This is a genomic window from Psychrobacillus insolitus (genome assembly GCF_003254155.1).
GTDB classification, from domain to species: domain Bacteria; phylum Bacillota; class Bacilli; order Bacillales_A; family Planococcaceae; genus Psychrobacillus; species Psychrobacillus insolitus.
This window is the reverse complement of the sequence record NZ_QKZI01000001.1, coordinates 346,027-461,369: the sequence shown is the minus strand read 5'-3', so window position 1 is coordinate 461,369 and position 115,343 is coordinate 346,027. Positions and strand designations below refer to the sequence as shown.

Here is a 115,343-nt window from a genome sequence, read left to right as displayed (position 1 = left end):
AAGTACGTCCTCATTTACTTTTTCACTAATCACAATTATCGAACCTAGATGAGTATATCCTTCCATATAACCGATTCCGTCCACACCGGCTTCTATGGGTTGGAGTTTTAAATGGTCAAATAAAACCAACTTTCCATCTAAATAAATTTCATTTTTCAGCTGAAGTAAATCATACTTAAACCACTCTCCGTCCGGAGACCAGCCTGGTGTTAAAATGTCACTGTAAAAAAGAGTAGCTCCACTTTCCATCCGAATGATCGTATTTTGCTTATACTTGGCATTACGATAGGCTATAAGCGGATCAGGAATGTATTCAAGTACACTGCCTTTTTTCAAGACAATTTCATTTTCTTGAAGAACGGGTGTATGCGGTGTTCTGTACACTTTCGTCGCAGACTGTGTCGTCAATATCAGCTCAGCTTGTTCCTCAAGTGTAATTTCCATCCGGTAACGGTCTCCATCTACATATCCTCCCCCTGGGTTAATGAGAAAATAACATGCTTGGCCGCTGTTATCAAGATAATGGGGACGCAGCATTTTAAATGCACCTTGGAAATATATTTGTTTCGTTACCGTCTTATCCCGTTTTTTCTCCATGCTCAGACGCAGCACGCCTGTCCATTTGTCCATCTTAATTCAACCCGGTGAGTAAAGCGTTTTGTTTAATCCAGCTGATGACTTTATCAAGACCTGTATTGTCTTGCAAGTTGGTGAAAACAAATGGCCTTTCGCCTCGGAACACTTTTGTATCCGCAGCCATGACATCCAAATTTGCATGTACATACGGAGCGAGATCAATTTTATTAATGATGAAAAGATCTGATTTAATCATTCCTTGTCCGCCTTTACGCGGAATTTTCTCTCCCTGGGCTACGTCGATAATATAGATGGAAAAGTCAACAAGTTCAGGGCTAAATGTAGCTGCTAAATTATCGCCGCCGCTTTCCACGAAGATCAAGTCCAAATCAGTGTGGCGTTTTTTCAACTCTTCAATCGCTGCACTATTCATTGACGTATCCTCACGAATCGCTGTATGAGGACAGCCGCCAGTTTCAACACCAATAATTCGGTCATCAGCCAATACACCATGATTTATTAAGTACTTAGCATCTTCCTTCGTGTAAATATCGTTCGTAATTGCCGCCATGCTAATATCATCCTTCATATGACGTGTTAATTTTTCGACAAGCATTGTTTTACCGGCACCAACTGGGCCGCCTACACCAATTTTAATCGGTTCCATTTAAAAGCACGTCCTTTCATTCTTATGACATAAAAATACGGATTAGTACCCGTTCATGTTTCATCTGAGAAATCTCCAAACCTGGGGCCACCGCGCCAAAATCGGCGATATCCATCGTTCTAATTTGTTCAACTGCTTTTGTAATCCACTGTTGAATATCACGTAAAATAAACTGCCCGGATGTTTGACCGAGTGGTATACCACGCACTGCATTTTGGGTAAGACTCGATATAGACGAATAAAGATACGTGGATAAAATGACATTCAACGGGACATTTAACTGGTGAGCAATAATTGTAAACACAATCGCAGGATGACCAAACGCTTCTCCATTAACTGTTTTTTCTTTATACAACGATAATAAAGGAGATGGATACAAATCATTTCCAATAGTCAACATGCGATAACCGATCTTATGTGTTCCTTCTCGCGTTTCTCTTGGAAGTGCTTGCACCGTTATTTTCCGGTCAAGTGCCCAGATCGTCTGGGCATCACTTTGCTCAAGCGCTTCATAAGCAAGTCGACAGGCTAACCCATCTGTACAGATGAGCTGCCCTAATACATACATTCGTAACCATTCTGAAAAACTGTCTTTATCATGTACTTTATTTTCCTGTATGTACGTTTCCAATCCGAATGAATGACTAAAAGCTCCTGTCGGCAAGTTGGAATCACATAACTGGAATAATGGCAGCAAATAGTTATCCATGACTATGTCCTATATGCCGGAATGCTTTCTTCACTTTCCGTTTTTCACGCACATACGGGAGACCGAGATCCTCAAGTAGTTCCTCAACAAGATAGTCGTATTGAACGAGCATCTTATCATCTTCAAATTGAGCTGGCAGATGCCGGTTGCCAAGCTGATGAGCAATCGTTCCCATCTCATTCATGTTCCTTGGCTCAATAACGATCACATCATCTGGAAATACCTCAATTAATATGATATTTTTTTCATCCATGTACAGTACGTCACCTGCACTCAACTCGCGGGATTCGCTTAAACGAATGCCAATCTCACGACCATGATCTGTTTTGACGCGTTGAATTCGTTTTACTAAGTCACTACTTTCAAGATACACTTTTTCTTTGTGTGTACCAGCAACAAGATCCGAATCAAGCTCATCAATATGTCCCACAATTTTCTCAATAATCATCTTTTCACCTCAAAATAAGAAATAACGTTGTCCCATAGGCACGACGTCTACCGGTTCACATGTAAGATGCTCTCCATCCACACGTACTTCATACGTTTCTGGATCGACCTTGATTTCAGGTGTGGCATCGTTTAGTTTCATGTCTTTTTTCGTCAATGATCGAATGCTGTGTACAGGAAGGACCAGCTTTTGGAGTCCTAATTTTTTATGAACGCCATCTTCATACGCTGCTTTTGAGACGAAAGTAATGGAGCTCTTATATTTTGCTTTTCCCATGGCAGCATACATTGGACGGTATAAAACTGGCTGCGGCGTCGGAATGGAAGCATTTGCATCTCCCATTAAACTTTGAACAACCAAGCCACCTTTTAAAATCATGTTCGGTTTCATGCCAAAAAATTGCGGATCCCATACTACAAGATCGGCAAATTTACCCACTTCAATCGAACCTACGTACTCAGAAATCCCATGTGTGATGGCTGGATTGATTGTATATTTCGCAACGTAACGTTTTATACGATTGTTATCGCCAACACCTACATCACCTTCAAGTTTCCCCCGCTGTTTTTTCATTTTATCCGCTGTTTGCCATGTCCGTAAAATGACTTCCCCAATACGTCCCATCGCCTGCGAGTCGGAACTCGTCATACTAAACACACCCATATCCTGTAAAATATCTTCCGCTGCAATCGTTTCACCACGAATCCGCGAATCAGCAAACGCGACATCTTCTGGAATATCCGGACTTAAATGATGACACACCATTAGCATATCAAGATGCTCATCAATTGTATTCACTGTGTAAGGAAGCGTCGGATTAGTAGAAGAGGGGAGCACATTCGGATAGCTGGCTAATTTAATAATGTCCGGCGCATGACCACCTCCCGCACCTTCCGTGTGGTACGTATGAATTACGCGACCTTTAAACGCGGACGCTGTATCTTCCGCAAAGCCGCCCTCATTCAATGTATCTGAGTGGAGTGCGACTTGAACATCATATTCATCAGCGACTTTTAAAGACAAATCAATCGCTGAACGTGTTGCACCCCAGTCTTCATGGACCTTCAGCCCAATCGCACCAGCCCGAATTTGCTCCGAAAGCGGCTCTTCTGCACCGGCGTGTCCTTTCCCTAGAAATCCAACATTAATCGGCATATCTTCCGCTGCTTCAAGCATTCGGTGAATATTCCATTCACCTGGGGTAACAGTTGTCGCTTTCGACCCTTCAGCAGGACCTGTTCCACCACCGATCAGCGTTGTCAAGCCAGCAGTTAGAGCGGTTTCTATTTGAGCTGGATTAATGAAATGAACATGCGTATCGATTCCGCCTGCCGTCAAAACCTTCCCTTCACCGGCAATAATTTCAGTAGATGCACCGATCGTAATCGTCACACCATCCATTAAAAGCAGGTTACCTGCTTTTCCAATGGCAAAAATCTTCCCGTCTCGGACTGCTACATCCGCTTTGTAAATACCTGTATAATCCAGCACAATGACGTTGGTAATCACAAGGTCCGGAACATTATCGGCACGGACGGCGAGAGGGTGACTGCCCATTCCATCACGGATCACTTTACCTCCACCGAAAACCACTTCATCTCCGTATCTTGTAAAGTCTTTTTCAATTTCAATAAACAACTCTGTATCCGCTAGACGAATGGCATCACCTGTTGTTGGACCATACATATCAGAATATTGTTTTCTCGTCATACGAAAGCTCATATTTATTCCCCCTGATCTAATGATCCCTCTGTTTTATTGTTTAATCCATATACACGTCTTTCCCCTGTGAACACGACCAATTGTACTTCTTTTTTGTCACCTGGCTCAAAACGAACAGCTGAACCCGCTGGAATATCTAAACGAAATCCAAAGGCTGCTTCACGATTAAATTCAAGGCTTGTATTGATTTCATAAAAATGAAAGTGGGATCCTACCTGAACGGGACGGTCTCCTTTATTTAAAACGGAAATCTTTTTCGTTTCCTTCCCTTCATTGCAAACAATATCTTCCGACTTTAAAATGTATTCTCCAGGTATCATTCAAAAATTCCTCCTTATCGTATTGGCACGTGGACAGTCACAAGTTTTACACCATCCGGAAACGTCGCTTCTACTTGCACATCATGAATCATATCGGCCACGCCTTCCATGACATCTTCGACCGTTAAAATCGTTGCACCGTATTCCATTAACTCGGCAACGGTTTTACCGTCACGGGCTCCCTCTAAAATTTCATACGTAATCAAGGAAACTGCTTCCGGGTGATTCAGCTTCAGTCCTCGTTCTTTTCGACGTCTAGCCAAATCAGCTGCCACAACAATTAATAATTTTTCTTGTTCTCTAGGCAACAAATGCATACAAGTTCCTCCATTTCACAATAAATTTCTCGGGTTTTTTTCCAGCTAATTAATATACGATAAGCTCATATATCAATTTCTATATACACCAATTTTTATACATGAATTTTTAACTCTTTATTTAAATTGGATAGTTATATAATCAAATACAACAACTTAAGATGAAAAGTCACAGATAACCCGTGTATGATTAAGTAGACTAACCTATAATATTGAAACAATATAAAACACCTCCGATATGGGAATACTTCAAAAAAGTATTCCCATATCGGAGGTGTTTTTGCGTGTACAAATAAGTATATTCAAGTGAACTTAAATGGATAGTTGTAAAAGAAAAAATAAGCCATTACTAACACTGACAGAACGAAAAACTAGTAAAGAAATTATCGGGAAAATCGATGCGAAAGCAAGTGAGGCAGTGACGACAATAACTCCCACTTTTTTAGCAGCTAAAAAGAAATATTCGACTTTCAGCAACTTGACGTGGAAATTTATTAAAGGAGCTTTTTTATGCAAACACATCTAACTGTAAGAAATGTGCTTACCATGTTTTCCGCTTCACTAAAAGGAATCTCACAAGTTCTATTAATTGAAAATGCCATCACCGGTTTCATTGTGCTCGTAGCCATATCTCTCTATTCTGTCCCATTAAGCATCATGACCTTCATGTCCTCGTTTATCGGAACAGTTACGGCAAAAATAGGCGGTGCCGACGAAAAACTGATTTCTCAAGGTTTATTCAGCTTCAACTCAGCTCTCTCCGGTTTAGCAACGGTGATTTTTTTAGAAGGAAATCATCTTTGGATCATCGCATTGTTCAGTGCTGTGATAGCTACCGTATTCACAGCAGGGATGATGCACTTAACAAAACCATTTGATGTCCCTTCTCTTACCTTTCCTTACATTATTCTTACCTGGTTTTTACTGACAGCTTCACATCGTTTACAGTTTTTCGAAGTGATTAATTCTCTCGTTCCGCAAGGTCTGGCTTATTGGCATTTGGATATCTCTGGTCCCGTCGATTTGATAAGCGGCTTCACGAAAAGTATTGGACAAATTTATTTCCTTGATAATATTTGGAGCGGTCTTCTCATTCTAGCAGGCATTTTTTTTGCGAGCAAAAGACTCGGTATGCTCGCTATATATGCAACCATTATTTCCTTGCTGGCTGCTTATTATCTAGGTAGCGAACACTCTTTATTGAGTTCTGGATTATACGGATATAATGCTATATTAACTATTTTTGCCGTTTCGGACGTTTTTCATAACAAAAAGAAATTGATTCCTTTTTCTGGTCTGCTGGCAGCGGTAATATCTGTACTAATCACCGCGAGTCTGGATAGCTTTTTACTACCCTATGGTTTGCCACCTCTCACTATGCCGTTCGTCTTAAGCACATGGCTTTTTTTATTTGCCCGAAAACTAATGCCTAACCTTTAAACATAAGAAGCTGAATGAATACAAACCTTAATGAATATTTTCTTTCAAGCTAGTTTATTTCTTAGCCTATTTATTTCCTTTGCCAGGGGGTTCTCACACCGAACCTTAAACATAGTATTATTACCATTGATAAAATGAATGGAAAGCAATTGAAATTAATTATGTCCATTTATTGAAAAAGCTGAATATTTATTATTAATTAAGGGAATTACTGAAGGGGAATATTTCTAAAAGGAGGAAAATAATGTCTTTCGAAAACGAACTAGAGAAATTTGAATTAGAACCTGTATTTGAGGAACGACTTTATGAACGATACGAATTCACAGTCAAAGTTCGAGGCGATGAATTTAAAGGTCATTTTCACAATGAGGAAATTCAATGGCTTCAACCACACCCGCGACAAATGATCGGTGACGATAAAACCGATACTTTAGAAAAAAGTATCTATAAGTTGATGAACGAACATCGTACGACTAGCGATGGAAATGACGTCGAACTTACTGTAGCATTTGAGGGAAGATTGCACGAACGTCAACAATTTACAATTCAAATTCAAGGGGAAGAATATAAAGGCTTTGTCCATGAAGGAGAAATACAGTGGTTCCAACCTCGTCCTCACCAAGAGCTTAAAAATGAGCACGTCCAAGCAATCGAAGTAGAAATTCATGAAAAAGTAGCCGATCAAGAAAAAGAATAATAGAGAAAACAAAAAAGTAACAGCATTGCGATCAAGTTTCCATAAGTTGCAAATACATAGCCAAGAATGGTACTTAATACTTTTTTCGAATGTGCTTGTTGTTTCAATAATTCATAAACAAGAGCTAGTTTTCTCGTCATCATCTTTCAATTACTAGCTTCCAACTATATTATTTGTATCAACAATGCTTTTCCTTGATAAGAGCTATTCTCCCTCATAGAAGTCTTTCTTGTGGTTTAGAAGAAAGTCAAGTGGCCGCAAAGTGTGTTCTAGAACGGCAGTACTTTTCTTTCTATTTCCATTTCAACTAGATGTGAACCTACTTCATACAATTCTTCTAATGGGATTCCTCTTCTTTTAGCAGTACGTTCAATTAGTTTAATCTCTGATTGCATGGCATTGGATAGAATACCTTTATCTATATTTTTGTTTATAAAATAATAAAACCCAGCTACCATTTCTGTTTCCATTTTATCATAAAGAGAATCATCCATTTATTGCACCCCTTTTCAATCCCTATTATACATAGTGGAATTAAATAATGATACTACTCTTTTAAAAGAAATGTCCCTAAAAGATAGTGTTTGTATAAATATACCATTAAAGCTATAAAAAAAGTTTTCCTTTTATAGCATACCTATTATCTGTATGAATGAATAACAGTAGATAAAATAATGTTTTCGTCTAAGTATTTGGTAATTTTGAAGGATTCAAATTAACAAAAAAGAGTACAACTGTCTCTATATATTAGACAGTTGTACTCTAAAAGAAATTAGCCTTTCAATTTTACACATTATTATTTAGCAGACAATTCGCTTTCTGTTACCCATTTATGATTTGTTACTACCTCTCCATTAGTAGAAGTGAAACCAATCATATACACTGTTGTTTCTTTTGCAGTATCGATTATAGCGGTTGCACCATCCATACCGTTCATGTGACCCGCATTTATGATTACTTCTGTACCAGGTTCCAGAAGAATTTCCTTCGCAGCTTTTAGCTATATATTATGAAGATGCATCATCTGCAGCTAAATGTTGAACCTCAATTAATTGTCATAAGAGCTTATTTATTTAAAAAAAATAATCATATACTCTGTTTCTCAACCACTTTACTAAAAAAGGAAGCTAACACTTGCTGGAATAGCATGCCGAAAACTACAGGCATAGCAACCTTTGAAGGGAAATAAGTTGTGGCGATGATTACACCTACTGAAATATTACGCATTCCACCAATAAACACAAATGTGGTTCTTATACTTTGATCTTTCCAAATTATGCGTCCTAATAATATAGCGAAAACATAACCAGAAAAAGAAATAAGCAGTACAATTAAAATGACACCGATCAATTCCCATGTAATATTTTTTAAATAAGGGGCAATTGCACTACTATTAATCATAATAACGCCAAAAAGGCTAAGTTTTGAAAAAGGAGCTAATTTCTTTCCATATTTCGCTTGAATAGAACCTTTCGAAATTTCATTTACTAAAATCCCTAAAATAGAAGGCAATACAACCATCCATACTAAATCTAAAACAAGCGAAACACTGTCAATGGCAATTGTTTCACCAACAATTAGATGAAGTAGTGCTGGCATAACAAGAGGAGATATTAACGTATTAATAAGAACAATAGATAAACAAAGTGGTAAATTCCCTTTACAAATTGTTACCCAAATCACGCTAGTAACACCTGTTGGAACTGCCACCGATAAAACAAAACCAATTGTTAATAGATTATCTTGAAAAATGATTGTCGATAAAAAATAAGCCCAAATAGGCATAAGAATATGTAAGAAAGCGATACTAAAAAGGATGGTTTTGGGATACTTGACAAACACTTTTACATCTTTAAATTTCATGCCTAAGGTACTAACAAAAGTCATAAATGCAAATAACCATGAAACCATAAATAATAGATTTTGTCCTACACTTTCAAGTAGTACACCAATAACTAAACTAAGTGGTGTTAAAATAGGCATCCATCTTTGGAGAAATAAATTGAATTTTTCTAACAACATAAATACCTTCTTCCCATGAAAAAACGACTTCTTCTATTATACACAAGATTGTATTATTTTTCTTATTGGTTTTCTATGACATTGCTAAAGTTCTCTTTTTCCAAATGGACATTTCCTATTCGCTTTAGAAATATTTATGGTAATAGAATAAAACGAGAAATAAATCGAGGAGCTACGTGACTCCGTAGCTCCTCGATTTTTTCGGTCATTCAATAACGCTTGTTTATCTGTCGCTACCCTAAGTAACGTAAGACATGTTTCTGACTTTATCTTATTTAATTTTAAGCAAAACATAAAAATCAGCGCTATATTGAGCATCATAGGCATCTACGGAATTGACCAGGATACTCATCTTGACGCGGTCATTTTCTTGAATAATGGTAGCCTTCTCCACTGTCAATGTATTTCCTTTTCCTTCATAACCTTCTGGATTGTTCTCCAAAAGCTTGTTGGAAATTTCCATTGTATCGAATTGGATCAATTCTTCTTCATTTTCATCCATTAAACTGATCGCAAAGTAATCTCCAACCAGTTGTTTCGTTAGCATATAGCTCATACCATCTTTTTCAATCGGGATCGGTTGCTCAGCATCCATTCCTGCTTGAGAACTGTATATATTCATATGAACCATATGATCATAATCCTCAACATTCAATACGGGATTTTGATTCCAGTCTAAGTAGGCGGATTGACCTTGAGCCGTCCCGTTGCTTAGTTGTTCGTATACTTCTTCAAAACCGAAAGTCTTTTTAAAGTTGTCATAATAAAAAACATTATCCGGCAACCAATCGATTTCATTCGCATAGTTCATGCTGTCTATATAGCTGACCGTGTGAGTGATGATTTTCTTGTCTTCCTTAGAAACAGCTGAATTAGGCACGATTGTATCATTTTCAATCATGTTATTTACAAGAAGTGTCTTTTCAAGTAAGTTTATTTGATTTACACGACTCACCGTAAAAGCATCAATAGGTGGAATGATAGAAATAGCAGAAAATACGATTAATACGGCAGCTATTATCCCATGTTTTTTGATTGGTAAAAAGCTGAAAATTAGTCCGGCAATTGTTGCGAAGATACCAAACAGGATGACGTAATAACGACCATATGTGATGCCCATTTCTTGTATTTTTAAAATGGAAGCAATCGTTTGGAATAAAACAATCGGCACTAACACCTTAGGAAATACCTTTCTGAATAGGCTTGCGAATTTATTCTCCAGATCGCTAGCAAGCAGATACACTAAAATCACTGTGATAGCATAGGAGACCAACAGTGGTTCCAATAAGTTTTTCGTCCAAAAATTGTCACGGATATTTAATATGACATAAGCCAAAAGGATCACCGTATACACTGCAGTTAAAGGAATAATGATATAAGACATCAAGATCCTCAAATTCTTTGGACTACTAATCGCTTTTTCTACTTTTTCCTCTTGCAGAGTCAACTCTTCAATTGTAAGATTTGAATCCCTTTTCCCCGGATAAGGAGGCATAAAAGATAAGAAAAATATCGGTGCAAATAAACAAAATACTATACTCAAAGCATGTGGAATCGCATTATTGTTCACCGAAAAAAGAAGACTGTCTGTCGCAAAAATAATGGCACTGACACCTCCTGCAATGACGGCTGTAAAGAGAACCGTAATGAAAAAGGCTTTAAACGTGGACATAAAACTTTCATGAAACGCAATTTTACTTTTAATAGTAGGGATCCATATGAAGGCCATAACCAGTGCAAACATAGTAACGCCTGTTTTGGTACCGATCTCTGTACTGAAGACGGACGCCGACTGGATTGCAAAGTAGTATGCAACTGACAAAAGGACAGCCCCACCTAGTAGCATTATACGTTCACTCATTTTTGTAAAAAAGCGTTCGAAAATATGCTGACTCACTGCACTTAGTAATGCCCCAATCAAAAAGGTAAAAATATATCTAGAATAATCTTCTCTTTCATTGTTGATTGAAATAGCATTTACAACTGCAGTAGCTATAAGAAAGAGCATGGTCAGCGGATACCTATTAGCCGCCTGTATGAGCCCTTCCATTTTGTTTCGCAAGCTATCAATTACTTTCATCACAAACACCTTCTCCTCTATTTAGTATTGGTTAGCTAGCATTATAAAGGAATTTTAACACATATATTAATAGGAGTCATTTTACCCTCAGAAAAACCGACATGTCGATTTACATATTATTCCAATCTTTTGTGGATGGATCTGTCTCATAATTATGTAAAAGTTGCATTGCGTTTGCACTATGTCAACCATGCACAATCGTAAACGAAAGTAGGCAAAATAAAAAATGAGTCCAGTATAGTACCGAACTCATTTTGAACAAGCATCATAGTGAAATAACCATGTCTAACTTTTTAGGGTAACTTCAAAATGTCGTTAATAATAATTAGCTTTGCTTCTTTTCCTTTTCAAGCTCTTTCATAATTGATTCGCCTTCGATATCAATATTTGGCAAGATTTTTTCCAACCATTTCGGCATATACCAAGCTGCTTTGCCCATTAAAAGCATGATAGCTGGAACGATCATCATTCGCACGATAAATGCGTCAAATAGAACGCCAAATGTAAGTGCCATACCAATAATTTTTATCATCGGATCTGGTGTCATCATAAAGCCTGTAAATACAGCAATCATAATTAAACCTGCTGCTGTTACAACACCACCACTATCACGAATACCCGCAAGTACTGCTTTACGTGCATCACCTGAATGCGTAAATTCTTCGCGCATACGACTCACTAAAAATACTTCATAGTCCATTGCTAGACCGAATAATATCCCTACCGTAATAATCGGTAAGAAACTTAATATTGGACTCGTCGTTGCATAACCAAATACTTCATAAAAATTCCCATCTTGTACAACCCATGTGATAAAACCAAGCGTTGCACCAAGTGATAGGACAAATCCTAATACCGCTTTTAATGGTACTAAAATCGAACGGAAAATCACCATAAAGATAATAAACGCTAAGCCAATAATAGTCGATGCAAAAACAGGTAATGCATCCCCTAGCTTTTCAGAAATATCAATATTCATGGCTGTCATACCTGTTACGTTAAGCTTCATACCGTCCATTTCTGCGTTACGAATATCATGTACTAATTCAATTGTTTCATCATCATTTGGTCCACTTGTTGGGTTTAATGTGATAACTGCCATTTCACCAGACTCTTTTGGAATGACATTCGTAATCATATCGACATGATCCATAGCCATTAAATCAGCCTGAAGCTGCTCAAGCTTAGATAATACCTCGCCATCTTTTTCTGTTGCTTCAGCTACAACTACTAACGAAGCATGATAGCCTTCACCGTATGCTTCTTTTAATAAATCATACGAATCACGCTGATCTGTCCCTTCCTCATAGAAACTATCATCTGGCAATCCTAGTTTCATATCGAAGAATGGAATTGAAATTACTGAAAGTAAGAGTACACCAATGATAACAAACAGCGCTGGCATTTTATTTAATGCCTTTGCCCAACCTTGCATGAACTTTCCAGAAAGCTTTATGCGATTTGCTACTTTTTCAGCTGTCGTTTTTTTACGATCCACAGGTGGTGTAATTTTGTGTCCAAGCACATTTAAAAGGGCCGGTACAACAACGATCGCTACGATGATTGAAAAGAGTACGGTTAATGCAGCTGAATAACCCATAATTGACAAGAATGGAATTTGAGGAATAGCTAGGCCTACTAGTGCAATAATAACTGTAATTCCCGCAAACACAACTGCCGTACCAGCTGTTCCATTTGCAATGGCAATGGATTGCTTAATTGAATACCCCTTCTCATATTCTTGACGGAATCTGGAAACAATAAATAGGGCGTAATCTATCCCTACAGCAAGCCCCAACATCCCTGCTAATGATAAACAAACTGCTGCAATTGATGTAAAGTTTGTTGCAATTAAAATACAGAAAATACCAATAAGTAAACCGATAACAGCTGTAAAAATTGGCATACCAGCTAATCGAAGTGATCCAAATGTTAAAAATAAAATAAGGAACGCTGCAATTATACCTAGTATTTCCGTTTTCATATGTACTTCGAATGGATAAACCTCTGTTTCTGAGGAATACAGCTCTGTTTGAATTCCTTCATCAGATGTTGCAGGCAATAATGCACGAAGTTCATCTACTTGATCAAATGTCACTTCTTTTGACGGAACGTCATAAATCGCCATTGCATAAGCGATTGTTTGATCTTCATTATAATTTTGTAACATTTCAGGTAGATAGACTGCTTCTATACCATCTAGTTTTTCTACATCTTTTATTAAAGAAGCTATGTTTCCTTGAACATCTGAATCTAATAATGTTTTGCCTTCTGGTGCTTTAAATACAATTTGTATTTGTGCCCCAGCCTTTCCTACCTCTGGAAACTTTTCTTCTAGTAATTCAATCGTATTTTGTGCTGATGTTCCTGGAATTGACATATCATCATTAAAATTCATGCCCATTCCTAATACGACTGCTCCAAGTGCTATAAAAAGCGCCAATGTTGAAAACAGAACTGTCTTCACATGGTCAGCTGCCCAATAGCCAAGCTTATATAATAGTTTTGCCAATGTTGATGCCCCCTCTTATTCATACCATTTATTATACTATAATAAAGAAAAAAGAAAAAAGAAAAACCGCTAAATCTCCTTTTTTATTAGGACTTTTACGGTTCGCTTTGGCTATTTTATCCCCTTCTAGATGTCGTATAAGGATTTCGAAAAGGAAATATGAGATAGATAAAATGGATGAACTATTAGTACATGAACCCTTTTTTTGACACAAAGACTGCATCATTATGAAAAGAATGTATTACAGAAGTGACACAGTTAAAATGGAGCGAAATTTTACGCGTAGCGAAGTAGCCATGATTGTAATTGGTCATTTACTATATATTTAAAACTTGATTAATTACTATTCTTCTTGTATGAACTTCACCACATCATATCCGCAATTTTTACAAACCATCAAATGAGGACAAATCTGATCTTTAGATGTATTCGGATAGCCATCACCCATTTTTACAGTCTCTTCATCATTATAATGCCCATATGGATCTAAAAAATCGGATACCTTACCTGAATCATCTAATTGAGCATTACATTTTGGACAATACACTTCTAATACTTTTAATGAGTTACATATAGGACACATTGCCATAAGTATCACTCCTTTTAGCTATCCAGTTTAGTATCCATTGATTTATCGATTCTATGTAACAAAAAAACTGGTTCAAGAAAGTTACTGACTCTACATTCGGTTATCTATTCTTTATTACTTCGGCATCTATTTTTCTTATACCTCATTTAGAAATAAGGAAATAATTCGTAAACGAAATATTTCCTGGGAAACCGCAGAATCTAACAATAAACGCTCTTATTTACCCTAGAATGCACCATTATCCGACATTGATATTCATATATGTAAAGTAGATCATTTCAGTCTAGCCCGTGCTCTAACTGGATTTTCAATGATCAATTTGACTGTAAGTCCCTCTGTTAGAAATAAATAGATTACACTTAGTTGGATAACAAAGTGTAACCCATTCATACCCCATCAATTAAAGGATGGCTTTACTTAATTCTAATCTCTTGTTTTAGAGCCATGATTGTCGTCATCATTCGTACCTTTCCCCGCCTTTTTTTCCAGCGTTCTGCCAGCAATAGCACCTGCAGCAGTACCAAATGGATCAAGAGCAGTAGCCATGGTATCCCCAGTAAAAGCACCTACACTAATTCCTGCTTCCTCTTCAGTATTGTTATTGTCCCGTTTGCGTTTGTTGATATCAGCCATCTATTTCACTCCCTCGTTTTTTATAGGGAAATGCTATTTTTTAATTGCACTATCCCGTAACATATTTTGTCCAATAGAGACAAATATATGAGGAGTGATTAATAAGTATTTACTATTGACGTATTAAAAACCTGTTTATTATTCTACGTTCAAATGGTACTATCAAAAGACTTTTCGAAGTGCAAATTACCGTTAGGAGGATCTTCACTACCTTTTTAGAAAAAGAAATTGAAGCACTAAAGCCCTTAACCAAAAGGTTAAGGGCTTTAGTACTTCAAGAAAATGTCCAATAGTTTTTATAGTAGTATTTATTACCGTTTCTTTATTTTTCAGTCAATCCTCTGTAAATCGTATCAATATTCCATTCCATCATCTTGATATACGTATCTCCATCCTCACCTGATTTACCGATAGAATCAGTGAAAACTTTCCCGAAAATTGGCACATCTGTTTCACTAGAAACCATTTCCATGCTCCTTGGATCTATACTTGTTTCAACGAATAAGACAGGGTCTTTTTTCGAGCGAATAAAGTCAACTAAAGTACTTACTTGTTCTGGGGAACCTTGATTCTCAGAGTTAATTTCCCAGATGTAGGCTGCCTCAAAACCATAGGCTTCAGAGAAATATTTAAATGCACCTTCACTTGTAATCAGTAATCGTTGTTCCTGTGGAATTTTGCTATAACGCTCTACTGCTTCTTGATGTAGATTCTCCAACTTCTCTATATATTCTTTTGCGTTTTTTTCATAAACATCTGCATGTTTTGGGTCAACTTTAATTAATCCTATTTTTGCATTTTCAGCATATTTGATACCATTTCGAATATCTAACCATGCATGTGGATCTTCTTCTGATTCTTTTCCTTTAGATGTTAAGTGCATCGGATCCACTCCATCACTCAAACGGTATACGGGTGCTTCTTTTCCTGTTTTCTCTGTGGTAAGTAGTAGTTTTTCAAACCATGAGTTGCCACCTTCTAAATTGAGCCCATTATAGAACACTATATCTGCATCCGTTGTCAATTGAACATCTAATGGCAGAGGATCATATTCATGAGGATTAGAACCAACTGGCGCTAAAGAATGCACTTCTACACGATCACCACCAACATTCTTCACGATGTCGTAAATGATTGAATAAGTGGCAATCACTTGAATCTTATCGGCATTATCTTTTTTTGAATTTCCTTCTTCCTTACTACAACTTGCAAGTACAAGTACTAAAAACAGTAACAGTGTAGAAAGCTTCTTTATAATCATCTTAATCCTCCCTATCTAATTTTATTCGCGAATACATTACTCTTTTTCTCAAGCTTTTAATTGCCCGCCACATCAATCCTTGTTTAGGGGAAAATACAAATGCAAGAACAAAAAGTACAGTTGCTGCCAGTACAATTGTGGCCCCTGAAGCTAAATTATAGGTATAGCTGAAATACAATCCCAAAATGGATGCTAACACTCCAATTCCAGCTGAAAGGTAAAGCATTACCCAGAGCCTATTTGTTAACAAATAGGCAGTTGAAGCTGGAGTGATAAGCATCGCCACTACTAGAATGATACCGACTGTTTGTAACGAAGCCACTGTCACCAATGTCAGAAGTGTCATCAAGAAGTAATGAATAACCCGTGTTGGCAACCCGTATGCTGCTGCCATGGTTGGGTCGAATGAACTAACTAGCAATTCTTTATAAAACACATAGACACATACGAGTACAAGAATTCCTATAAACAGTGTGGACCACATTTCTGACGGTCGAACTGCAAGCACGTTTCCGAATAGAATGTGGTACAAATCTGTGCTACTTTTCATAAATGTAATCAGGATAATCCCCGACGCAAAGGCGGCAGTAAACATAATCCCGATCGATACGTCGTTTTTAATTCGACTGTTCTGACTGATAAAACCAATACCGAGTGCTGTTAAGATTCCTGTAAAGACTGCACCAAAAAAGAAGTTAATACCAAGCAAGTATGATAATGCAACACCTGGTAGTACGGCATGAGAGATCGCGTCACCCATCAATGCCATACCTCTCAATATGATAAAGCAACCAATAACCCCACAAATAATCCCTACCATAATGGAGGTAGTTAATGCTTTTTGTAAAAACCCATATTGAAAGAGTGCGTCTATAAAATTCATCATACGCTCACCTCAGTCGCTGTGATGGAGGGAAACTGATTACCATACGCTTTACCTAGAACTTCTGGTTTGATTACATCTTCTACTGCTCCATAATCGATAAGTTCCTTATTCAATAAGATTAACTGATTAAAATAATGAGTGACTTTACTTAAGTCATGATGAACGACAACTACTGTTTTTCCACTATCGCGTAGTTCTTTCAATATGGAAATAATCGTTTCTTCACTCGTTACGTCAACTCCAACAAAAGGTTCATCAAGAAAGTACATTTCTGGTTTTTGCGCCAAGGCTCTTGCAAGAAATACACGTTGTTGTTGTCCACCAGATAATTCTCCGATTTGACGATTTCGGAGTTCTGCAATTCCTACTTTTTCTAAACATTCATACGCCCACGCCTTATCAACTTTCTTTGGCCGCTTAAATATTCCTAAACTTGGATATGTGCCAAGTATAACTGTATCAATAACCGTTATAGGAAAGTCCCAGTCGATATTGCTTCGCTGGGGTACGTATGCAACTTTTGTTCTCATTTCCTTTATCGACTTACCAAGAATCTGAACCTCCCCTTTATCTTTACTAATGAGGTTCAATAGTGCTTTTAAAAGTGTTGATTTCCCTGCACCATTTGGTCCAATAATTCCTACCAAGTTACCTTCATTTATTGTAAAACTGACATTTTTCAATGCCTCATTTCCGAAATACGATACATATAACTCTTTAACAGAAATAGCAATATTCATAATTACACCTTCCTCTCTCTAAAATATTCAAATATATCGAGCTCTTTTTTCCTTAAAGCCAAAATGTTTCCTTAGACCAAATATATAGAATTACTTTTTAAAAAGCAACTACTTTTTATTCCCTTAAGACAAAATGTTTCCCTCACTCAAATATATGCATGTCAATTTGTTTTGTAGACGACAATCAAATAAAATTCTAAAATCCTCCAACCTGTTAAATTCAAATAATAGATGACTCTAGAAGAATTGACCTTTGCTAAAAATATATAAGCCATATTATCGACTAAAAGATTTCTTTTTCCGTTACCGGTAGGGTCATTAAGGATTAGTGGAAAAAGCACCGTCCTTCGCTTACTTGCTGGCCTTGAAAATTCAAGAGGAAGTAATGTTTGATCAAAAAACATTTCGTCAACCAGAAAAACGTGGCATAGGGATGGTTTTGGAGATTATGCACTCTTTGCTCTCTGCACTAATGGAAAATAATACTCTGGTCGCTTTTTTGTATCGACAACTATGATTAATAATCAATACATTTTACTTGGAATAAAATCATCAATACTGAGCACATTAAACTCTAGGAGGTGACGATACCATGGCAAAAGAAAATAAACCAAATTTCAAGAAGAAAGAACCTAATTCCAAAAACAACACTCGTGAAGAATTTGCAGAAGATCTAGATGTAAATAAACCTAAACGTAAAAATTCACAACAAAATAAAGAACAGAATCGATAATACATCAGTAATTTTTAATTGAATTCTCCTTTTCTTATTGCTTATGAAGTAATAAGGAAATAATTCGCAATCGAAATATTTCCTGGGAAACCGCAGAATCTAACAAAATATGTTCTTTTTTACCCTATCGTGCCCTATTAACCGACACCAAAATCATTATGTATAAGTAGATCATTTAAGCCCAGCCCAGGCTTTACGGGGTTTTGAATGAATGATGAATTTTCGCTTTTATTATTGAAATGAGTAATTATGAAATTAACTAGTAAAAGGTCAATATTATAAATTTTATATTTAAAGACAATATAAAAATAGTAAAGGTCCCTTTATTCCAAAGGGACCTTTACTGTTTTTATCTACTCATTTCCTAAGTCATTTATATCACTATCGGACGGCCCCTCTTCTTCTCCTTCACCGGCAGCAGGTGGTTCTTCTGGTTTCACTTCTTCCACTGGTTTTGGTTTTGGTTCTGGTTCTGGTTTTGGTTCTGGTTTTGGTTCTGGTTTTGGTTTTGGTTTTGGTTCTGGTTCTGGTTTTGGTTCTGGTTTTGGTTTTGGTTCTGGTTTAGGAGCTGGTTCAATTGGTTCCGGTTGGGTTGTTCCTATATCTTCTTCTGGAATTATTGGTTTTGTCACCGGTTCAGTTGGTTTTACTTCTTTAGGTTTTACTTCCTTTACCTTTTCTTCTACCGGCTTCGGCACTTCCACTGGTATTGGATTTTCAATTTTATTTCGTTCCGCTTTCAACCGATTTACTTGCTTATTGTATCGTGTATAAAGATTCTCACGAACAGTAGGAAGTTTTACATTTTCAATTGCTTCTTTTACTTTTACCTTCAGATTTTCCACATAAGCGATATCACTTTGTTCTCTAATGACCGCTCTTTCTAAATCTGCTAACGCACTTGAGGCATTTTTTTCTAAATTTGATTCTTCTTTTGTTGCCCCATCGCTTTCCAACTCTTTACGTTTCTCTTTCACTCGAGGTTCTTCCACTTTTTCTTTTTTTACTTCTGCTTTTGGAATTTCTTTCGTTTGTTTAGCTTCTGCTTTTTTACTTTGCTGTAATTCAAAATAGATTTCAGGCACTAATTCTTTTTTCCACCAGCCATGATTGTCATGTTTATCTACTTCTCCTGTTTTTGGATTTATATACATATAAGAGATTCGATCTGGCTTGATAAAGTCTTGATCTTTTATTCCTTTATGGATTTTCTCCATATAATCATTCCAAATTTCCTTTGCTTTTCTGGTATTACTCATGGATTTAGGAATGTCTTCTCCTACCCACACAACCGTTGTATAAAATGGTGTATATCCAGCCATCCATATATCTTTGTTATTATTTGTCGTACCGGTTTTAACCGCTACTGTCATATCGGAGAGGCCATACCCTTTACCTGTACCATATGATTTTGTAGATACCCCTTTTAATACATCAGTCATTAAATAGGCACTACCACTATCATATACTCTTTCCTTTTCATGTTCATTCTCATATAAAACCGTATTGGTTACATCTACAATTTTTTGAATACCTGTTGGCTGTACATATTCCCCGTTATTCGCTAATGTGGAGTATGCACTTGCCATTTCAAGTGTACTGGTTCCATACGTAAATCCTCCAATAGCTATTACAGCACTATTGTCTTCTGGAACAATATTCGTAAATTTCATGTCCTCTAAATAAGAAAGCATTTCCTTAGGTCCATATTTACTTACTAGTTGGAATGGAATCGTATTAGTAGATCTTTCTACCGCTTCTCTTAACGTCATTAACCCACGATAACTACGATACGCATTTACAGGTCCATTTTTAATCGATTTATCCGTCATTTGAGAAGTGGCTAACATTCCTCTTTCAAAAGCTGGAGTATAAGCTACAAAAGGTTTAATGATTGAACCTGGTTGACGAAATGATAAGAATGCTCGGTTATAAGTGTTGGATATATCTTCTTGTGTTCTTCCACCAACAATTGCCACAACATCTCCTGTTTGGTTATCAATTGTTACCGAGGCTGATTGCAACTTATATAAGCCGGTTTTAGTATCTTTTTCAGTGAAATCAGCTAGTTGTTGATTCACGCTTTCTTGTAGCATTTTTTGCTTTTCCATATCGATGGTTGTATGAATCGTATATCCACCAATACGAATTTTCTTGTTCAACTGCAGGAACAAATCATTGTACTCATCCCAATAGCTTAAACGTTCCTCATTATCCTCGAAAGAATACTTAAATTTAAATCCTTCATTCTCCATTAGGATTTTGGTTGCACTACTGAGGGCAAAAGAAACTTCATAGGTTTCAGGTTCATATTCCTTTTCTGGCATATTCAAAACGATTTCTTGTGCAATCGCTTCTTTATATTGTCGATCTGTAATGTACCCTAGATCATTCATTTTGAATAAGATTAAATCTCTTCTTTCCAGTGTATTATCCTTATTTCGTACTGGATTATAGACCGATGGATTATTTGGAATTGCTGTTAAAAAGGCTACTTCAGAAACAGTTAAATCTTTAGAAGATTTATTGAAATACGTTTTAGATGCTGTTTCAATCCCATATGCACCATTACCGTAGTTAATATTATTTAAATAAAACTCCAAGATTTGTACTTTTGTATACCTTTTTTCTAATTTAGCAGCTATAATCACTTCTTCTATTTTTCTAGTATAGATTTTATCCAAGCTTAAAAACTGAACTTTAACTAATTGTTGGGTAATTGTGCTTCCGCCCTGGGTAATAGCCCCTTTGTTTTTGATTAACTCCACTCCAGCTCTTGTAATTGCTCTTAAATCATATCCTTCATGCTCCATAAATCGCTCATCTTCTATTGCAATGACCGCATTTTTAATATCAGATTTAATGGCCTTATCTTCAATATAAAAGTAATCATGCACGGCTACTTTTTTGATAACATTGCCTTGATCATCATGAATAATCGTTTCCGTCTTATTTTTAAATGTACCTTCATTGATCGCCTCTACTTTTCTATTTGCTTCGTCATATATGGCTGCCACATGCTCTTTATATCCGAAAACCAAACCAATAAGTACCAACAACCCTATGAGGAAAAGCGATAAGATTGTCCAAGAGGTCACCTTAACAATTTTATTAACCTTTCTCTTCCTCTTATTCTGTCTTTTCACTTTCATTCTTTGCTTTCTCAATTATTTTAATCCCCTTTTTTTACCCGTACTTTCTACTTTTCTCGTGTTGACTAACTATATATATGCGGTTCATCAAGATTCTAATACCCATAATCTAACTGGCATATTAAAAAGAGAGTAGAGACTACGAAAAACATAGTCTCTACTCTCTTTTTAATATTAGTTTTTATATCTACTTTCACTTTATAATGACTGAGCTGTTTCGGTGTTTTTAATATCTGATTCCTGGGTAGTTTGATAATCGGCGTGTTTGTCATTAACAAAGAACAATGCGATCATACCGAATACTGCCGCAATTCCAATGGCGATAAAGTTAAATTGTGGCTGCAGGTTCATTGTTAATAACACCGCCACATAAGTCGGAGCCAAAATAGAGCCGATGCGACCAAAGGCCATTGTACTTCCAAGTGCTGCCGAACGGATGTCGACAGGATAGTACGCAGCAACGAATGCATTGGACATATTTTGCAGCCCAACTGTTGCAGCCCCTATGAGAAAAATTAAAAAGTATGCTAAATATAGATTCGTTGAAAAGCCAATTAGTGTTAAACAAATTGCACCAACCAAATAAAGCGGAATTAAAACATTTTTAAACCCTATTCTTTGGATTAGATTACCAAGTATTAATGTACCAACAATCGAACCCATTTGTAACACAGCAACAAACATTAAGCTTGAAGATAAGTTATAGCCTGCCTGCAGCATTAATGTAGGTAACCAAGTATTAAGCGAATACATCAACATGAATGTACAGAAGCAAGCTAACCAAAACATAGTCGTTGAAACGGCGTACTGTTTTTTGAAAAGGGCACTAATAGGTGATTTTTGTGCTTGTGCGATCTTTTGATAAGTAAAATCAAGTGTTGCAGCAACGCTCGGTTGAATTTTATCGACAACCATCGCAATGCGGTCATGTTGTTTGTTATGAAGCAAATAGTCGAGTGATTCTGGAATTGCTTTCAACATGAATGGAATACAAATTAAAGGAATAGCGCCAATCCAGTAAACTGGTTGCCATCCAAAGTCAGTCAGTAATGCTTGACCGATGAAGGAAGCACCCATCGCTCCAACCGAATATCCACAAAAAATAAATGAAATAATAGCAGCACGATATTTTATTGGTGAATATTCAGAAATAAGCGAAGCGATATTCGGCATAACACCTCCAAAGCCAAAGCCGGCAATTACTCGACAAATAGTAAAGATGATTGCATTCGGTGCAAAACCTGAAAGCATTGTAAAAATACTAAACAGCATTGTCGTAAAAATAATAATACGCTTTCGACCGAAATGATTTGAATATAGACCGAACAGTACCGCACCAGCAGCTGTGCCCATCGTTGTATAGCTACCGATGGAACCGGCTACCATATTCGAAATCCCCCAAGATTCTTTTAAGAAGGGAATTGTAGCACCATAGATTACGACATCATATCCTTCAAACATCATAATGATAAATAACCAAAAAATTAATAGAATGTGGAACGGTTTTAATTTACTTTGCTCAAAGAAAGAAATAGGATTCATTACATACCTCCAATAAAATGTCTATATGATGATGCATCGGCATGATCATTTGTTTGTGTTAATAAGCGTAGAACGGAGAAATACATATAGTTTAAGACACAAGATATGTATTTTATCATAGTTTAAAGTTATAACTAAGTAAGTATAGTGCCACATTATATTCTTTTTAATTAACCCACTCTCTTCCTATCTACTATAGGAGGAGAGTGGGTCTACAAATCTATCTTTTAGTTCAAAGTACTTTTAGTTATTTCCCCAAACACTATTAGCTATTTTAATCATGTGACTAATTTTATTCCATTGTTCATCTTCTGTTAGTATGTTTCCTTCTTCTGTGCTAGAGAATCCACATTGAGGGCTTAATGCTAGATTTTCTAAAGGAATATATTGACTTGCTTCCTTTATTCTATCTTTGATGCTTTCTTGATCTTCTAATTCTGGGAATTTAGATGTGATCAATCCCAATACGACTGTTTGGTCATTACGTTTAAAACTTTTTAATGGTTCAAAATCGCCTGAACGTTGATCATCATATTCTAGGAAGAGTCCATCGACATTTAGGTTAGCAAATATTGCATCTGATATAGAGTCATATCCACCACTTGTAATATAGGTAGACCTAAAGTTACCACGACAAATATGCATCGTGATGACCATATCATCAGGTTTCTTAGAAATAGCATCATTTAAACAACTTACTCTAGTATCAATAATATCCTGCAACTCCATGTTTTGTCTTTCAACAACTGCTTTTATACGTTCTTCCGAAACAAAATCAATCCAAGAAGTATCATCTAATTGTAAATAGCGACAACCTGCATCATAGAAAGCTTGAATCGCTTTTTGATACGCTGTTACGGTATCATTATAGAGCTGCTCTTTGTTTCCGTTATAATACTCATCACCTTGAATTCTAGTAAATAACATATTGGGACTTGGAATGGCGAACTTAGCAACTTGACTTCCATCACCATATTTTTCTACTGCCTCTTTTAAGAACTTAAAGTGTTCTACCATATAATGATTATCAAAGTCTACTTTATCTACCACTTTAATGGCATTATTTCTAGTTTTAGCCCCTTTAAAGTTACTTACATATTCCGTTTCAAATAGTTTTACTCCTTTTAGACCTGATAAGAAATCTAAGTGCCACCAAGAACGTCTAAACTCACCATCAGTAATTGACTTAAGCCCCACACTGATTTGCTTTTGTACAAGTTTCTCAATTTCAATATCCTCTATAGCTTTTAAGGCATCCTTGTTAATTTCCTCATTTGCAAAGGCAATTCTTGCTTCTTTAATCGGTTCCGTTCTTAGAAAACTACCGACATGATCTGCTCTAAATGGAGCTTTACTTAGTGTTTTTGTCATATATGATCTCCTGCTTTCTTTAATATCTAAAAACCTTCTTCTCATAAAGAGAAAAGGAGTAATTACTGCAACTAGCGCTTTTCTTAAAAAGTAAGAAATTATATAAAATTTCTGCATAATATGTCTAGCTACAGTGCCTTGCCCCTCGGGGTCAAATGGGGAATCACTGCGGTGGCTGAGGAACTGCCTCCTCGCGATTCCCCATTTGCCTGTCGGGGCAGTAATAGGCACTTCCACTTTTCTTATTGGTTGTAAATGAAGTATAGCATGGGAAAATAGATATAACATAACACTTAAAATCTATCTTCCACTATAGTTTTAAACTATAGATGAGATTGTTCTTCGGCGATCGATTCTTTTAAATACTGAATATAGATATTAGCCAATGTACTGTTCGTTACATTTTTATGGGTAATATATCCAACGGTAATCCGCTCATCCACGTTCAAAGGAACAGCAATAATATCATGGTTTAATTCATGACTAATGACTCCTGTCGAAATTGTGTAGCCATTTAATCCAATAAGTAAATTAAATAAAGTAGCCCGGTCACTAACCCGAATATTTTTTGGTCTAGAAAGAGTGCTCAAAATCTCCTCAGAAAAATAAAAGGAATTATAATCTCCTTGTTCAAAAGAGAGGTATGGGTAAGGAATTAAATCAGAGAATGTGACATAATCTTTTTTCACAAGTGGGTTTTTTGAACTTATAAAAACATGTGGTTTGGCTTCAAACAGCTCATGAAATATTAAATTCCCTTCTCTTAGAAACTTATGAATCACCTTATGGTTGAACTCATTTACATATAAAATACCAATTTCACTTCGTAAGTTTTTCACATCATCGATGATTTCAAATGTCTTCGTTTCTCGTAAAGTGAACTCATATTCCTCCCGATCATAATCTTTTAATAGTTGTACAAAGGCACTCACTGCAAAAGCATAGTGCTGAGCTGATACAGAAAAATGTTGCTGAGGAGCTTGTTGTGTATTGGTATAGCGATTTTCAAGAAGCTCCGCTTGTTCAACAACCTGCCTTGCATAACCTAAAAACTCCGAGCCTTCAACAGTAATCATAATTCCCTTATTAGTTCTTGAAAAAATCGTGATTCCCATTTCTTTCTCTACTTCTTTTAGAGCGTTGGATAGGCTTGGCTGACTAATAAACAAATTCTGAGCTGCTTTACTAATCGAACGACTTCTTGCCACTTCAATCACATATTTTAATTGTTGTAAGGTCATATTAGATTCCTTTCTTTACTTCATTTCCTATTCCATCCATTAGAATAATTCTACGAGTTGAAGGATTAAGTCATTATGTTTACGTTTCTTCATCGAAATAAATTTTATAAAACTTTCGATTCGTCACTTCGTCATAGCCCACTTCAATCAGTTCATTTATTTGCGTGATATCACTTACGTTTACTTGAATTTCAATATTGGCATCGAGTTTAATTTTACGCTTATAACTTTTTTCTGCCTTCACAATCCCACTCTCTGAAATTTTCGTTTCATAAGGCTTTACCGTATTGATCAAGATATCTTTTTGGACCTCATCAGCAGCTTCAAATACCGTTTCAATATAGTCTTCCACTTGAAACTGTTCTTCGTTTCTAAAGTATTCGAGCGTTTTGTTTAAAAAACCTAGTTTATCGGTATTTGTATAACTATCTTCTTTTAAAATATATTTTTTACATTCTGTTAATGCTAAATTCGTTTTATGGAAGCTTTCGTCCGCCACTTTGAGTTTTAAAAAACGCTCTTGCCAGTACACGACATCTTCTTTCTTTTTCGTTTTCAAGAATACTGCAGGCATTTCGTCTTGACCCAAATCGACTATGACGACAACATTATTAATTTTCTTCACATTAATGCCATCGATACCGTTCACAATCATTTCGTTTTGCTCATTTTTCACATCTAAAAACATTTCTTTTTCATCAATTTTCACTATGGCTAACGCTGTTTTGACTTCATTATTCCATACGCAATTTTCAAATAAGCCGACGAACAATTCACCACTTTTTATATTTGGATGTTGCGATACACTATGTAAATGCTGGGCTATATTTTTGGATTGTTCTAGAAAACTAGGATGATTATCAAAAATACTCTTTACGTATGTATACACTTCATTGAATCCAATATCCGTCTCATGAAAAAATTCGTATTGTTGCTCTAGGTCGAGTTTATGGAATGCAAGTTGAGTAAAGGCTGCTTCAAGCATAACCTCTGGCTGTGGGAATGCTTCATGTCCTAGCACGAGCCCATCGCTCACATAATGCATGACATACTGCGCTAATTTACTTTCACTAACTTCTAGCATTGTGTTCACCTTCTATTATTTTATTTGTAGATAGTTTACCATATCATAACCCGCAGAAAATTTTCATGTTTTTTTGAAGTGAGCTTGAAAATATCTTCTTTTCTCCGGGAGTCGTACGAATTTTTTTGTATAAAAGATTCAATCTTCCAATACTTTAGAATTCGAATCTGATCAATAGTCAATGATCACTATCTAAGAATTTAATAAAATCAATATTAACTGGTTCAAAACCAGTTGCTCGAATTCGTGAGTTTATCTGACCTCTATGATACTGACCATGTAATGCTACATGAGTGAAAATATCGCGTGCAGAATGCTTAAACTCTGTTCCTTTACTATTTGTGTAGATTATTAAATTATCCAGATCATCATTTGATAAATGAGTAAGATACTCCGTAAAACTCCCTTCATTTTGCGTTATAAGTTCTGCACAGTCATCCATATCAACATCTAACCAGACCGGCAATTGTGAACTGTCCAATCCCTGTAATCTAGTTATCCAAATTTTTTCTCCAAATAGTATATGCGAAAATAAACGATCTATTTCTTTATTTCTATCCTCCATATTTTGCAACGTTTTAAGTATTCGTTGGTTCGCCCAATTTAAATGATCAAACATCTTTTGTATAGTTTTCAATGAGACCACACCTCTAACTGACTGAATTTTATACATGTTTCCTACAAAGTTTTCTCTAGTTCATAAAATTGGAAATCATTACGCTGTTCTTTCGCTTGATAGAGTGCTATGTCAGAACGTGAAATCAGAATTTTAGAATTTATTCCATCTTGTGGGAATACTGCAATTCCCATACTTGATGTCACGACAATTTTATGATTGTCAATGAGATAAGGTTGTTGAAAGGCTTTATGTAAGCGCGACACAATATCAACGACGACTTTCTTTTCCTTCATGCCATTTAATAGTACAAGAAATTCATCTCCTCCGACACGGCAAAGAATATCTTCTTCTCGAACGTTCTCTTTTAACCGACTTGCAAATTGTTTTAAAAGTTGATCTCCAACTTCATGACCTAGCGAATCATTAATGCTTTTAAATTTATCGATATCGATATCGATATACATCACTGCCAGCATTCGATTCTCTTTCTGTGCAGTTTCAATCGCTTGATTAATTTGTTCTGTAAAATAACGTCGATTTGTTAAACCCGTTAATGGATCATGAAATGCCAAGTATTCAAGTTGTTCTTCATAATTTTTCTTTAAGGTAACATCTCGAAGTAATACTTGAATAACAGATTCACCTTCGAAAACCATGGACATCGCTATAATTTCCGTCCATATCATTTCTCCGTCTAAGCGTAAAAATTGTTCAATAATTGGCTCTTTTGTAGACATAGCTTGATGAACTTTTGTTTTAAACGTAGCTAGATCATCTGTCACAATAAACTGCCAAACAGACTGCCCGAGCACATATTTTTCACTTTTAGCCCCTACTAAATGGATGCCAACCGAATTTACAAAGACAATTTCCCCGTTATTTTCAACAAAAATCGCATCTGGTATAAATTCAACTAAACTGCGATAGCGATCTTCACTGGCTTGAAGTCTACGTTGAATGTTCATTTGTTCGGAAAAGTCCTTATACATACCAACAGCCAGTACTTCTCCATTATTAATCGCACGATAAGAAGCTAATATATCTAAAATCTTGCCATCTTTTCGTTTCCTTTTTGTTACATAGTACGGAATATCATGCCCTTCCTTAAATTGTGCCAATTGTTGCTTATGCTCTTTTGGTGAAAAATCTACAAAAAATGGAAAGTAATTAACTTCGCTTAAATCCATTACCTTCCAACCCAAAATAGTTGTAAAGGATGGATTAGCAGAAAGAATTTGTCCATCATAATCAATAGTAAATATAGCTTCATTTGTATTGTTCCATACAATTTCTAATACATTATTCTCCACATCTGGCTGACTATTAAATTCCAATTTACCAACCCTCTCGACTAAGCATTTGAAAGCATAAAAAACTAATCGGGTTGGTTACCGATTAGTTTTCAGTAAATAATAAGCTCTAAATTTAGGGCTATCTAATAAATGGTACCTTTGTTAATCAATTGGACGCACTTGAATTGGAATAAGCGAGTTGACTAATGACTCACGTTTTTGTTCGTATTGTGCAGGTAACATTAATTTAGTACCCATTGATTCAGGTGATTCATCATGTGCAAATCCCGGTGGATCAGTTGCGATTTCAAATAATATTTCGCCTGATTCACGGAAGTACAACGCATTGAAATAATTACGGTCCTTAACTTCTGTTACACGTTGCCCAAGATTAATGGCATGTTGTTGCCATTCAACATGATCTGCATCATCAATTGCTCGCCATGCAATATGGTGAACGGTACCAACACCCATAGATCCTTTTACACCTGTGACCATTTTTAAATCTATAATATTGCCAATATCAGCCGTAGCTTTAAATCGGGTATAGTCGCCTTCAGTTCCAACCAATTCCAGCCCCATTACATCCGTTAGTGTTTTAGCTGTTTCTTCTGGTCTGCTTGAGTAAAGTGTTGCACCACCAAAACCTTTAATCGCAACTTCTGGTGTTACTCCTCCAAATGTCCAATCGTTTTGTTCTCCAGCTTCGCGTTCAACGATTTCAAGATGCAAGCCATGCGGATCGTCGAATTGAATTACTTGTTCGCCAAAACGCTCTGCTTTTGTAAATGGAACCGCAAATGTTGCAAGACGATTGACCCAAAAACTTATTGCTCCTGTTGGCACTACATACGTTGTAACTCCCACTTGTCCGTCACCAATTTGTCCTGGATAAGCATTTGCCCAAGGGAAAAACGTAATAATTGTGCCCGGTTTCCCTCCACCATTTCCAAAGTATAGATGGTATGTGCCTGGATCATCAAAATTCACTGTTTGTTTGACTAAACGTAAACCTAATACCCCTGCATAAAAATCAATATTTTCCTGTGGATGACCAACGATTGCTGTAATATGGTGAATTCCTGTTGATTGTTTTTTCATTACTATTTCCTCCTTAAAGTCGACTACTTGCTTTTACTCAATTGGTTCTAATTTCGCTTCGATTTCTGCTCGCTTACCTTCTAAAAATGGCGGTAAGTCTAAATCTTTACCCAGGGATTCAATAGACGAATCGACTGTAAAGCCTGGCCCATCAGTCGCTAACTCAAATAAAATGCCATTTTTTTCTCTAAAATATAAACTCTCAAAATAGTAGCGGTCTGTTATTTTCATAACCTCAAAACCAAAATCTTGAATACGCTGTTTCCAGGCTCGCAGTTCATCACCGTCTTTTACTCGAATCGCTAAGTGATGCACACTTCCTTTTCCTGGTTTTTCATTTGGACCATCTTGTTCGACAATTACAATTTCACCAAAAGCTTGTCCTTTTACAGATTGGTAGATGGCTCCGCTTGTTGTTCGCGAAACAAGTTCATAGCCAAACAAGTTTTCTAATGTATTCGCTAAACTATCTAGGGATTGCACGGTCATTTCCACTGCACCCATGCCAAGAATACGATGCTCATGTAAAACAATTGAATCGTCCCAAGACTGCCAATATGCTGGGATTTCTTCCCCATTATTATTTAAAAGGACAAGGCGTAATCCCTCACAATCTTCAAAATGAAGCGCTTCTCGTCCTGCATACATGGTCAACTCCCCGTGTTTTACGTCGAGTAATTCAAATCTTCTCTTCCAGTATAGTAAACTATCATAAGATGGAACCAATAAACCAATTTGTGTAATGGCATTCGTTCCTCGTTTTGTTCTTCCTACCATTGGAATTTCAAAGAAGGATAGCTCTGTTCCAGCACTTCCTGTTAAATCTCCATAAAACAAATGAGACATACTCGTATCTTCTTGATTGACCGTTTTTTTCACTCTACGCAGTCCGAGCACTTTTTGATAAAATTGATTGTTTTGTTGCCCTTTTTTCGTAATCATCGAGATATGATGATGTCCTGCTATTTTGTTCATCATAACTCCTCCGTTTCTTTGAAAAAGATCTAGTTCCATTAATGATACCTTTTATAAATTCTGAGCAAAACCTTCAACCTACTTGATAGCGCTTTGCCCAGAATTTATTCATATAAATCACAAAATGTGCTCATGCACATTTTGTGATATGTAAAGAAATAATCAGTTGAAATTATTTTCTAACTGTATTTAATGCAGTTGTCCAAGGAATAACTTGGTCTAACATTTGGTTTACTGAATCTGCTTGAACTGCAGCTGGTTTGAAATCTGTACCATTTTCAAAGTCAGTAAATAATGATAATGCTGGGTGTACACGAACGTGTGCTACTAGTAATTCACTTAAAATTCCACGTAAATGTTCTGTTGCACGAGCTCCACCTACTGAACCGTAAGATACGATACCTGCAGCTTTATTGTTCCACTCTTCACGTAAGTAATCTAATGCATTTTTAAGTGCTCCAGTGATTGAGTGGTTGTATTCTTGAACGATGAATACGAAACCATCTTGTTTTGCAACGGCTGCTGACCATGCTGCTGCACCTGATGCGTCGCCGCCTGGTTCACCTAATAGTGGTAATTTGAAGTCTGCGATATCGATAATCGTATAGTTTGCATCTCCACGTTTATCAGCTAATTCTTTTACCCATGCCCCTACTTGTGGACTTACGCGACCTTCACGTGTTGATCCTAAAATAATACCTATATTTGATTTTGTCATTGTTTTTTCCTCCTCATGTTTTTGTTCTTGTGTGCCAAATAATTTATTTAAAAAACCCATTTTTTATATTCCACCTCCTTATAAGTATTCTTTTTCTATAGCAAGCGCGCTACGTACTGTATCGATTGGTCGCACCGATGCCTCAATTTGTTCGCGTTTCCCTTCAAGGAATGGCGGTAATGATAAGATTTCTCCTACTGTTTCATAAGGCTCGTCTCCCATAAACCCTGGACCATCTGTAGCCCATTCAAAAAGGATGCCAGGTGCTACACGTGAATATAATGATTCAAAGAAGAAGCGATCCACATACCCTGAAGTACCAAAACCAGCTGCTTGCATATGGTCAATCCACTCATATAACACTTTTGTATCTTCCACGCGGAAAGCTGCATGATGAACTGTACCGTAGCCTTGTCGACCAGCTGGCAAGGTCGTATTATGTTCCACAATTACTTGTGCCCCATTTCCACCTTCACCAAATTCAAATAAATAAAGCGAATCTTCTTTTGCGATTTCACGCATTAACATTACTTTTTCCAAAACTCCCTTAAGGTAATCATATTGTGCGATACGAATATGAATTGGTCCTAAACCTGTAATTGCAAATTCAAGTGGTACTGGGCCATTTTTCCAAGGTGTTCCTGATTCTATACCTACATTCAATTCATCAGAAACCAACATATATTGTTGATCATCAAAGTCCACGAATGAGATAGTTTGCTTCCCAAACACTTCTTCTATACCTGTATTTTTTACTTCGTACTTTTCAAAGCGTTTCAACCAGTAATCAAGTGCCGCATCTGTCGGTACACGGAAAGCTGTTTTATAAATCTCATTCGTTCCGTGTGTTCCTTTTGGAATACCTGGGAAATCGAAGAATGTCATATCTGTACCTGCTGACCCTTTATCGTCTGCGAAGAATAAGTGATATGTTTGAATATCATCTTGGTTAACTGTTTTCTTTACTAAACGCATACCTAATACAAATGTGAAAAACTCGTAGTTTTTTTCTGCACTACTTGTAATCGCTGTTACATGGTGTATTCCTTTTAAATGGTTCATTATATTTCCTCCTCTAATTTATACAGAATCAATAATTCTCGTATTCGAGATAATTATTAAAAAATTTTTTCCATTACAAGATATCCTATTTATTTATGTTTAATGACTTAAACTTTTATATAGAGTAAAAATAATTCAACATGCCTTTAATTAATATATCTTTAATTAAAGATAACTTTATCATAAATAGAAGATTATTGTCAATACATTTATCCTGAAATCAGGATAAAAATATGTCAACATTATTATTATTTTAATTAATTATGCATAAAGTGCTCGAAAGTAAAGAAAGTTATGTAATTTCACCAAGCCAACAAACATAACCCCATTCTATTTTGAATGGGGTTATGTTTGTTGGATACTGCGATTAACCTGTTTGACGAACAATGTGATCTGCTAGCCTAATAGCTAAAGCTACATTGGAAAGTACAGGTCCAGCAGCAGTTAGAGTTGGAAGAACGCTGTTGTCGGCTACGAATAACCCTTGCACACCATGTACTTGGGCATGACGATTTGTAGTTGAAGTCGCCGGATCATCGCCCATTCTACAAGTGGAAGCCTCGTACATGTCACTTCCAGGTGGACGTAGAGTTAGAGTAGAGGTATCTAAAGTAACTCCCATTGCAGCAGCTGACTGAATAATTCCTTGCTTAACTTGTTCAGCTACTTGACGGTCTTTATTACTTAAAGAATATTGCACTTGTTGTAACGGTATACCGAATTCATCTTTTGCAGTTGGATCAATATACACTCTGTTCTCAGCCCGAGCCTCAACTCTTCCAAAGGATGCATATACAATCATAAGCTGATCTTTTAGAACCTTATCTTCAAATTGCTAATAGGAAAAATATTGATCAGACCCAAGAATCTGAATATGATACGGTGATTCATTTGTCTCAAATTTCAAAATAGATACATTGCCAAGTTTATCTGAAAACTGATTTCGACTGATTGTTCCAATGGCGATGATGGACACATGCCCTGTTAAATAACGGCCAATAGCAGGACCTTGAATACCAGAATTAAGCAACAGACGTGGAGTCTCTAAAGTACTCGCAGACAGAACAACATTTTTCGCTCGAATAGTATGAGCTTTCTTATCCAAGGAAAATACTTCCACTCCAACTGTTTTTCCATTTTCAACAATTACCCGAGAAACATTGGCATTTACAGCGAGATCATATGGTCGATCAAAAAGAGCAGCTGCTAGAGCATTGATCGAACTGAACCAAGGATTTGAATGTACTTCTCCTTGCCGGGAGGGTGTCATATCAAAAGCAACTGGCATATCATTTGCTTCGAGTATACCACTTGCATGGAGCCTCTTTAAAAGAGTATTTTGTATCGATGAACCTTTCGCATAATCAGTTGTAACATTCATTAATTTCTCGGCCATCCCATAATATGCGTTCAATTACCGAGGGTGAATCGGCCATTTACCTAGCTCTGATCTAATTGGTCTTGGAGTCGCCGCATTCCAAAATAATGATCTACCCCCAAGTGCATAAACCATTCTGGCTCCAGAAAATTGAGGCAAGCGTTCACCTACTGCTGTTGAATTTCCTGGAAGAAGTTCATCTCTTGCAGTATTTACATTCTGCGTGGGAATGTTAAGTGAATGGGAATGAAATAACTTATCTCCCATTTCCAGAATTCCAATTTTTTTTGCCCCTTGATTTTTCCACAGTTCACAAAGCCTCTGTAAAGTTGCACCACCACCAGGGCCAGTTCCCACAATGAGGACGTCATAATTTGTCCCAGACATTTCTTCCAGTGTTTTTGTTGGAATCCAATTATTCTTATATTTCACCACAGTAGAAGTGCACTCTCCTCTTCATTTAACATCCTTTTAAGATATGCAGTACTGTTTGTACTATATGATAAGTTGTCTCGATTAATTTGACAAACCAATCAAAATAAGAGCGTCAAGCCTATTGATCCTGGCTTGACGCTCTTATAATTGATTTTCTTATTTCTAAAATTAACGTTTCTTTCCTCTTTTTTTCGAACGAATATTTTTCTCCAGCTTATGAAACGCAGCTGATACCTTTTCAAATTCATCTTCACTTTCAATCATGGATAGTTCTTCCTCATTGTTAACTTGTAAAAAGAAAATATCGATATCTTTTTCCGACTCTTCTTGAATGTCTACTATGAAACAAACAGCAGCGTAGACAGTTTCTTCAACAGTTAACAAACCCAACACTTTCATTTCTTGTTCTTGATCATTTTCATCTAGCACCGAAAATATTTTACCAACTTCAATTTTATTCTCTGTCATGACATTATTCCCCTAACATAATTTCTTTTAACTAACCTTATTTTCATTATCCCCATTTTTTAAAGAATGAGCCAGCGCACTTTAAGAGAAAGTATATAAAATTTCGGCATAAAAACTGTATAGCTCCTGCGCCTGTGCTCCTGCGCGAAGCTCGTCGCAGAAGAGCGTTGCACCTCGGGGTCAAATGTGAAATCGCTGTGGTGGCTGAGGAGCTGCCTCCTCGCGATTCCCCATTTGCCTGTCGGGGCAGTGATAGGCGCTTTCGCTTTTCTTAAGTCGGGATAGTAATAGTAAATATGGTTCCCTTGCTTTTTTTACTTTGCACTTCTACTTCACCTTTTAACTTACTTATCGTTCCATATACCATCATCATACCGAGTCCAGTTCCTTCTGTTTTAGTAGAATAAAAAGGCTTTCCTAATTGAAGAATCTCTTGTTTTGTCATCCCAATTCCTTCATCTTCCACACGAATAACCATGTTCTGACCTTGCTCAAATACATGAATAGAAAGAATGCCCCCTTCTTCCTTCATCGATTCTATCGCGTTTTTCAGTAGATTAATCAAACATTGCTTCATCTGGTTTTGATCATATTTTCTTTTTAATGAATTAGAAAATTGATAAGTAATGTCTACATTATTGAATCTTGCAAAAGGCGTTAATATGTTTTTGACATATTCCATGTCTTCCTTTAAATCAGCGTAAACCATATGTATAGATTGCGGTTTAGCAAACGCTAAATAATCATTTAAAATAGTTTCTGCTCGAACTAATTCCTTTAATGAATAGTCTATATACACCTGATCCTTTTGAGTGATGGTTTTGGACACACTTAATAACTGTAAAAATCCCTTTGTTACAGTCAAAGGATTTCTGATTTCATGCGAAACACTCGCTGAAAGTTCGCTCATAACATGCAATTTTTCCGTATGGAAGTAAAGTTCTCTTTTTTTGATATTAGAATTAATTTTTTCAATCATAGTTAAAGTGATTGCCATCGTAAGTCCAGAAGTACTCAGATAATAAAATGCAACTGTCCAATATTCTTTGTTCAGTACTTCAAAATAAGATCTCAATGCAATGAGGTAAACTATAACATTCATAAGGGATATTACGGTACCAAAAATAATTCTATTAAATTTATTGTAACTGAGAAATTTAGTACTTAGCATGGGCAGTACGATTAAAAATGATGTTGACCAAATGAATGATTGGATTAATCCCTCACCGCCGATTATTAATCGGTATATGTTTAATAGAACGTAAAGCGGAAAAACTCCTTTATACCCGCCATATAGAGCTGCAATAATGAATGGCACATATCTTAGATCAACAATAAAGCCAACTTCCAATTTAATTGGATAAATCATACATAAAACCATTGAAATACAGATAGAAATGTAGATCAAAAAAAGATGCGATTTTTTATTGTAGTCACTGAAAAAAATTACAAATAACACAATTGGAAAAATTAAAAATAGGATATTAATCAATAAACTTTCGAGCAACTGAATTACACCCCATCTTTTTTTACATAATATCGGAAATTTTATGTTCTTTTTCTTTAGATCAACTAAAAATTCACAATGGTAAAATTATACCACAGAAGAATCTTTTCCAAAAAAAAATGTAAAAAATATTTTTTGGATATATCTATTTTTTATCTTAATACTAACTATTTCTTCATAAAAAAACCTTTCCCAAGCGTTTCAACCATCTTCGGAAAAACTGCATACAACTTACTTGTGATACTCATATATGACGGAAGATCGACTTCGCGAACTGGATGTTTGATTGCTTTCATAATAGCTGTAACTACATCAATTGGTTGTAATAAATACTTACTCATTTTTTCACGATAAGATCCAGATTGGTCTGCAAGATCTAGAAATGGCGTGTCAATTGGACCTGGATTGATTGTTGTCACTTGAATACCATGCTGTTTTAGTTCCATTCGTACAGCATTGGCGAACCCAATGATTGCATGTTTAGATGCTGCATAAACAGATGCTTTTGGAGTTGCGACCTTTCCTGCTTGAGAAGCAACAAAAATGAGGTGCCCGCTCCCTCTTTGTTTCATTTTCGGCGCGAAATATTTAGTTAACTTCATTGGTGCTAGTACATTTACATCTAGCATTTGCACCATTTCTTGTTCCTCTAGTTCAGTCACATAAGCAAAAGTTCCAACCCCAGCACAAAATACTACTGTGTCTGGTATATCCATTACACCAAATAATTTCTCCAGGGGCTGATCAATTGTCAGATCTGCTTGTATCGTATGTATGCCCATCTCGGATAATTTTTGAAGAACAGTTGCATTCCGCCCTGTTGCCCAAACTTCGTGTCCATCCGCATATAATTTTTCGGCAAGCAAAAGCCCGACGCCACTAGTAGCGCCGGTAATAAGAATCCTTTTATGCTTGCTCATATAACAAAATCCCTTTGTCATCTCGTTGTTCCTTAATCAAACCTTCATCCATCAAATAATCAACCTGGCCAATTGTTTCTGAGAGGGTTAATCCTAGTTCTTTTTCGTATACCTTTGGAAAAAGCTCTGTTGTTAGTTCAAAGATTGTTTTTTCTCCATCTTTCATCATATCCAATACTTTGTAAGCACGTTCTTTTTGTCTTTCCAAACGGCCAGTGATTAGCTCTTTTACTCCGTATACTTCATTACCATGCCCACTGTAAATCTTTGCAACAGGCAATGATGCAATCCGTTTTAAGCTAGCATTATATTGTAACATCGACTTTGCTCGAGGTGCTTCACGGTCTGATGGTGGCTCAATTAAAGGATTAGAAGAGATTTTTTCAAGTACTGTATCTCCACCTATTAATATGCCGTCCCTTTCAGACCAAAATACTAAATGACTTTGTGCATGGCCAAGTGACTCTAATACTGTGAATTCAGGATGTCCAGGAAGTACATCTCCTTCAGTTAAAAAAGTATCAATTGGTTTACTACCCATCATATGAAGTGGTCGTTTCATTTTTTCTACCCAAGGAAGATACTGTTCTGGAACCCCTTCCTCGATCAGGTTTTTCATATAAAAATCATCGTGATACTGTAGAAAGTCTTCATCTCTAGTTAACCATGCTTGGTTGTATACATGCCCTAATAATGTAGCATGTTCAAATGCATCGACCCATCCCGCGTGATCTGGGTGATGATGCGTTAATAACACTTGCTCGATATCTGATAGTTCATAACCTGCTGCTCTTATCCCTGCTTTAATCGCTACTAATGCTTCCTCTGTTTTAGGCCCTGCATCTACTAGCGTCAGTGCATCTCCCTTTATTAAATAAGAATTAACGTCTCCCACAGCAAATGGTGTCGGTATAATAATTTTCTGAATCATCCATTACATCCCCTTTATATGAATCACTATTCATTCTATTGTACCGTTTTTTCTTCATACCGTCACTACGTTGACGTTGACTTTTTTAAGAAACACTACTATAATTTCAGTAATTCAGTATATATAAGCCAAGATAAAGATTAGTACATGTATGATGGAGTTTAGAGAGTGAAATAACCCGCTGCAAATTTCACCTCCCGCTCATACGTCGAACCTACTTTGGAGCTACTATGGAAACATGGTCGTGCCTTCGCGATAAGAAGGATCAAGTTGTGTCGGATAAATTTTCGGCAAATTTAGGTGGTACCGCGGAAACATGCGTTTTCGTCCTTATTATATAAGGACGAAAACGCATGTTTTTATTTCAATAGGAGGTTTTTATCATGTCCAAAATCGTATTTGTAGGTGCAGGTGCAATGGCTGAAGCTATCATAAATGGTTTAACAAAAGAAGAGAAAGTTTCACCTGAGCTAATTCATGTGATGAATAGATCAAATATGGAACAACTAGAACATTTAAAACGTACATATAACGTACAGATTGTATGTAAAGAAAAGAAAGCACTAAAGGAAGCAGATATTATCTTTTTGGCGATTAAACCAAAAGATGCTGTAGATGTATGTAAAGATATTGCTCCCCTCATCCATAAAAATGCCATGATTATTTCCGTTATGGCTGGTGTTTCCATTGATACGATTGCAGAACATTTGGGAGCGCGTCCAATCGCTCGAGCAATGCCAAATACTTCCGCTGCAGTAGGATTAAGTGCAACAGGCGTTAGTTGGAATGAACTTATTTCTGAAGATGCAAAACTTGAAATTACTAGTATTTTAGAAGGAATCGGAACAGTAAAAGCAGTGGAAGAAGATGATTTACACATAGTAACTGCTCTAGCTGGGAGCGGTCCAGCGTATTTGTATTATTTTGCAGAACAATTTGAAGCAGCAGCTATTAAACATGGTTTAGCACAAGCAGATGCTCGTCAATTATTCATCCAAACAATGGAAGGTGCAGCACAAATGCTGAAAAAGGGCGATGTTGAACCTAGTGAACTTCGTAGAAAAGTAACAAGTCCAGGGGGAACAACTGAAGCCGGAGTAGAGCAACTAATCCAACATCATGTGAACGATGCCATTTTCGCTTGCATAGACGCAGCGCAAAATAAATCACGCGAACTTGGGAAACAATACGAAGAAGTAAAGTGCGACTAACAGAACTCATAACAAAATTTTCTTTAGAGAATAATGGGATATCCTTATAATGGATATCCCATATTTTCTAATTAATCTGTTTTAACACACCATTCGTCCAATCAAATTCCGAAAAATCATCCGCAACGTACACTGGAAAATCGAAATGAGCTACTTGATGTACCATCTCTTTAATATGAGATGGTAAAAATCTAGCACTTATATGATTGACAATTAAATGTTTAGCTCCTGCTTGTTCGCAAACAGTTGCTGCATCTATAATTGTTGAATGCCCATATTGACGAGCAAGCTCTGCAGTGGTTTGGTCAAATGTTGCTTCATGCACGACAATATCTGCTCCTAGACTTAGCTTAATAGAGTTCTCACAAAAACGTGTATCTCCTAAAATCGTTACTTGGAATCCATTTTTTTGCTCACCAGTCACTTCTTCACTTGTCACGATACGCCCATCTTCTAATTCCACATCATGACCTTCTTTTAATTGTTTCAATAAAGGCCCTCTAGGAACTCCTAGAGCATCTGTTTTTTCAATAAGTAGCTCTTTAGGAAGTGGTTTTTGAGTTACTTTGTAGCCAAAGCAAGGAATAACATGTTCTAACAATTTCGCTTCTACAATGAACTCATTGTCCTCGAAAATGATTCCATCTTCTATTTCAATTACTGTTAACGGATATTGTAAATAGGTACTCGATGTGGAAAGTGTTAGATCAATCCATGCTTTTATTCCTTTAGGTCCATATATCGTGAGTGGTTCTCCTCCACCTAAAAATGAACGGGAACTTAACAAGCCTGGTATTCCATATATATGATCACCATGTAAATGAGTTAAGAAGAGCTTTTCCAGTTTTCGTGGTTTTAATGTTGTATGCAGAATTTGATGTTGAGTTGCTTCTCCGCAATCGAACATCCAAAAAGTTCCACGTTCATCGAGTAATTTTAAAGCAGTAGCTGTCGTATTTCTTTGCTTCGACGGCATCCCTGCACCTGTCCCTAAAAATTGTATTTGCATCATTTCACCTTTTTTCATTTAATAAGTCATTGCTAAAGCTAGACCTCTCTTGCTACTATTTATATAAATATACTTTACATATTAACAAACATTTTAGCAAATGCCGTTAATCTTCCATAAAAAAAGCAAACGATTGGGGCTATATATCCTGTGAATGAATCGATACAATTTATACCTGTACTCAGTACAGCAAGTGAATTTATTTTATTACTCCTATTAAACTTAGCAATCGGTGCAATTGGTTTTATACCAAGTTTTTTTATCACAGCACTTAACATTGATTCTTTAGGTTTACTATTAGGGTCCATTCTTACATTCACAGGAGAAATTCTTGGTGCGCTGATTGGATTTCACCTATATCGCTTTGGCTTCTCTAAAATCCGTCCTGAATGGCTCAATCATTCTATTTTTATAAAGATTAAAAATAGTTCTCCTATCCATGTATTTGCACTGATTATTTTACTGAGAATTATTCCTTTTGTTCCATCCGGTATAGTAACCGCGGGGGCAACTTTTACTTCCATTAGTGGAGGGCGTTTTATGATTGCAAGTTCTATCGGTAAAATTCCAGCAGTTATTCTTGAGGTAGCCATAGTATTTGGTGTCCTCCAAAAATTTCCAACAAATTTTTTGTATGGTTTTTTAGTCTTATTTATACTAGTATCTATCCTCTTTTGGATTAAAAAGAAAATGAAAACGAAGAGTTAAAGTTCATTCATCGTCTAAACTATAAATTTCTATAAAAATGATTAAAGATTGATACAAATGGTTAGGATAAGCTTATCAAGGAGGAATGATCAATGGAAGACAGCATAACGATGAAGAGAAAAACATATGTCAGAGAATTTACTGCTGAAGATATTATTGAAGCATTTGAAGAACTAAGTTTTGTGGAGCGTTTGAAGTTTTTGAATTATATTAAAGATACTTTTGAGGATAATTAATGTGGAGCCCTAATATCTTAGAGCTCCTTTTTACATAGAAGTTGCTGGTTCGCTTTGAACTAAGCCCATGTAACAAGACAAACGAGAAGTGATCTATTAAAAAATGCAAAAACCATAAAAGAGCAAAAGTTACATACGACATATTTTAAAATAAGTGCATATATATGAGAAAAGTCCCGATATGCACTTATTTAAAGTTATGTCGTATAGTCATTTTGCTCAATTTTACATATCGTGCTACTAATTGATAGGTTCTTATATTCGTGGTCATACACTAGCAACAACAGTCGAAAAAACCTTCTAATCATAATGATCAGAAGGTTTTTTTTCGATATACAATAGTTCTACTATAATTGACTGAGTCGTTACACAAATAGTTGAAAGTCTATTTCTAATTTCGAATCAGATAATCAAATGAGCTTAATGCTGCAGTTGCACCAGTTCCCATAGAAATTATGATTTGGTTAAACGCACTATCTGTACAATCACCGGCAGCAAATACACCAGGGATTGAAGTAGCTCCACGTTTATCAACGATAATTTCACCAATCTTATTGCGTTCAAGCGTTCCATCTAACCAATCAGTGTTTGGAACTAGTCCGATTTGGACAAACACACCAGCTAATTCGACATGCTGTTCTTCGCCTGTCTCTCTATTTACAAAAGTGATACCATTTACTTTGTCAGTACCAGTGATTTCTGTTGTTTGAGCGTTTGTATAAACAGTGACATTCGGAAGACTGTATAAACGTTTTTGTAGGACATCATCAGCTCTTAACTCTGTGCCAAATTCAATAACTGTTACATGATTTACAATCCCAGCAAGGTCAATCGCCGCCTCAATACCTGAGTTACCTCCACCGATTACCGCAACGTCTTTCCCTTCAAATAACGGACCATCACAGTGTGGACAATAAGCAACACCTTTATTTTTGAACTCTTGCTCACCAGGAACATTTATATTACGCCAACGTGCACCAGTTGAAATGATTACGGCTTTACTCTTAAGAATAGCACCATTTTCTAATTCAACCTCGATCAGCTCTTTCTTCTCTAAACGTTTGGCAAGCTGTAGATTCATAACATCGATGTTGTATTCTTTCACATGCTCTTCAAGAGCTTGAGCAAGTTTAGGACCTTCTGTAGATTTCACACTGATAAAGTTTTCAATTGTAAGCGTGTCTAAGATTTGGCCACCAAAGCGTTCAGCTACAATTCCTGTACGAATACCCTTACGTGCTGAATAGATGGCTGCACTCGATCCAGCTGGACCTCCACCTATAACAAGTACATCATAAGGATCTTTTCCAGAAAGCTCTTCTACGTTTGGACCAGTACCTAATTTGGATAGAATTTCTTCAATTGTCATTCGACCATTTCCAAATGACTTGCCATTCAGGTAAACAGCTGGTACCGCTAGTATATCTTTGCTCTCTACTTCTTCTTTGAATGCTGCACCATCAATCATTGTGTGTGTAATATTAGGGTTAAGTACACTCATGATATTAAGGGCTTGAACTACATCAGGACAGTTGTGGCAAGTTAAGCTAACATAAGTCTCAAAGTGATATTCACCAACGATATTTTTAATTTGATTGATGATACTTTGATCAACTTTGGGAGCTCGTCCACTCACTTGAAGTAGTGCTAAAACCAAAGAAGTAAATTCATGTCCAAGTGGAACACCAGCAAAAGTAACTGATGCATCTACTTCGTCAACACGATTGATACTAAAGCTTGGTGTTCTTGGTAGTTTTAATTTCTTTACTGTAATTTTAGATGAAAGGGACGCTAGCTCATCTACTAGAGCTAGCATTTCATCTGAAACTTTGTCAGAACCTAGACTTACTTTAAGTACGATATCACTTTCAAGCAGTTGAAGGTACTGCGTTAATTGTAATTTAATATCTGCATCAAGTGCCATTTAATATCGCTCTCCTTAAATTTTACCTACAAGGTCAAGGCTTGGCTTAAGTGTTTCGCTACCTTCTTGCCATTTAGCTGGGCAAACTTCACCTGGATTGTTGCGAACATATTGTGCTGCTTTAATTTTGTTGATAAGAATACTAGCATCGCGACCAATACCGTCTGCATTAATTTCGATTGCTTGAATCACACCATCAGGGTCAATGATGAAAGTACCACGATCAGCAGCACCCTCTTCTTCAATAAACACCTCGAAGTTGCGAGAAAGAACGTGCGCTGGGTCACCGATCATCGTATAAGTAATTTTACCAATAGCTTCTGATGAATCGTGCCATGCTTTATGTGTAAAATGAGAGTCTCTTGAAGCTGAGAATACTTCAACACCTAAATCTTGTAGTGTTGCATATTGATCTTGAAGATCTTCCAGTTCAGTTGGACAAACAAAAGTAAAATCGGCTGGATAGAAGCAAATTACACTCCATTGACCTCTAAAATCTTGATCTGTTACTTCAATAAATTCACCGTTTCTGAATGCTTGGCCTGTAAATGGTAGTACTTCTTTTCCTATCAATGACATAATAAAATTCCTCCATAAAATTAGTTTATAATAATAATTTTCCAATGTTAATTGTTGCCTAAATGTCGAATGATGTCAACGGAAGCGCCTTTGTATTTTGCAAAAAACTAAAATATTTACGTCATTTAGATGAACAAGCTAAATTTGAACCTCTGAATCGAGTTGATATATACTTTTACTCTTTGTGATCATCCAAAAAATCTTTACTTAAGCTTGAGTTTGCAAGGTAATTTGAAGATTTTGGTATATCAATACCTCTCTGGATTGCTCCTTTACCAAACTTCTTCTCCATTTTATCAATGAGTGCGATGATTGGTTCTTCTTTTACATATTCCTCGAAGTTAAACATCGACAATTGTTTCGTTGTTTCTTTTTTATCCATGACATTTGAAACAGTCACACCGAGTAAACGTACTGGGGACTCATCCCAATGTTTTTGGAATAGTAACCAAGCAATGTCGAAAATCTCTTCTTTTGACTGAACTGAATTTGATATCGTCTTACTGCGCGTTTGATTGTGCCAATCTGCATCTCGAATGTGTACAATTACCGTCGTACCTGCAAGACGCTTTGCAAGTAATCGTTCCGCAACTTTTGTTGACAGTTTCTCAATTGTTTGTCGTAGTGTTTGTAGATCACTTATATCCTTAGGTAATGTAGTTGAATTACCAACACTTTTCGTATCATAAATTGAATTTGGATCGACTTCTCGATTATCCACTCCATTTGCACGTTGATGTAGCCTTTCACCATTCTTGCCTAATACTGAACGAATTTTATGTTCATCGGCATGTGCCAAATCGCCAATCGTTTTTATGTTTAGTGAATATAGTTTGTCAGCTGTACTTGAACCAATTCCATGCATGTCAATTACATCAAGTTGCCACAAAATTTTCGGAACATCACGCTTTCTCAGCACAGTAATTCCCATTGGTTTCTTCATGTCAGATGCAGTTTTTGCCAAAAATTTATTGGGGGCAACACCTATAGAACACGGCAATGAAAGCTCGCTCCAAATACGATCTTGTATTTCATGCGCAATAGTTAATGCATGTTTATTTTCAGTTAGTTTGGTAATTTCTAAATACCCTTCGTCTATCGATACAGGTTCAAGTAAAGTTGTAAATTCTCTAAGTAAATTAAAAAATCGTTTTGATGAATCGCGATAGCGTTCAAAATTCGGTGGTAAGATAACAAGTTCTGGACATCTTCTTTTTGCCTCACCAACGTTCATCGTTGTTTTAATGCCTAATGCTCTCGCCTCATATGAACATGTAATAATGATACCTCGCCGTTCTAATGGATTTCCTGCAATAGCTATAGCCTTCCCTCTTAGATCGGGATTATATACTTGTTCAACTGAAGCATAGAAACTATTTAAATCGATGTGCAAAATAATTCTTCCTTTACGTTGCATGCTTACTCACCTCTTTCTATTTCCGGTATTTTGATACAGTAATTTTTGAGTATTATAGTTACTGATCAAGTACATTAAGTAGTATTATCTTCACTATGGAAAAAAGGCAGCTAAATTTAGCTACCTTCCTCCTCTTTTTTTATGGATTCTAAATAAGATTGAATATCTTTAATACCTTCTAAAGAATGAACTAATATAGACGGGTCTACTAATGTTATCATACGATTTTCTAAATTTGCAACGCCTATAAAATATTTTGTTTTACTATAATTAACTAATCCAATTTGTATAAGATCATCCGTTGAAATATCCAGTATTTCCTTTGCATCTTTCACTAGTAGACCTATAGACATTTCCTGTGTAAGCATAGTAATTACACGAGCTTGTTCGCTAGCTCTTCCACTCCTACTATATAGAATTTCTTCAAAATCCATAATAGGAACCAGCGCTCCTCGTATTTTCATAAGCCCAATTAAATAATTAGGTAAATGAGGAATCAGATTGACATGTTCTAACTTTTCTATTGAAACCACGTGTTCAATCGACACAGCATACTCTTCATTTCCGCATTCAAACACTACCACTTTTATACTAGACAAACTAGACACCTCCTGTAAGAATTATTCCGCTGCAACTTGAACGATTTCGACAAGTAAATCAACAAGCTTTTCTAATTCTAAAACAGGTATGCGCTCTTTAGTTGTATGAATTTCTTCATAGCCAACAGATAGGATAACTGTTGGTACTCCAGCTCCAGCAAATACATTGGCATCACTGCCTCCACCACTTTTTTTAATCTCTGGAGTTCTTCCAATACGTTCTACTGCACGTTTTGCCACTTGAACGACTGGATGACTTTCTTCAAATTGGAATCCAGGGTACATTAATTGTGTTTCGGTTTTAGCACTTCCCCCGAAACCAACTGCTGTTTCCTCAAATACTTGTACCATATGGGCAACTTGGGCATCAAGTTTTTCTTTATTAATCGAGCGTGCTTCTGCCAAAATATGCACTTCGTCACACACAATATTTGTTGCTTGTCCACCTTCAAAACGACCGATATTCGCCGTTGTTTCCGAGTCGATACGCCCTAACTTCATAGCAGAAATCGATTTGGAAGCAAGTGTAATAGCAGAAACCCCTTTTTCAGGTGATACTCCAGCATGGGCAGTTTTCCCAGTAATCGTCGTCCAGAGTTTAGCTTGGAAAGGTGCAGCGGTAACGATACCACCAACCGGTCCATCACTATCAATTGCATATCCATACTTGGCAGTTAGTAAAGTAGGATCCATTTCTTTCGCTCCAACTAAACCACTTTCTTCTCCAGCAGTAATGATTACTTGAATATCACCATGCTCAATCTTTTGCTCATTTAAGCGGCGGATCGCTTCAAATAGAGCTGCGATCCCTGCTTTATCATCTGCACCAAGAATTGTTGTCCCATCCGAATAAATATAGCCGTCTTCTTTTATGATAGGTTGTATACCTTTACCTGGAGCTACAGTATCCATATGGACAGTAAAGTAAATCGCATCAACATCTGCTTTTGAACCTTTTAATGTAGCAATTAGATTGCCTGCTCCATGTCCCGTTCTAGCTGCAGAGTCATCTTGCATAACAGAAAAGCCAAGCTGCTCCAATTTACTAGTTAGAATTGGAGCAATTACTTGCTCATGCTTGGTCTCCGAGTCTATTTTTACTAATTCTATAAATTCTTCAACTAAACGACTCATGTATTAAGAGACTCCTTTTTTACAAGACAAGAAAGCATAATAACTTTTCTACAAAGTAACTGTCTAGCTATAGCGCCTTGCCCCGAGGGGCAAGGCGCTATAGCTTTTCTTTTTTACAGTGGAATATTACCATGTTTCTTATTCGGTCTTGTTTCTTTTTTGTTGCGCATCATATCTAAAGCTTGAATTAACTTAATACGTGTTTCTCGAGGATCGATGACATCATCTACCATTCCCATAGAAGCTGCTACATAAGGATTCGCAAACTTTTCACGATATTCTTCAATTTTTTCTGCACGAACTGCTTCCGGATCTGCACTGTTTGCAATTTCGCGAGCAAAAATAATATTTGCTGCCCCATTAGGTCCCATAACTGCAATTTCTGCATTTGGCCAAGAGAATACAACATCTGCACCAATTGATTTAGAATTCAGTGCTACATATGCACCACCGTAAGCCTTACGTAAAATAACGGTCATTTTTGGTACAGTTGCTTCTGAGTATGCATATAAAATTTTGGCACCATGACGAATGATTCCACCATGCTCTTGTTTAATCCCAGGGAAGAATCCAGTTACATCCTCAAACGTAATAAGTGGAATGTTAAAAGAATCACAGAAACGGATGAAGCGAGCTGCTTTATCAGATGAGTCAATGTCCAGTCCACCAGCCATTACTTTTGGTTGGTTACAAATTAGCCCAACAACTTCCCCTTTAATACGTGCTAAACCAATAACAATATTTCTTGCAAATTCTTTTTGAACTTCTAAGAAAGAATCTGTATCTACAACTTGTTCAATTACTTTACGAATATCGTATGGACGAATCGCTTCAAACGGCACAACATCTGCTAATTCTGGACGATAATCATCATCATTCGATACTTCTGCAATTGCTGGTTTTTCTTCAAAGTTTTGTGGCAGATAACTAAGTAGTAAACGAACATTTTCTAATACTTCTTTTTCCGTTTTACCACGGAAATGTGCATTACCACTAATCGTATTATGTACTTTTGAACCACCTAAATCTTCTGCAGAGATTTTTTCCCCTGTTACTGTTTCAATTACTTTTGGTCCAGTTATGAACATTTGGCTTGTCTCATCCGTCATGAAGACAAAATCTGTAATTGCTGGTGAGTATACTGCTCCACCTGCACAAGGCCCTAAAATAACTGAAATTTGAGGAATTACTCCTGAATAAATGGCATTTCTGTAAAAGATTTGTCCGTATCCATCTAACGAAACAACACCTTCTTGAATACGTGCTCCACCTGAATCATTCAAACCAATGAAAGGAGCTCCATTTTTAGCCGCTAAATCCATTACATTTGCAATTTTCATCGCATGCATTTCACCAAGTGCTCCACCGAACACTGTAAAATCTTGTGAGAATAAATAGATTGGACGACCATTTACTTTTCCGTAACCAGTCACAACTCCGTCTCCAGGTCCCTCTTGCTTGTCCATTCCAAAATCTACTGTACGATGTTGGACAAATGGATTCAATTCCATAAATGTACCTTCGTCTACAAGTAACTCAATGCGTTCGCGTGCCGTAAGCTTTCCTTTTTCATGCTGCTTTTCAATACGAGCATCTCCACCACCAAGTTCAATTTTTCGTTTGCGATCATATAGGTCGTTAATTTTTTCATAAATATCCATGTGATTACTTCACTCTCCCTGTTTTATCAACTAACTCATACAATACTCCACCAGATGCTTTTGGATGTATAAATGCAACCTGTGCACCGTGTGCCCCTGCCTTGGGTGTTTCTTGAATGAGACGTATGCCTTTTTCTTTTAGTTCGTTTAAACGTTCTTGAATATTAGAAACACCGAAAGCTACATGATGTATGCCTTCCCCTTTTTTCTCTATAAATGTATGGATTGCACTTGTTTCACTTAATGGTTCAAGTAATTCTAGTGTCACATTGCCACTATCAACGAAAGCAACACGTACTTGCTCAGATTGAACATCTTCAATATGTAATAGTTTTAACCCTAACGTTTCCGTATAGTAAGGAAGTGAATCCTCTATGTTTCTAACTGCAATCCCAATATGGTCAACCTTTTCCATTTTCTGAACACTCCTCTTTTTTTGACTATACACTCTATTGTACATTTTTCTGAAAAGATTTTCTACTACTTGAGAAATTTTTCGTTTTTGTTAAAATAGAAGTAATAGTTAAAGGAGAGATTTCATGGGCAATAAAAAATTCCGTAAAGTTATCGTTTATTTAATGATTTTCGCAATGATAATGTCATCATTATTATTTGGACTAAGTTTTATCTTATAGACACTAAGAAAAACGAAGGCGCCTATCCCTGCGTAAGGCAGCAATTCCCCATTTGACCACGAGACGAGGGGCGACGAGCTTTGCGCAGGAGCAAGGCTGCTGCTTGTGCTAGACGTTACTTGTAGAAAAGTTATATACTTTCTTATTTTAAAAAAACAGCGAATGCATTTAATTGCGTTCGCTGTTTTTTTATATTAGATTAAATTTCTTCACAATGTTCTTCAAACAAAGCTTGGATGTGTGTAATTACCGATGTTGGTGAGTGACCTTCAATTTCGTGACGGCCTACTTCAGCAACCATTTGTCCATCTTTTAATAACACAAATGAAGGTGAAGATGGTAAATGCTCATCCCCAAAAATATTACGTGCTTGTTGCGTTGCTAACTTATCTTGACCTGCAAAGACAGTTACTAAATGATCAGGGCGTTTATCATAATGAACTGCATTAGCTGCTGCTGGACGAGCAATTCCTCCTGCACAACCACATACAGAGTTCACCATTACAAGTGTAGTACCTGAACGAGCAAATGCCGACTCAACTTCTTCAGGTGTTGTTAACTGCTCATACCCACTCGCATCCATTTCTCCACGAGCTTGTATAATCATATCATTCATCAATAAATTAAAATCCATATTCATTGTTAAAACTCCTTTCCAAACTAGCTTTATCTTAGCAGACTATTCCTTAGAATTCGAGGAAAATAACTCCTCTACCGCTTGAGAAACCGTAACTTTTTCTTGTCTCACCATTTGCTCTAAATTTGCCATTGTTTCTTTCTTATCAATGGAAGAAAAAAAGTCTTCATACAAACGATCGACAATCATTGTTTTAAACCAAGAAACCGTTTGTTCTTTTCTACGATTTTGCCAAACATGGTTTGCTTGCATGTCATGTTGAAACGTTTGCACTGTTTTCCATACTGTATCTAATCCTGTTTTGTAAAGCGATGAAACAGCCAAAGCTGGGGTAGTCCAGTTAGGGGTCGCAGGCGCTAAAAAATGCAGAATTTGTTTATATTCAGCAACAGTCTTTTTGGCTAGTTTTTCATTAGTACCATCTGCTTTGTTGACAACAAGGGCATCAGCTAGCTCCATGATCCCTTTTTTCATCCCTTGTAACTCATCTCCAGCACCGGTTAAAGCTAGCAACAAAAAGAAATCAACCATTCCTCGAACAATTGTCTCACTTTGCCCTACACCTACTGTTTCTACAAGGATTACATCATAACCACCAGCTTCACATAAAAGCAGTGTTTCACGAGACTTTTTGTGTACTCCTCCGAGGGTTCCAGCAGCAGGAGAAGGGCGTATAAAAGCATTTGGATGCCTTGCGAGCTCCTCCATTCGTGTTTTATCCCCTAAAATACTTCCGCCTGTAATGGAAGAACTAGGATCAATTGCGAGAACTGCCACTTTGAAGCCCTCATCGCCAAGCATTTTGCCAAAAGCCTCAATAAACGTACTTTTTCCAGCACCTGGAACTCCGGTAATGCCGATTCGTATACTGTTTCCTGTGAATGGAAGCAAGCGTTTGAGTAGACTTTGCCCAATTTGCTGTTGATCACTTACCGTACTTTCGATAAACGTAATTGCTTTTGCTAAATGTAACCTAGAACCATTTCGAATTCCTTGTACATATGCCTCTTCATCAATCGTAAGCGGCTTTTTTTTGGTAAATTTCTTTACTGCAGAAGTATGTCCCATTCCGTCATGCTGCGATTTGACTCCACTCATGACATGCATCGACGTTTGTTTTGATTTATCCGTTTCTGCCATTAAGCTTCCACTTCCTCATAACCCAAACGTTTATAAATTTCTTCAATTACTTTTTGCGCAGCAACTGGAATGACTGTTCCTGGTCCGAAGATAGCAGAAGCTCCATTTTCACGTAAGAAAGTATAATCTTGTGCAGGTATTACTCCACCCACAACTATCAATATATCTTCACGACCAAGTTTAGCTAGTTCTTCACGTAATGTAGGAACTAACGTCATATGACCAGCCGCAAGTGAACTAACGCCAACAACATGAACATCATTTTCAACAGCTTGCTGAGCAGTTTCTGCTGGTGTTTGGAATAGTGGACTAATGTCTACGTCAAATCCTAGATCAGCAAATGCAGTTGCAATAACTTTTGCTCCACGGTCATGACCATCTTGACCCATTTTTGCAATTAAAATACGAGGGCGTCTTCCTTCGTTTGAAAGGAAATCATCAGACATTTTTTTCACTGCATCTATTTCTTCAGCATCGTTAAAGTTTGCACTATATACTCCACTCACAGAACGAATCACCGCCTTATGTCTTCCAGCCACAACTTCAATTGCGTCAGAAATTTCACCGATTGTTGCACGTTTTCTAGCTGCATCGACTGCAACAGTTAGAAGATTTTCATTGCCAGTACGAGCCGCTTCTGTTAATGCTGATAGCGCTTCTTGGACAGCATTTTCATCACGATTTTCTTTTACTTGTGCAAGGCGTTCCATTTGTTTTTGACGAACGACTGTATTGTCGATATTTAAAATATCTATAGCATCCTCTGTTTCCAAACGGTATTTGTTCACACCGATAATAATTTCTGTTGAAGAGTCAATTTGTGCTTGTTTTTTTGCAGCCGCTTCTTCGATTTTCATCTTCGGTAAGCCTGTTTCAATCGCTTTTGCCATACCACCAAGTTCTTCGATTTCTTCGATAAGTGCCCATGCCTTTTCTGTCAACTCATTCGTTAGCGTTTCTACATAATATGAACCGCCCCATGGATCAATAACTTTTGTCATGTTCGTTTCTTCTTGTAAGAACAATTGTGTGTTACGTGCAATACGTGCAGAGAAATCCGTTGGTAGTGCAATTGCTTCGTCCAGTGCGTTGGTATGAAGCGACTGTGTATGTCCCATCGCAGCAGCGTTTGCTTCTACTAATGTTCTCGTCACGTTATTGAATGGATCTTGTTCTGTTAAACTCCATCCAGATGTTTGAGAATGTGTTCGTAGTGCCAATGTTTTTGGATTTTTTGGATCAAAGCTAGTCATCATTTGCGCCCAAATCCTACGAGCAGCACGCATTTTAGCAATTTCCATAAAATAGTTCATGCCAATTGCCCAGAAGAATGAAAGTCTCGGTGCAAATGAATCAATTTCAATTCCTGCAGCTAAACCAGTACGCACATATTCAAGTCCGTCTGCTAGTGTATAGGCAAGTTCAATATCCGCAGTAGCTCCTGCTTCTTGCATATGATAGCCTGAAATGGAGATTGAATTAAATTTAGGCATATATTTTGCTGTATAAGCAAAAATGTCCGCAATAATTTTCATCGACATTTCCGGATTGTAAATGTATGTGTTACGAACCATATATTCTTTCAAAATATCATTTTGAATCGTCCCAGCAAGCTTCTCTGGAGTCACTCCTTGCTCTTCAGCAGTTACGATATAAAATGCTAAAATTGGCAAAACTGCTCCGTTCATCGTCATGGAAACAGACATTTGGTCTAGAGGAATGCCATTGAATAGAATCTTCATATCTTCTACAGAGTCAATAGCTACTCCCGCTTTCCCTACATCTCCAGTTACGCGTTCATGATCCGAGTCATATCCACGATGTGTCGCAAGGTCAAACGCAACAGATAAACCTTTTTGACCCATTGCAAGGTTTCTTCTATAAAAAGCGTTACTTTCTTCCGCAGTAGAGAATCCTGCATATTGGCGTACTGTCCATGGTTTTGAAACGTACATTGTCGGATAGGGTCCTCGTGTATTTGGAGCAATCCCAGGTAAGTCTTTCAAGTGTGGTACTTGGCTACGGTCAGATTCGTCATAGACTGTTTTTAACTCAATTCCTTCATTGGTTAAAAAGGAAGATGTTTGTTCCTGTGCATTTTCACTTACTTTTTCTATTAACTTGTCAATCGATACCGCTGAATAATTAGGCGTTGTCATGAGAAACCTCCCCTTGTGCAAGTGCTAGTAATTCTTTTCCTTTTTCTAGTAGAGATTGACCAGCGAAAATCTGTCCTGAAAGTCCAGCTTCTAACCAATCTTCATATTCGTCAAACTTCCCTGCTACGTCCATTGGGACAGTCAATCTTTCATTTAACAATGCTGGAACTAATCCAGCAGTTTGTTCATCATTACCAACAAACACAATATAATCTATTTTTTGTTCCGTGATCCATTGTTGAAGATCTATAGGTTTTAAATTTTCAGGTGCTACTACTGGAGAAATACCTAAAGCAATTAAATATCCACTAACAAAGTCCATACGTGCTTTATATTCTTTCAAAACACCATAAGGAATAATCGCGATGTTTAAAGGAGTCACTTTAAACGCTTTGCGTAGTTGCTCAAATGGTTCTGCTAATCGTTTATAATCAGTTAACATAATTTCTGCATCTACCACATCTTCTGGATTTGCATAATTATTTGTTCCAATTAAAGACTTCTTGCGTTTCGAAAGTGCCTCTATTTGTTGCTCCCATTTATCCTCCACGCGATTTTGAAACTTGATCATTCTCGCTTGAAGAGTTTCTTCTTTTATCATCTCTAAGAAAAATGCCCATGCTTTTTCCACAAGTTCTTTTGTTAGTGTTTCTAGATAGTAAGATCCACCAGATACATCTACTATTCGATTGATGTGTGTTTCTTCTTTTAAAACTAACTGCATATTACGGGCAATACGAGTTGAGGTTGGATTTGCACCTGTTAATATGTCATGCGGATATGTTGTAACGCTATTTGCTCCACCTAAAATTGCAGCAAGAGCGCTGTTACCGGCTCTAAGAATATTTACAGTTGAATCAAGCGCAGAAAATGATCGTAGTGATGTTTCTGCATGAACGGGAATGGCAGAAATTTCTACGTTTCCATGGGCTTCTCCAAATGCTTGCCAAAGTACGCGGAATGCACGAATTTTAGCAATTTCCATAAAGAAGTTACTATCCACAGAGAATTGTACGAATGCTTTTGCAGCAACTTGATCGATACTTGTTTTTGCAGCTAATTCATCTGCTTGTATAAGAATACTAACAAGTTCGCTTACTGCATCTCCACCTGCTTTATGTATGGAAGATCCATCTAAGAAATACGTACGTGCTTCTGTATTTACGTTTATATCTGCACCTATCACACAACCTTTTATTTCAGGTAAACTGTGTAAAAATGAAGGATTGGTAGTTATATTCAAATAAACTGGATGTTCTTTTGCTAAAGTTACAAGTTCTTCTATTTGAGAAGCACTCCATTTATGGCCTTCTTCTACTGTGTAATGGATCACATCATTGCCTTTTGCGAGAGAATCTTTTAGCTCTGCCAAAACCTCTGCACTAGTTGTCCCAGTGGTTGGTTGAGATACTAACCAATTCGCATTATTTTTGGCTTGTCTAATTATTGACGTTTGCGTTTCAGGTATGTACTTCGAATCTGCAAGTGAATAAAGAGGTTTCAAAATAATATCTTCTAAAGTTTTAGTTGAAAGTGATTCTAGTGATTTTCCTTTTAGGGACTTTATAGCAGCTTGTTCCCACTCGGTAAGCGTTGCCTCTTTAAATGTTGTTTCTTTCATTTCTTGTATTGTCATATAAACGCTTTCGCTTCCCCCTTTGTAAAATTTTGCTTTCGTACTTATTTTACATTACTACAGTGCTAGAAGAAAGTGGAATTTTCATATTACTCACATACGTATGGCCAAAAGGCATACATTTTGAACAAATAACCAATATAAGCAAAGAATAATCATACAATTCAGTAGAAATTTATTTAAAACTATCAATTTAATATTGTTGATTCCATTATTTCACGTAAAATAATGGAGTAGAGATTAACATTAATTCCACAACTTGTTGAGACATGAATTTTGAAGACTCTTGAAAATCATCTTCAATCCAGCGAATAATCATTCCTGCCAATCCATGTGAGCGATATATATATAACCATTTAATATCAAGTATTTTTGAATCTAAGACATATTCATATTCAGTTAAAAATAGTTGTTCGATCGATTTTGCCATTTGATAACAAAAATCGACTTGAATTCGTTGACTAAGGAGTAATTTATACAAAGTTGCATGTTCTATAAAATATTCAAAAAGCATAATGTCATCAAGCTTTAATTCCTTTAAATTTACTTTAGTAAACTGTTTAAATGAAGAAAAAGGAAATAAAGTAGTTGCTGAAATTGAAGCCGCTGGAGGAACTGCTTATTTTGTAAAAGTGGATGTTTCCAAATCTGAATTTGTCCAAAAGATGGTACAAGATACTGTTGAAAAATACGGTCGTCTTGACATTGCAGTTAATAACGCTGCGCTAACACCTGATGATAAGCCTTCTGCAGAGTTCGATGAAGATTATTGGGATAGACTGATGTCTGTTGATCTTAAAGGTGCTGCTTTATGTATGAAATATGAACTCCAACAAATGATTAAACAAGGTGAAGGCGGATCTATTATTAACATTTCATCGATAAGTGGTTTCCGACCTCAACCAAATAACATTGCTTATGTTGCTGCTAGACATGGCGTTGTTGGCATGACAAAAGTTGCTGCATTAGAATATGGTCCTCAAAATATTCGTGTAAACTCAGTTGCACCAGGAGCTATTGATACATCAATGTTACGTGGAGCTTTAGAACAATTTGGATTAGATGAAGAAAGCTATGCACCACAATTAAGCTTATTAAATCGTTTTGGTAAGGCAGATGAAGTTGCTCAAGCTACTCTATGGTTAGCTTCTGACCAATCTTCATACGTTACTGGTACTACAATTCACGCAGATGCAGGTTATATATCACGTTAATAATATTAAAAGGTTGTACAATATATGACGTTGGTGAAATAAAATCCCCTTCTCGATCAAATAGAGAAAGGGATGGGATTTCACTAATGTCATTTTTTTATCAATATCTCTGAAATTAATAAATACTAATCCACGCTGATTTTCGTTCCGAGCGGACGCTTTCCGTGGGGCGTGCGGTGAGCCTCCTCGTCGCGAAAACCGCGCTCCTGTGGGGTCTCACCTGTCACGCTAATCCCACTGGAGTCGCCACTCGGAACGAAAATCAGCAAAGTGAATATTGGAAACATAAATTCAAAAAGATTTAGAAAACAAGTGAGATTCCCCGTAGAATAAAAGTCGACCAAAACCATCATCTTGGAGGGAACTCACTTGTTACATTCTCATAGTATTAAATCTTTACTAGATATTCAAGACCCAACCATTCCTTTTGAAGAAAACTCCATAAAAAAAGACTGTAACAAATAAATAAATCAATTATAGCCGACTAAAATTCTTCCCCAACGTCATTTGACAAAGAACCTATTAAAATGCCCTTAAAAGTCATTCTATATGACTTTTAAGGGCATTTTTTTCTTAAAGAATATGAAGCATTAGAATTTAATTAAATTAGAATACAATTTGTACTATTTTTTCTAGAACGCTCTGCTGGGAAGCAACTTAGGCTTTCACTTTCTCGGCCCTTCCTCAAGTAGATCAATTCCGTTTCATTAACCTAATTGCCTGTATGGACAGCCGAACGAGTAAGACAGAACATAAAAACAACCCGACATATGCTGCTGTATTCATATATATTGCGTACGGAGCATCGATAAATTGAGCAATCGCAAGCAAAGACACGGAGATAATTCCGAAAGTAATACCTACGAATAACAAGACGAACTGTGAAAATAATTGCGTGATGAACATTGCATTTTGCTTATCGGAGAATATATCATGATGCAAAATAATTTTACCACTTTCAACTCGTTGCATAAGCTGATCGATACGTCTTGGTATTTTACGAAGTGCAGGCAGTAATAATGCAAATTCTTTCTCAATTCGTTCCATTGTTTCCTTTGGTTCTTTAAAAGGTCGCTTCAAGATCGACGTAAAATAATTGGTCGAGAACTTTTTCGCTTCAGAAAACATATCAAAATCTGCTTTGATCAGATGTAATGTACCATCTAACGTTATGATTGATCGCAGTGCGATTCCAACGGATGGATAAAATGCCAACCCGAAATCTCGAACAACTTCAAATAGTGAATGTATTAATTCTTCTGTTGGTATCTTGGGTACATATGAAATCCGCAGTAATATATGAGCCATTGCTTGTTCCATTTTCACTTGTTCAAGATGATCGTGATCCTCAACTAACAATAAAATCGAATCATATAATAAGTTCGCGTCATTCTGTTGTATTCCAATTAAGAATAGCTTTATACCTTCCTGCTGCTGAGCGGCCAACCTACCCACTGCTCCAAAGTCTAATAAAATCGGAGTGCCGTCTTTTTCATCAATAAAAATATTTCCTGGATGAGGATCAGCGTGAAATATACCTGAAAATAACATTTGTTCAAAAAATGAAAAAAGTAGAGTTCTGGCAAATTCTTCTCTATCTATTAAAAGTGTATCAAACACTTCATCACCACTTGCGACACTAAGTCCACGAATATATTCGGAAACGATTAAACGATCGTTGCTATACTCCGTGTAAATGGTAGGGATTTTGACTTGATAAGGACTATTCTTAAGTGTAGTAGCAACTTGCAATGTATTCCGAACTTCAATATTAAAATTAACTTCTTCTCGCATACTCGAGGCAAATCCAACTGCTAATTCTCTGAAACCTAGATTTTTAGCCCATGTGGATTTCTCTGATACCCATTCTGCAAATTCCACTAATATATGTAAATCATCGCGAACCATATCCTTCACTTCAGGACGTAATAACTTAACAACTACTTGCTCATGGTTTTTCTTTAATATTGCGCGATGAACTTGCCCAATTGAGCCTGCAGCAATTGGAGTTAAATCAAATTCATAAAATATATTTTCAATTTTCTCGTGAAGTGCACTTTCTAAAATAGCTTTCACATGCTGACTTGGTAACGGACGAACATTTTGTTGAAGCGACCCTAATTCCTTTACAAACGCTGGTGGAAAAAGTTCTTTCCTCGTGGAGAGTACTTGTCCAAATTTGATAAATATACCACCAGATTCTTCTAACGTATCTCTAAATGCAATAGCCAATTCTAAGTTATTTTCTCGGGAACGTGCATATTTTAACATTCTAGAAGTTCCGTTTTTGATAGCAATTTGAACTACTTGACTTAATCTCTTCTGACTTCTCCAACGGTCTCGTAAGCGTAAAAAGAACGATTTTTGCTTCGATATTCGTTCTCCTTTTTCTCCAAGTTCCATCGGATCAAATAGTTCGAAAAAAAGATACAGGAGCATCGTTATTAGCAACATACTTCCAATCCAAATAATCGTGCTAATATCCATGAATACATAGACATCCTTTAGATAATCAGTTCCTCTTAAGTAAGAATACCAAAAAACCAACGAAGTAATTGCAACACTTATCGCCACTGACATAATCCGTTTCATGAAATTGATTTGCGATCCCATCAGTCGACCACTCACAAAAAAGATCAACACCACGACAACAACTATTTGAATAAGTATCTTGGCATAAATCATTTACTCCACAGCCCTTCATGCAGAAATATATACAACCAGTATAACAAACTCCAATCGTTTAGTAGTTGCATAGATATGAAGAAGGGTACAGGTGAGAGATATTGTATATTTTTTTGGTGATTATCAGTTGTTTACCTACATTACTATTCTTTAAAAAACAACTACATTTAGGATTTATTCATTCTAATTGTGACGAATAATTGAATTTCTCTTTTCATATCATATTACGACAATCTTTTCATTCTTAGTATTATACAATGAGTAAGTTGCTTAAGGACATCTAGAATAACATCTCAAGGTAGCTAATACTATTTGATGGAGGAATTTTTATGAAAAACTTATTATTAATAAAGTTATTGAAGTTTGAAATAGAATTTAAAAGAAAAGTAATGTATAAAAAAGCAAAGGATTTGGGATTTTCACATCCACAAGTAGTAAATTGTAGTCAAGAATTAGATATATTATTGAATAAATATTTTAAACAAGCATCCTAATACGGAGGAGGAATTTTTATAATATTTATTAGACTTATTCAGTTCAGCATATATAAAACCAATCAAGTATATTAAAAATACACTAATTGGTTTTATATTGGCGAACCGAATAATTAACGAAACTTTCTGATAACTGAATATATTCACTAACCCTCCTTTATTCTCCTTCTTTTCACTACGATATTTATTATTTTAAATTCTAACCTCTTTTTTTATAACCACGAGCAATATAAAGTCCTATAACAACCAAACCCGCAAAAATTAAAAAAATATACATTGGATTAATAAAGAATGCATTCTTTATCGGTAATTGGTCTTCAAAATTACTAGTATCTGATTCAGCAGTTGCTTTCACAGTTGGTTTTTCACCTTTTCCTAAATCAGTCAAATCCATCGTTGCTTCTGAGAAAGTAGCAGTTCTAGAACAAAGGCTAGCTCGTAGATCCCCATTTGCTTCCTTTGCGTATACGATATATTCCTCATTTACCGCAAATTCAAACCCACAACTGGCTGAGTCTCTTTCAGTATAAACAAGTACTTGCGACTGATTGATCCCCTTCCAAACATCCTTTACTTCAAATAAAACTGCCATAGGATCCGCAGAAGATTGACTAATCCTACTTTTATTGACATCTACTATCTCAATTACTTTCCCAGAAAAAACGACAGAACTGTTATCTAATTCATCCAAAGGAGCACCTGGTTGAACACATGAACACGCATAACTAGTGGTAGGTGAAATATTCAATAGAATTATTGAAAAGAACATAAGTGCAACAAATAACTTCCATGTTTCGTTTCTTTTATCTGTTTTATACAAAATGATTCCCTCCCTCTTTTTCATTTAGACGTGTATAAAGGTTGTCAAGTTACATCGAAAATTCTAGTTGAATTATAGAAATTCACCATAAGAAAATCGGTGAATTTCCTTTTTTTACATGGACGTTGCTGAAATTAAATAAATCCTGATGCACGCTGATTTCGTTCCGAGCGGACGCTTTCCGTGGGGCGTGCGGTGAGCCTCCTCGTCGCGAAAACCGCGCTCCTGTGGGGTCTCACCTGTCACGCTAATCCCACTGGAGTCGCCGCTCGGAACGAAAATCAGCTAAGAGAATAGAAGAAACAAAAGTCTCAACTAGATATAGAAAACAAGACTTGAAAACTACATAAGTAAGGCGGAAGCACCATTTTCAATGTGAACGTTACCGGTTTGCTTTGGACGAAACCTATGGCAACTGGATAAACGAGAAAATAAGAAGAGGGGACATGAAAGTCGAAATACCATCTTCGGCGTCCTCATTAGGTAAGCATGCGTCTCTTCTCTTCTTAACCAAAGCTTTTTACACAATGATTACGTTTCTTTATCGAGAGTGGCGGACAGTCTTAAGCTACAGGATTACTAAAAAGAGCAATGGCTTAAGAAAGTAACGCAGTCGCTTTCTTAAGCCATTGTTTTTCTTTTAAGTTAAAGTGTAGGACTTACATACTGTCCAGAACGATCTAGAAAAAATCGTACATTCTGCATTCTAAGTAGCAGAATTCTTATAGTTTCTTATTCTATTAAATATGACCCGCTATTTCCAATTTTTATAGTAATTCTTTTGCTAATAGCTTATACACATTCAACCGTTTCTCTTGTGAATGCGGAATGCTACAAATCATCGCTTCGTCAAAACCATAAATAGATTGCTCTTCATGCAAAGTTGCTGCAACTTCTTTTGCTGACCCAACTAGATGAATTTTGCGATTTTCTTGAATCATCATACGGTCCATTTCTGTTAAAGGATAGTTCTGAGCTTCTTCCGGCGTTATAAGTGGATTGATTTGTCCCTTCGCAAGCATCAATCGAGATATGTCTTGCGGTAATGCTTCAAATTCTGCCTCTTCTTTTGTCTCGGCAGCTGTTACTAAATACGTGACGCTAATTTCTGGTTTCTCCATAAATGCAGTAGGTTGAAAGTTCGTACGGTATGTATCTAATATCGCAGGTGTCATACCGCCTTGGAAAAATTGTGCAAAGGAATATCCTAGACCCATTCTTCCCGCTTGAATGGCGCTATTTCCAGTTGATCCAAGTAACCAGGCTTCTGGTAATACGACATTAGATGGTGTTGCAATTGTTTTATTGTACAAACTTTCACCTGGGACTTCATCATTTATCAGTTGCAAAGCAATTGCTAATTTTTCATACATATTATTGACTAATGGTGGTCGTCCTTCAGAGAGGGCATACATTGCATGGTTGTCTCCACCTGGTGCACGGCCAATTCCAAAATCGATTCGTCCAGGGGAAAAAGCACTTAGTGTTTTAAAGACTTCTGCTAATTTCAAAGGAGAATAATGCATCATCATGACGCCACCTGTACCAATTCTCAGATTCGTCGTCTTTGCTGCAAGATGTGCCGCGATTACTTCTGGAGCAGAACTTGCAAAAGCATCTGTTCCGTGATGCTCCGCCATCCACATACGCGTATATCCTAAGTTATCTGCAAGTATTGCAAGCTCTTCTGCTTTTTTCAAAGCATCTGCTGGTTTATTTCCTTTTGTAATTGGTGCTTGATCAAGAACGCTTAATTTCATTGGATTTTCATCCTTTCTCTATATCGCTGACTCTTACTTTTATTTATTTATAATGATTATTATCACTATGAACTAATTGTAGCGAAGCCAAGATCTAAAGTAAAAGAAAGGGACTCCTAGTCGCATGTACAACGACTTGGAGTCCCTTTTTTGTTAATAAACAGATGTATTTTCTTTCGTAATTTTTTCTAATATTACTTTCACTCTTGCTAAGAAACGGCCTGCAACTAAACCATCTAGGACACGGTGGTCGAGCGATAAACATAGATTAACCATATCACGAGCTGCAATCATGCCACCGTCCATAATAACCGGACGTTTCACGATGGATTCTACTTGGAGAATCGCTGCTTGTGGGTAATTGATGATGCCCATAGACTGAATAGAACCGAATGAACCGGTATTATTAACAGTAAATGTACCACCTTGCATTTCTTCTGACTTTAATTTGCCGGAACGAACTTTTGCAGCCAGCTCGTTTACTTCACGTGCAATGCCTTTAATCGTTTTTTCGTCAGCATTTTTTATCACTGGTACATATAGAGCGTCTTCAGTTGATACCGCAATCGAGATATTGATATCTTTTTTCTGAATAATCTTGTCTCCTGCCCACATCGAATTCATCATTGGGAATTCTTTCAGAGCTTGGGAAACAGCTTTTACGAAGAATGCAAAGTACGTGACATTAAAGCCTTCTTTTTGTTTGAATTCATTTTTTAAAGAATCACGATAGTTCACCATATTTGTTACATCTACTTCAATCATTGTCCAAGCATGCGGCGCCTCATGTTTACTACGTAGCATGTTCGCAGCAATTGCTTTACGTACACCTGTTACTGGAATTTCAATATCTCCAGCTGCTACTGGAATATTTACTTGTGCTCCTTTTGGTGCAGATGTCATTTCTGCTGGTTGTGTAGCAGATGATACTTGTTCAACTTTTGGTTCTGATTGTACTTCAGATGCTACTGGAATCTCTCCACTCGCAATTAGGGCAAGTAAATCCTTACGCGTAATACGCCCTTCATTACCAGTACCAGTAACTAGAGAAAGATCAATATCATTTTCTTGTGAAATTTTTAATACAGATGGTGAATAACGAGCTTTTGCTCTTTGTTCATTTTTAACTGGAGTTTTCTCTTCAACAGGTGCTGATTTAGTTTTTTCAGGAGTAGTTTCTTTTACTATTTCCTCCGAAGTTCCGCCTTCTGTCTCAATAATACAAACGACTTCTCCAACAGCTAGTGTATCGCCTTCACTTGCGAGTAACTCTTTAATTACTCCTGTAAAAGATGATGGAACTTCTGCAGTTACTTTATCTGTATTTACTTCTGCTAAAGCATCGTATTTATTTACATGATCCCCTGGTTTTACTAGCCATTTTTCTATTGTACCTTCTGTTACACTTTCACCTAACTGCGGCATTTTGATTTGTTCAATTGCCATTCTTAACCCTCCCCTAATATGCTGCTAGCTCACGCATTGCTTTTTCGACTTTGTCTGGATTAATCATAAAGAATTTTTCCATTGTTGGCGCATATGGCATCGCAGGGATATCAGGTCCAGCAAGACGCTTGATAGGTGCATCTAGATCGAATAAACAATTTTCCGCAATAATGGCTGCTACTTCACCGATGATGCTACCTTCTTTGTTATCCTCTGTTACAAGAAGCACTTTTCCAGTTTTTGAAGCAGCTTCTATAATTGCTTCTTTGTCTAACGGATAAATAGTTCGCAGATCAAGAATATGCGCTGAAATCCCGTCTTTTTCAAGTCGTTCAGCTGCTTGCAGTGCGAAGTGAACAGCAAGTCCATATGTTATAACCGTAATATCTTCTCCAACACGCTTTACATCAGCTTTCCCGATTTCAATTGTGTATTCTTCATCTGGAACTTCCCCTTTGATCAAACGATATGCTCTTTTATGCTCAAAGAACATAACAGGATCTTCATCGCGAATCGCTGCTTTTAATAATCCTTTTGCATCGTAAGGAGTAGATGGAATAACAATTTTTAATCCTGGTGTATTGGCAAAAATTGCTTCGACAGATTGAGAATGATAAAGTGCCCCGTGAATCCCCCCACCAAAAGGTGCACGAAAAACAATTGGGCATGTCCAGTCATTATTAGATCGGTAACGAATTTTGGCTGCTTCAGAAATGATTTGATTGATAGCGGGCATGATGAAGTCAGCAAACTGCATTTCAGCTATTGGACGAAGCCCGTACATTGCCGCTCCAATTCCAACACCTGCAATCGCGGATTCCGCAAGAGGTGTATCTAGCACACGCGATTCACCAAATTCTTCATACAAACCATTCGTTGCTTTGAACACGCCACCTTTTCGTCCAACGTCTTCCCCAAGAACGAAAACGCGTTCGTCACGAGTCATTTCTTCTCTCATCGCAGATGTAATTGCATCTATATAAGACATGATCGCCATTATTCGTTCCCCCCGTCAATTGAAGCATATACATGTTTCAGTGCATCTTCTGGATCAGCATATGGAGCAGCTTCTGCATAATCCGTTGCTTCATTCACTAATTCCATAATGCGTTCATTGATTTCTTTCTCAAGCTTTACAGGTAAAATATCTAAATCACGTAAGTATTTTGAAAACAAAATAAGCGGATCTAGTGCTTTTCCTTCTGCAATATCTTCTGCTGTACGATATTGGCGATCATCATCGTCTGAGGAGTGAGCTGTTAAACGATACATTACTGCTTCGATTAAACTTGGACCTCCACCACTACGAGCACGATCTGCCGCCTCTTTCACTACTTTATATACAGCAATTGGATCCTTCCCATCTACTTCTATACCTGGCATGCCGTAAGAAATTGCACGATCCGCAATATTTTTACTAGCCACTTGTCGATCAAAAGGAACTGAAATTGCGTATTTATTGTTCTCCACCATTGTGATACACGGTAACTGGTGAACACCAGCAAAATTTAATCCTTCGTGAAAATCACCTTGGTTTGAAGAACCTTCCCCAAGTGTGACAAAACTAATAAAATCTTTTTTCTCCATTTTTGCAGCTAACGCTACCCCAACAGCATGTGGTAATTGCGTTGTAACTGGCGAAGATCCAGTCAGAATCCTATTTTTCTTTTGACCAAAATGTCCAGGCATCTGACGTCCACCAGAGTTTGGATCTTCTGCTTTTGCAAAAGCAGAAAGCATCAAATCTTTTGCTGTCATTCCAAAATGAAGGACAACTCCCATATCACGGTAATAAGGTGCAATATAATCCTTTGTATTATCTAGTGCAAAAGCCGCTCCTACTTGAGCTGCTTCTTGTCCTTGACATGAAATAACGAAAGGAATTTTTCCTGCTCTATTTAATAACCACATACGTTCATCAATTCTACGTGCCATAAGCATTGTTTCGAACATTTTCAGTACGTCATCATTTGTTAAACCAACTTCTTCGTGACGATTTGTTGTCATTAGAATTCCCCCTTTTACATGTGAATTGCTTTTCCATCTACCGCTAAAGCTGCTTCTCCCATGATTTCACTTAAAGTTGGATGTGGATGAATCGTATGTGCTATTTCCCATGGAGTTGCGTCTAGGACCATTGCAAGCCCTGCTTCCGAAATCAGATCAGTCACATGTGGTCCAATCATATGCACACCTAAAATATCATTCGTTTCCTTGTCTGCAATAATTTTAACAAACCCGTCTGATTCACCATAAACAAGTGCTTTCCCTATTGCTTTAAAAGAGAACTTTCCAACTTTCACATCATACCCTTGCTCTTTTGCTTGTTGCTCTGTAATTCCAACGCTCGAGCTTTCTGGATTTGAATATATACAACGAGAAACTAATTTATAGTCGATTGGTGTAACTTTACTCCCAGCAATATGCTCTATTGCTGTAATTCCTTCATGACTTGCAACATGCGCAAGTTGAAGACCACCGATTACGTCTCCAATAGCATATATATGCGATTCCTTCGTTTGGAATGTTTGCGATACTTGAACAAATCCATTTTCTACTACTATATCTGTATTCTCTATACCGATTCCTTCTACATTCGCTTGACGTCCAACTGAAACGAGTATTTTTTCAGCAGTAAAAGTTTTTGTTTCTCCATTTACTTTAGCAGAAATGGTTACTTGGTTTTCTTCTTTTTGAAGCGTTTCCGGTAGAACTTTTGCACTTGTCACAAATGTAATTCCTTTTTTTTCTAGCAGCTTTTGCATTTCTTTAGATATCTCATGATCTTCTGTTGGAATGATACGATCTGCATACTCTATTACCGTTACTTCTACACCAAAATCATGTAGCATAGATGCCCATTCAATACCTATTACACCACCACCAACAATAAGTATAGATCCAGGTAGTTCAGTCATTTCAAGTGCTTCGTCCGAACTCATGACATAAGATCCATCAATTTCAAGTCCAGGTAATGTACGAGGTCTTGAACCAGTAGCAATAACAACATTTTTGGGAATGAGCATTTCATTTTCATCGCCATTATTCATTTCAACAGAAACAGTTCCACCCGGTGAAGGAGAAAATATAGATGGTCCTAGCATTCTACCAGTACCTTCATACACATCAATTTTCCCTTTTTTCATAAGCGCTTGAACACCTTGATGTAACTGATTTACGATCGATTCTTTACGTGCTTGCACTTTGCTGAAATCTAGTGTTACTTTGGAAGTGATTACGCCAAAATCAGCGGCATGATTTTTTGTGGTGGAATAGACTTCTGCACTTCTAAGTAATGACTTGCTTGGAATACAACCTTTATGTAGACAAGTGCCTCCAAGCGATCCTTTTTCAACAATAGCTGTTGTTAAACCTAACTGAGCAGACCGAATAGCCGCTACATAACCACCTGTACCTCCACCAATAATTAGCACATCATATTCCTTTGCCACACGTAACATCTCCTTTTTGAATGAGAAAAGCGCAAGCGCCTATTACTGCCCCGACAGGCAAATGGGGAATCGCGAGGAGGCAGCTCCTCAGCCACCGCAGTGATTACCCATTTGACCCCGAGGGGCAAGGCGCTAGAGCTAGACAGATTTTGCAGAAATTCTATATTCTTTCTTATCTTTTGAAGAAGGCCGCTATTGAAAGTCGGCCGTTTCACTCATTGGTATTTAATTGTTCTAAATTGAACGCCCATTTAATATATGTTTTCCATTTTGTAAAAATTGGCTACGTGACTTACTAACACGTGCAATTCTTTCTTCTGCTAAACGATCTGCTGCAACATACGTCGGAACTCCATCACGTTTAGATATGTCAAATATCTTTTCGATTTTGTCATAAATACCAGCAACTCGGTTCATTGCACGATCATGATTGTAGCCATTCAATTCATCAGCTACGTTGATTACTCCACCAGAGTTAATCACATAGTCAGGTGCATATGCGATGCCCATTGCATGAATTAAATCCCCATGTTTGGACTCTTTTAATTGGTTGTTAGCCGATCCTGCAATTACTTTTACTTTTAGTTGTGGGATTGTCGTGTCATTGATAATTGCTCCAAGTGCACACGGCGCAAAAATGTCTGCCTCTTGAGAATAGATGTCAAATACATCAACTTGCACTGCTCCAAAAGCTTTAACTGCACGGTCAACTGAAGCTTGGTTAATATCTGCAACGATTAGTTTCGCACCTTCTTTGTGTAAGTATTCACAAAGTGTATACGCAACATTTCCAACCCCTTGAACCGCAATAGTTTTACCTTCTAACGAGTCAGTTCCAAATGCTTCTTTTGCAGCGGCTTTCATCCCAACATAAACTCCATATGCAGTAACTGGTGATGGGTTACCAGATGAACCAAATGCTTCTGAGATACCGGTTACGTAATCTGTTTCTTCATGAATTAAATCCATATCCGCAACAGTCGTACCCACATCTTCTGCCGTTATATAGCGACCGTTTAATCCTTGAATAAAACGACCAAATGCACGGAACATTTCTTCGTTTTTATCTTTTAAAGGATCACCGATAATCACTGTTTTACCACCACCAAGATTCAGCCCTGCAGCTGCATTTTTATAAGTCATTCCTTTAGCTAAACGAAGTGCATCTTCAATCGCTTCTTCTTCTGTTGCATAATTCCACATACGAGTCCCACCTAATGCTGGACCTAATGTTGTATCATGAATAGCAATGATTGCTTTTAACCCCGAGTTTTTATCTTGGCAAAATACCAACTGTTCATAATCATACGACTCCATATATTTGAAAATTTCCATTTGTAATTCCTCCCGATTGTAAAAAAATTGTTCTATATGTGTAAAAACCCCTAGTTGCTTGAACTGTGTAGTTACTCCTACAATAGCCTTTTCGCAAAAAAATATTTGCGAAAATAAAGTTAAACGAGATTATATTTCTCCAATTTATAGTAGAGTGTTCTTAGCGAAATATTTAACTTCTTCGCCGTCTGCGACTTATTTCCCTCGCATACCCTTAATGCATTGAGCAATACTTTTTTCTCCATTTCATCCATTTGTTCTGCTAGCGTACCAATAGATTCATCATCAAATTCATCCGTAGTATGCACTAAAACTTGTTTAGGTAGATGATGTTCATCTAATAAACGCTCATTCGATTGCATGAAAATCATCGTCCTGCTAATGACATTTTCAAGTTCTCTTAAATTCCCTGGCCATTCATATTGAAGTAAGCTTTCTTGAGCAACTTTAGTCAGTCCTTCAATACTTCTCCCAATTTCTTTATTTAATTTCCCTAGTAAATCATCCACAATTAACGGAATATCTTCTTTTCTATCCCTCAAGGAAGGTACATGAATTGGCATTCTGTTTAACTGGAAATAGAAATCTTCTCTAAATGTTCCTTCTCGCATTGCCTTTTCTAGATTTAAACTGCTTGCTCCTATAATTCGAACATCTACCGGAATGGATTTTGTTCCACCAACTCGAATAATGGACTTTTCTCTTAGAGCATGTGAAATTTTTGCTTGTGTCTTTTTCGTAAGTTCCCCAACTTCATCTAAAAGAATCGTTCCACCACTTGTTTCTTCAAATAATCCTTTAGAACAATTACCATCATCTTCAAAACCAAATAATTCACGTTCTAATTGATATTCCTCTAAAGAACTACAATTTACTCGTACAAATTTACTGAACTTACGATCGCTTTCACTATGTATAGCATGTGCAAATAGATCCTTGCCAGAACCAACCTCTCCCCTTAAGAGGATTGTTACTGGTACACTTGCTGCTAGTTTCGCTTGTTCTATCGCAAATTTAATTTTGGGGGATTGTCCAATAATATCCTTAAATGAATAACTAGTTTCAAGCGAACGGATAAGCGTTCTTGCATGATCCAGTTCTTTCATCAAAGAACGCATTTCCGTCATATCATGAATAACACCTACACTCCCCTTAAGATGGTTATTCACGATAATAGGTGCAACATTTACAATCACGTCTTTTTTTTCTTTCCCAACACGTAAATTTACTCCTCGAATTGGTTTTCGAGTTTGTAACACTTTCAGATGAATACTTTCACCTTCAGAAATATCTGCTGTTGCATGCTTGCCAATCACTTCATCCTCACTAAAGCCAGTAATGCGTGTATATGCCGGATTGATCAATATTCCCTTACCATTCTCATCAACAACTGAAATAGCATCATCACTAGATTGAATAATTGCCTCTAACATTGTTTGTATTTCTGTTAAATTTGTTATTTCCTCTGCTAATCGAACTACTTCGGTAATATCCTTGAAAACCGCGAAAGCACCAATTTTTTTCCATCTTCATTTACCATAGGATATCTAGAAGTTACTATTTTGATACCGCTTTCAAGTGTAAGTTCTTTGTTTAGTTCAATTCGACCGAATTCAAATACTTTAGGTAATTCACTTTGAGAGATGACATCATACACATGCTTTCCTATTGCCTCTTCGGCTGGTACTTTTGTCATTTTCGCTGCACTCTTGTTCAAAAAGTTGACAATACCCTGTTCATTGATTCCAATCATACCTTCTTCAATCGAGTTGAAAATTAACTCTTGCATCATTTTTTTATTGTCTATAATTTGGATGTAATTATTTTTTTCTTCAAATAAACTAACAATTAAATTCGCTATTGCTCCTGGTATTAATACTGCAGTCGAGGGTCTATTTGCTAATAACTCTTCAAATACTTCTGCCTTTCCAGTCATATCAATCATAATCTGAATGTCTTGATCCAGTAAAGGTTTCCATTCTGTATAAGTAGAAATTTGTTTTTCTCTGGCAAAAACAATTCCAGGAGCATTAACATTATGATCAACAATTCCAATAACTTGAAGGTAATCAGCTAGTTCAATTAACTTCAGTAATGCATATCCACCTTTACCTGCACCTATAATCAATACATTTTGCAATAATATGCACACCTCCGTTATTTAACTGCAACTAATTGCACTACTCGTTTATCATAACGCAAAATTCATTAGTTGACAATCATAAACTCACATGTAAAATTAAATTGGTAAAGAAAAGCGTCTGTTAATAGACGACAACAGGAGTGATTATGATGGCTCGTTTAGCTGCTTTAATCGTATTATTAATTCCTGGAATATTAGCTGCATTTGGGATTAAACTAATAAGAGACACATTTTTCGGAGTACATATTCTTCCTGGCGCCTTATGGTTTCAATTTATATGTGGAATACTTTTCACTGTTTTAGGATTAGGCTTTTTTGCCGGATTTTTATTGAACAGAGATCGAAAAAATGGCAAAGTAGCTCCTCGATTTCAAAAGAAAAAGGAATCTTGACTTTAAACAGTCAGATTCCTTTTTCTTTTGCTATTATTTTTTCCGGATAATCAGTAATCCAGCCTATGACACATTCATGTGGGTTTTCGATATACGTTTCGTTTCCAATTACATTATAGAATCGTATCGGAAAACCTGCGTTCCATATAGCAAACATAAGATTCGTGCCATAAAACTTCTTGTTTAAATGAATAGCATCTAACTCTTTTATCGCAAATATATAGTCCCAATCAGAATTCTTTTTTCCAATAAACGCCGTTTGCACATTTTGTTGCATCGCGTGAATTGTTTGTAATACGCTAAACTCAAAAGATGAAAAATGAACATCTTGAATGATTTTCGCTTTTTCTACTACTTCTCTGATTTTCTCGTTTTTCCCTAAAAAAGATTCCTTTAATTCTATATTTAACTTCAATCTAGTTGGAGCAATAAAATGTAGAAATTCATCGAATGTCAAGACACGACTTCCAAAAAATTTGCGCACGAATACCTTACCTAATTTCAATTGCATTACTTCTTCTGCTAGCATGTCTGTTATACGTCGTTTGTTGCCTGCTAAACGAAAAAAGTCAAGATCATGGGTTACAAAAGCAACTCCATCCGCAGACAGTTGCAAATCTATTTCAATTCCATCTGCGCCTATAGCAACAGCATTTTGAAACGCTCTTAAAGAATTCTCTACATTTTTTACAGATCCGCCTCTATGTGCATATACAGGAATCCTAGACATTTAACTCCCCATTTTCTAACAGAAATTTACCATTTTTTCTTTTTGACAGAGTAGATATTTTACTGCCAATTTGAATAACAGTTCCAGCATTTGCTTCTTTTGTAATTTGGATAAAACTAATTTTTGCTTCTTGAATTAGTTTCTTGAGCTTTTGAAGTTCATAATTTATTTCTTTCGCTTCACTTTCCATGTTATGCAGCTTTTGTTTCGTTTGTTGATATACAGCAATTTGATGTGTATTCATATTATTTTTAAGTTGCTCTAACTGATCAACTTGAGCGCTTAACTTCGTAATTTCTAAATTTTGCTTTACCGATTTTTCTGCATTCCATTTCATCTGATCTATTAATAGTAAACGATCAACCGATTGGACTATTAATTCCGTTTTTCTTTCTAGATCATTCCCAGAATATGCAGCCAATATAGATTGAATTGCCAAGGTTTTTCCACCAATTATTTTTCCTCTTCGTTCATCTAAAATCACTTCATGCGCACTTATATTTGAGCTAATTGCATAGAAACCGATAATAACATTTCCTTTTGCTTCAAGCGTACAATCATTCACATGTTTAATATAAATATTTTTACAAGCTTCAACCATTGTCTCTCCTTTACCAAAAATACCTCCTTTAATAAAGACATCCCCTTCTGTGGATTTAATCAATTTGGCAGCATTAACGCCCTCTAAAGATTCAATCGAAATATCTCCTGTGGCAACAACAGAATAGCCAGCCATGACAGTTCCTTTAATTTGAATTGAACCATCAAATGTAATATTACCAGTTTCAAGCCCGAGATCCCCTGCGATTATAAGATGTTTCTTTACAGAGAGCATACCATTGACCTCACCAATGACACCCGATAACCTTGACCGAAGAACAATTTTACCGTCTTCTTCCACCTCATAAGCAGACTTCGGGTCATATTTTAACAGTAAATCCTTCCCTTTCTTTCCAGGAACGATTTCTCCCAAGATATTGAATCCATTTCCCCCTTCTTTTGATGGTATTTTCTCACCAAGCCAGGAACCTTCATGTATTTCTAAAATAAAGTTCATATCAAAATAATCTGCTTTACCATCTTCTCGAATTACAGGTTTCTTTTCAGCTGGCTCCAGATATCTAACTTGAGCCGGTTCTCCTTCTTGAGGTTCAAGTCCTTGCGCAATAATAAATGCTTTTCCTACTGAAAGAGAAAGTAAATCGAACGGTTGAATTCCATGTATTATATGATGTTCTTGTAATAATTTCTTTATAGAAGATTGTATATCGATCATATGTTTTTTTATATGATGTAACGTTTCACGGATTGTAAGAGATGCTTGCATAAAGTCATTACTAATTGTTAATTCTATACTTTCATTCCAAAAACCTATTTCAATAGGTTCCACTGACTTTTCTGCTATTGCTTTTTTAAGTGCAATGAAATTGGATACTTTTAAACGTGGGTATTCTTGAATAACTTGATCAAGTTTTTTTAATGTGTATCCATCTACCTTCAACGTAATAAATGCTTTTCCTTGTTCATCTGTTAGTATGAGTTCATGATTTTCTTCAATAATCAACTTTCAACCACACCCCTCTTAGCCTTATTATACTATTATACGTAAGAATTGATGGAGAAAAAATATATGTAGAATTAGGATATAGTTTTACACTCTGCCCATTATAAATATTAGGTTGCAAACTTTTCCATATTTATTGTGATATAAGAAAAAGAACGCCAATAAACAGCGTTCTTGAGATTCCTACTATGCTATCAAACCGAGAGTTCTGAAATTCAACGTGGCGTTCTAGCTTCTAAACAATTTGAACATTTCCTTTGATTACTACCTTTAAATTTAGTGAACGTTTTTTCAAATTCATTTCCACATGAACATTTAAACACCAATTTTTGCGAGTACCCTAAATATTCATCAGAAAGCAGTTCACTTTCTGAATTCTCTGTGACAAAAGCGCGAATACTTTCAATATTCCATTTTTTATTCATATTGACACCTCCGATAATGTTTCCGAAATTAATTAAAGGAAGAAGTTTCGGATCCCTTACCTTCCTTTCAATTAGACAACTAACGCCCTAATCTACCTCAATACCATATCATATCATTATTTCAATTAATTTTAAACTTATTTGTCAACAATATTACCTGAATATTTCTAGCAAAATTCAAGCATACATCAAAACGTCTCTATGTCAAAAGCGAAAGGAACTCCACAATTTCTCCATAGGAATAAAGAAAATCAAACATTATTTTACCTCAAAAAAAAGTAACTCATAATCGAAAATCCGATTTTGCAGCTACTAAAATGAATATAAGAGTTAAATTTATCCTACAATGATTGCATCTACTATATTTAAGTTTATTAATCTGTCTCTTTCATCTTGTTGTAAATTCACTAAAGTTTCCTAAAACAAGAAATACAACAAAAAGTGAAACTGCCAAAATTAAATTCTTTTTAACTTTTCGATTCTTTTTAAAAAATGCAACGATCGAAAGTACAAGAGAAATGCAAAATCCTAATGATGCTAGCACAAAAATAATATCTACCAAAACGCTTCCCCCTAGTAATTATTTATGTTGACATTTAGATATAAACATTTTTCTATTCCTATAATTATAGTAGTCCAAGATACGTTTTTTCCGTTGATATCTTATAACCAAAACACATATATCTCATGCCTACTTTTCGTATTTTAAATGTATTGTCGAACACGAGAAAATTACCTTTTGCTGCATCATCAATTTCTCTACGAAAAAAACACCTTCGACACCAATGAATTTTCAGCAAACTCAATAAATGTGAACGTGCCTAAACTTTACGCTCTTCTATTTAATTAATCTCAACCTCTAAAAATCCCCACATACCAATGTTTAACTAGCCAAATTATCCATACGGATTTTGTCAGCGATCATTGCGATGAACTCACTATTTGTTGGCTTACTTTTTAGATGATGTACAGTGTAACCAAACATCTTAGAAATACTTTCATAGTTACCACGATTCCACGCTACTTCGATTGCATGTCTAATTGCACGTTCTACACGAGATGGTGTCGTTTGAAACTTTTTAGCGATTTCTGGATACAATACTTTCGTAATAGAACCTAATAACTCAATGTCTGAATAAACCATTTGGATAGCTTCTCTTAAATAAGAGTATCCTTTAATATGTGCTGGAACGCCAATTTCTTTAATGACATTTGTAATTGTTTGATCAATCATGTGTTTATTTTGAAGCGCTTTCGTTTCAGGACTTGTGTTTTGAGGAACAGCCTGAACATTGTCTTTTCTACCTGAAACATGTTTTATTTGATCTACCAATCGATCAAATTCGAAAGGTTTAAGCATAAAATAAGATGCTCCAAGTTCCACCGCTTGCTTCATCACATCTTCTTGACCAAATGCAGTTAACATAATCACATTAATTTTGTTAAATTGTTCATTTTTTTACATCTGATCAAGTACCGCAATGCCATCAAGATGAGGCATAATAATATCAAGTAATAATACATCTGGTTCAATTGTTTCGAGAAGTTCTAAGCATAATTTTCCATTTAATGCCGTTCCAATAACTTCAATTTCACCATGCGTTTCAAAGTAAGCACTCATTGTTCTTATTAAATCCTTATTATCGTCTACAATCGCAACTTTAATCTTCTCCATAATAAACTCATCCACCTTTTGATAGTTTTCACTTAGATAGTATTCGCTATTTATTTACGACATCCTTTAATTTCATTAAAAATGAGGCTTTTATAGTATGAATCTCTTATAATCCGACATATTAGGATCGCATTCTACTAATTGTCGAATAATCTTCATGCTAATTGTAACAAATTACAATAAAAGCACAATAAATATTTTCCACACCTCTTGTAACAATTAGTAAAAAAATCGCTAAAGCACATTTTTTCTATATGGGCTTTCATGGTTCGCTTTGGACGAAACTTATAGTCATAAAATAAGCTCCTTTTTTCTTTTAGTTAAATTGTAAGGTTTGCGCACTGTCCAGAGCGATTTGGAGAAAATTGTACATACTATGTAAAAGTGATTAAATTCTTACACCTTCTTATCTCTTAAAAAACCACACCTGATTACGATGTGGTTCAAATGGTTGTATTAAGGATTCTTTTTCATCATCTCTGTAATGGATAAAGCTGCTCCATTTTTAGGTTTATCTACATACATATGTGTGACAACACCAATTAACTTTTTGTTTTGTATGATAGGACTTCCACTCATTCCTTGTAAAATCCCTCCCGTTTTCTTTATTAGTGATTCATCTACTACCGTAAATTGAAATAAGTGACCTTCAATTTTAGTGACGTTAATGGAAAATTCCTGTACTTTTTCACCATCAATAGAAGTTCGCATAATTGCCTTACCAGTCACAATTGCTTCTTTGTCAGCTACTTCAACTTCATTCATCGGAATATTTTCTAAAGCGGTTGGTTGTAACTTTCCAAAAACACCATAAACATTATTTTCATTTACACCACCAATCGGGGTGCTGCTGTTCTGATAGGAAGTTATTTTATAACCTGGCTTACCAGGAATACTTTTCTTGATCTGTTCGATGGAAGATAAATAAATGGAGCCTTCGGAAAATTTAGGGGTAACTCCTGAAGTGTGATCGACTATTTGATGACCTAATGCTCCAAATTCTTTGGATTCTACATCGTAATACGTTAATGTTCCTATACCTTCTGTTGCGTCTTTCAAAAATGGGAGAAGTTTCAGTAATTGGTCCGAAGTTATTTTTTTTGTATACATTTTTTCATTACGCTCATAATGAATAGTAACTTGTTCTGTATTTTTTATATGAACTTTCAAGTCGTCCATATTATTAATTTTCTTTGCATCGACAGATTGTATACTATCTCCTGCGCGTAACCAATAATCATCTGTTAATAATACATCATGGTTCAAGTAAACCGCTCCGTACTCCAGATCAATTTGGATTGATTGACCTAAAGGCACTACGGAGGAAATTATTTTTTGAGCAAAGGTCGGATTAACTGCAAAGAAAAAACTAAAGAAAAGTATTGGAATTAGCGACCATACACGATAGCTCCGTTTCATATTTCACCTCCTCTACAGTTACTATGTCCTGATGAAGAAAGTCTATGTGAGGTAAATAATTGATAATATGAAAATGCAAGCAGAGACGCTTTTAGACAAGCTTACTGTGAGAACAAAAAAAGACCTCATTAAATGAGATCTTCAAACTTTTCGCAATATTTTTTTCCGCTCTTTTGCAAGTTTTAATAGTTCCTTTGAATGCTCAAGGGTTGTAGAAGTAACTTCTGCACCAGACATCATTCGGCTAAGTTCTTCCGCACGTTTGTCGTCCACAATATCTTCTAAAATGGTATATGTACGATTTCCATTTACTATTTTTTTTATCATTAAATGCTGATCTGCCATTGCTGCAACTTGGGATAAATGAGATATACATAATACTTGGGAATTTGTGGCGATCGCTGCAATTTTTTCTGCAATCGCTTGAGCTACTCGTCCACTTACACCAGTATCGACTTCATCGAAAATAATCGATGTAATTCCTTGATGTTTGGAAAAGATACTTTTAAGTGCAAGCATCATTCGAGACAATTCTCCACCCGAAGCAATTTTTGTTAGTGCTTTTGGTGGCTCTCCTACATTCGTGGAAATATAAAATGACACGTCATCCGTTCCATTGTCATTGTAGGTTACTTTTGTATGTTCATGAAACATAACAGAGAAAATTGCTTTTTCCATATATAATTCTTGCAACTGACCCATTATTGCTACACTCAATTCTTTTGCTGCAATTTTTCGTTTATCCGTTAAATCTTTCGCTTCAAGCTCTAAATCTTTTTCAATCTGCTTAATTTTTTCCGCAGTTTTCTGAATTTGCTCATCTCTATTTACTAACTGTTCTAAACTTGTTGCAATTTTTTCTTTATAAGCAAGTATGTCTTCTATTGATTGCCCATATTTTCTCTTCAACGTTTGTATAATAGCTAGACGATCTTCCACATATTGCAATTGATTACTGTCAAATTCCATTTCGTCTAACTCATTTTTCAGCTGATGGGCAGCATCCTGTAAAATATAGAAAGCAGAAGAAACTGTTTCACTTAGTTCTAACATTCTTTTATCCACTTCTGCAACATCTTGCATATCAGCCATGGCAGCACCTATATAATCCAGTCCTTTAGATTCACCTAAAATAGCCTCATAGCCACTGCTCATTTTATCAAACATTTTATGGTAGTTTTGAAGCTTACTTTTCTCTTCTTGGAGCTGCTCTTCTTCTCCAACTACTAAATTTGCGTCCAGAATTTCTTCTACTTGAAACGTATACAAATCAATTTTATGTGCAATTTGTTGTTCATTTTCTGTAAGTATTGCTAATTCTTTATTTAATTTTTTATATTTGGCAAAAAGTTCTCTATACGACTCTTTCACTTCTACCAAGCGATCTCCAGCAAATTGATCAAGCAAATGAATATGCGCTTTTTCATCCATTAACTCTTGGCTTTCATGCTGACCATGAATATCGATTAGGGAAGAACCAATTTCACGTAAAATTCCAATAGTGACAAGTTTTCCATTTACACGACAAACGCTTTTTCCAGCTTCGTTAATATCTCTTCTTAATATGATGGACTCTTCATCAATTTCAATACCAACATCCGCCATTTTTTTAAAAACACCATGGGTTGGATTTGGAATAGAAAATAGTCCTTCTAACTCTGCTTTTTTTGCACCATGTCTAATAAATTCATGTGATCCTCTGCCGCCACATAGTAAATGAACAGCATCTATAATGATGGACTTTCCTGCACCGGTCTCCCCTGTTAAAACAGTTAAGCCTTCTTCAAAACTAACGGTTAATTCATCTATAATGGCAAAATTTTTAATAGTCAGTTCTTTTAACAATCGATTCACCTCTATATCAAATTCTCCTTGGCGTATTTGCTTCCGCTTCTCTTCGTTCAGCTCCGCAGAAAACAGTGTGCCCAGATTTTTCCCGAGCTTGCTCGAGAAATCCCTTTAAAAAATCTGTGGCATCCGCCGGAGGCTTTAACGTTATTCACCAAATGTTCTTTTGCTGAATAACGTTAAAGCATTTCTAACAAACGGTCTCTTACAATTGCTGAATCCGACTCCTGTCGACAAAGAATTAAACAAGTGTCATCTCCACATATTGTTCCAAGTATTTCTGTCCAGTCCAGATAATCGATAAGGGATCCAATTGAATGAGCATTACCTGGTAAAGTTTTCATAACTAAAAAATAACTAGCTCCATCAATACTTACAAACGCATCTGTTAAAGCACGTCGTAATTTTTGCATAGGATTAAAGCGCTGATCTGCAGGCAGACTATATTTGTAGTTACCATTTGGTAATGGTACTTTTACTAAATGTAATTCTTTTATATCTCTTGATACAGTTGCTTGCGTTACGTTATAACCAGCTGCTTTCAATAAATCTACTAAATCATCTTGTGTTTCAATTTCATGATTTGCGATTATATCACGGATTCTTATATGTCGTTGTCCTTTGTTCATATGCTTAGTCACCTCAGTGTATATTTATACTAATAACATTATCACTATCTATAAAAAGTCACAAGAAAAACACGACTCTATTTCTGAGTCGTGTTAGATTTTAATGTTTCATGTGCATCATTTATTAATAGTTTGAAATCGATCGAATGAGGAATTACATCTCCTTCATTCACACTTATTAAGTGAAATAAAAACTCGATATTCCCCTCTCCACCCGTGATAGGCGAATAAGAAGCATTTTTCAATTGGAAATTTTGACTTTCTGCAAAATTAGCAATGGCAGTTAATACATCCAAGTGAACCGTTTTGTCTCTGACTACCCCTTTTTTCCCAACACGGTCTTTCCCAGCTTCGAATTGTGGCTTCACCAAGGCAATGACATCCCCATTTGGAACCAAAATTGTTTTTAACGTAGGAAAAATAAGTTTGAGTGAAATAAAAGAAACATCAATTGAAGCAAATGATGGTAATCCTTCTCCAAAATCTGCAGCTGTTGCATACCTGAAATTTGTTTTTTCCATCACTGTAACGCGTGGATCTTGACGAATTTTCCATGCAAGTTGATTACTACCAACATCTAATGCATAGGCATGTTTGATACCATTTTGTAAGCCACAATCCGTAAATCCACCAGTAGAAGAACCAATATCTAACATAATCTTATCTTGAACTGTTAGGTCAAATTGTTCTAAAGCTTTTTCTAACTTTAGCCCTCCTCGACTTACATACTTAAGCACTTGGCCCTTGATTGTCAAAATAGACTCTACGGATATTTTTTCTCCCGGCTTATCTACTCGTTCTTCCTTACAATAAATAAGCCCAGCCATAATTGCACGTTTCGCTTTTTCTCTCGTTTCAAATAAACCTTGTTCTACTAATAATACATCTACTCGTTCTTTCGGCACTTTGGTTGTCATGACGGTATATACCTATTTTCTTGGTTAATCGTTTTTTCCACCAATTTTACGATGGCATCACTTGTGACATTTATTTCATTCAATAATAGATTGACGTCCCCATGTTCAATAAACATATCGGGAATACCAATTCGTTTAATAGTAGCAGTTAAGTCATTTTCATTGTAGAATTCCATTACCGCACTACCAAATCCACCTTGAAGCATGCTTTCTTCTACTGTAATAATCGGGATGTTACGCTGTTGAAGTTGACGTAACATGTCACCGTCCAGTGGTTTAATAAAGCGCGCATTAATAACTTCAACAGAAATTCCTGCTTGCTCTAACTCAGCCGCTGCTTGCATCGACATCGGAATTGTTGTACCAAAAGTAAGGATTGCTGCTTGTGTTCCTGCTTTTAATACTTCCCAAGAACCAATTGGAATCGATTTCAACTCATCGTCCAATGGAACTCCCAGTCCATTACCACGAGGGTAACGTATAGCGATCGGTCCATCTGCATAATCAAAAGCAGTTTTTACCATGTGCTGTCCTTCGTTTTCATCTTTCGGCATCATAATGACCATATTTGGCATATGACGTAAGAAAGAAATATCAAAGACACCTTGATGTGTTTCCCCGTCTGCTCCAACTAATCCAGAACGATCAATACCAATTACAACATTTAATTTTTGACGACAAATATCATGAAGTACTTGATCGTAAGCCCGTTGAAGGAAGGTTGAGTAAATGACTAAGAAAGGTTTCATCCCTTCGGCAGCAAGTCCTGCAGCCATTGTTGCTGCATGCTGTTCAGCAATACCAACATCAATCATTCGATTAGGAAACTCTGAAGCAAACCCCTCTAACTTAGATCCCACTGGCATCGCTGGTGTAATCGCAACAATTCTACTATCTTCACGTGCGAGTTTTCTAGCTGTTTCAGCAATAAGGCCACTCCATGAAGGTGCTTTTGAAGATGACTTAATAATATCTCCAGTTTCCATTTTATATGGACCCGTTCCATGCCAAGTACCGATTTTATCGTTCTCAGCTGGTTTGAAGCCTTTTCCTTTTTTCGTAATGACATGAAGTAGCACTGGACCATCCATTTTTTTAGCATTTTTTAAATTTTCTTCTAATGCCTCAAAATTATGACCGTCAATAGGTCCTAAATAAGTAAAGCCCATCTCTTCAAAGAAAACACCAGAAACAAGTAAATATTTCAAACTATCCTTGACACGTTCTGCTGTACCAGCAATCATCCCACCAACTGCAGGGATTTTTTTCAATAGAAATTCTACATCATCTTTTGCTTTATTGTACTTACCATGTGTACGTAGCTTTCCAAGTACATTATGAAGAGCGCCAACGTTTGGAGCTATAGACATTTCGTTATCATTTAATATCACAATCATATTCGTTTTTTCATGCCCAATATGATTCATTGCTTCAAGTGCCATTCCACCTGTTAAAGCGCCATCTCCAATAATCGGAATGACATAATTTTTTTTGTTTTGAAGATCTCTTGCAGTCGCCATTCCCATTGCAGCGGAAAGTGAAGTAGAGCTATGTCCAGCTTCCCAAACATCATGTTCACTTTCAATTCTTTTAGGGAATCCACATAATCCTTTGAACTGGCGTAGCGTATCAAACTGATCTGCTCTTCCAGTTAAAATTTTATGTACATACGCTTGATGTCCAACATCCCAAAGAAATTTATCTTCTGGACTATTAAATGTTTTATGAAGTGCAATTGTAAGTTCTACTACACCTAAATTCGGGCCAATATGTCCACCTGTTACGGAACCTTTTTCTATTAAAAATGATCGAATATCTTCGCTTAATTCCTTTAATTGTTCATTATCTAAACTTTTTAAAAAGGATGGGCTAGAAATTTTAGTTAAATCCATTGCCATCACTCACCTTCTATTAAGATTTCCTTCTCTACATTGTTAATATAATAACAATAAACCGTCTCAAAACAAAATTATTCGCTATTAGTTAGTTCTTTTGGTAATGTAATTAGCAAATTCTAATAGAAGACCTTTGTGTAAATTTACTGATTCTAAGGCTTCAATCGCGAGGTCATATTGCATATGAAGATGCTTTTTCGCACCTTCTAACGTTAAAATAGAAGGATATGTATTTTTTTCACTTAAAACATCTTTACCAGCAGTTTTTCCTAGCTGTTCCGATGTTCCTTCAATATCTAAGATATCATCTTGAATTTGAAATGCTAGTCCAATGTGGAATGCATATGTTCGTAGTGCATTCATCATTTCTTCTGAAGCATTTGCAATAATTCCACCAGCTAAAATACTGAATGAAAGCAAAGCACCTGTTTTGTTTACATGCACTTGTTCTAGTTCAGTCATCGTTAAGGATTTACCCTCTCCAAGCATATCTAAAACTTGTCCACCTACCATACCCTCTGCTCCAGCAGAAAAACTTAACTTATCAACTAAGTTAAGTTTTTGTTCAGCCGATAGATTTGTAAGCCGTGCAATAATGCCAAATGCAAGTGTTACAAGTCCATCTCCTGCTAAAATTGCCAGTGCTTCTCCAAACACAATGTGATTAGTTGGTTTCCCACGACGAAGATCATCATCGTCCATTGCAGGAAGATCATCATGTATTAACGAATAGGAGTGAATCATTTCAATTGTACATGCTACGATAACCGCATCTTCATTCTTCACTTGTAACTCTTCTAAGACTGCTAATACATATAGTGGTCGAATTCTTTTACCACCAGCTAAAAGAGAGTATGCCATTGCATCCTTTAATTCAGTTGGTACTGTCAATTCATTGATCAATTCTGCTAATTTTTGCTCTATGACAAGTTGATTTTCTTGGATAAAAGTTTGTAAATTACTCATTCGACTGACCAGCCTCTTCTGTATTTTCCCCTATAAATGAAACGAGTTGTTTTTCTGCGCTTTGTAGCTTTTCACTGCATAGTTTAGAGAGCTCCATTCCTTTTTGATAGAGTTCAATAGCATTTTCTAGTGGTACATCGCCTTGTTCTAGTTGACGAACAATATTTTCTAATTGCAACATTGCTTCATCAAATACAACTTCTTTTTTAGCCATTAGATTGGTCTCCTCTCATACTAACTTCTGTATTTTGTACAATCGCCTCTACTCTTCCATCTTGAAGTGTTACAAAAATATGATCACCGACTTCGACATCAGCTACTGTTTTAACTAGTTTACCTTCATGGTATGTAATACTATAGCCTCGATCCATTATTTTCAATGGATTTAAAGCTTCTAGAGTTCGAATAGAGCCTAAAAATTTCTGTCTATTTTTTTCAAAAGATGAGATGGTTACTTGGTTCAACTGATTCGTCAAAGTTTGTACAGACTTTTGATGTGTCTCGATCAGTTTCAGTGGTGATTGTTGCATGAATCTACTCTGAACTTGTGTATAGATTCTTTCTTTATCACGAACAAGTCGATTTGTTTCTCGTTGAAGCTGTTGCTCTACTCGCACATATCGTTCTATAAAAGGACGATATAGTTTTTCTGGAGTTGCAAGTACGGGCGAATGTATTGCTCGGTTAAAACGATTTTTCTCATCGTTTAGTCGTTTAGAAACTAAGTTTAAACAAGCTGATTGATAAGCTAAAATGTTTTTTAGTAAGTTTTCTTTACTGGGAACCGCCATTTCTGCTGCAGCAGTTGGTGTTGGTGCACGAAGATCTGAAACAAAGTCTGCAATTGTCGTATCGGTTTCATGACCTACTGCACTTATTATCGGAATTCTGCTATTTGCAATAGCCCTAGCAACTTGTTCTTCGTTGAACGCCCACAAGTCTTCGATCGACCCACCACCACGTCCTACGATTAATACATCAATGTCTTCCATTGAATTCGCCTGTTCGATAGATTTCACGATAGAAGGGGCCGCTTGTGGTCCCTGTACAATACTAGAAAAAACGAGTACTTCACTAATTGGATATCTTCTTTCCAAAGTGGTTAAAATATCTCGTATAGCTGCACCTGTTTTAGACGTGATCACACCAATTTTTTTAGGGAATAATGGAATTTGTTTTTTTCGGCCAGGATGGAATAACCCTTCTTGCTCTAGCTTCTTTTTTAATTGTTCGTATGCTAAAAAAAGCTCCCCAATACCATCCGGTTGAATAGTGGAAGCGTACAATTGGTATTGGCCAGCAGCTTCAAATACATTGATATCACCACGCACAAGTACATTCATCCCATTTTCAGGTCTGAACTTCAATGATCTTGCATTCATGGCAAACATTACAGACGTAAGCCTTGCAGCATCGTCTTTTAATGTAAAGTAAATATGCCCACTGGTATGAACTTTTACATTCGAAAGTTCCCCTTTTACATAAACATCACGTAAATGAGTATCTGCATCGAATTTTCGTTTTATGTATTTAGTAAGTGCTTTTACAGTTAAGTATGTGTGTGTAGACATCAGAAACACTCCAGTACTAGTACAAGGTAAAAGCTGTTCTTCTGTAGAAAAACAGCCTTTAACTTATTAATTCTTTAATGTATTTTCCGCTGCTAAGCAAGTATTTTCCATTAGCATCGCAATTGTCATCGGGCCAACTCCACCTGGTACCGGTGTTATTTTAGAAGCAACTTCTTTGGCAGATTCAAAATCGACATCTCCACATAGTTTGTTGTTTTCATCGCGATTAATACCCACATCGATCACAACTGCACCATCTTTTATGTAACTAGCATCAATCATTTTTGCACGACCTAGCGCAACTACTAAAATATCGGCTTGTTTTGTCATGGCACGAAGATCTTTTGTTTTAGAATGGCAATATGTAACCGTAGCATCTTTTTGTAATAACAATTGGCCCATTGGTTTTCCTACAATGTTACTTCTACCGATAATTACAGCATGCTTTCCTGCTACATCGATATCGCTATATTCAAGCATTTTCATCACACCAAATGGCGTACAAGGAATGAATGTTTGTTGACCAATCATCATTTTCCCAACGTTTTCAGGATGGAAACCATCAACATCTTTAAGTGGTGAAATAGCAGAAATAACGCGGTCTTCATTAATATGTTTTGGCAATGGTAACTGCACTAAAATACCATGAATTTTTTCATCATTGTTTAGGGCTGCTACGTTTTGTAGCAATTCTTCCTCTGACACATTTTCATCCAAAGTAACCATAACAGAATACATACCTAATCTTTCGCATGTCTTTGTTTTATTGTTTACATACGTTTGTGATGCAGAATTATTCCCTACTAAAACGACTGCTAATCCAGGAGTGAGACCTTTTTCTTTCAAGACTTCTACTCTTTTTTTAACATTTTCAGTAACTTGTGCAGCTACTTCCTTGCCATCTATTCTATTTGTTGTCAATGTGACCGCTCCTTTATATCTGCTACTTTATTCTTCCGTATATTTGGATAATACGCCATTTACAAAACGGCTTGATTTTTCATCGCCATATACTTTACACACTTCAAGTGCTTCATTAATCACGACTTTTGCTGGTATGTCTTCTGTATATAATAATTCGTAAACAGCAATTCGAAGAACTGTACGCTCAATTTTAGGTAGTCTTTCTAGCGACCAATTTTCTAATCTAGCGACTAAAGAAGCATCGATTTCTTCTTTATGTTCAATTGTTCCCTTTACTAGTTGAGTAAGAAATTCATCTTGCTCTTCCGTTACGTGGCCAATTGCTTCCTCTACAGAAATTTCGTTATTATCTACTTGAAAAAGTGCTTGTAGGGCAAGTTCCCTAGCTTGTCTTCTTTTCATTATTTGTTTCTCCTTTAAATGTAACTATCTAAACAATAGTATAACCAATTTTCATGTGATTTCATAATATTTCAGAAACCGCTCATTTTATAACTTTTCGTTCACGCACATAATTTGCTTTTTACTATAACATATCCTTTTTATTATAAAGAGACTTAGTGACTATTACAAGATTAATATAATGTCTTAATTTTCTTATTATATTTAATCTATGGTAGAAAAGTTCAATTGCTCTTTTTCTAAATGGACGTTACCGAATCGGTTAGCACCAAACTTATTGTATTCGAATAAATGAGAAAAAGAGCCATCCGTGGATGACTCTTTTTTGTTCATTCTCCTGTTGTATCGAACTGAACACCAGTAATGTGAATATTTACCTCTTTTGGTACCAAACTCGTCATATTTTCAATTGCTTGACGAATTTGAGATTGTACTTCACGAGCTACAATAGGAACAGAAGCTCCATATTTTACAAGGCAGTATACGTCGATAAATAATCCATCAGTTGTCATTTCTGTCTTGATGCCCTTGCCATGTACCTTTTTCCCAAGTTTTTCAACTACACCAGCCGCAAAGTTTCCACGCATTCCTGCGATTCCTTCAACTTCACTTGTAGCTATTCCAGCAATTACAGTAATTACATCAGGAGCAATTTCAATTGTCCCAAGATCTTCTTTACCTTTAGGTGTCATTTGAACAAATGCTTGTTCGTTTGTTTCAGCCATTTACATCAGTCCTTATTTATGAATTCATAAGATCGTACTTTTCTAAAAACTTCGTATCAAAGTCTCCAGAAATAAATACTTCATGGTTCATTAACTTTTCATGGAAGCCAATCGTTGTTTCTACACCTTGGATGGCAAATTCACCAAGTGCACGTTTCATCTTAGCGATCGCTTCTTCACGAGTTTCCCCATAGGTAATAAGCTTCGCCACCATTGAATCATAAAATGGTGGAATGCTGTAACCTGGATATACTGCAGAGTCAACACGTACACCTAACCCACCTGGAGGTAAGTAAAAATTAACTTTACCTGGAGAAGGCATGAAATTCTTCGAAGGATTTTCTGCATTAATACGGCATTCTATTGCCCATCCTTTAAAAACAATATCTTTTTGCTCAAAAGGCAATTTTTCTCCTGAAGCTACTAACAACATTTGCTTAATCAAGTCAACACCAGTAATCATTTCCGTAACTGGATGCTCTACTTGAATACGCGTATTCATCTCCATGAAGTAAAATTTCTGATTAATATGATCAAAAATAAATTCAACTGTACCGGCACTTCTATAACCTACAGCAAGAGCAGCCTTAACAGCAGCCTCACCCATTTCAGCACGTAATTCTTCAGATAATGCTGGTGATGGAGCTTCTTCTACTAATTTTTGCATACGACGTTGAATCGAGCAATCACGTTCGCCAAGATGAACAGCATTACCGTGTGCATCTGCTAATACTTGAATTTCTACATGACGGAAAGTTTCAATGAATTTTTCTAAGTAAACACCTGGATTACCAAATGCTGCAGCTGCTTCTTTTTGTGTAATTTTAATACCATTGATTAAATCTTCTTCGTCTTTTGCAACACGAATCCCTTTACCACCACCACCTGCAGTAGCTTTAATAATAACAGGGAAACCAATTTCTCTCGCTACACTTAATGCTTCTTCTTCCGTTTCAATAATTCCTTTCGAACCTGGAACCGTTGGAACACCAGCTTTTTGCATCGTTACTTTTGCAACGTCTTTGATCCCCATGCTCTTAATCGCATCTGATGTTGGGCCGATAAAGATAATATCGCATTCTTCACAAAGCTCTGCAAAGTTAGCATTTTCTGCTAAAAATCCGTAACCAGGATGAATTCCATCACAGCCAGTTTTTTTGGCAACCGTAATAATATTAGAAAAATTTAAATAAGAATCTTTCGATAATCTAGGACCGATACAATAAGCTTCATCTGCAAGTTGCACATGAAGAGCTTCAGAATCCGCTTCCGAATATACTGCAACTGTTTCAATATCTAATTCCTTACAAGCACGAATAATACGAACAGCAATTTCGCCTCGGTTAGCAATTAATACCTTTTTCATCATTTTCATCATGTTCGCCCCTTTCTTAGTTTTCTCTTACTAGGAAAAGAGGTTGACCATACTCAACAAGTTGTCCGTCTTTAACTAGGATTTCAACGATTTCTCCATCGATTTCTGCTTCGATTTCATTAAATAATTTCATTGCTTCTACGATACAAACAATAGATTCCCCTGTTACTTTACTTCCAACTTGAACATAAGCTGCCTCACTTGGCGATGATGATTGATAGAAAGTACCAACCATTGGCGATTTAATCTTATGTAATTTACTTTCTTCAGCTACTTCCACTGTTTCAGTAACTACTTCTTTCTGTTGTTGTACTACTGGAGCTAGTGCTGCTTTAACTTCTGCAACTTTTGGTTGTTCTACAACAGAAGAAGAATCTAGTTGTTGGCCATTTGTGAAAATTGATGAAGATTCATACTTTTTCAACTTAATTTTCGTGCCTTCCGATTCATACGAAAACTCCGTTAATGTTGATTGGTCAATTAGCTTAATTATTTCTCTTATTTCTTGAATTTTCATTTCGAATATCTCCTTTTATTTAAAAAATTACTAGTACATTTTCTATCTTAGCCTTTTTTCTTACAATTTGAAATAGATATTCGTAAAATATTCAAAAAAAACACAAAAAAAGTGCCATAAAGGCACTTTTTGAGGGTAACTGTTATACAACATAGTATTTTTATTTAAGAATAATAAATTGTATAGCTTTTCTACAAAGTAATTTCTAGCTCCTGCGCGAAGCTCGTCGCAGAAGAACGTTGCCTATCGCGTCAGTAATAGGCGCTTCCGCTTTTCTTATATCAAAATTAGTTATTGCCCCGTGAAATCAACTTGCACGGTTTGTGCTGCAGGCCATTCTTGTTTCACTGCATAAACAATTTCGCTTGCTTTTTGATTAGAAAGTTCATTTGATACAACATTGATTTGTATTTTTTTATCATCAATACGCACAAGCGTATCCTCATATCCTAATGATTTAATAATTAATTCTAGCATTGCTTCCGCAGAGTCAATTTTCGTTAAATTTTCTAGTTGGGAGTACGCTTCATTCTTTTCTTCCGCTGTAAAATCATTTGTAGCTGCTTTAGTAGTCAGCTGTTCACGAAGTTGACTACGCTCATTTTGCACTTCCATTCTCATTTCTTCAAAAGCATTACTATTAGAAGCAAAAGATTCTTCATTAGTAGAAGATGTTTCTACTATATCAACATCTTCTAAAGTTTCATTAGAAAATAAGGCAATCCCATCAAATGGTGATGGTTGATCCGACACATAAAACACCGTAATTACTGCCACTAAGCTGATTAAAGTTAAAAACCATACTGATCTCTTTTTAATATTCATTTCCTTCACTCCTCCAATTCCATTTCTTCAACTACAATTCGATGTGGTGATATTTGTAAAACAGATGAAAGTGTTGTTACTAATTTGTGTTGAATGCGTTTGTCACTCGCTCCCTCCGCTACTACTAAAATACCAATCACTGCTTCCTTGTCCCGTTTGCTGTCACTTGTCCATTGGAAAAATGATACCTCGCTCTCAGCTGTTTCTTCCGTGCCATTTTGATAATGAAAATATACGGCAACACGACCTACTCCACTTATTTTCTCAAGCACTTCTGAAAGTTCACCTGGTGATTGAGTCACTTCCTCGACGGAGTCCGTATTGCCACTACTTCCAACACTAAACCACCCTGAAAGAAGTAAACTTATAAAAAGAACAGCTCCGCCTATAACAACAAAACGAAAAGTTGGGATTTGTTTAGGTGCCATAGAAGTTCACCCTTCTTTTCATAATGGATATAACACTTTATGCAGTGAAGAGGAATTATATGAAGAGGTTGGACACAATCCAAAAAATTATTGCCATCTTCACAATGAATTCATTCTCACTTTTATCTGTATGTTCAAATAGAATCGAGATTAGTTCTCCAATAACAACGATTAGAAGAATACCAAATAAAATAGATTGTAAAACCTACTTCATCCTTTCATGCCGACCAATAGTTTTGCAAAAAGCATCGTCAAAATAATTGTGAAGAAAAGTGCAAATGCAATTAATACAGATACGATGGAAAGAACAAACAAAGTTTTACCAATATCATCTAATAATCCACTAATGTCTGCATCCATAAACGGTTGCAAAATAGCACCTAGAAAGCGGTATAAAAATGCGATTAATATCGTCTGAATAGTAGGAACTGACACAATCACTAAAACAGAAATAAGAATTGCATTACCAGTTATAGTTGAAGCTGAAGAAGAATAGCTTTTCAATGTACTAATACTTTCTGTCAATAATGATCCGACAAATGGGATGTTATTTTGAATTAGCCTTTTAAATGATTCATTCACGGCACCGTTTACGGTCCATGTGATTAAGCCACCTACTGTTAAGAAAAAACTATATAAAACTAATATAATTGAAGTTGTTCCTACTAAAGCTACTCGAATTAGGTCTGCTAATTTCGTAAAAGATGTTTTGGGATGAATGCGGCTGATTAAGTCAAAAAGAAATGCTGCAGTTATAGATGGAATCAGGATTTTTTCCGCTAATACTGCGGTAAATGATGAGAATAAGATGACTCCTGGATTCCATGCTGTAACGAGCAATGCGCCTCCAGACATAGCCAGTCCCGCTGTTAATAAAGGATACATTCCTATAAAAAGCGTTGTTAACTCCGCAGCAATTGACTGGATCAATTCCAGGGTTCGATAAGCTGGCTCTAGACAATAAAAGCAAATAAGATAAATAAATAGTAACTTTAGTAACTTTTTACTTGACGGGATTAACCACTCTATACATATGAAAATAAACCCAAATAGACAGATATATGTGAAAGCCTGAACAACTTCTTTTACTGGTTGTAGTAAAGTTGGTATTATTTCTTCCATCCTGTTTCATTCCTTCAAGTAAATAATCCCATGATTGAAAAGAACTTTTCATAAAATTGTTTCATATGATTTACCCATACAAGAATAATGATTGCTTTTGTAGTAAAAGACATCATGCTTGCTAGGCTTGTATACTCGTATTCCAAAAGAAGTTCTTCTACTATTTGAGAGACAAATAATAGAATGACTGAAAACAATAGCAGCTTTACAACTGGCAAAAGTGGCGTAGGAACAATAGTAATAACTTCTTGAAAATACGGGATTAAAATGGAGACTATTATATAGTACAAAAATAAAAAAATATAAATTGTATATATTACTGAATGTAAACGAGGATATGATTCTTTCATAAACTGAAGTAGGATAAAGGCTAGAATAATTATTAAATATACAATCATATGTTAACTCGTCATTATGAGCCATTCGAGAAATGAAGAAATCTCGAAAAAGAATAGGCGGAGCAAACGCAATAATTCAATAGCCATATAAATATATCCTACAAAAAACAGAAAAAAGGCGAACTCTTTTTTCCCTGTTGACTCAAAGAACAAGTGAAGTATCGCGATTAATAACCCAATTCCAGCAACTCGAAGTACATCGTGAAATTCCACAATGCCTCCCCCTTCCATTTACTTAACGTATGATAGTTATTAGAAGAATATGAAAAAGATGCACAGCATTTAGGTTGTACAATATATGCCTATGGTGAAGAAAACCGCTAAAGTGCCATTTTTTATATCGACTTTAACAGTTAGCTTTGGACAAAACTTATGGTCATAGAATAAACGAGAAAGACAGAGATGAGCTACGTGACTGCGTCACGTAGCTCATCTCTGTCTTCGGTCATCCTATTACGATTGGTTGTCCGTCACTCACCTAAAACATTGAAGGGAAAAGGGCAAATGCTTTGGGTAATAAAAGAAGAGATCCTTTTCTACTTAGTAAAATGCGCCTGAAGATAAAATTTCAGGCGCCATCCACTTTTCTACACAATAATTCTTGCTTATTTTGAAGGAAGATAACCTTTTCTACATAAGTTACTAGAAGAAAATAAGACTCTGTTTGGAAGTGTCTCTAAAAAGGAAGAAGCATACCTCCAAGTAAGAGGGGGACATGAAAGCCGAAATATCATCTTCCGCGCCCTCTTTAGAAAGACTTGCGACTCCTCTTTTCTTAACAAAAGCTTCGACACAATAATTATGGTTATTCTTAGAGAGCGGCGGACAGTTATTGGTTACATAATTACTAAAAAGAGAAATGGCTTAAGAAAGTGACGCAGTCACTTTCTTAAGCCATTGTTTTTCTTTTAAGTTAAAGTGTAAACCAACAAAACTGTCCAGAGCAATCTAGAAAAAATCGCACCTACTTTGTTCCGTATCGAGGAAATCCTTATACTTTCTTATTTTTTCAAAAAATCAGTTTTACTGACTTTCTGGACAGTCCCCTGACAAATAAATAAATAAATTATAGCCGACTAAAATTCTTCACCAACGTCATTTGACAAAGAACCTATCTTCTACAAGTCAGTGCTATTCTCTTATTTGACCTTCTCCAGTAATCGTATATTTCGTAGAAGTTAATGCTTGTAATCCCATTGGGCCACGTGCGTGCAATTTTTGTGTGCTAATACCAATTTCTGCTCCGTAGCCAAATTCAAATCCATCTGTAAACCGAGTGGAAGCATTATGATAAACAGCTGCTGCATCGACTCCTTGCAAGAAAATTGCAGCATGTTCTTTATTTTCCGTCACAATTACTTCTGAATGATTCGTTCCATATGTGTTAATATGCTCAACCGCTTCTATTACATCTTCCACTAGTTTCACACTAAGTGTCAGTGCCAAATATTCTTCTGCCCAGTCATCTGCTGTCGCTAGTTTAGCATTTGAGTTTACGGCGCAGACATTTTGGTCACCAATGATGTCGATTCCCTTTTGTTGAAGTGCTATTAATAACTGCTCTCCATATGTTGAAAACCAGTCCTTTTGTAACAACAAGCTTTCTGTCGCATTACACACAGATGGACGTTGCGTTTTCCCGTTTAATATGATGCGTTCCGCCATGTCATAATCAGCAGATGCGTCCACAAATACATGGCAATTTCCTGCTCCTGTTTCTAAAACTGGAACTGTTGACTCTTGTACAACTTTATCAATGAGCCCTTTACCACCACGTGGAATAAGTACATCTAAATATTGATTTAAATGGAATAGTTCATTTGCAGTTTCATGACTAGTATCTTCTATTAATTGAACTGATTCAATTGGTAATGTTGTCAGTGCAAGTGCTTTCTGAATCGATGATACTAGAGCAATGTTAGACCATTTTGCAGATGAACTACCTCGAAGGATCACTGCATTCCCTGTTTTGATCGAAAGAGTAGCAGCATCTATGGTCACATTAGGTCTTGCTTCATATATCATGCCAATTACACCAATAGGTACACGTTTTTTTTCAATTCGTAAGCCATTGTCTTTTTCAATTAATTCTAGTTGTTCTCCGATTGGATCCTTCAATTCAATTAACAAGCGAATCGCATCCGCCATTGCTTCTATCCGGTTTTCATCTAATAGGATTCGGTCCAATATTGATGTTGATAGTCCTTTTTGCTTTCCAAGTTCCAAATCTTTTGCATTTTCTTTGATCAATTCTACTTTATCACGTATAAGTTGACTAGCAATTTTTTCTAGTGCATCATTTTTTTCTGCAGTCGTCTTTCCAATCATGTGGAAACTCGCAGCTTTTGCTAATTTACCTTTCGTTAACACTTCACTCATTAGTGATTCCTCCTTTATGCTTTGACCCATTTGTCGCGGTGAATTACCGCAATAGCAGGAAAACTTATCTGGTCCGTTCGCTTACCTTTTGCTATTTCTAACTCTTCTTTCGAATAAAGGACTTCTCCTCTACCTAATAGTCCCTTTGAGCCGTAAACTTCTACGACATCCCCTATTTTAAAATCGCCTTCCATATCATGAATGCCAGCAGGTAACAGGCTACTCCCGTTTGAGAGAAGTGCATGTTCTGCTCCATCATCTACAAATAGTTTGCCCGCTACTGAGGATAAAGAGATCCATTGTCTGCTCGTATTTACAACTGGAAGAATTTCCTTCTCAACATATGTCCCATCACCATGGCCTTCAAGTATACGAACCAATTTATCTGCACCTTCACCAGTCCCAATAAATACTTTTACCCCAAACTGTAGAGCAGTTCTTGCTGCAATTAGTTTCGATTCCATTCCGCCGGTTCCAACTTTAGATCCAAGGTCTGTTGTATATTGAAATAGTTCATCCCCAATATCCTTAAGATGATCAAATCTTTTGGCATGAGGATTCTTATGCGGATTGGAATCATATAAACCGTTAATATCGGTCAAAATGATTAATTGATCTGCGTGTACAAGGCCACTAACTAGTGCAGAGAGCATATCATTATCCCCAAATGTCAACTCATCAACAGATACTGTATCATTTTCATTAATAATCGGTATAATCGAACGTTCCAATAATTCGGAAAAGGTTGCATTAGCATTTTTATACCGATCTTTAATCGAAAAGTCTGTTCTAGTGAGCAAGATTTGAGCCGTTGTTATATCGAAAACACGAAGTTTTTCTGTATAGGATTGGATTAATAAACTTTGACCAACAGCCGCTGCAGCTTGCTTTCCTTTTAAAGTGACTGGTCTTGAAGAATAGCCTAACTTTCGAAAACCTGCTGCGACCGCTCCAGATGACACGACGATCACCTCGTGCCCTGCTGTTTTCAGTTTCGCAACTGCTTGAATATGGTCACCAAACTTTTCTTCATCGATTTCTCCTTTCTTATTAGTTAATGAACTACTTCCAATTTTCACTACTACACGTTGTTTTTCCATGTTCATTCCCCTTTTTCTCCAAATAAAAAAACCCTTCACGCCCTTAAATAAAAAGGACGAAAAGAGTTACATTCCGTGGTACCACCTAAATTGAATGTAAGTAAATACATTCCACTTGATCTCATAACGCTAGAGTCTGCGCCTATGTTTGCATAGGGGCTAAGAAGTAGGTTCTGTGGATACACTGCTTGCATGCCTTACAGCCGGGGACATCGCTCTCTTGTACAGAATAGTTCCACATACTAGTCTTCTCTTCGCTAAATATATATATTTGAAAACACTATACCATAATTACTTGCATTAATAAACAATTATAAATGTTATAACTATTATTTCATTGAAAAATTACTCACTTTTTGTCGAAATATTAATTGATTGTGTATTAGTTATTCTGTATAATCAGCTTGGCTTTATAAAAAAATATATGGGGGTCGTTAGTAATTGGGTAAAGCATTAATTATTGGAGCTGGTGGAGTTGCCAGCGTTGTGGTTCACAAATGTGTTCAAAATTCAGACGTTTTTGAGGAAATTTGTATCGCAAGTAGAACTGTTTCAAAATGTGACGCTCTAAAAAACAAACTAGATGGCGGGAAGACGATTATTCATACCGCACAGGTTGATGCAGATAATACAGATGAGTTAATAGAGCTTATCAATAGCTTCGGGCCGGATGTCGTGATCAATGTCGCGCTTCCTTATCAAGATTTAACGATAATGGATGCATGTTTAGCTACAGGTGTGCACTATATTGATACTGCAAACTATGAACCACTTGATACAGCTAAATTTGAATATAAATGGCAATGGGCTTACAAAGAAAAATTCGAAAAAGCTGGTTTAACAGCACTTCTTGGAAGCGGTTTTGATCCAGGAGTAACTGGAGTTTTTACAGCTTATGCGCAAAAACATCATTTTGATGAAATTCATTACATCGATATTGTAGATGCAAATGCGGGAGACCATGGCTATCATTTCGCTACAAATTTCAATCCAGAGATTAATATTCGTGAAATCACTGCAAATGGTCGCTATTTCAAAGATGGTGAATGGGTAGAAACTGCTCCACTTTCAGAAAAACAAGTATATGATCTTCCTGAAATTGGACCAAAAGATATTTACTTGATGTATCATGAAGAATTAGAATCGCTTTCAAAAAATATCAAAGGTGTGAAACAAATTCGTTTTTGGATGACTTTCTCTGAAAAGTATTTAACACATTTAAAAGTGCTTGAAAATGTTGGGATGACTTCAATTGAACCAATTATGTATGAAGGCAAAGAAATTGTTCCTCTACAATTCCTAACAGCCATTCTTCCAGATCCAGCTTCTTTGGGTGAAAGAACAAAAGGGAAAACAAATATCGGTTGTGTGATTCAAGGCGTGAAAGATGGACAACCTAAAACATATTATGTATACAATGTGTCAGACCATGAAGCTTGCTTCAAAGAAGTTGGTTCACAAGCTATCTCTTACACAACAGGTGTTCCAGCAATGATTGGTGCAATGTTAGTAATGAATGGGACTTGGCAAAAACCAGGTGTTTATAATGTAGAAGAGTTTGATCCAGATCCATTTATGGAAGCTTTAAATGAATTTGGTTTGCCGTGGAAAGAAAGTTTTTCCCCGACATTGCTAGATTGAGGGATAATAGATGAAAAAAATTGATTTCAGTGCAGTTCCATCCCCTTCTTATGTAGTAGATGAGCGTTTATTAACAAAAAATTTAGAGCTATTAAAATCTGTTCAAGATCGCACAGGTTGCAGTATTTTACTTGCCCTTAAAGGTTTTTCCATGCATTCTACATTTCCATTGGTAGGTCAATACTTAAAAGGGGTTACTTCTAGTTCCCTTTTCGAGGCTAGACTTGGATTTGAAAAAATGGGAAAAGAAGTACATGTATATGCACCTGCATATGTAGAGCACGAAATGGACGAGCTACTTTCGTATGTGGATCACATTGTGTTTAACTCATATGGCCAATGGAATCAATACAAAGAAAAAGTACAAAGTGTAAAAGGTAAAAAAATTGAATGTGGTCTCCGTATCAATCCGGAGTACTCAGAAATTGAAACAGCCCTTTACAATCCATGTGCACCTTTTTCAAGATTTGGCGTTACTATAGAAAACTTTAGACCGGATGATTTAGATGGTATCGATGGTTTACACTTCCATACAATGTGTGAACAAAATTCTGATACGCTAGAGCGTACGATTAAAGTAGTAGAAGAAAAATTCGGCGATTCGCTTCATAAGATGAAATGGCTGAACTTTGGCGGTGGTCATCATATTACAAGACCCGATTATGACGTGGAAAAATTAGTAAATATCATTAATTATATACAAGATAAATACGACGTGAAGGTTTATCTAGAACCTGGAGAAGCAGTAGCATTAAATACAGGATATTTAGTTGCAACTGTCTTGGATATACAGAAAAACGGAATGGAACTTGCCATTTTAGATACATCTGCTACATGTCATATGCCAGACGTTTTAGAAATGCCTTACCGCCCTATCATTATCGATGCAGGTCAACCAAATGAATTTGCTTACACTTATAGACTTGGGGGGCTAACATGCCTTTCAGGAGATGTAATCGGTGATTATTCATTCAATGAACCATTAAAAGCTGGAGATAAACTTGTCTTCACGGATATGGCCCACTACTCAATGGTAAAAAATCATATGTTCAACGGTGTAAATCTGCCTTCAATCGTTTCTTATAACGATGAAGAAGGCATAAAAGTTATTCGCCAATTTGGATTCGAAGATTATAGTAATCGTTTATCTTAATATCAAGTAGCCGTCTTCCTTTTTTTATAGGAAGACGGTTTTTTTATCAAATTGTGCAATTGATTAGATATGTTATTAAGAGTATTACAAATATTTCAATACCGTTAAGATATTATTGAATAATCGAATGTTTCTAAATTATATAAACAGTATGTTAATTTTTTCACAAACCCCTATTAATTTGCCAATAGATGATGTACAATCATTTTATAGTAAATAATTAACAAAAAATAGGTTGGAATTGGAGGAACTACTATTATGTGGGTAATTACAGTATTTGAACAAAATACGTTTCGAATTTTTGAATATGATAACAAGGATGAAGCTGTACAAGCACTTAAAAGTTTTAATAATCAAGCTATACTTTCGCAATTTGTCTAAGAAATGCGAAAGCGCATATTTTTCTACATGGACATTGCCAGTTCGCGTTGGACCAAATTTATGGTAATTGAATAAACGAGAAAACAATCGAGGAGCTAGGTTACGCAGTCACCTAGCTCCTCGATTGTTTGGTTCTTTGCCAAATAACGTTGGGGAAGAATTTTAGTCGGCTATAATTGTTTTATTTATCACGGGACTGTCCAGAAAGTCAGTAAAACTGATTTTTTACGGCAGTCTTTTTTTCTATATCTATTTGAACTTATGTTTCCTATATTCACTTTGCTGATTTTTTTATTTAATAGATATTACGATTGTTTGTCCATCGCTCCACAAAAACATAGATGGTAAAAAGACAGATGCTTTGAGTAATAAAAGTCGAGATCCTTTTCTACACGTTTAATATTTCGAGTGAATTTATTAATCATGATTTATAAAATATAGCAAAATGGCTATACGACTTATCCGAAAATAAGTGCCAAACCAGACTTTTCTCCTGTTTTTGTACTTATTTTTAAATATGTCGTATGTCAATTTTGGGCATTTTAAGGTTTGGCACTATTTTTTTGATAGGTTCGTTTGAGGAACGCTTTCTTACCTTTTTAAAAAAATGTAAGCATCTTTTTTTCTAAATGGATATTGCCAATTCGCTTTGGACAAAACGTATGTTAACAGGAAAAATGATAGAGAGAGGAGCTACGTGACTGCATCACGTAGCTCCTCTCTCTTTTTGATATTATTTTCCCGTCAGTTCTACCTAAAACATCTAAAAAGCCATGCAAATGCATGGCCTTTTGTCTTCTTATGCTCTTGAAACGTATGAACCTTCATCAGTGTTAATGATTAGTTTATCGCCAACGTTGATGAATAATGGAACTGTTACGATTATACCAGTATCCAATTTTGCAGTTTTAGATCCGCCACCTGAAGTATCACCTTTAATACCAGGCTCTGTTTCCACTACTTCTAAAATTACTGACTTTGGTAATTCAATACCAAGGATTTCACCTTGGTATTGAATGATATGAATTTCCATATTTTCGCGTAAGAATTTTAATTCGTGTTCGATTTGATTTTCGTCTAATTCGATTTGCTCATAAGATTCTGTATCCATGAATGCATGTTGATCTCCATTTGCATAAAGATATTGCATTTTAAGGTTATCGATTTGAGCTTTTTCTACTTTTTCACCGGCACGGAATGTTTTTTCATTCACAGAACCACTACGTAAATTTCTTAACTTTGAACGTACGAATGCTGCACCTTTACCTGGTTTTACATGTTGGAAATCAATTACGCGATAAAGTCCGCCATCAACCACTATTGTTAAACCTGTTTTAAAATCATTTACTGAAATCATTCTTTTTCCTCCAAATTAAGTTAAAATTAATAATTCTTTTGTTGAATGCGTTAGCTTTTCGAGACCATTTTCCGTTACAAGAGCATCATCTTCTATACGAACGCCACCGATATTTGGCAAGTAAATGCCTGGTTCGATCGTAATGATCATTCCTGGTTCTAATACGATTTCTGACCGAGATGATAGCCCAGGTCCCTCGTGCACTTCAAGTCCAATTCCATGACCTAATGAGTGCCCAAAAGCTTCTCCGTATCCTTTAGAAGCGATGTAGTCACGTGCAATTGCATCTGCTTCTTTACCTGTCATACCTGGTTTTACTTTTTCTAAAGCAAGAAGCTGAGCATCTAAAACAACTTGATACATTTCTTTCAGTTTTTCGCTTGGTTCTCCAACCGCTAAAGTACGAGTAGTATCCGAAATATATCCATTGTAAACTGCACCGAAGTCTAGGGTCACGAAGTCTCCTATTTCAATCACTTTATCAGTCGCTACGCCATGTGGAAGTGCCGATCTAACTCCAGATGCTACGATTGTATCAAAAGAAGAGGATGATGCACCCAGTTTACGCATGAAAAATTCAAGTTCATTAGACACATCAAGCTCTGTCATTCCTGGTTTTATGTATGTCACAATATGCTCAAAAGCTTCATCCGCAATACGACAAGCTGCCTTTATTATAGTAATCTCTTCTTCTGTCTTTTTCAAGCGAATTTTTTCTACCAAACCTGAAACAGGTACTAAATCAGCTTGCAAGACATGCTTGTATAATTCATAAGAAGCGTATGTCACATGATCTTTTTCAAATCCTAGTGATTTAATCTCCATACTCATTACTTGGTTTGCTACTTCTTCCATTAATGTCGCTGTGTGTTGTACGATGCGAAAATCTTTCACTTGGCTTGCTGCTTGCTCTGTATAACGGAAATCCGTGATGAATACGGCATCCTTCTTAGAAACTATTGCAACACCAGCAGTACCTGTAAAACCAGTCATATAGCGTCTACTGAATTCATTTGTGATCAGTATTGCGTCTATACCGGTTTCTTCTAACGCTTCACGAAGCCTTTCCAGTTTCATCATATTAACCTCATCTCAAATTCTAAGTTATATCTCTTCTTTATTTTATCATACGAAACTACACTGAGTAAATTTTCATTTACTCAGTGGATGATCTTGTATGTGAAAAATGGCAGCCTCCATCACAAAACGTAAAGAAATCGTGACAATACAGATGAATGGAATTGAAACTATTTTTAGCAGTTGAATAAGGGTATTATCATTCATAATTAACCACTCTACTGCTATCGCAAGTATAATCCCAACCATTAGACTACTAATAGCTACGGGCATTTTCATGAAAATAAAGCTAAAATAATAAAGAATGATACAAATAATCCAAATAAATAAAAATAAAAGAATCCACTTCACAATCCCTTTGGTTGAAGTTAAAATATTTAACTTATCTGAATATCCTATTGGATCCCACTTGATAAAATCGAATAGTTTAAAAAACCTCAATGTGATGGTAAATAGTAACGCGGCAACAAATCCTGTAATAATAGAAAGACCTTTTACTTTCATTATGATTTCACTCCTTTGCCATCAGTTTGTGAAACCTGCTTCCTTATTAAACAAATTTCAAAAATAAAAAAAGCACACTGCTGAATATACTTCACTCAGCGTGTGCGTTGTTCTATTTATTTTATAATCCACATTTTAGTTGTGCATTACAGTTAGTACATGTATTACAGCCGCCCATTTCTTCTACTGTTCCTTGTCGGCATACTGGGCATGTATCCCCTACTTCTGAACCAATTGTTACATTGGTAGAACGTAAATCTTGAATTGTATCAATTAATACGATTGGACGTTTTTCAGTTACGATTTCATCGTTTCTGTGATCATCCATTGTATTTTCTTCTGCTTTAAGAGTTAAAACCTGCGAATCTCGGCTTCCATCCACATAAACAGTTCCGCCTTTCGCGCCTCCGTGATATAGACGCTCATATACACCTTGCACTTGCTCTACTGTATATCCACGAGGTGCATTTACAGTTTTTGAAATAGAGCTATCAATCCAGCGTTGAATAATACATTGTACATCTGCATGTGCTTCAGGTGCTAATTCCATCGCAGCAACAAACCAATTTGGAAGATTTTCTTCTTCCGCCTCTACATTTACATCTAAATATTCTTGTACAATATCCGCTTTTACTTTGATGAATTTACCTAAACGTCCACTTCTGTAGTAAGTGAATGAATAATATGGTTCTAAACCTGTAGCAACACCAACCATTGTTCCAGTAGAACCCGTTGGAGCAACCGTTAATAGATGCGAATTACGAATACCATTTTCTAAAATAGCGTTTTTAATGTCTTCAGGCATTGTTTGCATAAATCCTGTTTCTGTAAATGCTTTGCGTAGACGGTTTGTTTCTTCTTCCGTATCAGCAGTTAAGAATGGGAAGCTTCCACGTTCTTTCGCTAGCTCTGCAGAAGTTTCATATGCAGCAGTTGCGATTGTTTTAAATACTTCGTCTACAAGGACATTTCCTTCTTCAGATCCATACTCTTTTTCACAATAAATAAGAAGGTCTGCTAGTCCCATAACGCCAAGTCCTACGCGTCTTTCTCCTAATGCTTGTACTTTATTTTCTTCTAAGAAATACGGTGTTGCATCGATTACGTTATCTTGCATGCGCACTCCAACGCTTACCGTTTCTTTTAATGCTTCAAAGTTAACTGTTTTTGTTTCTTTATTCGCAAATTGCGCTAAATTCACAGCTGCTAAATTACATACAGAATATGGTGCAAGTGGTTGTTCGCCACAAGGATTTGTTGCTACAACTTTTTGTCCATACGCGGTTGCATTTGTTTTGTCATTTGCATTATCAATAAAGAAAATTCCTGGTTCTGCAGAATATGTCGCACAAATATTAACCAAATTCCAAAGCTCTTTTGCTCTAACTGTGCGATATGTTCTTACAGCATAGCCCATTTTCTCCCACTCACGAACGTCTCCAATTTCATGCCAGTGCTTATTATAATGAGCCATTTGCTCTGGTGTGTATGATTCAACTGCTGGGAATCGAAGTTCAAAGTCTGCATCTTCTTCCACAGCTTTCATGAAATCGTCTGTCAGTGTAATAGAAATATTAGCGCCGGTTAGGAACTCCATGTTGTGAACAGAATATGTTCCACCATCACGAAGTTTTGTTTCTGCATCATGAATAATTTCATCGCTAAAGCCACCTAAGCCTGGAATTGCTTTGTAATTCATAATCCCTTGATACATTGCATCTTCCTGTGCAGTTAACGGTTTAAAATTCAGTTTATCTTTTGCTAATTGCTTGATTGTTTCATCTTCTGTATTTTCGATTAAGAATCGTAAAATACGTGGATTTTGCATTTTAGAAATAATGAATTCCGCAATATCCGGATGCCAATCTGCTAGCATGATCATTTGTGCTCCACGTCTTGATCCACCTTGTTCGACAAGATGAGTCAGTTTTGCAATATCATCTAGCCATGATACAGAACCAGAAGATTTGCCGTTTACTCCACGTGCTAATGTGTTACGTGGACGAAGTGTTGAACCGTTTGTGCCAACTCCACCACCGCGGCTCATAATTTCCATTACTTGCTTACGATGATCACTAATACCTTCACGAGAATCGGCAACAAATGGCATTACGTAACAATTGAAATACGTAACGTCTGTCCCCGTCCCCGCTCCGTATAATACTCGTCCAGCAGGAATAAATTTCAACGAAACAAGTTGGTCATAGAACTTTTGGAACCATTCTGCACGTTTTTCTTCCGTTTTCTCTACTGAAGAAAGCCCAGTTGCATTACGTTTTGCAATTTGTTCATAGTACACTTCTAGTGGTTTCTCAATCACATTTAGTGAACGTTTAACAATTCCAGAACCTAACTCGTCATTATCATCAATCGCACTTCGATAATCTTCTTCGATTAACACTTCTGCAGTTTTTGTCGCATGATCAACTGACACAATGTGTCCTAATCCGCGCGCCGGAAATTTAGGATCCGCTTTTACCGTAAGAACGACAAAATCTCCCGCTTTAAGTGTTTTCTTCTCCGTATCCTTAAAAGAATAACGGTCGATCATTACTAATCGGGAAACACCTTTGTGCGTTAATGTCATATCTTCTGTAATTGGATGTACTTGCGGAAATCCTTCTATATCCTTGTTTAACTGTTCAATGTTAATGGTTGCATTTGCTGTTTGAGATGCTAATACCATCATATTGCCTCCCTTTTAATTCATAATAAAATGCATCACATATGATAAACATACCACATATGGTGCATTAACTTTCATTTATGATACTATATGTTGTGTTTTAATGCAAATCATCCAATTTCATTCAACGCCACTAATATCAGTAGTCAATAGTCTAAAGTACTACTAAAAAAATATTATTTTTTATAATTCCACTCGTCATTCGCATAACGTTTCTTTTCAAGCTCTTGCACATATTTTTCTTGTTCTTTTGTTAGTGTGAATTCTACTAACTCAATTTGTAGGGCATCTTCAAATCCTTTTTTAAATGCTACCTTACATTCGTCGATTGTCACAGGATTTTGACTTATTCTATTTATTGCGACAGCTTTCTTCGACAAGCTCGCTTTCACTCTATCTCGGAGTGCTTCAGAAGCAAATTTAAATGTTTGAATTAGTTTGTCTTCATCGATGTCCAATAAAATTGCACCATGTTGTAGAATAACACCTTTTTGTCGTGTTTGCGCACTACCGGCAACTTTTTTTCCTTCCACTACTAGTTCATACCAACTTGGTGAATCAAAACAAACGCCAGATTTTGGTTTTTTTAATTCTTGCCTTTTTTCACCTGTATCTGGAATCGAAAAATAAGCATCTAAGCCAAGTTGTTGAAATCCTAATAAAAGTCCTTCACTAATTACTCGATACGCTTCTGTCACCGTTGCTGGCATATTTGGATAAGCCTCAGATACAATCACACTATATGTAAGTTCATGCTCATGGAGGACGCCTCTTCCACCGGTCGGTCTGCGTACAAACCCTAAACCAAGTCTTTTCACTGCTTCCATATCAATTTCTTTTTCCACTGATTGAAAATAGCCAATCGACAAAGTAGCTGGATTCCATTCATAGAATCTCACAACTGGTGGAATTAGGCCTTCACTATGCCAATCTAATAATGCCTCATCGAGCGCCATATTAAAAGACGGAGTACAAGGACCTGAGTTTACATAATACCATTTAGTCTTTTCCATCAACTTTCCACCTCACAATGCTATTCATTTTACCAAATAGATTGAATTGTATCTAGCACTTCTTTTATAATGGGTAAGAAAGATAGAAAGGGGCAAGACCGTGTTAACTATTTTATATGTTGTACTCGCAGTACTAGTTGGACTACTCGCTTATGCTGGTATCCAAGCATTCCGTTTAAAGAAAGCTGTAACAAATCTTACACAAGAGCAATTCATCGAAGGATACCGAAAAGCTCAGCTTATTGATGTAAGAGAACCAAAAGAATTTGATGCTGGACATATTCTTGGAGCAAGAAATATACCTTCGTCACAACTTCGACAACGTTTCAATGAAATTCGTCCAGACAAACCAGTATATCTTTATTGCCAAAGTGGTGCTAGAAGTGCCCGTGCAGCAATGTTCTTAAAGAAAAAAGAATATACTCAATTGAACCAGTTACAAGGCGGTTTCCGCGGATGGACAGGTAAAATTAAATCTAAATAATACATAAAGGTTCTTCTACTCAGGTAGAAGAACCTTTTTTAACAGATAAGAAAGTATATAAAATTTCTGTCTAATAGCTGTCTAGCTTCAGCGCCTTGCCTGTCGGGGCAGGAATGGGCGCTTCCACTTTTCTTATTTGCTATACTTGTTTAAAGAACAACATTATTACTGGAGGTATTAGATGACGGATCAAATATTATTTTCTCACATGGAAGATTATAGACACTCACTCCCTAACTATGAAGACTTTGCATTAGTTTCGAAACGGATTATTCAAAAGCTGAGTGATCACAAGCCAGGTGATTGGAAACATATTGATATTGGTGAATCCATTATGCAACTGGATGCCAATCTGTTAGAAATGATGGAAAAGAATTTAATAGCCTATGAATCATTAGCATTCATTTTTGAAACAAAACCTCAAGGTAAAATTATAAGTAAATCACAAATGACATTTGAAAGTAAATTAGAGATTGTAGAAACGTTTGAAAATAAGTTAATCTATTTTACACAACATGATGTTGCTATGACACTTGCTTTCAACTTTTCTACTAGTCATAGTTGGCCAGAATATCATTTATTTTCTACTTCTAGTGAATCTACGCTACACTTTTTGAATGAAGTGAATGAGAAGTTACGACAATTATTAATGCAATCGATTACGTATCTGGTAGACACCGAAAATGGAGTACAACGTAGAAATTACGGAGAACAAGCAACCGTGAATCGCGAGGACGTTTTATTATCAGAGGGAATTAAACAAGATATCTTTCGTTCTATCGATGAATTTTTTAAAGAAGATGGTCACTTTTTCAAAGATTATGGCCTTCCCTATAAACGTGGAATCTTGTTATATGGCTCACCAGGTAATGGAAAAACGACACTAGTAAAATCGATTACTGGCTCTACAAAAGCACCCGTTATTTACTGGCAAATTACAGAATTCACTGGAAGTCATTCTGTTCAAGAGGTTTTTGGAATTGTCACGAGACTTGCGCCTGCCATTCTCGTCATTGAGGATATCGACTCCATGCCTGAGTTCACTCGTTCCGTCTTTTTAAACACGTTAGACGGTGCCCAATCAAGAGAAGGATTATTTATCATCGGAACAACAAACTACCCTGAGAAAATCGATCCAGCGCTTATAAATCGCGCTGGGCGGTTCGATCGTGCATATGAAATTCCTTCCCCTACACAAAAAGTTCGAGAAGACTATATACGCAAGTTAGATATCAAACATATTTTCTCAGACGGACAGTTCAACGATATGGCAAAACGCTCAAAAGGCCTTTCCATGTCTCAGTTGAATGAGTTATACATGTCCGTTGCGCTAAACTGGCATTATGATGGAGAACTAGCTTATGAAAAACGGATAGACGAGCTGATCAAACAAAATAAACGCTCTATTAAGAACGAATGGGAAAAAGACGAAAATTCTATTGGCTTTAATGGTTAAAAACGGAGAATACTCCTTTAGTCCACATTATAAAAATTAGCTTTTGACTTCCAATAGATTTCATTGTACGATAATTTTAGGTATTTACAATTTAATAGAAGTAATAGGTGCCCATGAGGAGAATAGGGAATGAAGTGAAAATCTTCAGCGGACCCGCCACTGTAACGGTAAGTTTCATCAAATATGCCACTGGTTTTATCCGGGAAGGCTTGTTGAAATGCTAAAACCTAAGCCAGGAGACCTGCCTAATTACTTGTACGTTGTATAGACATGGAAAAGTCTGTAGTTTATTTGTTATTCAAATAAACTGCAGGCTTTTATTTTGATTCAAGGAGATGGAAAAAATGAATTTATTAGAAAAAACGTTAGCCGAAATTGAAAACTTAGATCACAATATGTTAAAAGCTGCTCGAGAAAGAGTTGATTCACTGATTAAGCCCCCTACTAGCTTAGGAAGATTAGAGGATTTGGCTATCCAGTTAGCTGGAATAACAAATAATTTATATCCAGTTGTAGATGAAAAATCTATCATCGTGATGGCAGCCGATCATGGTGTGTATGAAGAAGGTATTTCAAGCAATCCTCAAGGTATCACATATGCACAAACTGGCTTCTTCCCTAAAGGATTAACAGGCGTTTGCGCTATCGCAAGAGTGTCTGGAGCGAAAATTGTTACCGTAGATATTGGAGTAAAAGGTGACCTCCCTCCGGACTCTGGAGTAATCTTACGCAAAATCAAGCATGGAACAGATAATTTAGCAAAAGGTCCTGCTATGACAAGAGAAGAAGCAATCAGATCTCTTGAAGTCGGAATCGAAATCGCTCAAGAAGAAATGAAGAAAGGTGTACAAATGCTTGGCACAGGTGAAATGGGAATTGGTAACACAACACCAAGTACAGCAATCGTATCCGTTATTGGGGGCATCGATCCACTCGAAATTACAGGTAGAGGTGCTGGTCTTGGAAAAGGTGGAATTGAACATAAAGCCGAAGTAATTAGACAAGCGATTCAAGTCAATCAACCGAACCGAGAAGACGGCATTGATATTCTTTCTAAAATTGGCGGTTTAGAAATCGGTGGGATGGCCGGCGTCATGATTGCAGGAGCGGCTAATCGAATTCCCGTAATAGTGGATGGATATATTTCTACTGCTGCTGCATTGATTGCAGTTACAATTGAGCCAAAAGTGAAAGACTATCTGATCACTGCACATGTTTCCGCTGAACCAGGAGCACTAAAAGCAAGTGAATTGTTAGGTATCGAACCTTTAGTACAGATGAATATGTGTTTAGGTGAAGGATCCGGAGCAGCATTAGTCTTCCCTATCATTGAAGCGGCCTGTAGTATGATGAACCATATGGCAACTTTTGAGGAAGTAGGAATGAAAATCTAATTCTTCTAAAGTGCAAAATCTTAGTTACTAACATTTTATTTTGATAATCCGGATTTTAGGGATTTTCAAAAACGAACAATTACCATAAACTAAAACCTTTTTGGGGGAACTTTTATGAAGCTATTAACGGAAGAAGAAAAAAATGGCGTCTATAAAGCAATTTTTAATAGAAGAGATATTCGTAGTTTTTTAAAGACTCCAATACCTGATGAAAAGTTGTATGCATTATTAGAGGCTGCCCATAGTGCTCCCTCAGTCGGATTTATGCAGCCTTGGAACTTTATAATTATCCAAAAAGAAGAAACGAAGCAAGCTCTAGCTAAAATAGTTGAAAAAGAACGGCGTGCATTAGCCATACATTTTGAAGGTACTAACCGAGAATTGACCTTTCTTGATTTAAAAATTGCAGGAATTCTAGAGGCACCAGTGACAATCTGTGTCACTTGTAATCCCTTTAGTGCTGGCGATCATGTCCTAGGGAGAAACTCTATTCCCGAAACTGATATAATGTCTACCAGTTGTGCGATTCAAAATATGTGGCTAGCAGCTTATGCAGAAGGCTTAGCAATGGGTTGGGTTAGTTTTTATAAAAAATCGGACGTCCGATCGCTTCTTAATATTCCATACCATATTGATCCGATTGCCTTATTGTCAGTAGGCTATACAGAACATTATCCGGATCGCCCTTTACTTGAAATCCACCAATGGGAGAAACGACAACAACTAGAAAATATGATTTTCAACGACCAGTGGAAGGATTCATAGAGTTTGCTAACGCAAAAAGGCGAAGGGGATTTCCCTTCGCCTTTTTTGAGGATAAGAAAACTATAGAACTTTTTACAAAGTAACTGTCTAGCGCAAGCAGCCTTGCCTGTCGGGGCAGTAATAGGCACTTGCACTTTTCTTATATTAAGTTCCACAATAAGTTCTATAAGTACCGTTTGATTCCAAAGGCAATGTAGTGTACCTAGCTTGTTTGGAAGAGGTCTCGTAGGGTCTTGAAAGAACATCAAGAAGCTGTTCCATTACACTTAAATCTCCTTTTCCCGCTGCTTCTAATGCCTCTTCCACTCGGTGATTACGAGGTATTACCGCTGGATTGCTGTCTATCATTAACTTATGTGCTGCATCTTTCGATTCCGCTTGCCGTCCAAGTCTTGCTTGCCATTCCTCATACCATTGGTCGAATTCTTTTGAATCAAAAAGAACCGTACCCTCAGGATTTTCAAAGGTTAATGCGCGGAAAGTATTCGTATAGTCTGCGTTATATTTATGCATCAAACCTAGTAGTTCTTCAATCAACGATTCATCTTGTTCTTCTTCATTAAAAATACCCAGTTTTGATCTCATTCCGGCAAACCAATTCGCATGATAGAATTTATTGAAATTGGAAATCTCTTCTTGGGCAAGTTCGAATGCCTGCTCTTGATTTTCATGCAACAGTGGCAATAGGCTTTCAGCAAATCGCGCGAGATTCCAGCCGGCAATATATGGCTGATTACCATATGCATAGCGGCTTTGTCTATCAATGGAACTAAATACCGTTGCCGGGTCATACATATCCATAAATGCGCAAGGGCCATAGTCAATCGTTTCTCCACTTATCGCCATGTTATCGGTATTCATCACACCGTGAATAAAGCCAACCAGTTGCCATTTCGAAATCAGCATTGCTTGACGCTTGATCACTTCCTGAAGTAGTAAAAGATAGCGATTCTCTTTTCCCTCAATCTCTGGAAAATGTCGTTGTATTGTATAATCAGCCAGTTCCTGGAGATCATCCCCAGTTCCCCATGTTGCAGCGTATTGAAAAGTACCTACTCTCACATGACTGGCAGCTACTCTGGTCATAACTGCTCCAGGTTGAACCGTTTCACGGGCTATTGACTCACCTGTCGTAACCACAGCTAGGCTACGGGTAGTAGGTATACCAAGTGCATACATGGCTTCACTAATAATATATTCGCGTAGCATTGGTCCAAGTGCAGCTCGTCCATCACCGCCGCGAGAGTATGGCGTTCTACCCGAGCCTTTGAGTTGAATATCAAGCCGTTCCCCTAGAGGAGTGATCTGCTCACCAATCAACAGAGCTCTGCCGTCTCCTAACATGTTAAAATTCCCAAATTGATGACCTGCGTAAGCTTGAGCAAGTGGCAATCCACCTTCTGGAATTTGGTTGCCAGCAAGAACTTCTAAACCATCTTCACTTTGTAGTTCCTGGGCGTCTAACCCTAAAGATTTTGCCAACGGAACATTGAGAATAATTAACTCCGGTGATCGAACAGGGTTTGTATGGAGAGTGGTAAAAAAAGTATTCGGCAGACGGCCATAACTATTATCTAAGTTCCATCCAATATCTATTTCTTCTTTATTCACGTTTTCATATCCCCTTTTCTTAAACCTAACTTTACTTTAGCATTACTTAGTCTTAGCATCCTCCATAATCCAATCCACAGAACTTATTAAATCAGGGAAAATAGCATCTGCAAGTGGATCACTTTCTCCTAGGAATACTCCTTTTGTACCTGCCTTTTTTCCCGCGATAATGTCTGTATCGGTATCTCCTACCATATAGGATAAAGATAATTCAATATCATATTTATTACCCAGGTCTTCAATTAATTTGCTGTTCGGCTTGCGACAAGCACATCCCGATTTTGGCTTATGAGGACAATAAACCACTTCATGAATAATTGCTCCTTCTTTCTTTAATTCAGCAATCATATAGTCATGTATTTTAACTAGCTGAGATTCTTTCATATATCCCAACCCTACTCCACCTTGATTTGTGACGACAAATATATAATCAAAAAAAGTATTCAATTTTTTAATTGCTTCTGGAACACCTGGTAAAAAGTATAACTCATGAGGCTGGTTCACAAACTTAACTCTATCCGTTAACACTTCATTAATAACTCCGTCACGATCCAAAAATACAGCCTTTTTCAAATATATCACTCCTTAATTTCAGGTATATTGTTCCCACTTTTTAGAGAAAGACACCTTGGGACCCAAAAATAAATTGGTATTCTTCCTAATTTATTTCTCTATAAATTCTGCTTTAAATTACTCACTTCAGCCATGACAGTTTGTATGAGTGTTTCAACAGTTTGACTTTTAGCTAATCTAGGACTTTGACCACTCCAAAGTGACATGAATGCAAGATTCTTTTGAGAACCGGATACTTTTCTAATATCTTGTGTAAGTGTATTTTGAATAGGGAAATCCGGGAAAGATAGTTGATGCGGTTGTGTTTCATCTATAAATTTATTCTTAACACCTCGTGCCCATTTCCCTGAGAATGAACGAGTTAAAACTGTTTGGTCCTCAGTAGCATGTAGAATTGCTTCTTTATGAATATCAGGTGCTCCACTTTCCACACAAGTGAGAAAAGCTGTTCCCATTTGCACACATTTCGCTCCTAAGCAAAGCGAAGCAAGTAGTCCTCTGCCATCCATAATTCCTCCAGCAGCAATAACAGGTATACTAACAACATCCACAACCTGAGGAATTAAAGACATTAGCCCTATTTGGCTCTCCTCGAATTCATTGATGAAATTTCCACGATGTCCACCTGCCTCAATTCCTTGAATAACTACTAGATCCATCCCTCTTTTTTCGGCTTCCAATGCCTCTTGCACAGTTGTTGCAGTTCCGATTTGAATAATAGAATGTTCCTTTAACTGACCAATAATTTCGTTTGAAGGAAGACCAAATGTATAGGAACATATAGCTATTCTTTCATCTAAGATAACTTGTATTTGTTCTTCAAATGATGCCATAGCTTCTATGTATGAAGGTAGAACTACCTGATCTCTTGGTGGCAAATTCAATTCGTCTCGAATCGATTGTAAAGTTTCGTTCGATGATTTTATAGCATCGAACGAAACAGTAAATTTAGTAGGCACAAATAAATTTACTCCAAAAGATTTTGAAGTTACTTTTTTGATTTCCCTAATTTGTTCACGCATTTGATCAGCTGTCAAATAACCCGCTCCAATCATTCCTAAAGCACCATGATTAGAAACAGCAGCTACTAATTCAGAAGTTGTTACTCCTCCTGCCATTGGAGCTTGAATGATTGGATATTTTATATTCAAAAGGTCTGTCACTTTGTTTGTTAACATATTTAATCCTTCTTTCATTAACCAATATTATGGCATTAACTCTCCCCTCATTTTATCATAATAGTTAGACAATAAAAAATACGGTCCATTTTCAGGACCGTACTAGTTTTTTGCTTATGCTTTTATATAACGTAACACTGGCTTACGAGCAGCTTTTGTTTCGTCTAAACGATTAATAACCGTTGTATGTGGTGCATTTTGTACGATTTCTGGATTTTCTTCTACTTCTTTTGCAATTTGAATCATTGCATCGCAGAAAGCATCCAATGTTTCTTTTGATTCTGTTTCTGTAGGTTCGATCATCATACCTTCTTCCACATTCAATGGGAAGTAGATTGTTGGTGGATGATAGCCAAAGTCTAGCAGACGTTTTGCCATATCTAATGTACGAACACCTAGTTTCTTTTGACGACGACCACTTAGGACAAATTCATGCTTACAATGACGGTTGTATGGAAGATCGAAATGCTCTTCTAAACGTCTCATCATATAGTTTGCATTCAATACAGCATACTCAGTTACAGCTTTAAGACCATCTGGACCCATTGAACGAATATACGTGTACGCACGAACATTAATTCCGAAGTTTCCGTAGAAAGGTTTTACGCGACCAATCGTTTGAGGACGATTGTAATCAAATGTGTATTGATCATCTTCTTTTACAAGCACTGGACTAGGTAAGAATGGAATCAGATCTGCTTTAACTCCAACTGGACCTGAACCTGGACCACCACCACCGTGAGGACCTGTAAATGTTTTGTGCAAGTTTAAGTGAACACAGTCAAAGCCCATGTCTCCTGGACGTGCTTTCGACATAACAGCATTTAAGTTTGCTCCATCATAGTAAAGCTTACCACCTACACCATGGATGATTTCAGCTAATTCTAAAATATTTTCTTCAAATAATCCTAATGTATTAGGATTTGTCAGCATTAGAGCAGCGGTATCAGGGCCTACAACACGACGTAAATCTTCTAAGTCAACTAAGCCTTCTTCATTTGATTTTACTGTAATCGTTTCAAAACCTGCGACTGTTGCAGAAGCTGGGTTTGTACCGTGCGCTGAGTCAGGAACAATTACTTTTGTACGATGAGTATCGCCATTTGCTTCATGGAATGCACGGATCATCATAAGTGCTGTCCATTCACCATGTGCACCAGCTGCTGGTTGAAGTGTTACTTCGTCCATACCAGTAATTTCAACTAAAGATTCCTGCAACTCATACATTAATTCCATTGCCCCTTGTACAGAACTTTCATCTTGTAACGGATGAATGTTTGCAAATCCTGGGAAACGCGCAACAGATTCATTAATTTTTGGATTGTATTTCATCGTACATGAACCTAGTGGGTAGAATCCAGAGTCTACTCCGTGGTTACGATTAGATAATGCTGTATAGTGACGCATAATATCTAGCTCAGATACTTCTGGTAATTCCGCTTCTTCCACACGTTGCATACCTTGTGGCAATAAAGTCGCTAAATCAACTGCAGGCACATCAAGCTCAGGTAAGTTATACCCTACACGACCTTCTTTTGTAATTTCAAAAATTAGTGGTTGATTATCCTTATGCATAAAGAGCCCCCATTTCTTGCACGAGTGCATCTATTTCTTCTTTTGTACGTTGTTCTGTAACGGCAATTAATACATGGTTTTGAAGATCCGAATTGACACGACCTAAGTCGAAACCACCGATTATTCCTTTTTCTAGAAGTACTTTATTTGTATCTGCAAGTGAGCCGTTCACTTTTACTACGATTTCATTGAAATGAGCACCTTGATAAGGTACTTCAAATCCTGCTTTTTCGAAAGCCTGTTTTGCATAATGTGTTTTCACGATATTTTGTGTTGCCATTTCTTGCACACCTTTTTTACCAAGTGCAGTCATTGCAACAGATGCTGCAAGTGCATTTAACGCTTGGTTAGAACAAATGTTAGAAGTAGCTTTATCACGACGAATATGTTGTTCACGAGCTTGTAAAGTTAACACATACCCACGACGACCTTCTTCATCTGTTGTTTCTCCGACTAGACGACCTGGTACTTTACGCATCAATTTAGTCGTTACTGCAAAGAAACCACAATGAGGTCCGCCAAATGCTTCAGAAATACCAAATGGTTGTGCGTCTCCTACTGTAATATCTGCTCCAAATTTACCAGGAGGAGTTAATAAACCTAGTGCAAGTGGATTCGCTGAAACAACGAATAATGCTTTTTGTGCATGTGTCAATTGTTCCACTTTTGTTAAATCTTCAATTTGTCCGAAGAAGTTTGGATATTGAACTAATACCGCAGCTGTTTCTTCATCTACTAATTCCTCTAATTTCGCTAAATCTGTCACACCATCTTTAGTTGGAACTGTTACTACACTAATGTTTTGCCCTTTTGTATACATTTTTACGACATCAATATATTCAGGGTGAACAGCTTCAGAAACTAACACTTTCTTTCTTTTCGTATGACCAGCAGATAAGTTTGCTGCTTCTGCTAACGCTGTTCCCCCGTCATACATAGATGAATTTGCAAGATCCATACCAGTTAACTCACAAATCATTGTTTGGAATTCAAAAATTGCTTGAAGCTCTCCTTGAGAAATTTCTGGTTGATATGGAGTATAGGCTGTATAGAATTCTGATCTAGAGATTACATGATCCACAATAATCGGTTTAAAGTGATCGTAAACGCCAGCTCCTAAGAATGAAGCATATTTTCTGCTATCAGCATTTTTATCAGCAAGTGCAGATAATTCTTTTAGTAAAGCAGATTCTGCTTTTGCAGGTTTAATATTATATTCGCCTGTAAAACGGACTTTTTCGGGAATGTCTGCAAACAATTCGTCAATAGCAGAAATGCCGATTACGCCTAACATTTCCTTTTGATCTTGTTCAGTCATTGGTAAATAACGATGCTTCATCAATGGACAACCTCTTTCTGGATCTTATTTTTCTCTTTTATAAAATGGTGTTGCAACTGTAACTGCTTTTAATCGTTTATTTCTAATTTCAATTATTAATTCTTGACCAAGTTCCGCGTATTCCGCTTCGATTAGTGCAAGACCTATATTTTTTTTGAGTGTTGGAGATTGTGTACCTGTAGTAACAAAACCAACTTGCTTGTCACCTACGTAAACTGGATATCCCGTACGCGGAATTCCTTTGTCAATCATTTCAATACCAATACTTTTTCTTGGAACACCATTTTCTTTTTGAGCTACTAAAACAGATTTACCATGGAAGTCTTGTTCTTTTTTAAGCTTTACAACAAACCCAATTCCTGCTTCAAGTGGAGAAATATCTTTTGAAAGCTCTTGACCGTATAGTGGCAAGGATGCTTCAAAACGCAATGTATCACGAGCACCAAGTCCTATCGGAAGAATGCCCTCATCTTTACCTGCATCTAAAACGCTACTCCAAAGATCAACTAAATCTTCATTTTTAGCATACATTTCGAATCCATCTTCACCAGTGTAGCCAGTACGAGAAAGTAAAACAGATTTCCCAGCAATTTCGACATTATTCTCAAAACGAAAAAATTTAATGTCCCCTAAATCTGTGGAAGTAAGCTTTTGTAAAATCTCTCTAGCAAGTGGTCCTTGAAGTGCAAGCAAACCAAATTCATCTGATTTGTTTACTAGCTCCACATCAGCGGTTGCATATTGTTTC

At 36.6% G+C, this 115,343-nt stretch carries 110 protein-coding genes, 2 pseudogenes, 1 riboswitch and 1 other annotated feature (2 of these 114 only partly in view); of the genes and pseudogenes, 17 read left to right on the top strand and 95 right to left on the bottom strand.

The annotated features are described in order from the left end of the window. The 7 genes in view from C7437_RS02225 to C7437_RS02195 are tightly spaced (at most 22 nt apart) and all read right to left on the bottom strand, a layout consistent with a single transcriptional unit that may run on beyond the window. Nucleotides 1-630, bottom strand: the 5' portion of a protein-coding gene (locus C7437_RS02225) for an urease accessory protein UreD (protein WP_111438010.1). Its footprint begins 195 nt before the window's first position; only the first 630 of its 825 coding nucleotides appear in the window; it begins with the start codon at nucleotides 628-630; its stop codon lies off the left edge, out of view. A gap of 1 nt (nucleotide 631) precedes the next feature. Further along, a complete protein-coding gene (gene ureG, locus C7437_RS02220; protein WP_111438009.1) occupies nucleotides 632-1,243 on the bottom strand; it encodes an urease accessory protein UreG in 612 nt (203 codons plus the stop codon). 22 nt (nucleotides 1,244-1,265) lie between these two features. Next, on the bottom strand, nucleotides 1,266-1,952 hold the full coding sequence (locus C7437_RS02215; RefSeq protein WP_111438008.1) for an urease accessory protein UreF: 687 nt from the start codon (nucleotides 1,950-1,952) through the stop codon (nucleotides 1,266-1,268). Continuing rightward, nucleotides 1,945-2,400, bottom strand: coding sequence for an urease accessory protein UreE (gene ureE, locus C7437_RS02210; RefSeq protein ID WP_111438007.1), 456 nt, complete (start codon nucleotides 2,398-2,400; stop codon nucleotides 1,945-1,947). The genes C7437_RS02215 and ureE overlap by 8 nt, the downstream gene beginning before the upstream one ends. Before the next feature lie 9 nt (nucleotides 2,401-2,409). Beyond that, the gene (gene ureC / locus C7437_RS02205) at nucleotides 2,410-4,122 is read right to left on the bottom strand and encodes an urease subunit alpha (RefSeq protein ID WP_111438006.1); all 1,713 of its coding nucleotides are present in this window, start codon (nucleotides 4,120-4,122) and stop codon (nucleotides 2,410-2,412) included. A gap of 2 nt (nucleotides 4,123-4,124) precedes the next feature. Further along, nucleotides 4,125-4,442, bottom strand: a complete 318-nt coding sequence (locus C7437_RS02200; protein ID WP_111438005.1) for an urease subunit beta — start codon at nucleotides 4,440-4,442, stop codon at nucleotides 4,125-4,127. 14 nt (nucleotides 4,443-4,456) lie between these two features. Beyond that, on the bottom strand, nucleotides 4,457-4,759 hold the full coding sequence (locus tag C7437_RS02195; protein ID WP_111438004.1) for an urease subunit gamma: 303 nt from the start codon (nucleotides 4,757-4,759) through the stop codon (nucleotides 4,457-4,459). Nucleotides 4,760-5,269: 510 nt separating this feature from the next. Here C7437_RS02195 and C7437_RS02185 point away from each other — a divergent pair. Further along, nucleotides 5,270-6,199 carry an urea transporter gene (locus C7437_RS02185; protein WP_111438002.1) on the top strand — a complete coding sequence of 310 codons (930 nt, stop codon included), beginning with the start codon at nucleotides 5,270-5,272 and terminating at the stop codon, nucleotides 6,197-6,199. A gap of 244 nt (nucleotides 6,200-6,443) precedes the next feature. Beyond that, nucleotides 6,444-6,896 (top strand): hypothetical protein, encoded by a 453-nt coding sequence (locus C7437_RS02180; RefSeq protein WP_111438001.1) that lies wholly within the window; start codon nucleotides 6,444-6,446, stop codon nucleotides 6,894-6,896. Between the two features lie 269 nt (nucleotides 6,897-7,165). Here the strand turns inward: C7437_RS02180 and C7437_RS02175 are convergent, their stop codons facing one another. The 10 genes and pseudogenes from C7437_RS02175 to C7437_RS02130 form a co-directional block, all read right to left on the bottom strand. Beyond that, nucleotides 7,166-7,390: a hypothetical protein gene (locus C7437_RS02175; RefSeq protein WP_111438000.1), complete on the bottom strand. Its 225-nt coding sequence runs from the start codon at nucleotides 7,388-7,390 to the stop codon at nucleotides 7,166-7,168. Between the two features lie 302 nt (nucleotides 7,391-7,692). Beyond that, nucleotides 7,693-7,872: pseudogene (locus C7437_RS02170) on the bottom strand (YdhK family protein); the annotation flags it as partial. A gap of 110 nt (nucleotides 7,873-7,982) precedes the next feature. Next, nucleotides 7,983-8,918 (bottom strand): bile acid:sodium symporter family protein, encoded by a 936-nt coding sequence (locus C7437_RS02165; protein ID WP_245909184.1) that lies wholly within the window; start codon nucleotides 8,916-8,918, stop codon nucleotides 7,983-7,985. 271 nt (nucleotides 8,919-9,189) lie between these two features. After that, the gene (locus tag C7437_RS02160) at nucleotides 9,190-10,998 is read right to left on the bottom strand and encodes a DUF4153 domain-containing protein (protein ID WP_111438965.1); all 1,809 of its coding nucleotides are present in this window, start codon (nucleotides 10,996-10,998) and stop codon (nucleotides 9,190-9,192) included. Nucleotides 10,999-11,323: 325 nt separating this feature from the next. After that, a complete protein-coding gene (locus C7437_RS02155) occupies nucleotides 11,324-13,510 on the bottom strand; it encodes an MMPL family transporter (RefSeq protein WP_111437998.1) in 2,187 nt (728 codons plus the stop codon). A gap of 343 nt (nucleotides 13,511-13,853) precedes the next feature. Next, the gene (locus C7437_RS02150; protein WP_111437997.1) at nucleotides 13,854-14,099 is read right to left on the bottom strand and encodes a hypothetical protein; all 246 of its coding nucleotides are present in this window, start codon (nucleotides 14,097-14,099) and stop codon (nucleotides 13,854-13,856) included. Between the two features lie 423 nt (nucleotides 14,100-14,522). Continuing rightward, a complete protein-coding gene (locus tag C7437_RS02145; RefSeq protein WP_111437996.1) occupies nucleotides 14,523-14,732 on the bottom strand; it encodes a hypothetical protein in 210 nt (69 codons plus the stop codon). Nucleotides 14,733-15,054: 322 nt separating this feature from the next. Next, nucleotides 15,055-15,987 (bottom strand): metal ABC transporter substrate-binding protein, encoded by a 933-nt coding sequence (locus C7437_RS02140; RefSeq protein WP_111438964.1) that lies wholly within the window; start codon nucleotides 15,985-15,987, stop codon nucleotides 15,055-15,057. 7 nt (nucleotides 15,988-15,994) lie between these two features. Further along, the gene (locus C7437_RS02135; protein ID WP_111437995.1) at nucleotides 15,995-16,876 is read right to left on the bottom strand and encodes a metal ABC transporter permease; all 882 of its coding nucleotides are present in this window, start codon (nucleotides 16,874-16,876) and stop codon (nucleotides 15,995-15,997) included. Next, entirely contained in the window at nucleotides 16,876-17,619 is a 744-nt protein-coding gene (locus tag C7437_RS02130) for a metal ABC transporter ATP-binding protein (RefSeq protein WP_111437994.1), read from the bottom strand. The genes C7437_RS02135 and C7437_RS02130 overlap by 1 nt, the downstream gene beginning before the upstream one ends. Before the next feature lie 592 nt (nucleotides 17,620-18,211). Here C7437_RS02130 and C7437_RS16830 point away from each other — a divergent pair. Then, nucleotides 18,212-18,352 carry a hypothetical protein gene (locus tag C7437_RS16830; RefSeq protein ID WP_170122292.1) on the top strand — a complete coding sequence of 47 codons (141 nt, stop codon included), beginning with the start codon at nucleotides 18,212-18,214 and terminating at the stop codon, nucleotides 18,350-18,352. Between the two features lie 353 nt (nucleotides 18,353-18,705). Here the strand turns inward: C7437_RS16830 and C7437_RS02120 are convergent, their stop codons facing one another. The 18 genes from C7437_RS02120 to C7437_RS02045 form a co-directional block, all read right to left on the bottom strand. After that, complete coding sequence (locus C7437_RS02120; protein ID WP_111437993.1) at nucleotides 18,706-21,519, bottom strand: transglycosylase domain-containing protein; 2,814 nt, start codon at nucleotides 21,517-21,519, stop codon at nucleotides 18,706-18,708. 183 nt (nucleotides 21,520-21,702) lie between these two features. Then, nucleotides 21,703-23,046: an MFS transporter gene (locus C7437_RS02115; RefSeq protein ID WP_111437992.1), complete on the bottom strand. Its 1,344-nt coding sequence runs from the start codon at nucleotides 23,044-23,046 to the stop codon at nucleotides 21,703-21,705. A 243-nt stretch (nucleotides 23,047-23,289) separates the two neighbouring features. Beyond that, nucleotides 23,290-24,417, bottom strand: a complete 1,128-nt coding sequence (locus tag C7437_RS02110; RefSeq protein WP_111437991.1) for a 5-methyltetrahydropteroyltriglutamate--homocysteine S-methyltransferase — start codon at nucleotides 24,415-24,417, stop codon at nucleotides 23,290-23,292. Between the two features lie 323 nt (nucleotides 24,418-24,740). Then, a complete protein-coding gene (locus tag C7437_RS02105; protein ID WP_111437990.1) occupies nucleotides 24,741-25,658 on the bottom strand; it encodes a LysR family transcriptional regulator in 918 nt (305 codons plus the stop codon). 79 nt (nucleotides 25,659-25,737) lie between these two features. Continuing rightward, nucleotides 25,738-26,742: a nucleoid-associated protein gene (locus C7437_RS02100; RefSeq protein WP_111437989.1), complete on the bottom strand. Its 1,005-nt coding sequence runs from the start codon at nucleotides 26,740-26,742 to the stop codon at nucleotides 25,738-25,740. A gap of 178 nt (nucleotides 26,743-26,920) precedes the next feature. After that, the gene (locus C7437_RS02095; RefSeq protein ID WP_111437988.1) at nucleotides 26,921-27,379 is read right to left on the bottom strand and encodes a DinB family protein; all 459 of its coding nucleotides are present in this window, start codon (nucleotides 27,377-27,379) and stop codon (nucleotides 26,921-26,923) included. A gap of 41 nt (nucleotides 27,380-27,420) precedes the next feature. Beyond that, on the bottom strand, nucleotides 27,421-28,695 hold the full coding sequence (locus C7437_RS02090) for a sensor domain-containing diguanylate cyclase (protein WP_111437987.1): 1,275 nt from the start codon (nucleotides 28,693-28,695) through the stop codon (nucleotides 27,421-27,423). A gap of 120 nt (nucleotides 28,696-28,815) precedes the next feature. Then, nucleotides 28,816-29,754: a ring-cleaving dioxygenase gene (locus C7437_RS02085; RefSeq protein WP_111437986.1), complete on the bottom strand. Its 939-nt coding sequence runs from the start codon at nucleotides 29,752-29,754 to the stop codon at nucleotides 28,816-28,818. A gap of 33 nt (nucleotides 29,755-29,787) precedes the next feature. Then, complete coding sequence (locus C7437_RS02080) at nucleotides 29,788-30,729, bottom strand: ring-cleaving dioxygenase (protein ID WP_111438963.1); 942 nt, start codon at nucleotides 30,727-30,729, stop codon at nucleotides 29,788-29,790. A gap of 172 nt (nucleotides 30,730-30,901) precedes the next feature. Next, complete coding sequence (locus tag C7437_RS02075) at nucleotides 30,902-31,507, bottom strand: NADPH-dependent FMN reductase (protein ID WP_111437985.1); 606 nt, start codon at nucleotides 31,505-31,507, stop codon at nucleotides 30,902-30,904. A gap of 18 nt (nucleotides 31,508-31,525) precedes the next feature. After that, on the bottom strand, nucleotides 31,526-32,509 hold the full coding sequence (locus C7437_RS02070; RefSeq protein WP_111437984.1) for a ring-cleaving dioxygenase: 984 nt from the start codon (nucleotides 32,507-32,509) through the stop codon (nucleotides 31,526-31,528). A 367-nt stretch (nucleotides 32,510-32,876) separates the two neighbouring features. Continuing rightward, entirely contained in the window at nucleotides 32,877-33,311 is a 435-nt protein-coding gene (locus C7437_RS17115) for a GMC oxidoreductase (RefSeq protein WP_245909183.1), read from the bottom strand. Between the two features lie 33 nt (nucleotides 33,312-33,344). Next, nucleotides 33,345-33,890 (bottom strand): GMC family oxidoreductase N-terminal domain-containing protein, encoded by a 546-nt coding sequence (locus C7437_RS17110; protein WP_245909182.1) that lies wholly within the window; start codon nucleotides 33,888-33,890, stop codon nucleotides 33,345-33,347. A gap of 33 nt (nucleotides 33,891-33,923) precedes the next feature. Next, entirely contained in the window at nucleotides 33,924-34,322 is a 399-nt protein-coding gene (locus tag C7437_RS17105; RefSeq protein ID WP_245909181.1) for a hypothetical protein, read from the bottom strand. 168 nt (nucleotides 34,323-34,490) lie between these two features. Continuing rightward, complete coding sequence (locus C7437_RS02060; RefSeq protein WP_111437983.1) at nucleotides 34,491-34,790, bottom strand: DUF1292 domain-containing protein; 300 nt, start codon at nucleotides 34,788-34,790, stop codon at nucleotides 34,491-34,493. Between the two features lie 271 nt (nucleotides 34,791-35,061). Further along, entirely contained in the window at nucleotides 35,062-36,249 is a 1,188-nt protein-coding gene (locus C7437_RS02055) for an ATP-binding protein (RefSeq protein ID WP_245909223.1), read from the bottom strand. Nucleotides 36,250-36,464: 215 nt separating this feature from the next. Continuing rightward, nucleotides 36,465-37,217, bottom strand: coding sequence for an SDR family NAD(P)-dependent oxidoreductase (locus tag C7437_RS02050; RefSeq protein WP_111437981.1), 753 nt, complete (start codon nucleotides 37,215-37,217; stop codon nucleotides 36,465-36,467). After that, the gene (locus C7437_RS02045) at nucleotides 37,204-38,148 is read right to left on the bottom strand and encodes an MBL fold metallo-hydrolase (RefSeq protein ID WP_111437980.1); all 945 of its coding nucleotides are present in this window, start codon (nucleotides 38,146-38,148) and stop codon (nucleotides 37,204-37,206) included. Before C7437_RS02045 ends, C7437_RS02050 begins: the two co-directional genes overlap by 14 nt. A gap of 121 nt (nucleotides 38,149-38,269) precedes the next feature. After that, nucleotides 38,270-38,483 (top strand) — a binding site (T-box leader). A 48-nt stretch (nucleotides 38,484-38,531) separates the two neighbouring features. Here C7437_RS02045 and proC point away from each other — a divergent pair. Continuing rightward, nucleotides 38,532-39,359, top strand: coding sequence for a pyrroline-5-carboxylate reductase (proC, locus tag C7437_RS02040; protein ID WP_111437979.1), 828 nt, complete (start codon nucleotides 38,532-38,534; stop codon nucleotides 39,357-39,359). A gap of 67 nt (nucleotides 39,360-39,426) precedes the next feature. On the opposite strand, the gene rnz is transcribed toward proC, so the two are convergent. Beyond that, a complete protein-coding gene (gene rnz / locus C7437_RS02035) occupies nucleotides 39,427-40,368 on the bottom strand; it encodes a ribonuclease Z (protein ID WP_111438962.1) in 942 nt (313 codons plus the stop codon). Between the two features lie 150 nt (nucleotides 40,369-40,518). On the opposite strand from rnz, the gene C7437_RS02030 reads away from it, so the two are divergent. Both C7437_RS02030 and C7437_RS16825 read left to right on the top strand, forming a co-directional pair. Continuing rightward, nucleotides 40,519-41,076 (top strand): VTT domain-containing protein, encoded by a 558-nt coding sequence (locus tag C7437_RS02030; protein ID WP_245909180.1) that lies wholly within the window; start codon nucleotides 40,519-40,521, stop codon nucleotides 41,074-41,076. Between the two features lie 92 nt (nucleotides 41,077-41,168). After that, nucleotides 41,169-41,312: a hypothetical protein gene (locus C7437_RS16825; protein WP_170122291.1), complete on the top strand. Its 144-nt coding sequence runs from the start codon at nucleotides 41,169-41,171 to the stop codon at nucleotides 41,310-41,312. A gap of 391 nt (nucleotides 41,313-41,703) precedes the next feature. Here the strand turns inward: C7437_RS16825 and ahpF are convergent, their stop codons facing one another. The 7 genes from ahpF to mce all read right to left on the bottom strand — a co-directional run bounded on the left by ahpF (nucleotide 41,704) and on the right by mce (nucleotide 49,041). Then, nucleotides 41,704-43,236 (bottom strand): alkyl hydroperoxide reductase subunit F, encoded by a 1,533-nt coding sequence (ahpF, locus tag C7437_RS02025; protein WP_111437977.1) that lies wholly within the window; start codon nucleotides 43,234-43,236, stop codon nucleotides 41,704-41,706. Between the two features lie 15 nt (nucleotides 43,237-43,251). Continuing rightward, nucleotides 43,252-43,815 carry an alkyl hydroperoxide reductase subunit C gene (ahpC, locus tag C7437_RS02020; protein WP_111437976.1) on the bottom strand — a complete coding sequence of 188 codons (564 nt, stop codon included), beginning with the start codon at nucleotides 43,813-43,815 and terminating at the stop codon, nucleotides 43,252-43,254. A 175-nt stretch (nucleotides 43,816-43,990) separates the two neighbouring features. Next, nucleotides 43,991-45,232 carry a DNA polymerase IV gene (locus tag C7437_RS02015; RefSeq protein ID WP_111437975.1) on the bottom strand — a complete coding sequence of 414 codons (1,242 nt, stop codon included), beginning with the start codon at nucleotides 45,230-45,232 and terminating at the stop codon, nucleotides 43,991-43,993. Nucleotides 45,233-45,348: 116 nt separating this feature from the next. Next, nucleotides 45,349-45,831 (bottom strand): chemotaxis protein CheW, encoded by a 483-nt coding sequence (locus C7437_RS02010; protein WP_111437974.1) that lies wholly within the window; start codon nucleotides 45,829-45,831, stop codon nucleotides 45,349-45,351. Nucleotides 45,832-45,852: 21 nt separating this feature from the next. Then, a complete protein-coding gene (locus tag C7437_RS02005; protein ID WP_111437973.1) occupies nucleotides 45,853-46,965 on the bottom strand; it encodes a M20/M25/M40 family metallo-hydrolase in 1,113 nt (370 codons plus the stop codon). Between the two features lie 113 nt (nucleotides 46,966-47,078). Continuing rightward, on the bottom strand, nucleotides 47,079-48,626 hold the full coding sequence (locus tag C7437_RS02000) for an acyl-CoA carboxylase subunit beta (protein WP_111437972.1): 1,548 nt from the start codon (nucleotides 48,624-48,626) through the stop codon (nucleotides 47,079-47,081). Between the two features lie 4 nt (nucleotides 48,627-48,630). After that, nucleotides 48,631-49,041, bottom strand: coding sequence for a methylmalonyl-CoA epimerase (gene mce, locus C7437_RS01995; RefSeq protein ID WP_111437971.1), 411 nt, complete (start codon nucleotides 49,039-49,041; stop codon nucleotides 48,631-48,633). A 124-nt stretch (nucleotides 49,042-49,165) separates the two neighbouring features. Here mce and prli42 point away from each other — a divergent pair, with 124 nt between their 5' ends. Continuing rightward, nucleotides 49,166-49,261 (top strand): stressosome-associated protein Prli42, encoded by a 96-nt coding sequence (prli42, locus tag C7437_RS16820; protein ID WP_170122290.1) that lies wholly within the window; start codon nucleotides 49,166-49,168, stop codon nucleotides 49,259-49,261. Between the two features lie 199 nt (nucleotides 49,262-49,460). On the opposite strand, the gene C7437_RS01990 is transcribed toward prli42, so the two are convergent. The 5 genes from C7437_RS01990 to C7437_RS01970 all read right to left on the bottom strand — a co-directional run bounded on the left by C7437_RS01990 (nucleotide 49,461) and on the right by C7437_RS01970 (nucleotide 55,347). Then, the gene (locus tag C7437_RS01990) at nucleotides 49,461-49,901 is read right to left on the bottom strand and encodes a BrxA/BrxB family bacilliredoxin (protein ID WP_111437970.1); all 441 of its coding nucleotides are present in this window, start codon (nucleotides 49,899-49,901) and stop codon (nucleotides 49,461-49,463) included. A 39-nt stretch (nucleotides 49,902-49,940) separates the two neighbouring features. After that, entirely contained in the window at nucleotides 49,941-51,038 is a 1,098-nt protein-coding gene (gene meaB, locus C7437_RS01985; protein WP_245909179.1) for a methylmalonyl Co-A mutase-associated GTPase MeaB, read from the bottom strand. After that, nucleotides 51,038-53,197 carry a methylmalonyl-CoA mutase gene (gene scpA, locus C7437_RS01980; RefSeq protein ID WP_111437969.1) on the bottom strand — a complete coding sequence of 720 codons (2,160 nt, stop codon included), beginning with the start codon at nucleotides 53,195-53,197 and terminating at the stop codon, nucleotides 51,038-51,040. Before scpA ends, meaB begins: the two co-directional genes overlap by 1 nt. Next, nucleotides 53,184-54,833, bottom strand: a complete 1,650-nt coding sequence (locus C7437_RS01975; RefSeq protein ID WP_111437968.1) for a methylmalonyl-CoA mutase family protein — start codon at nucleotides 54,831-54,833, stop codon at nucleotides 53,184-53,186. Before C7437_RS01975 ends, scpA begins: the two co-directional genes overlap by 14 nt. Before the next feature lie 211 nt (nucleotides 54,834-55,044). Continuing rightward, nucleotides 55,045-55,347, bottom strand: a complete 303-nt coding sequence (locus C7437_RS01970; protein WP_111437967.1) for a TetR-like C-terminal domain-containing protein — start codon at nucleotides 55,345-55,347, stop codon at nucleotides 55,045-55,047. 1 nt (nucleotide 55,348) lies between these two features. Here C7437_RS01970 and C7437_RS01965 point away from each other — a divergent pair, with 1 nt between their 5' ends. Continuing rightward, nucleotides 55,349-56,047, top strand: coding sequence for an SDR family NAD(P)-dependent oxidoreductase (locus tag C7437_RS01965; protein ID WP_111437966.1), 699 nt, complete (start codon nucleotides 55,349-55,351; stop codon nucleotides 56,045-56,047). A 693-nt stretch (nucleotides 56,048-56,740) separates the two neighbouring features. On the opposite strand, the gene C7437_RS01960 is transcribed toward C7437_RS01965, so the two are convergent. Beyond that, complete coding sequence (locus C7437_RS01960) at nucleotides 56,741-58,732, bottom strand: ABC1 kinase family protein (protein WP_111437965.1); 1,992 nt, start codon at nucleotides 58,730-58,732, stop codon at nucleotides 56,741-56,743. Between the two features lie 329 nt (nucleotides 58,733-59,061). On the opposite strand from C7437_RS01960, the gene C7437_RS01955 reads away from it, so the two are divergent. Beyond that, nucleotides 59,062-59,226, top strand: a complete 165-nt coding sequence (locus C7437_RS01955; RefSeq protein WP_111437964.1) for an aspartyl-phosphate phosphatase Spo0E family protein — start codon at nucleotides 59,062-59,064, stop codon at nucleotides 59,224-59,226. 199 nt (nucleotides 59,227-59,425) lie between these two features. On the opposite strand, the gene C7437_RS01950 is transcribed toward C7437_RS01955, so the two are convergent. The 9 genes from C7437_RS01950 to C7437_RS17385 all read right to left on the bottom strand — a co-directional run bounded on the left by C7437_RS01950 (nucleotide 59,426) and on the right by C7437_RS17385 (nucleotide 70,179). Further along, nucleotides 59,426-60,046, bottom strand: a complete 621-nt coding sequence (locus C7437_RS01950; RefSeq protein WP_245909178.1) for a hypothetical protein — start codon at nucleotides 60,044-60,046, stop codon at nucleotides 59,426-59,428. Between the two features lie 767 nt (nucleotides 60,047-60,813). Beyond that, nucleotides 60,814-61,806, bottom strand: coding sequence for an LLM class flavin-dependent oxidoreductase (locus C7437_RS01945; protein WP_111437963.1), 993 nt, complete (start codon nucleotides 61,804-61,806; stop codon nucleotides 60,814-60,816). Nucleotides 61,807-61,959: 153 nt separating this feature from the next. After that, nucleotides 61,960-63,252: a dihydrolipoamide acetyltransferase family protein gene (locus tag C7437_RS01940; RefSeq protein WP_111437962.1), complete on the bottom strand. Its 1,293-nt coding sequence runs from the start codon at nucleotides 63,250-63,252 to the stop codon at nucleotides 61,960-61,962. A gap of 13 nt (nucleotides 63,253-63,265) precedes the next feature. Then, nucleotides 63,266-64,249 carry an alpha-ketoacid dehydrogenase subunit beta gene (locus C7437_RS01935; RefSeq protein ID WP_111437961.1) on the bottom strand — a complete coding sequence of 328 codons (984 nt, stop codon included), beginning with the start codon at nucleotides 64,247-64,249 and terminating at the stop codon, nucleotides 63,266-63,268. Further along, complete coding sequence (locus tag C7437_RS01930) at nucleotides 64,249-65,259, bottom strand: thiamine pyrophosphate-dependent dehydrogenase E1 component subunit alpha (protein ID WP_111437960.1); 1,011 nt, start codon at nucleotides 65,257-65,259, stop codon at nucleotides 64,249-64,251. The genes C7437_RS01935 and C7437_RS01930 overlap by 1 nt, the downstream gene beginning before the upstream one ends. A gap of 14 nt (nucleotides 65,260-65,273) precedes the next feature. After that, nucleotides 65,274-66,704, bottom strand: a complete 1,431-nt coding sequence (gene lpdA / locus C7437_RS01925) for a dihydrolipoyl dehydrogenase (RefSeq protein WP_111437959.1) — start codon at nucleotides 66,702-66,704, stop codon at nucleotides 65,274-65,276. 234 nt (nucleotides 66,705-66,938) lie between these two features. Continuing rightward, nucleotides 66,939-68,039, bottom strand: a complete 1,101-nt coding sequence (gene bcd, locus C7437_RS01920; RefSeq protein ID WP_111437958.1) for a branched-chain amino acid dehydrogenase — start codon at nucleotides 68,037-68,039, stop codon at nucleotides 66,939-66,941. A gap of 119 nt (nucleotides 68,040-68,158) precedes the next feature. After that, nucleotides 68,159-69,472 carry a sigma-54 interaction domain-containing protein gene (locus C7437_RS01915; RefSeq protein ID WP_342767759.1) on the bottom strand — a complete coding sequence of 438 codons (1,314 nt, stop codon included), beginning with the start codon at nucleotides 69,470-69,472 and terminating at the stop codon, nucleotides 68,159-68,161. Nucleotides 69,473-69,516: 44 nt separating this feature from the next. Then, nucleotides 69,517-70,179, bottom strand: a complete 663-nt coding sequence (locus C7437_RS17385) for a PAS domain-containing protein (protein WP_342767758.1) — start codon at nucleotides 70,177-70,179, stop codon at nucleotides 69,517-69,519. Between the two features lie 152 nt (nucleotides 70,180-70,331). On the opposite strand from C7437_RS17385, the gene C7437_RS01910 reads away from it, so the two are divergent. Further along, a complete protein-coding gene (locus tag C7437_RS01910; protein ID WP_111437957.1) occupies nucleotides 70,332-70,574 on the top strand; it encodes a DUF2627 domain-containing protein in 243 nt (80 codons plus the stop codon). 10 nt (nucleotides 70,575-70,584) lie between these two features. Here the strand turns inward: C7437_RS01910 and C7437_RS01905 are convergent, their stop codons facing one another. The 26 genes and pseudogenes from C7437_RS01905 to proB all read right to left on the bottom strand — a co-directional run bounded on the left by C7437_RS01905 (nucleotide 70,585) and on the right by proB (nucleotide 94,408). Then, complete coding sequence (locus C7437_RS01905) at nucleotides 70,585-71,304, bottom strand: glycerophosphodiester phosphodiesterase (RefSeq protein WP_111437956.1); 720 nt, start codon at nucleotides 71,302-71,304, stop codon at nucleotides 70,585-70,587. Next, on the bottom strand, nucleotides 71,297-72,868 hold the full coding sequence (locus tag C7437_RS01900) for a flagellar assembly protein A (RefSeq protein WP_111437955.1): 1,572 nt from the start codon (nucleotides 72,866-72,868) through the stop codon (nucleotides 71,297-71,299). The genes C7437_RS01905 and C7437_RS01900 overlap by 8 nt, the downstream gene beginning before the upstream one ends. 215 nt (nucleotides 72,869-73,083) lie before the next feature. Continuing rightward, a complete protein-coding gene (locus C7437_RS01895) occupies nucleotides 73,084-73,293 on the bottom strand; it encodes a hypothetical protein (RefSeq protein ID WP_111437954.1) in 210 nt (69 codons plus the stop codon). Between the two features lie 388 nt (nucleotides 73,294-73,681). Then, nucleotides 73,682-73,855, bottom strand: coding sequence for a hypothetical protein (locus C7437_RS16815; RefSeq protein WP_170122289.1), 174 nt, complete (start codon nucleotides 73,853-73,855; stop codon nucleotides 73,682-73,684). A gap of 321 nt (nucleotides 73,856-74,176) precedes the next feature. After that, a pseudogene (spo0A, locus tag C7437_RS01890) lies at nucleotides 74,177-74,968 on the bottom strand (sporulation transcription factor Spo0A). Nucleotides 74,969-75,424: 456 nt separating this feature from the next. Next, nucleotides 75,425-76,387 (bottom strand): SpoIVB peptidase S55 domain-containing protein, encoded by a 963-nt coding sequence (locus C7437_RS01885; RefSeq protein ID WP_111437953.1) that lies wholly within the window; start codon nucleotides 76,385-76,387, stop codon nucleotides 75,425-75,427. 141 nt (nucleotides 76,388-76,528) lie between these two features. Next, on the bottom strand, nucleotides 76,529-78,232 hold the full coding sequence (gene recN, locus C7437_RS01880; protein WP_111437952.1) for a DNA repair protein RecN: 1,704 nt from the start codon (nucleotides 78,230-78,232) through the stop codon (nucleotides 76,529-76,531). A 182-nt stretch (nucleotides 78,233-78,414) separates the two neighbouring features. Next, complete coding sequence (gene ahrC, locus C7437_RS01875; protein ID WP_111437951.1) at nucleotides 78,415-78,864, bottom strand: transcriptional regulator AhrC/ArgR; 450 nt, start codon at nucleotides 78,862-78,864, stop codon at nucleotides 78,415-78,417. 77 nt (nucleotides 78,865-78,941) lie between these two features. After that, complete coding sequence (locus C7437_RS01870; protein WP_111437950.1) at nucleotides 78,942-79,781, bottom strand: TlyA family RNA methyltransferase; 840 nt, start codon at nucleotides 79,779-79,781, stop codon at nucleotides 78,942-78,944. Then, nucleotides 79,778-81,673: a 1-deoxy-D-xylulose-5-phosphate synthase gene (dxs, locus tag C7437_RS01865; RefSeq protein WP_111438959.1), complete on the bottom strand. Its 1,896-nt coding sequence runs from the start codon at nucleotides 81,671-81,673 to the stop codon at nucleotides 79,778-79,780. The genes C7437_RS01870 and dxs overlap by 4 nt, the downstream gene beginning before the upstream one ends. 87 nt (nucleotides 81,674-81,760) lie before the next feature. Continuing rightward, nucleotides 81,761-82,642, bottom strand: a complete 882-nt coding sequence (locus tag C7437_RS01860) for a polyprenyl synthetase family protein (protein WP_111437949.1) — start codon at nucleotides 82,640-82,642, stop codon at nucleotides 81,761-81,763. Continuing rightward, nucleotides 82,635-82,856 carry an exodeoxyribonuclease VII small subunit gene (gene xseB / locus C7437_RS01855; protein ID WP_111437948.1) on the bottom strand — a complete coding sequence of 74 codons (222 nt, stop codon included), beginning with the start codon at nucleotides 82,854-82,856 and terminating at the stop codon, nucleotides 82,635-82,637. Before xseB ends, C7437_RS01860 begins: the two co-directional genes overlap by 8 nt. Further along, nucleotides 82,849-84,213: an exodeoxyribonuclease VII large subunit gene (gene xseA / locus C7437_RS01850; protein ID WP_111437947.1), complete on the bottom strand. Its 1,365-nt coding sequence runs from the start codon at nucleotides 84,211-84,213 to the stop codon at nucleotides 82,849-82,851. Before xseA ends, xseB begins: the two co-directional genes overlap by 8 nt. 66 nt (nucleotides 84,214-84,279) lie before the next feature. Then, nucleotides 84,280-85,134, bottom strand: coding sequence for a bifunctional methylenetetrahydrofolate dehydrogenase/methenyltetrahydrofolate cyclohydrolase FolD (gene folD, locus C7437_RS01845; protein WP_111437946.1), 855 nt, complete (start codon nucleotides 85,132-85,134; stop codon nucleotides 84,280-84,282). Between the two features lie 27 nt (nucleotides 85,135-85,161). Next, the gene (nusB, locus tag C7437_RS01840; RefSeq protein ID WP_111437945.1) at nucleotides 85,162-85,539 is read right to left on the bottom strand and encodes a transcription antitermination factor NusB; all 378 of its coding nucleotides are present in this window, start codon (nucleotides 85,537-85,539) and stop codon (nucleotides 85,162-85,164) included. A 204-nt stretch (nucleotides 85,540-85,743) separates the two neighbouring features. Beyond that, the gene (locus tag C7437_RS17305; RefSeq protein ID WP_281269917.1) at nucleotides 85,744-85,872 is read right to left on the bottom strand and encodes a hypothetical protein; all 129 of its coding nucleotides are present in this window, start codon (nucleotides 85,870-85,872) and stop codon (nucleotides 85,744-85,746) included. Beyond that, nucleotides 85,869-86,264, bottom strand: a complete 396-nt coding sequence (locus tag C7437_RS01835; protein WP_111437944.1) for an Asp23/Gls24 family envelope stress response protein — start codon at nucleotides 86,262-86,264, stop codon at nucleotides 85,869-85,871. Before C7437_RS01835 ends, C7437_RS17305 begins: the two co-directional genes overlap by 4 nt. 16 nt (nucleotides 86,265-86,280) lie before the next feature. Beyond that, complete coding sequence (gene accC, locus C7437_RS01830; RefSeq protein ID WP_111438958.1) at nucleotides 86,281-87,633, bottom strand: acetyl-CoA carboxylase biotin carboxylase subunit; 1,353 nt, start codon at nucleotides 87,631-87,633, stop codon at nucleotides 86,281-86,283. Nucleotides 87,634-87,655: 22 nt separating this feature from the next. Next, the gene (accB, locus tag C7437_RS01825) at nucleotides 87,656-88,156 is read right to left on the bottom strand and encodes an acetyl-CoA carboxylase biotin carboxyl carrier protein (protein ID WP_111437943.1); all 501 of its coding nucleotides are present in this window, start codon (nucleotides 88,154-88,156) and stop codon (nucleotides 87,656-87,658) included. Between the two features lie 291 nt (nucleotides 88,157-88,447). Continuing rightward, nucleotides 88,448-88,981, bottom strand: coding sequence for a SpoIIIAH-like family protein (locus C7437_RS01820; RefSeq protein WP_111437942.1), 534 nt, complete (start codon nucleotides 88,979-88,981; stop codon nucleotides 88,448-88,450). Nucleotides 88,982-88,986: 5 nt separating this feature from the next. After that, entirely contained in the window at nucleotides 88,987-89,409 is a 423-nt protein-coding gene (locus tag C7437_RS01815) for a hypothetical protein (protein WP_111437941.1), read from the bottom strand. A 210-nt stretch (nucleotides 89,410-89,619) separates the two neighbouring features. Beyond that, nucleotides 89,620-90,531, bottom strand: coding sequence for a stage III sporulation protein AE (locus C7437_RS01810; RefSeq protein ID WP_111437940.1), 912 nt, complete (start codon nucleotides 90,529-90,531; stop codon nucleotides 89,620-89,622). A gap of 14 nt (nucleotides 90,532-90,545) precedes the next feature. After that, on the bottom strand, nucleotides 90,546-90,929 hold the full coding sequence (locus tag C7437_RS01805) for a hypothetical protein (RefSeq protein ID WP_111437939.1): 384 nt from the start codon (nucleotides 90,927-90,929) through the stop codon (nucleotides 90,546-90,548). A gap of 3 nt (nucleotides 90,930-90,932) precedes the next feature. Then, on the bottom strand, nucleotides 90,933-91,142 hold the full coding sequence (locus tag C7437_RS01800; RefSeq protein ID WP_111437938.1) for a SpoIIIAC/SpoIIIAD family protein: 210 nt from the start codon (nucleotides 91,140-91,142) through the stop codon (nucleotides 90,933-90,935). A 918-nt stretch (nucleotides 91,143-92,060) separates the two neighbouring features. Continuing rightward, on the bottom strand, nucleotides 92,061-93,308 hold the full coding sequence (locus C7437_RS01795; RefSeq protein ID WP_111437937.1) for a glutamate-5-semialdehyde dehydrogenase: 1,248 nt from the start codon (nucleotides 93,306-93,308) through the stop codon (nucleotides 92,061-92,063). Nucleotides 93,309-93,322: 14 nt separating this feature from the next. After that, nucleotides 93,323-94,408 (bottom strand): glutamate 5-kinase, encoded by a 1,086-nt coding sequence (proB, locus tag C7437_RS01790; protein WP_111437936.1) that lies wholly within the window; start codon nucleotides 94,406-94,408, stop codon nucleotides 93,323-93,325. A gap of 441 nt (nucleotides 94,409-94,849) precedes the next feature. Between proB and C7437_RS01785 the strand changes: the two genes are divergently transcribed. From C7437_RS01785 to C7437_RS17300, 3 genes are all read left to right on the top strand, one after another. Further along, nucleotides 94,850-96,049, top strand: a complete 1,200-nt coding sequence (locus C7437_RS01785; protein WP_111437935.1) for a saccharopine dehydrogenase family protein — start codon at nucleotides 94,850-94,852, stop codon at nucleotides 96,047-96,049. A 10-nt stretch (nucleotides 96,050-96,059) separates the two neighbouring features. After that, nucleotides 96,060-97,202, top strand: a complete 1,143-nt coding sequence (gene nspC / locus C7437_RS01780) for a carboxynorspermidine decarboxylase (protein WP_111437934.1) — start codon at nucleotides 96,060-96,062, stop codon at nucleotides 97,200-97,202. 258 nt (nucleotides 97,203-97,460) lie between these two features. Next, a complete protein-coding gene (locus C7437_RS17300; RefSeq protein ID WP_281269916.1) occupies nucleotides 97,461-97,583 on the top strand; it encodes a hypothetical protein in 123 nt (40 codons plus the stop codon). Between the two features lie 799 nt (nucleotides 97,584-98,382). On the opposite strand, the gene efp is transcribed toward C7437_RS17300, so the two are convergent. The 5 genes from efp to C7437_RS01755 form a co-directional block, all read right to left on the bottom strand. Further along, on the bottom strand, nucleotides 98,383-98,940 hold the full coding sequence (gene efp, locus C7437_RS01775; RefSeq protein WP_111437933.1) for an elongation factor P: 558 nt from the start codon (nucleotides 98,938-98,940) through the stop codon (nucleotides 98,383-98,385). Between the two features lie 15 nt (nucleotides 98,941-98,955). Further along, nucleotides 98,956-100,020 (bottom strand): M24 family metallopeptidase, encoded by a 1,065-nt coding sequence (locus C7437_RS01770; RefSeq protein ID WP_146249608.1) that lies wholly within the window; start codon nucleotides 100,018-100,020, stop codon nucleotides 98,956-98,958. Between the two features lie 72 nt (nucleotides 100,021-100,092). Then, nucleotides 100,093-100,521, bottom strand: a complete 429-nt coding sequence (locus tag C7437_RS01765; RefSeq protein WP_111437931.1) for a hypothetical protein — start codon at nucleotides 100,519-100,521, stop codon at nucleotides 100,093-100,095. 121 nt (nucleotides 100,522-100,642) lie between these two features. Further along, entirely contained in the window at nucleotides 100,643-103,207 is a 2,565-nt protein-coding gene (locus C7437_RS01760) for a vitamin B12-dependent ribonucleotide reductase (RefSeq protein ID WP_111437930.1), read from the bottom strand. Nucleotides 103,208-103,383: 176 nt separating this feature from the next. Continuing rightward, nucleotides 103,384-104,220 (bottom strand): lipoate--protein ligase family protein, encoded by an 837-nt coding sequence (locus tag C7437_RS01755; protein WP_111437929.1) that lies wholly within the window; start codon nucleotides 104,218-104,220, stop codon nucleotides 103,384-103,386. Between the two features lie 109 nt (nucleotides 104,221-104,329). On the opposite strand from C7437_RS01755, the gene C7437_RS01750 reads away from it, so the two are divergent. The 4 genes from C7437_RS01750 to bluB all read left to right on the top strand — a co-directional run bounded on the left by C7437_RS01750 (nucleotide 104,330) and on the right by bluB (nucleotide 108,319). Further along, nucleotides 104,330-104,704, top strand: coding sequence for a rhodanese-like domain-containing protein (locus tag C7437_RS01750; protein ID WP_425450550.1), 375 nt, complete (start codon nucleotides 104,330-104,332; stop codon nucleotides 104,702-104,704). A gap of 181 nt (nucleotides 104,705-104,885) precedes the next feature. Next, on the top strand, nucleotides 104,886-106,160 hold the full coding sequence (locus C7437_RS01745) for an ATP-binding protein (RefSeq protein ID WP_111437927.1): 1,275 nt from the start codon (nucleotides 104,886-104,888) through the stop codon (nucleotides 106,158-106,160). Nucleotides 106,161-106,248: 88 nt separating this feature from the next. Beyond that, a riboswitch (cobalamin riboswitch) is annotated at nucleotides 106,249-106,423 on the top strand. Between the two features lie 81 nt (nucleotides 106,424-106,504). Beyond that, entirely contained in the window at nucleotides 106,505-107,554 is a 1,050-nt protein-coding gene (gene cobT / locus C7437_RS01740; RefSeq protein WP_111437926.1) for a nicotinate-nucleotide--dimethylbenzimidazole phosphoribosyltransferase, read from the top strand. Between the two features lie 114 nt (nucleotides 107,555-107,668). Continuing rightward, nucleotides 107,669-108,319, top strand: a complete 651-nt coding sequence (gene bluB / locus C7437_RS01735; RefSeq protein ID WP_111437925.1) for a 5,6-dimethylbenzimidazole synthase — start codon at nucleotides 107,669-107,671, stop codon at nucleotides 108,317-108,319. 144 nt (nucleotides 108,320-108,463) lie between these two features. On the opposite strand, the gene C7437_RS01730 is transcribed toward bluB, so the two are convergent. The 6 genes from C7437_RS01730 to gcvT form a co-directional block, all read right to left on the bottom strand. Further along, the gene (locus tag C7437_RS01730; RefSeq protein WP_111437924.1) at nucleotides 108,464-109,930 is read right to left on the bottom strand and encodes a protein adenylyltransferase SelO; all 1,467 of its coding nucleotides are present in this window, start codon (nucleotides 109,928-109,930) and stop codon (nucleotides 108,464-108,466) included. Nucleotides 109,931-109,972: 42 nt separating this feature from the next. Next, nucleotides 109,973-110,503: a D-glycero-alpha-D-manno-heptose-1,7-bisphosphate 7-phosphatase gene (locus C7437_RS01725; RefSeq protein ID WP_111437923.1), complete on the bottom strand. Its 531-nt coding sequence runs from the start codon at nucleotides 110,501-110,503 to the stop codon at nucleotides 109,973-109,975. Nucleotides 110,504-110,601: 98 nt separating this feature from the next. Beyond that, nucleotides 110,602-111,681 (bottom strand): NAD(P)H-dependent flavin oxidoreductase, encoded by a 1,080-nt coding sequence (locus C7437_RS01720; RefSeq protein WP_111438957.1) that lies wholly within the window; start codon nucleotides 111,679-111,681, stop codon nucleotides 110,602-110,604. 114 nt (nucleotides 111,682-111,795) lie between these two features. Further along, complete coding sequence (gene gcvPB, locus C7437_RS01715) at nucleotides 111,796-113,256, bottom strand: aminomethyl-transferring glycine dehydrogenase subunit GcvPB (RefSeq protein ID WP_111437922.1); 1,461 nt, start codon at nucleotides 113,254-113,256, stop codon at nucleotides 111,796-111,798. Beyond that, nucleotides 113,249-114,595: an aminomethyl-transferring glycine dehydrogenase subunit GcvPA gene (gene gcvPA, locus C7437_RS01710; RefSeq protein ID WP_111437921.1), complete on the bottom strand. Its 1,347-nt coding sequence runs from the start codon at nucleotides 114,593-114,595 to the stop codon at nucleotides 113,249-113,251. The genes gcvPB and gcvPA overlap by 8 nt, the downstream gene beginning before the upstream one ends. Before the next feature lie 24 nt (nucleotides 114,596-114,619). After that, nucleotides 114,620-115,343 carry the 3' portion of a glycine cleavage system aminomethyltransferase GcvT gene (gene gcvT / locus C7437_RS01705; protein ID WP_111437920.1) on the bottom strand. Its footprint extends 380 nt past the window's final position, so the window shows 724 of its 1,104 coding nt (coding positions 381-1,104); its start codon lies beyond the right edge, outside the window; its stop codon occupies nucleotides 114,620-114,622.

Coding starts and splice junctions, on each gene's coding strand:
- C7437_RS16830 (WP_170122292.1), top strand. CDS start 18,212: ATGGCAAAAGAAAATAAACCAAATTTCAAGAAGAAAGAACCTAATTCC.
- C7437_RS02080 (WP_111438963.1), bottom strand. CDS start 30,729: ATGAACAAAATAGCAGGACATCATCATATCTCGATGATTACGAAAAAA.
- C7437_RS02045 (WP_111437980.1), bottom strand. CDS start 38,148: ATGATTCAGAAAATTATTATACCGACACCATTTGCTGTGGGAGACGTT.
- C7437_RS01955 (WP_111437964.1), top strand. CDS start 59,062: ATGAAAAACTTATTATTAATAAAGTTATTGAAGTTTGAAATAGAATTT.
- C7437_RS02005 (WP_111437973.1), bottom strand. CDS start 46,965: ATGAGTCGTTTAGTTGAAGAATTTATAGAATTAGTAAAAATAGACTCG.
- ureE (WP_111438007.1), bottom strand. CDS start 2,400: ATGATTATTGAGAAAATTGTGGGACATATTGATGAGCTTGATTCGGAT.
- nusB (WP_111437945.1), bottom strand. CDS start 85,539: ATGAAAAGAAGACAAGCTAGGGAACTTGCCCTACAAGCACTTTTTCAA.
- C7437_RS01885 (WP_111437953.1), bottom strand. CDS start 76,387: ATGAAACGGAGCTATCGTGTATGGTCGCTAATTCCAATACTTTTCTTT.
- mce (WP_111437971.1), bottom strand. CDS start 49,041: ATGGAAAAGGTTGACCATATTGGGATTGCAGTTAGAAACATAGAGGAT.
- xseA (WP_111437947.1), bottom strand. CDS start 84,213: ATGTCTACACACACATACTTAACTGTAAAAGCACTTACTAAATACATA.
- C7437_RS01765 (WP_111437931.1), bottom strand. CDS start 100,521: ATGAAAGTAAAAGGTCTTTCTATTATTACAGGATTTGTTGCCGCGTTA.
- cobT (WP_111437926.1), top strand. CDS start 106,505: ATGAATTTATTAGAAAAAACGTTAGCCGAAATTGAAAACTTAGATCAC.
- C7437_RS01970 (WP_111437967.1), bottom strand. CDS start 55,347: ATGCTTTTTGAATATTTTATAGAACATGCAACTTTGTATAAATTACTC.
- C7437_RS01805 (WP_111437939.1), bottom strand. CDS start 90,929: ATGATTGTATATTTAATAATTATTCTAGCCTTTATCCTACTTCAGTTT.
- C7437_RS02050 (WP_111437981.1), bottom strand. CDS start 37,217: ATGAGCAAGCATAAAAGGATTCTTATTACCGGCGCTACTAGTGGCGTC.
- C7437_RS02180 (WP_111438001.1), top strand. CDS start 6,444: ATGTCTTTCGAAAACGAACTAGAGAAATTTGAATTAGAACCTGTATTT.
- ureC (WP_111438006.1), bottom strand. CDS start 4,122: ATGAGCTTTCGTATGACGAGAAAACAATATTCTGATATGTATGGTCCA.
- C7437_RS02175 (WP_111438000.1), bottom strand. CDS start 7,390: ATGGATGATTCTCTTTATGATAAAATGGAAACAGAAATGGTAGCTGGG.
- C7437_RS01795 (WP_111437937.1), bottom strand. CDS start 93,308: ATGAGTGAAGTGTTAACGAAAGGTAAATTAGCAAAAGCTGCGAGTTTC.
- C7437_RS02195 (WP_111438004.1), bottom strand. CDS start 4,759: ATGCATTTGTTGCCTAGAGAACAAGAAAAATTATTAATTGTTGTGGCA.
- C7437_RS02105 (WP_111437990.1), bottom strand. CDS start 25,658: ATGACCTTACAACAATTAAAATATGTGATTGAAGTGGCAAGAAGTCGT.
- C7437_RS02100 (WP_111437989.1), bottom strand. CDS start 26,742: ATGCTAGAAGTTAGTGAAAGTAAATTAGCGCAGTATGTCATGCATTAT.
- C7437_RS01990 (WP_111437970.1), bottom strand. CDS start 49,901: ATGAATATGGATTTTAATTTATTGATGAATGATATGATTATACAAGCT.
- C7437_RS17115 (WP_245909183.1), bottom strand. CDS start 33,311: ATGATTGTATATGCATCCTTTGGAAGAGTTGAGGCTCGGGCTGAGAAC.
- C7437_RS01930 (WP_111437960.1), bottom strand. CDS start 65,259: ATGACAACAAATCGTCACGAAGAAGTTGGTTTAACAAATGATGACGTA.
- gcvPB (WP_111437922.1), bottom strand. CDS start 113,256: ATGCATAAGGATAATCAACCACTAATTTTTGAAATTACAAAAGAAGGT.
- accB (WP_111437943.1), bottom strand. CDS start 88,156: ATGAAAATTCAAGAAATAAGAGAAATAATTAAGCTAATTGACCAATCA.
- C7437_RS01910 (WP_111437957.1), top strand. CDS start 70,332: ATGGCTCGTTTAGCTGCTTTAATCGTATTATTAATTCCTGGAATATTA.
- ahpF (WP_111437977.1), bottom strand. CDS start 43,236: ATGGCACTTGATGCAGATATTAAATTACAATTAACGCAGTACCTTCAA.
- C7437_RS02015 (WP_111437975.1), bottom strand. CDS start 45,232: ATGCAACGTAAAGGAAGAATTATTTTGCACATCGATTTAAATAGTTTC.
- C7437_RS17300 (WP_281269916.1), top strand. CDS start 97,461: ATGTGGGTAATTACAGTATTTGAACAAAATACGTTTCGAATTTTTGAA.
- C7437_RS17110 (WP_245909182.1), bottom strand. CDS start 33,890: ATGAATGTTACAACTGATTATGCGAAAGGTTCATCGATACAAAATACT.
- C7437_RS02200 (WP_111438005.1), bottom strand. CDS start 4,442: ATGATACCTGGAGAATACATTTTAAAGTCGGAAGATATTGTTTGCAAT.
- C7437_RS02150 (WP_111437997.1), bottom strand. CDS start 14,099: ATGGCAATGTGTCCTATATGTAACTCATTAAAAGTATTAGAAGTGTAT.
- bluB (WP_111437925.1), top strand. CDS start 107,669: ATGAAGCTATTAACGGAAGAAGAAAAAAATGGCGTCTATAAAGCAATT.
- ureG (WP_111438009.1), bottom strand. CDS start 1,243: ATGGAACCGATTAAAATTGGTGTAGGCGGCCCAGTTGGTGCCGGTAAA.
- proC (WP_111437979.1), top strand. CDS start 38,532: ATGTCCAAAATCGTATTTGTAGGTGCAGGTGCAATGGCTGAAGCTATC.
- C7437_RS01860 (WP_111437949.1), bottom strand. CDS start 82,642: ATGAGTAATTTACAAACTTTTATCCAAGAAAATCAACTTGTCATAGAG.
- C7437_RS02165 (WP_245909184.1), bottom strand. CDS start 8,918: ATGTTGTTAGAAAAATTCAATTTATTTCTCCAAAGATGGATGCCTATT.
- C7437_RS01870 (WP_111437950.1), bottom strand. CDS start 79,781: ATGACAACCAAAGTGCCGAAAGAACGAGTAGATGTATTATTAGTAGAA.
- bcd (WP_111437958.1), bottom strand. CDS start 68,039: ATGGAAATTTTCAAATATATGGAGTCGTATGATTATGAACAGTTGGTA.
- C7437_RS02135 (WP_111437995.1), bottom strand. CDS start 16,876: ATGAATTTTATAGACGCACTCTTTCAATATGGGTTTTTACAAAAAGCA.
- C7437_RS01935 (WP_111437961.1), bottom strand. CDS start 64,249: ATGGCGATCATGTCTTATATAGATGCAATTACATCTGCGATGAGAGAA.
- C7437_RS01755 (WP_111437929.1), bottom strand. CDS start 104,220: ATGGAAAAGACTAAATGGTATTATGTAAACTCAGGTCCTTGTACTCCG.
- C7437_RS01745 (WP_111437927.1), top strand. CDS start 104,886: ATGACGGATCAAATATTATTTTCTCACATGGAAGATTATAGACACTCA.
- proB (WP_111437936.1), bottom strand. CDS start 94,408: ATGGAAAAACAACGTGTAGTAGTGAAAATTGGAAGTAGTTCATTAACT.
- C7437_RS01720 (WP_111438957.1), bottom strand. CDS start 111,681: ATGTTAACAAACAAAGTGACAGACCTTTTGAATATAAAATATCCAATC.
- C7437_RS02110 (WP_111437991.1), bottom strand. CDS start 24,417: ATGACAAAAACACTAAGTAAAGCTCCATTTAGAGCAGATCATGTCGGT.
- C7437_RS02130 (WP_111437994.1), bottom strand. CDS start 17,619: ATGAATATTGCTATTTCTGTTAAAGAGTTATATGTATCGTATTTCGGA.
- C7437_RS02145 (WP_111437996.1), bottom strand. CDS start 14,732: ATGGCTGATATCAACAAACGCAAACGGGACAATAACAATACTGAAGAG.
- C7437_RS02075 (WP_111437985.1), bottom strand. CDS start 31,507: ATGGGTTTTTTAAATAAATTATTTGGCACACAAGAACAAAAACATGAG.
- C7437_RS01965 (WP_111437966.1), top strand. CDS start 55,349: ATGTCATCAAGCTTTAATTCCTTTAAATTTACTTTAGTAAACTGTTTA.
- C7437_RS02000 (WP_111437972.1), bottom strand. CDS start 48,626: ATGGATATTTATGAAAAAATTAACGACCTATATGATCGCAAACGAAAA.
- C7437_RS02185 (WP_111438002.1), top strand. CDS start 5,270: ATGCAAACACATCTAACTGTAAGAAATGTGCTTACCATGTTTTCCGCT.
- C7437_RS02215 (WP_111438008.1), bottom strand. CDS start 1,952: ATGGATAACTATTTGCTGCCATTATTCCAGTTATGTGATTCCAACTTG.
- C7437_RS02160 (WP_111438965.1), bottom strand. CDS start 10,998: ATGAAAGTAATTGATAGCTTGCGAAACAAAATGGAAGGGCTCATACAG.
- C7437_RS01770 (WP_146249608.1), bottom strand. CDS start 100,020: ATGATGAAACTGGAAAGGCTTCGTGAAGCGTTAGAAGAAACCGGTATA.
- prli42 (WP_170122290.1), top strand. CDS start 49,166: ATGGGCAATAAAAAATTCCGTAAAGTTATCGTTTATTTAATGATTTTC.
- gcvPA (WP_111437921.1), bottom strand. CDS start 114,595: ATGAAGCATCGTTATTTACCAATGACTGAACAAGATCAAAAGGAAATG.
- C7437_RS16825 (WP_170122291.1), top strand. CDS start 41,169: ATGGAAGACAGCATAACGATGAAGAGAAAAACATATGTCAGAGAATTT.
- C7437_RS01960 (WP_111437965.1), bottom strand. CDS start 58,732: ATGATTTATGCCAAGATACTTATTCAAATAGTTGTTGTCGTGGTGTTG.
- C7437_RS17305 (WP_281269917.1), bottom strand. CDS start 85,872: ATGAACAAAAAAGAGTCATCCACGGATGGCTCTTTTTCTCATTTATTC.
- C7437_RS01945 (WP_111437963.1), bottom strand. CDS start 61,806: ATGAAATTAAGCGTTCTTGATCAAGCACCAATTACAAAAGGAAATAAA.
- meaB (WP_245909179.1), bottom strand. CDS start 51,038: ATGGCAGAAACGGATAAATCAAAACAAACGTCGATGCATGTCATGAGT.
- accC (WP_111438958.1), bottom strand. CDS start 87,633: ATGATGAAAAAGGTATTAATTGCTAACCGAGGCGAAATTGCTGTTCGT.
- rnz (WP_111438962.1), bottom strand. CDS start 40,368: ATGCAAATACAATTTTTAGGGACAGGTGCAGGGATGCCGTCGAAGCAA.
- C7437_RS02060 (WP_111437983.1), bottom strand. CDS start 34,790: ATGACAGAGAATAAAATTGAAGTTGGTAAAATATTTTCGGTGCTAGAT.
- dxs (WP_111438959.1), bottom strand. CDS start 81,673: ATGGATTTAACTAAAATTTCTAGCCCATCCTTTTTAAAAAGTTTAGAT.
- ahpC (WP_111437976.1), bottom strand. CDS start 43,815: ATGTCATTGATAGGAAAAGAAGTACTACCATTTACAGGCCAAGCATTC.
- scpA (WP_111437969.1), bottom strand. CDS start 53,197: ATGACAACGCCTAATTATTCAGCGGTATCGATTGACAAGTTAATAGAA.
- C7437_RS01820 (WP_111437942.1), bottom strand. CDS start 88,981: ATGAATATTAAAAAGAGATCAGTATGGTTTTTAACTTTAATCAGCTTA.
- C7437_RS01895 (WP_111437954.1), bottom strand. CDS start 73,293: ATGAATAAAAAATGGAATATTGAAAGTATTCGCGCTTTTGTCACAGAG.
- C7437_RS01915 (WP_342767759.1), bottom strand. CDS start 69,472: ATGTTAGAGGCAATTATTCAATCTAGTGATGATGCTATTTCAGTTGTT.
- C7437_RS02085 (WP_111437986.1), bottom strand. CDS start 29,754: ATGAAAAAACAATCAACAGGAATTCACCATATTACAGCAATCGTTGGT.
- efp (WP_111437933.1), bottom strand. CDS start 98,940: ATGATTTCAGTAAATGATTTTAAAACAGGTTTAACAATAGTGGTTGAT.
- C7437_RS01975 (WP_111437968.1), bottom strand. CDS start 54,833: ATGACAATACAAGAAATGAAAGAAACAACATTTAAAGAGGCAACGCTT.
- nspC (WP_111437934.1), top strand. CDS start 96,060: ATGAAAAAAATTGATTTCAGTGCAGTTCCATCCCCTTCTTATGTAGTA.
- C7437_RS01810 (WP_111437940.1), bottom strand. CDS start 90,531: ATGGAAGAAATAATACCAACTTTACTACAACCAGTAAAAGAAGTTGTT.
- C7437_RS01940 (WP_111437962.1), bottom strand. CDS start 63,252: ATGGCAATTGAACAAATCAAAATGCCGCAGTTAGGTGAAAGTGTAACA.
- C7437_RS01905 (WP_111437956.1), bottom strand. CDS start 71,304: ATGTCTAGGATTCCTGTATATGCACATAGAGGCGGATCTGTAAAAAAT.
- ahrC (WP_111437951.1), bottom strand. CDS start 78,864: ATGAACAAAGGACAACGACATATAAGAATCCGTGATATAATCGCAAAT.
- C7437_RS01815 (WP_111437941.1), bottom strand. CDS start 89,409: ATGGCACCTAAACAAATCCCAACTTTTCGTTTTGTTGTTATAGGCGGA.
- C7437_RS02070 (WP_111437984.1), bottom strand. CDS start 32,509: ATGAACCATTTAAAAGGAATACACCATGTAACAGCGATTACAAGTAGT.
- C7437_RS01760 (WP_111437930.1), bottom strand. CDS start 103,207: ATGGTATTAGCATCTCAAACAGCAAATGCAACCATTAACATTGAACAG.
- C7437_RS01835 (WP_111437944.1), bottom strand. CDS start 86,264: ATGGCTGAAACAAACGAACAAGCATTTGTTCAAATGACACCTAAAGGT.
- C7437_RS02115 (WP_111437992.1), bottom strand. CDS start 23,046: ATGAATCCTATTTCTTTCTTTGAGCAAAGTAAATTAAAACCGTTCCAC.
- xseB (WP_111437948.1), bottom strand. CDS start 82,856: ATGGCTAAAAAAGAAGTTGTATTTGATGAAGCAATGTTGCAATTAGAA.